The organism is Novosphingobium sp. 550D, assembly GCF_057401885.1.
Map to the genome: position 1 here is coordinate 57,672 of NZ_CM171613.1, position 114,055 is coordinate 171,726.

Consider the following 114,055-nt stretch of genomic DNA (forward strand, 5'->3'; position numbering starts at 1 on the left):
GCCATTCAGCACATGGTCCAACATCAGCGGGAGCAGCGTCTGCACGCCCGGCATGCCGCTGGGGCTGGCCGGATAGGGCTTGCTCTTTTCCTCGATCGTGTGGGGCGCATGGTCGGAGCCGATCACATCGGGCACGCCCTGCTGCAACCAGTGCCACAGGCCGTCGACATGCGCGCCGCTGCGGATCGGCGGGTTCATCTGGGCATAGGTGCCAAGGCGCGGATAGGCTTCCTCGCCACGCAAAGTCAGATGCTGGGGCGTCACCTCACACGAGGCGATGTCGCGGTGCTGGCTGATCAGTTCGAGTTCTGCGGGCGTGGTCACATGCAGGATGTGGATCGGGCGACGCGCCTCGCGCGCCAGCTTCAGGATGCGCCTGGTCGCCAGCATCGCGCTTTCATCATCGCGCCATACGGGGTGCGATGATGCATCGCCTTCAACGCGCAGATCCTTGCGCGCATTCATGCGGTCCTCGTCCTCGGCGTGGATGGCCACGCGCCGCGTGCCATGGGCCAGAACGCGGGCCAGTTCCTCATCATGCGCGACCAGCAGGCTGCCGGTACTGGCACCCATGAAAATCTTGACACCCGCCGTGCCGGGAATGCGTTCCAGCTCGGCCAGATCGGGCGCATTGGCCGCTGTCGCGCCGACATAGAATGCGTGGTCACACCACATGCGATGGTGCGCGCGCTCCAGCTTGTCATGCACGCGCATCACCGAATCGGTGTTGGGATTGGTGTTGGGCATTTCAAACACGGCGGTAATCCCGCCCATCACGGCACAGCGGCTGCCGCTTTCCAGATCTTCCTTATATTCCAGCCCCGGTTCGCGGAAATGGACCTGCGAATCGATCACGCCGGGCAATACATCCAATCCGGTGCAATCAATCCGGCGCGCCGCATCGGGAAAACTGCCGATGCCGATGATTTTGCCATCACGGACGGCAACATCAACCTGCGCGGGGCCAGAGGGAGTGTGGACAGTGCCACCGGTGAGGACAAGGTCTGGTGCTTGAGTCATGTTTTGCGCTTTGCCACAGGTTAGAGGGAAGATGAAGGTTTAGATGCGAGGGACTCGCCCCTCGCGCTCCCGTGACTGTCGCCGTTGCGCGATAGGTTCAGCCGCAGGTATCGAACGCAGCCTCTGAATTTTACCTTGAACGCGACCTTGCCGCGCCGCAGGCTTTCCAAACATGCCAATAAATGCTGCGTAGCCAGTCATGCGCCACCCCAAAACGGGATTGCAAAGGGCCCCCGCCCTTTACCCGCCGGAGGCACCCCAAAACTCCCGCCGGAGGCATAAAACCCCCTTCCCTTTTCCCCTGTTCATCCCCACCTAGACACCATGACTCACCTCGCCACCCGCGCCGTAATCCGCCTCTCGCCAACCGACCCGCAGGAAGATGTCCGCAAATTCCTGCAAGGGCTGGTGACGCAGGATGTCGTGCTGGGCGCGCTGCCAACCTATGCCGCGCTGCTGACGCCGCAGGGCAAGGTGATCGCGGATTTCATCGTTTGGGCCGACGGGGCCGACCTGTTGCTGGATGTCGCGCACGATCAGGCCGATGGCGTGGTCAAACGCCTGTCGATGTATCGCCTGCGCCGCGCCATCGCCATCGCGCGCGATGAAACTTTGGCCGTGCATTGGAGCCTGTCGCCGCAGGAGGGCGGAACCGCTGATCCGCGCCTTGCGGAACTGGGCTATCGCTGGCTGGCGCCCGTTGATGAAGTGGCGGTGGATGAGGCCTATCTGGCGCACCGCCTTGCTCTGGGCGTGGCCGAAGGCGCGGAAATCGTCGATCTGCTCTGGCTGGAATGCAATGCCGTCGAATTGAACGGCGTGTCCTTTACCAAGGGGTGCTATGTCGGACAGGAAAACACCGCCCGCATGAATTGGCGGCAAAAGGTCAACCGCCGCGTGGTGGTCGTGCCCACCGCGCAATCACGCGAGGATCGCCGGATCGTGGATTATCCCGCGCTTGGCCTGTCGGTCGAGCATTGGCGGGTGGGCGACATTACCACACCCCCGGCATGGTTCGGCGCGGAAAGCCTTAACCCAGAGGCGTAAGCGCACGCTCAACAGGAACAAGGCCCAGCCGCACCGCTTCGGTTTCGATCAGGCGGGCGGCCATCTCGCGGCTCGAATCGCGGGCAATTTCCAGCGAATCGGCCAAAGGTCCACCAATCAGCGAATCGCCCAGCGCCAACAGCACGAGCGTCTGCGTCACATGGCGCATGCACACTTCGCCCGCGTCATGCACCTCGTCCACAATGGCGTGGATCGAACGCACAATCGTGTCCAACGCGTCGACATTGCCGATCAGACGCATCCAGCTTACCAACTGACCGCCGCCCTGCTTTTCAAACGCGTCAAAGGCTAGATCGACCACTTCACGCGCCGTCCCGCTGCCGTCACGCTGCGCCAGAACGGCGCGCGCAACAGACGCACAGATCGACACAGCCATATGTTCGGCCAACGCTTTTTGCAGTTCCGCCGCCGATCCGAAATGGTGCAGAAGATTGGCATGGGTACGCCCGATGCGGGCCGCCACCGCCTTGAGCGTGACGCCCTGCGGCCCCTGTTCCACCAACAGATCGCGGGCCGCTTCCAACGCAGCATTGCGACTTGCTTCGGGCGAGAGGCGCTTCCTTGTGGCCATGTCCATTGTCCAAACAGCGCAAGCCAACGGGCTCACAATCACACCCAAGTCCCATATAGGCTCAGGCACGATCGAGCAAGAAGCGAAAGCTTCGCCCCGCTAAAGCTGTAATTTTTATTCGCACATCAGATGATTTGCGTAATGTCAGACATTTTCACAAGAATGGCGCAACTTCTGATTACGCCGCACGCCTTCCTTCCATACCTCCATTGGGGGAATCATCCTGATTCCCCTGCTCGGATTCCAATTCAATTTCCAGACGAACCGAAGGGCACGCACGGCCGCGCCCCGCGCTGAAGATCAGCCCGCGCTCATCCGTTGGGCGGAAACCCAACCGACGCAAAACCAGACCCGACGCCGGATTGTCCAGAAAATGCCGCCCAACCAGACGCTTGTGCCCCAGCCCGCGGGCCAGCGCCAGCATCGCCCGCCCAGCCTCGGTGGCATAGCCCTGCCCCCAATGTGCACGCGCGATCCAATAACCGATGTTGGCTTCGCCCTCGATCTCGCTCAACCCGATCGAACCGACCAGCGCGCTGCCTTCGGCGCCGGGGCGCGTGATCAGGAAATGCGGCAGGCGTTCATCCTGCGGCTGGCTGGCGAACCAGCGAGCGTCATTTTCGGTATAGGGCCAAGGCGCGCGCGCCAGATTGCGCACGATACCCTCGTCATCGATCGCCGCGTGAATCGCGTTCCAGTCTTCTGGCCACGCAGGCCGCAGAAACAGCCGTTCGCTGCGGAAAAACATGTCTATCGCTCCAAATCCTCATCCCCGCGCGGTCTCTTAACCGCTGCAGGTGACATTGTGGTGACGATCCGGTCACAATCCAGCGCATGCTGAACCGCATCGGACGCAATGCCGCATTGATCGAGCGCAAGCGGACGCTTGACGCCGGACCAAATTGTCGCGCCACACCGGTCGGTGGATGAGGAAGAGAAACGAAAAGAGGGAGATGGGACGGGCCCCTCTCCCTCGTTCAGCCAAGGCGATAAAACCTTGGCGGGGCCATCCCATCAGGATGGCCCAAATAGACCATCCGCTTACTCGGCGGCTTCGGCCAGAGCGTCAACCGACACGTATTTGCGGCCGAGCTTGCCTTCGTGGAAACGCACGCGGCCTTCGATCAGCGAGAACAGCGTGTGATCCTTGCCCATGCCAACGTTGGCGCCGGGGTAAACCTTGGTGCCGCGCTGACGAATGATGATGTTGCCACCAATCACCAGCTGGCTGCCGAACTTCTTCACGCCAAGGCGCTTGGACTGCGAGTCGCGACCGTTACGCGACGAACCGCCTGCTTTCTTATGTGCCATTGTCGAAAACTCCTGAGCTTAGGCGGCCGCGACCGACACGATGCGCAGCAGCGTAAGCAGCTGGCGGTGGCCGTTCTTGCGACGATAGTTGTGACGGCGACGCTTCTTGAAAACGATCACCTTTTCCGACTTCGCCTGAGCGATGATTTCAGCCGAAACGACAACCTTCGAAGCGTCGGCGACAACGCCTTCTTCGCCGGCCAGCAGAACATCACCCAACGTGATCGTTTCACCGGCTTCACCAGCCAGCTTCTCGACCGCAATCTTGTCTCCGGCGGCGACCCGATACTGCTTACCGCCCGTGCGCACGATAGCGAACATGATACAAATCCATTCAAAAAATTACGTGGCCGCCCCGGCCGCGTTTCCCGAAACCTGCCGCCGGGCTTTGGCCCGGCATGGCGGTCATTCGAGGAGCCGCGAGCGACGCGCCGAGCCCCACCACACACAGCAGGGTTCGGAAAGAAGCTGCGCCGTTAGTGCAACCGCCCACTCGTGTCAATGCACCCGATGCGATAAAGGCCCATTTCGACCGGCAAACCTGGGGCAAACACGGGCCGATTTCTGCCCTCTGGCGCATGCCAACAGGCGTGCTATGGCGCAACCATGCTTGGCCCTATCGCAAAAACCGCTTCATCCACAAGCCCGCAATCGCGGCGATTCGCAAAGGCGCACAATGGGACGCCCCGATTCGCCGGTTTGGCCTTGTTGGTTCCCGCCCTGGTGCTGACCGGATGCAGCACGGCCTCTTATCCTTCGCTGGCGCGCCGGGCCGAAGAATATCCCGCCGCCGCAACCAAACCATCGGTTGATGTCAGCAACCCGGATCAAACGCCGGCCGACATCAACACCCGAATCGATTCGCTGCGCCGCGCCGCCCATGACGCGGACAAGGCCTTTGACGCCGCCCGCCCCGCAACCGAACGCGCCCTCAAGGCCGCGAGCGGCGCCAGACCAGGTGACGAGGCATGGCAGCAAGCCAACCTTGCCCTGAGCGATCTGGAACGCCTGCGCGGCGCGCTCGGCCTTGTCGAAGCGGATATCGACGAATTGTATACGCAGGACCGCATGGCCCATGCCCCGGAAAATCCCGGCAAACCCCGCGCGGCGGCCAAGCTGATCGAAGCGGCGCGCGACAAAATCCTCGCCATGGGGGCCAATCAGGACAAGGTTCTCACCGCCGCGCGGGCGAAATTGCCCCGCTGACCCCGTTTAGCGCCAGCGTGCCAGATCCGCGTAATCCTGTTCGCGCGGTTCAACCCAAGCCCATTGCCCGCCCCGCTTTTCGCGCTTCCAGAACCAGCTCTCGCTCTTGAGATGGTCCATCGCGAAATCGGCGGCGGCAAAGGCGTCACGCCGATGACGAGAAGCGGCCGCCACCAGCACGATCGGATCACCCGGCGCCATTTCGCCCACCCGGTGCCAGATCATCAGGCCATCAAGCGCCCAGCGCCCCATCACATCATCGGCCAGCGCCTGCATCCCCGGCAGGGTCAGCGGCGCGTAATGCTGAAGCTCCAGCGCCTCGACATCATCGCCTTGTTCAGAATTATCGGCCCTGACCTGCCCCAGAAAGCTGACCACGCCGCCCGATTGCGGATGCGCGGCGGCAAAGTCGCGTACCGCGGCACCGGCGTCAAAGGCCTGTTCGATCAGTTGGACGTCGATCATCCGCCGCTCACCGGCGGCAAAAAGGCCAGTTCATCACCGGCGCTCAATTCCAGCCCTTCGGCCTGAACCAGCGCGCCATTCAGCGCCAGACGGACACGCGGGCCGGTCAAAGCCTGCACCAATTCCGGCGCCAGTCCGGCCAGAACCTGCGCCAAAGCACCGGGCGCCACATCGCGCTCCGCCCCGCCGGCCAGATCGGCCAGCCTGCCCAGAAACACCAGCTTGGCCACGATCACCCCCCCGTCATAGACATATGGCGCGGCAAGGCAGGCTCTGCGCCGGGGCGGTTAATTTCGAAATGGTGGCGCTGCGGCTTGATCCGCATCGCCTCATCCAGCGCGGCTTCGAGCGCGCTTTCCGGCTCCTCGCTGCGCAGGGCGGCGCGCAGATCGACCTGTTCGCGCCCGCCAAGACAGGCGAACAATTGCCCCGTCGCGGTCACGCGCACGCGGTTGCACCCATCGCAGAAATTGCTGGTCAGCGGCGTGATCAGCCCCAGACGCCCGCCCGTTTCCGCCACGCGCCAGTAACGCGCCGGACCGCCGCTGCGATGGCCGTCCGCCTCCAGCGTAAAACGCTGCTCCAGATCCCGCCGCACCTGCGTGAGCGGCAGATAGTGATCGTAGCGATCCCCCTCAACCTCGCCCAGCGGCATGACCTCGATCAGCGTGATCTCATGCCCCTGACCGTGTGCCCAGGCAACCAGATCGCCGATCTCGGCCTCATTCTCACCTTTCAGCGCGACGGTGTTCAGCTTGACCGCCAGGCCCGCATCGCGAGCCGCCGCGATGCCTTCAAGCACCTGCGGCAATTGATCGCGCCGGGCGATCCTGGCAAATTTTTCCCGGTCCAGCGTGTCGAGGCTGACATTGACGCGGCGGATGCCCGCCTCGCGCAGGTCATCGGCAAATTCGGCCAAACGCGTACCATTGGTGGTGATGGTCAGTTCTTCCAGCCCATCACCGATCTTGCGCCCGATCGCGCGGACCAACTCGATCATGTCGCGCCGCACCAGAGGCTCCCCCCCGGTCAGGCGGATCTTGGTCACCCCGCGCCCAATGAAACCCAGCGCCAGCTTGTGCAATTCCTCAAGGCTCAGCACCTCGGATTTGGGCAGAAAAGTCTGCCGCTCGGGCATGCAATAGGTGCATCGCAAATCGCATCGGTCGATCACCGACAGGCGCAGATAGGAAATCCGGCGTTGAAACTGATCAACTAAGGGCTGGCTCATGCGGCTCAGTCTATCACCGCTCCGGGGCCTTGGCTATCCAGTCTCAGGATTTGGCCGGTAATTCCGGGGGCCTTGGCCAAAAAGGCGCTGGCCGCCGCGATTCCTTCGGGCGAATCACTTTCCACCAGATTGACCCGCGCGGGGGCATAGGAACGCGCCAACCCCTGCACCGCCGCCAGACGCCACCCACGATGTTCGTGCCCCGCCAAAGGCATGACCATCACCAGATCGCCCTGCGCCAACAAAGCCTCGGCCTGTGCCAGCCAATCGGCATGAAACGCCACCGCCGCGGCCAGAGGTGCCGCCGGCAATCCCTCAATGGCCAGAAGCGCCATGTTACCGCCGCTCACGCGTCAGCGTCATGCCGATCTTTTCACCCGCCTCGCTGATGGCCAGCTTAACGATCTTGACCGTCACGGCCTCGACCCGCTCATCCTGAAGGAACAACGTTTCAACGATGTGATCGGCCACCGCCTCGATCAGCGTGAAATGCACACCCTCGGGCAAGGCATCGCTGGCGGCGAATTTCAGGTCCATGTAATTCTTGCTGGCCCCCAACGGCGTGTCGGGCAAATAGCGGTCATAGGGCTTCAAACGCACGCTCACGCTGATGCGCAAAGGCTGCTTCTGGCCCGTCTCTTCCGAATAGACGCCGGTCAGCACGTCCACTTCGAAATCGGCCACTTCAAGGATCAGGCTGTCGGCCACGTTCTATGCTCTCACGAAGGATGGGGGGTGTTGGCGCGGGCCGATGGCAGGTTGTTTTCGGGGAGTCTAGAAGAAAAGGTGAAATGCGAGGGACTCATCCCTCGCGCTCCCGTTACTGTCGGCGTGGCTTCATGGATTAAGCGCCGCGTCTCGGACGCAAGGTATCGGATGAAGGCCTGCGGCGCCAATATCCAAAACCCATCCGCGCCGCAGGCCTTCATCCGATAGGTCCAACGCCACTTTGCAAACCTGCCGCCACCCCAAAACGGGCTTGCAAAGGGCCCCCGCCCTTTGCCCGCCGGAGGCAAACTTCCTTAATCCCGACGCCACCGCGCAAAGATCGCCGTCGGCAACATGCGCCCCGCATCATCCTCACGCACCGACAGATCGCCATGCTCGACATAGCCGGGCAGATCGGCAAAGATCTCGTCCAGCAATCCGGCGATGGCAAGCGAGGACATGCGCACCGCATAGACCGTCAGGAAGAGATAGCGGCTGTCGCTGTCCAGCAATTGCCGCGCATCGCGGATCAGGCCGGGCAGGTGTTCTTCGAGCCGCCAGACTTCACCATCCGGGCCGCGTCCGAATTTGGGCGGGTCCATGATGATGCCGTCATAGCGCTTGCCGCGGCGCACTTCGCGCGCGGTGAATTTGGCCGCATCATCGACGATCCAGCGCACCGGGCGGCTTTCCATGCCCGAGAGCGCGGCATTGGCGCGGGCTTGGGCCACCGATTTCTTGCTGGCGTCTACGTGGGTGACGGGGCCATACTGGCTGAGCGCCAGCGTGCCGACGCCGGTATAGCCGAACAGGTTGAGCGTGGAAGCATCGCTGCGCCCCGCCAATTGCTGTCCCATCCACCCCCAGACCGGCGCCATGTCGGGGAAAAATCCCAGATGGCGAAACGGCGTGCATTGCGCGGTAAAACTTACATCCCCCCAGCCCAGCGACCAGCCATCGCGCGGCACCGGCTTGGTGTAATTCCAGCGCCCGCCACCATCTTCATCCGCGCCGGGCACGAATTCGCCGTGGGCGTCCCAATCGCTCTGACGCGGCTGCCACAGCGCCTGCGGTTCTGGGCGGATAAAGCGATAGTCGCCATAGCGCTCAAGCTTGCGCCCCGCGCCCGAATCGACCAGCCCGTAATCGGCCCAACCCTCGCCGGTCAGCAATACGGGCTGGTGGATCAGCTCTGCCATTACGCCTTCGCAGTCGCCCGCTCGGCGACATAGGCGCAGACCGCGTCATAATCGCCGGGCAGTTCGGCATAGCGCTCTTCACGCTCGAACAGATCGCCCACGCGTTCGGGCAGGCCGGGGCGGTGGCCGGTGCTGCGCTCGACCGCTTCGGGGAACTTGGCCGGATGCGCGGTGGCCAGCGTGACCACCGGGGTGCCCTTGGCGATCCCGGCATTACGCGCGGCGTGGATGCCGATGGCGGTGTGCGGATCGAGCAATTCGCCCGCCGCTTCCCAGCCCCAGCGGATGGCCTGCGCCATTTCGTCGGCATCGGCGCGGGCCGACACGAACAAAGCGGCTGCGCCTTCACGCTGCGCATTGGTCAAGGTCATCGCCTTGGTGGCCTCAAACCCGGCCATCTGCTGGGCCAAAGCCGCGCCGTCGCGGCCGCCGACATCGAACAAAAGGCGTTCGAAATTCGAGGACACCTGAATGTCCATGCTGGGCGCGGCGGTGGGCGTCACGGTCCCGGCAGAATAATCGCCAGTCGAGAGCGCACGGTGGAGAATGTCATTCACATTGGTGGCGACGATAAGCTTGGCGATCGGCAGGCCCATTTGCGCGGCGACATAACCGGCAAACACATCCCCGAAATTGCCGGTCGGGACCGAGAAGGCCACTTCGCGCTCCGGCGCGCCCAATTGCAGCGCGGCGGCGAAATAATAGACCACCTGCGCCATCAGACGCGCCCAGTTGATCGAGTTCACCGCGCCGATGTTGAAGCGGTCGGTGACGGCCTTGTCGTTGAAAATGCGCTTCACCATCGCCTGCGCATCGTCAAAACTGCCCTCGATGGCGATGTTATAGACGTTGGGGGCCAGAACGGTGGTCATCTGGCGGCGCTGAACATCGGACACGCGGCCCTTGGGGTGCAGCATGAAAATGTCGACCTTGGCGCGGCCCGCCACGGCGTCGATCGCCGCGCTGCCGGTGTCGCCGCTGGTGGCACCCACGATGGTCAGGTTCTGCGGGCTGCGGCCAAGGAATTCCTCGAACAACAGACCCAGCAATTGCAGCGCCACGTCCTTGAACGCCAGCGTCGGGCCGTGGAACAGTTCAAGCAGCCACTGCTGCTCGTCCAACTGCTTGAGCGGCGTGACGGCGGCATGCGAAAAACGACCATAGGCCGCCGTGGTCAACTCCAGCAAACGCTCATAGCTCAGGCTCTCGCCCACGAAAGGCGACATCACCTTGGCCGCCAGCTCCGCATAGGGCAGCCCCGCCAGCGCGGCGATCTCGTTTTTGCTGAAACGCGGCCACTCGCGAGGCACATAAAGCCCGCCGTCGCTGGCCAGACCAGCCAGAGTCGCGCCTTCAAAATCAAGAACCGGTGCGTTGCCGCGCGTGGAGATATATTCCATGGGATTCCCTGTCCGTTTGGGCTGCGCGTTAGCGACAGTGGGGCGCAGGGGCAAGGGTTTTGGATCGGGCCGCGTTTATGACGCCTCCGGCGGGCAAAGGGTCTCGACCCTTTGCAATCCCTTTATTGGGAGTGCGCTGTCCCGGCCACCGGGTCTTATAGGTTGGGTCTGTTATAGCCTGCGGCGCGGCGAACTCGCGCTGATTGCGCCGCAGGCTTTATAAACTCAAACATCGCGTCCGACACAAAACGCCGAACCCCACCCACAACGCAGACAGTAAAGGGAGCGCGAGGGTCTAGACCCTCGCATCACTCCCCTTCTTCCTCCCGCCCCTCCAACACCCTCTTCCTCACCGCCACCCCATAAATCACCAGAGCGGTCAGCGCGAAAAGGAACCACTGCACCGCATAGGACAGATGGTTGTTGGGCAGATCACGCGGATCGGGTCGCGCATTCGCCGCCAATCCCGCCAGCGCCGGATCGGCCACAACATGATGGGCAAACTCGCCCCCCGGCACGATCATGCCGCGCACCTGTCCACCGGCCCATGTCACCGGGTCAGGCCTTTTGCTCCATCCCAAAACGACATCGGCCAAAACACCCTTGGGCGCCTCGGTCGGACGAAAGCCCTGCGTGTCCACCGGAGCCGTCAGGCAACGGGCGATATGCGCCCATCCCGCCTGCCCTGCGGCATTACGCCCTGATTGGGCTGAAATCTGCAACACCTGCTGGCACCAGAATTGGGTGCGGTGGAAATCGCGTGCGTCCGAGGCTCTGTACCGCCACACTTCGCCGATCGAGACCATATCGGCATCGCCCTGTGCCGCGGAAAAGCGCGCGATCTTGGCCTCCTTCTGGGCCAGTCGATCCAACTGCCAAAAACCAAGGTGGACCATATAGCCCGCCGCCGCCAGCACCAGCAGCGTGGGGATCACGGGCAATTTGCGCCAATTCATTGCGGATCGATATCCTTTGCCCCGGCTTCCATCGCCCGGCGTTGATATTCTGCGGCCAACAACGCCGCCTTGGACACCCGCAACCCATAGAGCGTGGGCAAAACCACCAACGGCACCAGCACCGCGACATACACCCACACCGGCGGATCAACATCCAGCGCCAGCCAAGCCGCCACAACCGCCGCCAGCGCGCCAACACCAAAGGTCAAAAATGCCGCAGGCCCATCGCCCACATTGAACGCGCCATAATCCAGCCCGCATCGCCCGCAACGCGGCGCGAAATGGGCAATGCCGGCAAACAACCCCTTGGCCCCGCAACGCGGACACAAACCAAACAGGGCAGCCGAGAATATCCCCGGCTGCCCTTCGAATGCGGATGGCGATTGCGGATCAGTCAACCGCAAAGCCCCAGTTGCCCCAGATGTAGATGCAAACAAACAGGAACAGCCACACCACGTCGACAAAATGCCAATACCATGCGGCGGCTTCAAAGCCGAAATGCTGACGCGGGGTGAAATCACCGCGATAGGCGCGCGCCAAACACACCGCGAGGAAGATCGTGCCGACGATCACGTGGAACCCGTGGAACCCGGTGGCCATGTAAAAAGCCGAACCATAGGTGTTCTTGCCAAAGGCAAAAGGCGCATGAGCATATTCAAACGCCTGAAGGCTGCTGAACAAAATGCCCAGAATGATGGTCAGCCACAGGCCCTTTTTCAGGCCCGACCGGTCGCCATGGATCAGACTGTGATGCGCCCATGTCACGGTCGTACCCGACAGCAGCAGGATCATCGTGTTGAGCAGCGGCAGGTCGAAGGCGTCAAGGACGGCTTCCATTTCCTTGGGCGGCCATTGTCCGCCAATCGCCTTGGAAAGGGTCGAGGGAAACAGCGAGAAATCAAAGAAGGCCCAGAACCAGCCGACAAAGAACATCACTTCGGACGCGATGAACAGGATCATGCCGTAACGCTGATGCAATTGCACCACAGGCGTGTGATCGCCCGCATGGGCTTCGTTCACGATCTTGTTGAACCACGTGAACATCGCCGCCAGCAACAGCGCCAGCCCCGCCCAAGGCACCACCGCACCGCCGGACATATCGTGCATTTTCAGCACCATGCCCGTCGTAAAGGTGAAAGCACCAATCGTGGTAGCCAAAGGCACCAGATCGGGCGGCAGGATATGATAATCATGTGTCTTGCCAGCGGCCATCGCATTCATCCCCTTTTCGCCGGAACGCGGGCCTGTTGCGGCCTCTCTGCCCGGCATTTGTTGTTTGCAAACCTATCTTTCCTGCGCCCTTCGGTCCAGCCTGATTTGCAACCGAAAAGCGTCGATTTCAGCCCCCCGCAGAACGGTGGAACGTGTAACTCAACGTGATCTGCTCAAGACCTTTCAGATCCTTGTCCTCAAGGATCTTGGGGTCCACGTAATAGCTGACCGGCATCGACACGCTTTGCCCCGGTTGCAGCGTCTGTTGGGTGAAACAGAAACAGGCGACCTTGGTGAAATAGCGCGCCGCCTCATCGGGGGCGACGTTGAAACTGGCCGCCCCGGTGATCACCTGATCCGATTTGTTATGCGCTTCAAAAATGGCCAGAGTGCGCGCGCCGATCGCCACAGTCTGCGTCGTCTGGCGCGGGCGGAATTGCCATGGCATGTTCGGATCGACATTGGCGTCAAACCGCACCGACATCGTGCGCCCCGAAGCGACCTTGACACCCGCCGCCGCCGCCTCGCTGGCCCTTTGCGGGGTGCCGCCATAGCCGGTCGCCTGACAAAACAGGCGATAGAGCGGGACCGAGGCATAACCCAATCCGACCATCCCCAGCGCCAGCGCCCCGGCAAATATCGCCACGCGACGGTTGCGGGCCTGCGGATCGCTCTGCGTCAGGCCGGACATCGGATCAGTGCCCCATTTTCACGATGGTGATCGCGAAAAACAGCACCACCATCCCGACCAGCACCAGCCCCAAAGCCTTGTTCCGCCCGGCGATGATCCGCTTGCGCTCCTGCATATCGATGGGTTCGCTCACAAATATCCTCCGATAATCGGCACCCAGCGATCCGCCACCAGCGCGGCGAACAGGGCAAAGAGATAAAGCACCGAATAAGCGAACAATTGCTTTTCCGGCTTCATGCGGTCGTCATCATCGCTGCGTTCCCGGAAACCGACGCGAATGGCCAGCAACAGGAACAGCGTGGAAAGCACCCCTGCCGACACGCCATAGATCCACCCCGGCCCGCCATCCGCCTTGGGCAGGAACACCGGCAAAAGCGTCAACGGCAACAACAGCACCGAATAGGCAAAGATCTGGCGCCGCGTGGATTTTTCACCCGCCACCACCGGCATCATGGGAATGCCGACCTTGGCGTAATCGGTCTTCACAAACAGCGCCAGCGCCCAGAAATGCGGCGGCGTCCACATGAAGATGATCATGAACAACAGAACCGGCATCCATGTGATATGCCCGGTCACCGCCACCCACCCTATCATCGGCGGGAAAGCCCCCGCTCCGCCACCGATCACGATGTTCTGGGGCGTGCGCGGTTTCAGCCACACCGTATAGACCAGCGAATAATAGACAATCGACACCGCCAGAATGAGCGCGCAAAGCCATCCTGCCGCCAAACCCATGGTCAGCACCGACAGGCCCGAAAGCGCCATGCCAAAATCGCGCGCCGATTCGCGCTCCATCCGGCCCGATGGCAGGGGGCGTTTGGCGGTGCGCTTCATCCCTGCGTCAATGTCGGCCTCCCACCACTGGTTCAGCGCCGCCGCCCCGCCCGCGCCCACCGCGATGCAAAGAATCGTCGCAAAACCAAGCACCGGATTGATATGCCCCGGCGCGGCCAGCAGTCCGCAAAGCCCGGTAAAAATCACCAAAGTCATCACGCGCGGCTTGGTCAGCGCAAAGAAATCGCGCCAATCAGCGGGGCGTCGGGCGGCGTTGTGTGTGGCGGGGGTGCTCATGGGCATTCCCCCTTGCCCCATTGCGCCGCGATGTAAAGGGAGCACGAGCGACATGGCTGTCCCCTGAAGTGACGGATGCGGCCGGAAAACAGGCGCCCGGACGGCCCGGGCGCCCTGATCGACTTTAGTGGTGACCTTCGTCCTTGATCACCGGCAAGGTTTCAAACTGGTGGAACGGCGGCGGGCTGGACAAGGTCCATTCCAGCGTCGCGATCGAATTGTCGATCTCCCAGTAATTGCCTTCCGCCTTTTTACCCATGGTAAAAGCATAGATGATGTTGATCAGCCAGATGCCGATAGAGGCCGCCATCACCATATAGCCGATCGTGGCAATATGGTTCCAATAGGCATAGGCAGGCGTAAAGTCCGGATAGCGGCGCGGCATGCCCTGCATCCCCAGGAAGTGCATGGGGAAGAAGATCATGTTCACGCCGACAAAGAACACGGCAAAGTGGAGGTAGGACAAAGCTTCCGAATGCCAGCGCCCGCTCATCTTGGGGAACCAGTAATAGAAGCCCGCGAACAGCGAGGTGACGGCACCCAGCGAGAGCACATAGTGGAAGTGACCCACCACGTAATAGGTGTCCTGAAGATTGTCGTCCAAGCCGCCATTGGCCAGCTCAACGCCCGTAACGCCGCCCACCGTGAACAGGAAGATGAAGCCGATGGCCCAGACCATGGGCGATGTGAAACGGATCGAACCGCCCCACATCGTCGCGATCCACGAGAAAATCTTGATGCCGGTGGGCACCGCGATCACCATCGTGGCGGTGGTGAAATACATCTTCACATCTTCGGACAGGCCGGTGGTGTACATATGGTGCGCCCACACGACAAAGCCGACCACGCCAATCGCCACCATCGCATAGGCCATGCCCAGATAGCCGAAAACCGGCTTGCGGCTGAAGGTCGAGATGATCTGGCTGATCATGCCGAAACCGGGCAGGATCATAATGTACACTTCGGGATGGCCGAAGAACCAGAACAGATGCTGGAACAGCACGGGATCGCCGCCGCCCGCCGCATCAAAGAAAGTGGTGTGGAAATTGCGGTCGGTCAGCAGCATCGTGATGGCGGCCGCCAGCACCGGCAGAGCCAACAGCAACAGGAAGGCCGTGACCAACACCGACCACACGAACAGCGGCATTTTATGCAGGGTCATGCCCGGCGCGCGCATGTTGAAAATGGTGGTGATGAAATTGATCGCCCCCATGATCGACCCCGCCCCCGACAGGTGCAGCGAGAAGATCGCGAAATCGACCGCCGGCCCCTGCGACCCCGAGGTCGAAAGCGGCGCATAGGCGGTCCAGCCGATCCCTGCGCCCTGCCCCGTGCCGCCCGGCACAAAGGCCGAGCACAGCAGCGAGCAAAAACCCGCCACCGTCAGCCAGAACGAGATGTTGTTCATGCGCGGAAAGGCCATGTCCGGCGCGCCGATCATGATCGGCACAAACCAGTTGCCAAAGCCGCCGATGATCGCGGGCATGACCATGAAGAACACCATGATCAGGCCATGCGCGGTGATCAGCACGTTCCACAGGTGGAGTTGCTGGTCAAAGCTGGGATTTTTCGTGCCCAGCAGTTCTGCGAAAAAGCCCAGATACTGAATGCCCGGATGCGCCAGTTCGGCGCGCATGATGCCCGAAATCGCGCCCCCGATGATCCCCGCCGTGATGGCAAAGATCAAATAGAGCGTGCCAATATCCTTGTGGTTGGTCGACATGAACCAGCGGGCGAAAAAGCCCGGCTTGTGATCATGGTCGTGGTCATGCACATGCCCATCGGAATGCGCGTGAAATTCGTCTGCGATGGTAGCCATGTCTATCAAGCCCTCGCGTAAAAGTTATTCGCCGGACGAGGCGGCAGCGGCCACCTCGGTCCCCGAAGCGGCATCAGCCGCAGGCGCAGCAGCAGCGGCGGCAGCCGGTGCTTCCGGTGCGCCGTCGATCTTGGCGCCGGCGTGGGTCATGACCCAGGCATTATATTGCGGACGGGGCAATGCCTCGACCACAATCGGCATATAGCCATGGCGCGCACCGCAAAGCTCGCTGCACTGACCATAATAGACGCCCGGTTCTTTGACGAAGAGCACCTTTTCATTGATCCGCCCCGGCACCGCGTCCAGCTTGAACCACAGCGAGGGCACCGCAAAGGAGTGGATCACATCCGCACCCGTGGTCTGCAGGCGAATCGGTTCGCCCGCCGGCACCACCATGCGATAGTCGGCGGCCAATTGTTCGGGCTCACCCCGCTTGTCGGCCTCTTCCTTGCTCAGCATGTTGCTGGTGACTTCAAACTCGCCATTGTCGGGATAGGCATAGGTCCAGTACCACTGGTTGCCGATCGCCTTGATGGTCAGCGCTTCCTTAGGCGCGGTCTTGAACTGATGGGCCAGCAGCTTCATCGAGGGCACGAAGACCACCAGCAGGATCAGCACCGGAATCCCGGTCCACACCACTTCGAGCAGCGTGTTGTGGCTCGTCTTGCTGGGCACCGGATTGGCGCGGGCGTTGTAACGCACCACCACCCAGATCAACAGCGCCAGCACGAAAAGCGTGGTCGCGATCAGCACCGTCATCACGATATTATCGTGCATCCACAAGGCTTCGAGGCCCGTGGGTGAATATTGGGTCTGGAAAGTCAGCCCGCCATCGACCGGCATACCTTTGCCGGGTGTGGGCTTCATCGGGGTGTAACCGCCCGGCGCCACGGCAAAGCGGTCTGCCGCCTCGCCAGCGCGGGCAGCAATCGGCGCCAGCACCGGCAGCGCCATCAGGGCAATACGCAACAATCGGCGCCCGAAGGCCCCGGATACTTCTCCCAAAATCATGGCCTACGTTCTTTCTTCTTCGCCGCTCGGAAGAAAAGCCCCCTCCTCGTCCGGCGTCCCACAGGCTCCGGGACTTTTGTCCCTTAGGAACAGGGTGTACCAGTGCTTGCCCCAGCCCACAAGCGCCTCTAGGGGTAATTTTGAAGCAGGGCGCGCGACGCACCTGCGGGAAACCACGCAGTTTTTTGAACGAAGGCAAGACAAAGCATGACCGAAGAAGAGGTGCTGGCCGAATTCCGCGCCAGCCATGCCCTGCTCGAAGGGCATTTCCTGCTCTCCTCTGGGCGCCACAGCGCGCATTATCTGCAATGCGCCCGCGTGTTGATGAACCCGGAACGCGCCAGCCGACTGGCCATTGCCATCGCGCAGAAATTGCCGCGCGACCTGCGCAAAGAAATCCAGAAGGTCATCAGCCCCGCGATGGGCGGATTGATCATCGGCCATGAAGTGGGCCGCGCGCTGGGCGTGGACGCGATGTTTGTCGAACGCCCCACCGGCACGTTCGAATTGCGCCGCGGCTTTTCCATCGAACCGGGCGACAAGGTGCTGATGGTCGAGGACGTGGTGACCACCGGCCTGTCGAGCCGCGAAGCCATCAAGGCGATCGAGGAAGCCGGCGGCAAGGTGATCGCGGCTGCTTCGCTGATCGATCGCAGCGCGGGCACGGTGGATCTGGGCGTGCCCTTCTATCCGCTGATCGCGCTTAATTTCCCGACCTATGCGCCGGACGAACTTCCCGCCGCCCTTGCCGCAACGCCCGCGGTCAAGCCGGGCAGCCGGGCCAAGCCGTAATGAACGCGCTGTCCCCTGCGCGGCTGCGCCTTGGTGTGAACATCGACCATGTGGCCACGATCCGCAACGCGCGGGGCGGCGCGCATCCTGATCCGGTGCGCGCGGCGCAAATCGTCGCGGCCGTGGGGGGCGATGGCATCACCGCCCATCTGCGCGAGGATCGCCGCCATATCCGTGACGAGGATCTGATGCGGATTCAGGCGGCGACCACGCTGCCGCTGAACCTGGAAATGGCCGCCACGGACGAGATGCTTGACATCGCGCTGCGCCACAAGCCGCATGCCGCCTGCATCGTGCCCGAGCGGCGCGAGGAACGCACGACCGAGGGCGGGCTGGACGCGGCGGGACAGCACAACCGGCTTGCCCCCATCGTTCAGCGTTTGACCGATGCGGGCATCCGCGTTTCGCTCTTCATCGCGCCGGAAATTCGCCAGCTTGACGCCGCGATCCGCCTTGGCGCGCCGGTGGTGGAATTCCACACCGGCGAATATGCCCATGCCGAAGGGGACGCGCGTGAGGTGGAACTAAAGCGCCTTGCCGACATGGCCGCCCTTGCCGCGCGCAACGGGATCGAGCCGCATGCGGGCCACGGTCTGACCTATGACAATGTGCAACCCGTTGCCGCCATCCCCCAGATCGCCGAGCTGAACATCGGCCATTATCTGATTGGCGAGGCGGTGTTCGTGGGCCTTGAAAACGCGGTGCGCCGGATGCGTGATCTGATGGACGCTGCGCGGGGCTAAGGCATGATCGTCGGGCTGGGGCATGATCTGGTGAATATCGAGCGCATCGAAGCGGCGCTCGAACGCCACGAGGCACGCTTTCTGGCGCGCAGCTTTACGCCCGACGAAATCGCTCTGGCCGATTCGCGTCCCGCCATGCGCGCGGCCACGCTGGCCAAACGCTGGGCCGCCAAGGAGGCCTGTGCCAAGGCACTGGGCACAGGCATCGGGCGCGGGTTTTCCATGACCGATATAGAGGTGGTGCGCGATGATCTGGGCGCGCCATCGCTGTTGCTGCATGGCGGCGCGGTGGATCGTCTGGCGCAGATCACGCCGTCGGGGCACCGCTCCAGCCTCCACCTTTCGTTGTCCGACGATCTGCCCTGGGCCAGCGCCACGGTGATTATCGAAGCCTTGCCGGTTTAGTGGCCCTTTTATAACCGAATTTGTGAAAGACGATTTTGTGATGTCCGCCCCCAGCGATACCAAACCCAGTGACGTCACCAAACAACCCATCGACTGGTGGGCCGAGGTGCGCGGGCTTGGCGGGATGTTGCTGGCGGTGCTGGCGTTTCATTCTTTCATCGCCAAGCCTTTCTATATCCCCTCGGCCTCAATGCTGCCGGGCCTGTGGGTGGGCGATCATCTGGTGGTGTCGAAATACCCCTATGGCTGGAACTGGGCCTCGCCCAGCTTTCACATCCTGCCGCGCGGAGATTGGCGTATTTGGCGCGGCACGCCCGATTATGGCGATATCGTGATCGTGGTGCCGCGCGGCCATCCGGGCGATGATTACATCAAACGCGTGGTGGCCCGCCCCGGCGACCGCATCGCGCTGCGTCATGGCCAGATCATCCTGAACGGTCACCCCGTGCCGCAGGCGGTCGAGCCTCCCGCCGAAATCCCGCTGGACGCGATCCGGGGCGATGAAGACCCCTACCCCTGCGAAGGACCGGGTTTTATTGGCCTGAAAGAACGCAAACCTTCGGGTCAGGAAGTCTGTTCGATCCCGGCATGGCGTGAGACCTTGCCCAATGGCGCAACCTATACGATCCTTGATCATATGGAGCAGCCCTTTGACGACATGACAGAGATTCGCGTGCCCGAAGGCCATGTCTTTGTCATGGGCGACAATCGCGACCATTCCGCCGACAGCCGCGTGCCTTTGGACGAACGCGGCCTTGGCGGGCCGGTCCCTCTGACGGACGTGGGCGGGCGCGCGGAATTCATCACCCATTCGTTCAACGGATCGGCCGGATGGAACCCGTTGACGTGGTTTTCCGGCCTGCGGTCTGGCCGCGCGGGCACATCGCTGCGCCCGCCATTGGTGGGTAAGCCCAAATAGATATGCCCGAAGCCCAGCACAAAGCGCCTCCGCCGGACGCCCCGGCACACCACCACCTTTCGGTGCGTCAACGCCGCGCCGGCCCGACCGACATTCGCGACCCGATGGTGCGCAATGAGGCGAAGAAGGCGCTGATCTGGCTGGGCATTGCCGGGTTGATGGTCTTGCTGGTGGTGCTGGCCGAACCGTTGATGGTGGTGTTCGGCGGCATGGTGTTTGGCGCGCTGCTGGATGGCGGGGCGCGGTTGCTGAGGCGGGTCTTGCCGATCCCGCGCATCTGGCGCGTGGCGATTGTACTGGCGGCGGCAACGGGTTTCGCCATCTGGTTTGCCACCTATGCCGGCTCGCAAATCGCGCTTCAGGCCGCCGCTTTGCCCGAAATTCTGATGGCACAGGCGGGTAAAGCCCTGCATTGGGCCGAACGCCACCGGTTGATCACGCTCAACCGCAGCACGATCCAGACCTTTACCGAACAGGCCATCGCGGGCGTGGCCCAATTGCCCAGCGTGATCAGCGGCGTGTTCGGCGGCATGGCGACGCTGTTTCTGGTCCTTGTGCTGGGCATCTATTTCGCGGTTGATCCCCAGCCCTATCAGCGCGGCCTTGCATGGATGCTGCCGCGCGAAAGTCGCCCCTTTTTCGAACAGATGTTCACCCAGATGGGCCATACGATGCGGCGCCTGTTGTTCGGGCGTCTGGTCGGCATGGTGATCGAAGGGGTGACGATCGGCCTTGCGCTCTCGGCCTATGGCGTGCCGATGGCCACTTTGTTGGGGCTGATTACCGGGGCCTTGGCGTTTCTGCCCAATATTGGCGCGCCCATTTCGGGCCTGTTGATGGTTCTGGTCGGGTTTTCGGGCGGCACCAGCATGGGACTATACTGCATCGGCGTTTATATCGTGGTTCAGGGGATCGACGGTAATATCGTCGTGCCTCTGGTGGCCAAAAAGACCGCCGATCTGGCCCCGGCGCTTGTGCTGGCGATGCAGTTGATGATGGGGGCGCTGTTTGGAATTCTGGGGCTTGCCTTGGCGGACCCGATGTTGGCCATGCTCAAGGTCTTGCTGGAAAGGCTGGCGGCGCGCGACGCTATCGCGCATGATGGGGACGAATTGACAGAGCAGGTGTAGGTCCCCCTTGGCGCGAAAGTTTCTCTATGGCGTTGCAATTCTGGTGGTGCTTGTGATCGGTGCGCTGGGTGCTTTGCGCTATTGGGCCAAGGAATTGACGCAATTCACCTTTGTGCCGGTGGTGCCGTTTTCGGCGCCGGCACAATTGCCCGAAAATGCCTATAACGATCCGGGCCTGTGGTATTCGCGCGGGGCCGGTGGTCCGGGCGATCCGTCGCGATGGCGGCCCAATGGCGCGCCGGTGGATGAGGCGACCCTGCCGGTTGCGGTGTTCTTTATCCACCCGACCAGCCATTTTGATCGGCTGCACTGGAACTCCTCCATTGATGAAACGCTGATTGCGGGGCGGACGGAAACGCTGCTGCGCGGTCTGGCCACGCCGTTCAGCGCCGCCGCCGAACTATGGGCACCGCGTTATCGTCAGGCGACACTGGGCGCTTTTCTGACCGATCGGCCTTCGGGGCGAAAGGCGCTGGATGTTGCCTATGGCGATGTTCTGGCCGCGTTTGACACTTTCGTGGCCAGCGTCGATCCGCGCCTGCCCATCGTCATTGCCGGGCACAGTCAGGGCGCGTTTCACCTGATGCATTTGATGAAGGACCGCGTTGCGGGCAAGCCCTTGGCCGCCCGCGTGGCGGCGGCCTATGCGGTGGGCTGGCCGGTCAGCCTTGACCATGATTTGCCCGAAATGGGCCTGCCCGCCTGCGATGGCCCCGATCAGGCCGGATGCGTCATCTCGTGGCAGAGCTTTGCCGAACCGGCCGAAACCGACATGGTGCGCGAAGCCTATGCCCGTTTTCCCGGCCTTGACGGACGGGCGCGGGGCAACAGCCCGTTCCTTTGCGTCAATCCCGTTTCCGGACGACCGGGGGATGAAACGCCCGCCATCGCCAACCCCGGCACGCTGGTTCCCGATACGGCTTTGACCGGGGCCAGCCTGATCCCCGGCCTTGTCCCGGCGCGATGCGCGCCCGACGGGTTTCTGATGATAGGGCCTGCGCCGCAACTTGGCCCCTTTGTTGCGCCGGGCAACAATTATCACGTCTATGACATCCCGCTGTTTTGGAGCGCCTTGCGCGCAGACGTAGCGCGGCGCGTCAAAGCATGGCATGGGGCGCCTCCCGCAAAGGGCGCACCGCAAGCGCCCGCCCCCGAAACCCACAAGACCGCAGGCTGGTGGCGCCAATGGCTGAGTTGATTACCCTTTCCGCGCTGGATATGCGCGACGCGCTGCCCGATGGGGGCGGCCTGCTTGGCCTTGACCTTGGCACGCAGACGATTGGCACGGCCTTTGCCGACCCGGAATGGCGCATCGCGTCTCCGGGCAAAACCATCGCGCGCGGCAAATTCAGCGTGGACAAGGTGGCCATCGAGGCATTGATCAAGGAACGCGGCATCAAGGGCATCATCATCGGCCTGCCGCTGAACATGGACGGCACATCGGGGCCGCGCGCCCAATCCTCGCGCGCCTATGCGAAAAACCTGTCCGTACTGGGCCTGCCCATCCTGATGTGGGACGAACGCTGGTCCACCGCCAGCGCCGAACGCGGCCTGATCGATCAGGACATGAGCCGCGCCAAGCGCAAGACCCGCATCGACAGCGCCGCGGCGGCGGTCATCCTTCAGGCCGCCTGTGACGCCATGGCCGGCGGGATGCGGTGGTAGATTTCATCGGCGACATCATCAGTGATTTTGTCGCCGACCTTATGGGATGGATTTTCAAAAAGCTGCCGAAACCAGTCAGGCTTGGCTGTCTATTCATCCTTGGCCTGATGATTGCCGGGTTGATGTTTTGGATTTTGGTTTTGAGGTGAAATGAGAATGCGAGGGTCCAGACCCTCGCGCTCCCTTTACTGTCCGCGTTGTGTTTGGGGTTCGGCGTTTTGTGTCGGACACCATGTTTCAGGATCAAAGCCTGCGGCGCCAATCCACGAAACGGTCCCGCGCCGCAGGCTTTTTTCCATTCCCCCACCCACATCATCACCAACCAAACACCACCCCATAACGGGATTGCAAAGGGCCCCCGCCCTTTGCCCGCCGGAGGCAAAACACCCCATCTCCTTCACTCCCCGCTCAATCCCCTCCGCCGCGCCAAAGCCTCCATCGCCACCATTCGATTGCCGCCGGTTTCAGCCCGCGCCCAAAGGGCATCGCGCGCGGTATCATCCCCCGCCACGCTGGCCAAGGCGTCAAGCGCGTGAAGGCGCATCCGCCCGCTGGGGTGATGCATGGCAAAGCGTTCCGCCAGATCGAGCGCCTCCTCACCGCCCAGTCCGACGGCGATGTGGATGAAGGCCTCGCTGGCGCCATGGGCCAATTGGCCTGCAATCTCACCCTTGCTCACATCAAAACGATATTGGTCGAGCCAGCCCTGCGCCCCGCCGGTACGCAGGATGTTGAGCGAGACCGAGAGGGCAGCGGCAGGCATTTGCGCGTGGACATCGACATGGGCGCGATAGAAATGGATGTCGCCTTCACCCAACGTGAAACGGCCCGTTGGGGTCAGACCAATTGGTTCGCACAGATAGCCGTCGATGTCGCCATAATCTGCTTCATAGCAGTCGCTTTGATACCCCGGACCGAAATAGCCAAGCGTCAGAAAGTCAAAATTATGGTCATGCGGCAAGCCATAGACAAAGGCCGACGCGCCGCTGTTGCGCATCACGGGTTCGTTATGCGATGGCCAGATGCTGGCGCGCAACAGGCAACTCTCACCCGCCCGACCCAGCATGATCGCCTGGGGACCATAGGCATTGTCATCGGCATCCTCACAATGGCGCCGGGACAGTTCATCCAATATCAAATCGCCCAGAAATTCGCGATTATTGCCAAGTTGGCGCAGCACAAGCGCCGTTGCTTGCACACTTTCCCGATCACACGGCGAAAAAATGGCGCCGGCCAGCCGCTCTCGCGCCTCGTCCAGACAGATCGCGCCTTCATTTCCGACGTCAACAACCAGCGGCATCAGACCATATCCGCCAACATGGGATACTGCCGGACCAAATGATCGCGTAGAGTACGGGCCGAATGGCTCAAACTGTCCCCTCGCCGGTCCGCAATCGCGCAAAGGGTTTGAAATCCCTGCGCCGTGTCCAGCCCCAGACCCTCACGGACCGCTTGCCAGCGCAGGTCGTCGCCCGCCTGTTCACACGCCATTTCGGTCAGAACCGGCAACGCGTCGCGCCGTCCCATCCGGCCCAGCAGGTTGATCATCAAGGCATGGCGGCTTTCCCGCATCACACCCGCCGCCCGGTGCAGCAGGCGGCCGCTGGACAGGCAATAGGCGTGGCTGACGCCGCCCCGGCGCGGGCGTCGCTGTAATCGCAGCGACACCAATGTTCCATCAATACGGCAAAGCCGCAAGGCCTGCTTTGCCCCATCCCGTATCATGACCGAACCGGGCGAAAGGGACAGATTTTCGCACTTCAGTTCAACCTGCGGCAGGCCGGCCTGATCGCAACCTACCAGTTCAGCCTGCGCATAACCGGCCAAAATATGTTCATGCGTTTCCAAAGGGGCAAAGTTGACCGCCGGGCTCGGGCTTTGTGCGGCCAATCCGGTGCCATCAACGCTGACAAGCGCCAAGGTCGTTTCGCCGGACCGGCCGAGCAGAAGGCTTGACGTGATGCCGTTGGTGAAATGCCGCAATGGCACCTGACCAAGCGGGTGATGGGACAAAGTCTGCGCCATTGCCCTGATCAAATCATGAACCCAGATAGCGCCGCGGTTGCCGCCCGATGTAAACAAGCCGGCCAGTTCAGGACATTGTGCCAAATCAGCGCCTTGGGCAAAACGCGCCAAATCGACAAAGATGGCGGTGCTCTCGCTGTTTTGCGCCCATTCCTCGTGGGCCTGAAACAACCGGTTTTGCGCTTCGCGCTGCGGCGTATCGTCAATCCGCAGCGCATCAATTTCGGGATGCACCCGCATCAAACCATCCAATTCGGTTAGGCGTAAATGTCGTAGAGAAATACCATCAGCACAATCAAAGTATCATCAGAACCGACGCCATGGCTTTGATGCTGGCTGCCGAACACGCCAACCGCTTCGGGAAGATCGGGCAAATCGAGCGCATCGATCTTGGGTAGTTCCATGACTTGGCCTCCTCTGATTAGTGCGTCGCCTAATATAAACAGAGGGTGCTTTGCAAATTGCGAAAGCGTAAATTAAAATGCCGTAATTGTTGTATCTTATCACTTCACCATTTGGACGTGTACCCACACGCCTTCTCTTGGACAAAAGTGCCCGCCTTGCTCAATAGACACCTTCACGGCGTCGGCACGGGCGCGTGACAGGATGGCATCGGGAACGCCGATTTCATAGGCAACCCCATCGGCCGCCCCCAGCCAGCGGGCCTGACGAAGCGTCAGATCATCGGGATCGGGCGATGTCAGGACGATCTGGCAAGTGCGAAAATTCTCAATATTGGTTCCCTCAAGGAATGCCTCCACGCGCCCGGCGCTGCCGTCATCAAGCGGGTCGAGCATTCCGCCCTGAACCAAAGCGGTGTCCAGCGCGCGACGCCGATCACCCGCATCGGGCCATCGCGAACGCAAGGCACCGCGCGCCGCCCCCAATGCCCGCGCCAAGGCGCCCAGCCCTTCGGGCAACAATCCTTCAAGCCGCAACCGCAATTGCTTGGCCAGACCCGCCGATACGCCGCCCGTCCCCACGGCAATCAAAACAGGCGATCGATCCAAAATCGAAGGCGTCGTGAAATCGCAAAGATCGGGCTGGTCCACGACATTGACCAACAAGCCCGCCCTGCGCAGAGCGTCGGCCTGCTCCTGCGCGGCGGCGCGGTCTTCATAGGCCACAAAAGCAAGCCTCGCGCCCTGTCCCAATCCTTCCTCAACAGTGGTGATCACCCGGCCCCCTGCGCGAAGGACAAGACGGCTTTTGGCATCCGCCGCATCACCATCGCCCAGAACGATGACAGGTTGATCCTTGATACGGTGAAACAGGGGGAGAGCGTCGATCATGGCGCAATTATAGAAGGATAGGGAATTTATGCGAGGGTCTAGACCCTCGCGCTCCCGTTACTGTCGGCGTTGCGCCACGGGTTCGGCGCTTAAGTGTCGGACGCGGCGTTAGAAACATGAAAGCCTGCGGCGCCTTTTACCAGCGCCGCAGGCTTTATATAATCAGATCAACACCCCGGCCAACCAAACGCCACCCCAAAATGGGTTTGCAAAGGGCCCCCGCCCTTTGCCCGCCGGAGGCAAAACCTTTTACTTCAGCCAGTCCGGCACCTGCTCCGCCGCCAGAATAGCGGCCGGATCGATGCGATTCGCCACGATCGCCCACTGATCGCCATTGACCATCACTTCGGGCACCAGCGCGCGGCTGTTATAGGTGTTGGCCATGGTCGCGCCATACGCGCCGGCCGTACGGAACACGCAAAGGTCGCCCGCCTTCACCACGTCGATTTCGCGGCCCATGGCAAAAGTGTCGGAAGATTCGCAGATCGGGCCAACGATATTGGCCGTGAACTTTTCACCATTGGGTTCGACGGCCAGAAAATCATGCCACGAACCATAAAGCGCCGGGCGGGCAAGGTCATTCATCGCCGCATCGACGATGACGAAGGGCGTGTTGACGCCTTCCTTCACGCGCACCACTTCGGTGACCAGCACGCCCGAATTGCCCGCAATCACGCGGCCCGGCTCGAACATCAGCGTCACGCCCCAATCGGCGGTGACTCGCGCCACCATGGCGGCATATTCGGCCGGAGCGGGAAACACTTCATCGGCCTTGTAGGGCACGCCAATGCCGCCACCCAGATCCATATGGGTGATGCTCAGCCCCTGTGCGCGGATGGAGCGCATCAATTCGCCCATCTTGGTAAAGGCGTCTTCGAGCGGTTGAAGCTTCGACAACTGGCTGCCGATATGGACGGCAAGGCCGCGCATCTGAATGCCCGGCAGCGCCGAAAGGCGCGCATAGATCCCGGCGGCGCGGTCATAAGCCACGCCGAACTTGTTTTCCGCCATGCCGGTGGAAATCTTGGCATGGGTGCCCGCGTCGACATCGGGATTGACGCGCAAAGCCGCCTGCGCCGTCAGGCCGAGCGAAGAGGCGATGGCTGCCAGTTCGACGCCTTCCTCTTCGCTCTCGATGTTGAACTGGCCAATCCCGGCCTTGACCCCGCGGGTCAGTTCATCGGCCGTCTTGCCAACGCCGGAAAACACGACGCCCTCCGCCGGAATGCCGGCGGCCAGAGCGCGATCCATCTCGCCCGCCGACACCACATCCGCGCCGTAACCTTCGCGCGCCAGCAGCTTCAAAACCGCCAGATTGGGGTTTGACTTGACCGCAAAGGCAATATGGGTGGACGGCAGGATCGACAGAGCCTCACGAAACACGCGGGCGTGGCGGGTCAGCGTGGCGGCCGAATAGATGTAAACCGGCGTGCCCACAGCGCGGGCAATAGCGGGAATGGCGGTGTCTTCGGCATGAAGAACGCCGTCAACGTAATGAAAATGATCCATGTTTTCTCAAATCCTGAAGGGGCCTTTTGCCCCCTGGCTCAATCTTGTGGCGGCAGGTCGAAGGCATCGTCCGTGCGCGGTTCAGAGCGCGTGTGCAGCTCCACATTGCGGCTGGGACGGGCCTGCGTGGACTGGCCGAGCAGCTCATTGGCGCCGGGCCGGTCCTTGCGACCGATGGGAGGCTGGGGCAATTGATGCCCCGGCGCCGGTTTAAGTTCGCCCTGCGTGCCGCAGCCCGCCAGCGCCAAAAGCGCAACCATCGGGAAAAGTGCAACACGCATAAGGGCGTTACTCCATACCAAGCGCGTTGCGCGCCTGCGCCACACGCTGTTCTACCTGAGAAGGCGCCGTACCGCCATGGCTGGCGCGGCTTGCCACGGATGCTTCGACCGAAAGTGCGGGATAGACGGCATCGGTGATGCGCGGGTCGATCGCCTGCAATTCATCAAGGCTAAGCTGATCCAGCGCAATCCCCTTGCTTTCGGCCAGCTTGACCGCAGCGCCGGTGATGTGGTGCGCCTCGCGGAAGGGGATATTCGCCTGACGCACCAGCCAGTCGGCCAGATCGGTCGCTGTGGCATAGCCCAGTTCGGCGGCCTGACGCATGCGGTCGGTGCGGAAGGTGGTGCTTTCCACCATGCCCGTCATCGCGGCAAGGCACAGCGTCAGCAGGCCCGCAGCCTCAAACACCGGCGGCTTGTCGTCCTGCATATCCTTCGAATAGGCCAGAGGCAGGCCCTTCATCGTAATCATCAGGCTGGTCAGAGAACCGATGATGCGCCCGGCATGACCGCGCACCAGTTCGGCGGCGTCGGGGTTCTTCTTTTGCGGCATGATGCTGCTGCCGGTCGAAAGGCTGTCGGGCAGGCGGACAAAGCCGAAGGGCTGCGAAGCCCAGATGATGAATTCCTCGGCCAGACGCGAGAGGTGCAGCGAGCATTGCGCCGCCGCCATCAGGTAATCGAGCGCGAAATCGCGGTCCGACACCGAATCGAGGCTGTTATCGGTCGGGCGGTCAAAATCCAGCGCCTTGGCCGTGGCAAAACGGTCGATGGGAAAACCGGTGCCCGCCAGCGCGGCGCTGCCCAAAGGCGACTGGTTCATGCGTGCGCGGGCGTCGGCAAAGCGCGACACATCGCGCGCGGCCATTTCGTAATAGGCCATCAGGTGATGGCCCAGCGTCACCGGCTGCGCGGTCTGAAGGTGCGTAAAGCCGGGCATGATCGAATTCACATGCTCGCCCGCACGCGCAACCAGCGCCTTTTGCAAGGCGTTCAGGCCCACCAAAGCCTCGTCCACCGCATCGCGGACCCAGAGGCGGAAATCGGTGGCCACCTGATCGTTGCGGCTGCGCGCGGTGTGCAGGCGCCCCGCCGCCGGGCCGACCAGTTCGGCAAGGCGGCTTTCGGTCGTCATATGGATGTCTTCAAGGTCCCAGTTTTCCGGAACGCCATTGACTTCATATTCGCCCGCCACGGTGTCGAGGCCCGCGCTGATGGTCGCGGCATCCTCGGCGCTCACGATCCCCTGCGCGCCCAGCATGGCGACATGGGCCTTGGAGGCGCGGATGTCCTGACGCCAAAGGGCCTTGTCGAAGGGGATCGAGGCGTTAATCTCGCGCATGATGGCGCTGGGCCCTTCGGCAAAGCGCCCCCCCCACATCTGATTGGAGCCTGCCTTGTTGTCACCTTCGCTCACGCGCAAAATCCTCAAAGTCGCTGGTTGTGGCCTGATCGTGGCCGGAATCGCGGCTTGCGATAGGCAAAGCGGCGGCGATAAGCAACCGCCAGAAGCAAGCGCATCGGCCAGTTCGACCGCCCCGGACGCCGAAGGCGCCGCGCTGGATCGCAGCCACAAGGGATCGCAATTGCCCAGCCTGACGTTCAAGGACGCGGCGGGCAAGGAGATCAGCACGCAGAGCCTGAAAGGCAAGCCGGTGCTGATCAACCTGTGGGCGACATGGTGCGGGCCGTGCATTGCCGAATTGCCCGCGCTCAACAAACTGGCCTCGGGCGGAAAGATCCGCGTTCTGACCGTGTCGCAGGACAGCGAGGCGGCCAAGGACAAGGTCGCCGCCTTCCTGAAAGCAAAGGGCGGGGATGCGCTCGAACCATGGCTCGACCCCGAAGGCACCGCCGCGACCCAGTGGCAGGTAACCACCCTGCCCGCATCGATCTATTACGATGCACAGGGGCGCGAAGTATGGCGCATCAATGGCGGCAAGGATTGGGCCGGCGCGGAAGCCGCCAAACTTCTGGCCGAATAATCGGCCGATTGAACAGGGGCAAATGGCATCAGGTGAATCCCCTGTAGGCCACTTGCCCCTGATTTAACCACCCAAGCGTATCAGAGGAGACCAAATCATAATTCCACTCCGACAGAGGGGATCGGATCCATGCAGGGTAACTCTACACCGACGCGCGCGCGCCGGGAGACAGTCGCGACAATTGATTCGTCAAATTTGAGCGTGTTCCCCGCCATCCGCGCGATGGTTGCCCGATATGCCCCGCGTGCGCTAGACCGGCTCTATGCCGCGATTGCCAGCCATCCGGTGGCCTCGAAAATCCTCTCATCCACCGAACAACGCGAACGCGCCGCCAGCGCCCAGCTTCAGCACTGGCTCTCGCTTTTCGGTTCATCCTTTGACGAAGCGGCCGTCGCCCGCGCGACAAAGATCGGCAATATCCACGCCCGCGTCGGACTGGAGCCGGATCTTTACATCAGCGGTTATGCGCTGGTTCTGGAAACCATCATCGAGGATTCGCTCAAGGGTTTCAGCTTTCCCTGGCAAAAACGCAGCCGGGCCAAGGCGGTGGCCACTCTGGTCAAAACCGCGCTGTTCGATATGGAAGCGGCGCTCAGCGCCTATTTCGACGCCGAAGCGGCCCAGCGCAATGACATCATCGCCGCCATGAGCAAGGCGATGGGCGAAGTGGCCGGAGGCAATCTGCGCGCCCAATTGGGAGAGGTGCCGCCCGCCTACAAACAACTGGCTGCCGATTTCCACAATATGCGCCATCAGATCAGCAATCTGGTCATCCAGATGACCGATGCGGCCCATGGCGTGAAATCGGGCGCGCATGAAATCAGCTGCGCGGCCAATGACCTTGCCAACCGCACCGAACAGCAGGCCGCATCGGTCGCGCATATTTCCGAAGTCATGCGCGAGGTGACCGTCAACATCACCACCACCGCGGGCAATGCGCGCGATGTTGATGGATCGGTGGCCGAAGTATCGGGCCATGCCAGCAAGGGCGGACGGATCATGGATTCGACCGTCATCGCCATGGAAAAGATCAAGAATTCGGCCACCGAAATCGCCCAGATCGTCGATGTGATCGATTCGATAGCGTTTCAGACCAACCTCCTTGCCCTTAACGCCGGGGTCGAGGCCGCCCGCGCGGGCGAGGCCGGCAAAGGCTTTGCGGTCGTGGCCAGCGAAGTGCGCGCCCTTGCCCATCGCACCACCGAATCGGCCAAGAACATCAAGACCCTTATCGTCACCTCGAATGAAGATGTGCAGCACGGCGCCGAACTGGTCGAACAGATGCGCGATGCGTTGAACCAGATCATCGGGCGGCTGGACGATACCAGCAGCAAGGCGGGCGACATCGCCAGCTTCTCTGAACAACAATCCGAAAGCATGAAGGCGCTGAACGCCCAATTGCAACAGATCGACCTCAACACCCAGCAGAACGCCGCCATGGTCGAGGAATCGAACGCCGCCGCGCGCGGATTGTCGGATCAGGCCGCCAGCATGGCCTCTATTGTGGGCCAGTTCACCTTTGAACGCCGCAACCGTATCCGAGACGGCAACAGCGAGGTCTGGGTCGATACGCGCAGCGGGCGTATGCCAGCCGCCGAAAGGGCGGCGTGAGCCTTTATACGCGGCCTGCACAAGGCATTCAGGCTATGATAGAGTAACCACTTCAACGGGCCTACCAACCCTGGCCAAAGCCACAGGATACATCCGGCACGTCACCCATGCCTCACCCCTTGCCCCATCCGACGGGCGGCACCGACCGCCAGCTTTTGATCGTAAGGATCGAGGATAATCTGCGGCGCGCGGTGACGGGGGCGGTTGGCGGCACGCTCAATGCCATTGCGGCCTGCCTGACCATGTTGTCCTCGCCTTATCCGGGCTTGGTGCTGGGCTGGCTGGGCTGCATTCTGGTGGTGGCGGGGTTCAGGCTGTCCCTTGTTTTCAAACGCCGCCGCGAAGGGTGGCAGGACGCCGACCCGGACCGAGACCTTTGGCAAATCCACGCCATTGCGCTGATCAATGGTATATTGTGGGGCACGGGCATCGCCGCGGCGGCCAGTGTCGCCGATATTCAGCAATTTTCCGTTCTGGCCATTCTGTCGGGCGGGATGGTGGGCGCATCGGTTCTGACCTATTCGACGATGGCGATTGCCGCGATGATGTTCATGGCGCCGATCTGTCTGGGCACGGTCGTCGCATGGGCGCTGTTTCCGGGCGCGCAATTGTGGATCGGGGCTTTGTTCTGCACCTCCTATCTGCTGATCCTTTCGCGCGGCGCGTTTCAAAGCCAGCGCGAATTTGCCAAGGCCTATTACGCGCGCGAGGAATTGCGCGAGGCGGGCGCCACGGTGCAATTGCTGCTCAATGATTTCGAGGCGCAATCGGCCGACTGGTTGTGGAAGGTCGACGCCGATGGACGCATCATCGACCCCAGCCCGCGTTTTGGCGATGCGGCCCGGCGCGCATGGCAATTGCTGGAGAATGAACCGCTGACCGGCCTGTTCGAACCTTGCCGGGAAACCGAAAGACTATCGATCCATCTGGCCCAGCGGACGCCGTTTCGGGATTTGACATTGCCATTGACCCTGGACGGATCGCCGCATTGGTGGACACTTTCGGCCCAACCGTGGCAGGAGGGGATGCGCGGCGTCGCGCGCGATGTCACCGCCCAAAAACGCGCCGAAGCGCGTGTCAGCCACATGGCCCATTATGACGGGCTGACCAATTTGGCCAATCGCTTCCTGTTCAATGAAACGCTGGCCGGGGCGCTGCTGCGCCGCCGGTCGCATGATCACGGGGTGGCGGTGCTCTATCTCGATCTGGACCGGTTCAAGGCGATCAATGACACGCTGGGCCATCCGGTAGGCGACAAATTGCTGTGCGAAATCGCGCGCCGTATCGAATCCTGTGTGCGCAAGGATGATCTGGTGGCGCGATTGGGCGGTGATGAATTTGCCGTGCTGATGCACGGGCGCCACGTGGAAAGGATCGCGGAAAAGGCGGCCCAGCGCATCATCGAAACGGTGCGCCACCCTTGCCTGATCGACGACGGACAGGTTCTGACCTCCACCAGCATCGGCATTGCGATCAGCACGGCGGAGGAAACCGATGCCGCCACCTTGATGAAACAGGCCGATCTGGCGCTCTATGTCGCCAAGGGGCGCGGGCGTGGTGTGTTTTCCCATTTCGAACCGGGCATGGATGAAGCCGCCACCCTGCGCCGGGAATTGGAGATGGATCTCCGCACTGCCTTGACCGAAGGGCAGTTTGAACTTCATTACCAACCCCTGATCGATGTCCGCACGCGTCAGACCGTGGCCTATGAGGCGTTGGTGCGATGGCATCACCCGACGCGCGGCATGGTCATGCCCGACCTGTTCATTTCGCTTGCCGAAGAGACGGGTCTTGTCGTCCCGCTGGGCGATTGGGTCATCCGACGCGCGTGTCAGCAGATGGCGCATTGGCCCGATCATCTGCGGATCGCGGTCAACCTGTCGCCCGCCCAATTGCGCAGCGCGGGCCTGATTTCCACCGTCATGCAGGCGATTGCCGAAAATGGCATCAAGCCCAACCGGCTGGAACTGGAAATCACCGAAAACGTCCTGCTCAAGGATAATGCGGTTCATGCCGCCCTGTTGCACCGGCTGCGTTCATTGGGGGTGCGGGTGGCGCTGGATGATTTCGGCACGGGCTATTCCTCGCTCAATTACCTGCGCGCGTTTCCCTTCGACAAGATCAAGATCGACCGCTGCTTCCTTAAAGGACTGGGCGAAAGCAACGAGACGCTGCCGATTGTCCGCGCCGTTATCGCGCTGGCCCATGCGATGGGCATGACCACCACCGCCGAAGGAGTGGAAAACGAGCATCAAATGCATGTCCTGCTCGAAGAAGGCTGTGATCAGGCGCAGGGCTTCCTTTTTTCCCGCGCCATGCCCGCCGACCATTTCCCCGAATTGCAATGTCCGCCGCGCGCGATGGGGCAACGCGCAAAGCATTGATGTGAAGCATCATCGGTCGCGCAAAAAAATGCCGCGCGCCCCTGTTGACGCCCCGATAAAAACCGCCTAGTTGCCCGCTTCCCGTGATTGGGGCGATTAGCTCAGTTGGTAGAGCATCTCGTTTACACCGAGAGGGTCGGCGGTTCGAGCCCGTCATCGCCCACCATTCCCATGGATGAACCGGCCCAATGATGGCCCCGTCCTGAAAATTCGCAGCACTTTGAACAGGCAGTGCGCTGTTTTCGCACCGCCCGTCATCGGCGTGGTTCAGACCAAATCTTCCTCGTCCGCCACGACCCAGTCCTGCAAATCCGGCGCATTGCCGATCAGGGCAAGACCATGCGCGATGCTGGTCAGTTCATTCCCGCTGGCCAGACGCTGTTCGCCAAAGCGGCCTTCGAACAGGCGGCGCACCGCGGGGATCAGCGAGGAGCCACCCGTCAGGAACACATGGTCAATCTGTTCCGGCCCCAGCCCTGCGCGATCCAGCACCGTATCGACCGTTTCGGCCATGCGATGCAGGTCCGGCTCGATCCATGCTTCAAACTCGCTGCGGCTGACCTCGGCCTCGATGGTCAGATCGGCGTCGGCGAAACTGAAATGAGCATGGGCCTCGCTCGAAAGCGTGCGCTTGAGTTGGCCCACGGCATCATAGAGCGCATAGCCCAATTCCTGCTCGACAATGGTGATCATGCGCCCGATGGCGGCCGGATCGGTCGCGCTGCGTTGCAGGCGGGCCAGTTCCTCCAGCTTGCGCCGGTTGCGCATCAGCGCCAATCGCGACCAGTCGCCGAAATCGGCAAAATGGCCGGCGGGAATCTCCAATTCCTTGTCAAAGGAACGATAAGTGCCGCCCTTGCCCAGCAACGGCAGGACAAGATGATCCATGATGCGATAGTCAAACCGGTCCCCGGCAATACCTATCCCTGCCGAGGCCAGCGGGATGCAGCGCCGCGCCGCACCGGGCGCCTCGACCCGCACAATGGAAAAGTCGCTGGTGCCGCCGCCGAAATCCGCCACCAGCAACGTGGCCGGATCACTCAACCGCGAGGCAAAGCTGTAGGCCGCGCCCAAAGGTTCATAGACATAATGAACCGGACGCCCCAGCATCGAAAACATCGCATCATAACGCCGGCGCGCCAGCGCCACATCGGGGCGCGACCCCACATAGCGCACCGGACGCCCCACCACGACGCAATCGGGCGCATCCTTCATCGGATTGCCGCCATGGTTCATCAGATGGGTCAGGAAAATCTGGCCCAATTCCTCAAACCGCAAACGCTTTTCAAACAGGTTGGCATGTTCGAACGTCGCGCTGGCCGCCACGGATTTGAAGGATTGCAGGAAACGGCTACCCTGCGGAAAATCGAGATATTCGGCAATCGCCCAAGGCCCCGCCTCATGCGCCAATCCGCCGCGAAACGCCTCGTCCTGCCAAAAACACAGGGCCGAGCGGAACACCGAGGTCGCGCCATTGGGGGCGGCATAGTCGATCATCCGTGCATCATGCGTATCCGATGCAAGGGCCATGACCGAATTGGTCGTGCCGAAATCGATGCCGATGGCGCGCGTGGCGGTCATATCAACGCTGCTTTTTGGCGATGGTCGCGGTGAAATCGGGGTCTTTGTTGGCCACCCAATCGACGAATTTGCGCACCGCCGGATTGGCCAGAAGCCCTTCGACATCCATGCCGTAGCGCTGCAATTCGGAATTGGTGAAATTGACGATCAGAGTCTGTTGGCAAATGCCATGCATGGGCACGACGTCGCGCCCGCCCCGGCTTTTGGGGATGGGGTGATGCCACACGATCGTCGAACCCGTGGGCCGCCCGCACAGCCAGCAGGGCACGGCTTCGACGGGCGCCTCTTCTTCATTGTGAAGATCGCCATAGGGATCACGCTTGGAATGTTTGCGGGCCATGTTGTCGCCTGAAATGCCTGTGTCTGTTATGCCCCCTATAGCGGGCGCATCGGCTATTGCCACCGGGACATGTCGATCACGCGATAGAGAGGGCGGCGCTCTTTACCTCGCGGCAAAAGAAGTCGAGGTCGATGGGGGTTGGCGTCGTGCGCAGCGCAGAAGGAAAGAAGATTTCCGAGAAAAACAGACTGCGCAGCAAAAGGCCGATCTGGCGCGCCGATGCCGCCGGATCGCGTGAACCCAGCCGGGCAAAGATCGGCTCCCACCGTGTCTGGCGCGCCAACATGACGTTTTCGACCAATTGCATCAGTTCGGGATCACGTCGCGCCATCAGAAAACATTCATAACGCGCCAATACCAGCGTACCGCGCGCCTGCGCCGAAACGAATTGCCACATGTCGAAACAGCATTGCGCCACGACCTCGACGCTGGGCCGATCGCCGCAAAGGCTTTCGATGCGGTCGACAATTCCATCCATCTGCTGCGCATCGCGGGCAAAGACGGTGCGGATGGCCATGGCGACCAGATCCTCTCGCCGCCGGAAATAGGCCGATGTCGTGCCTTCGGGCAGACCCAGATGCCGGTCCAGCGCGCGATGGGTAAAGCCCCTGCTGCCATGTTCGCCCAGCACTTCGAGCGCGCCCTGCGCCAGTTCCTCGCGCCGGTTGCTTTTGTCCCGGCGGTTGGGCTGGGGCTTGTTACCGGGCTGAACGCTCATCTTCACTCTCTCATCCATGTCCGACCCTGCCCCGCCGCGCCTTGGTTGACAAGGACAGATGTATTCTACAAATGTAGAAGTCATAAGAGGAATCGGCGGCACACCATGCCCGCCCACATCATTGGAGAGTGAAGACATGAGGATCGGATGGGGTTTGGCGGCGCTGGCCCTGTTTCAGGCGACCGCAGGTCTGGCGGGTGATCGCCTTGTTCTGCTGGGCACCGGGGGCGGCCCCGGCGGGCGGGTGGACCGTTCGGGTATCGCCACGTTGCTGGAGGTCGACGGCCATCGCTATCTGATCGACGCGGGCGGCGGCGTTTCGCGCCAACTGGCGATGGCAGGGGTGGCGGAAAAGGATGTGCCGCTCGTCTTCCTCACCCATTTGCATGATGATCACTATGCGGGCCTGCTCAGCCTGGCCAGCTTTGCCTGGTCAACGCGGGGGACGGGATTGCAGATACTTGGCCCCAAGGGGACGCAGGATCTGGCCAAGGCGCTGGGCGGGGTGATGGAGATCAACGCGCATATCCGAAACGCGGAATCGGGTCGCGCCCGCCCGATCTCAGGTTTTCTGACCGCGCGCGATCTGCCGCCGGGCCGGGCCTTTGACGACAAGACCGTGACGGTCCACGCGATGGTCAACAGCCACTATTCGCTGATCGACCGGGCGCAAAATCCCGATGCGCAATCCTTGTCCTATCGGTTTAACATGGGCGGCAAATCGGTGGTGTTTACCGGCGACACCGGCATGGCGGCGGGTCTGGCCGAATTTGCGCGAGGGGCCGACATTCTGGTGGCCGAAATGGCGACCGCCGCCGACCGCGCCATGGTCCCTCCCCCGGTTCAGCGGCACATGGATGTCGAACACCTTTCGCCCGCACAGGTGGGCGATCTGGCAACCAAGGCGGGGGTGCGCAAACTGGTCCTCAGCCATGTCGGCAAGGTGAGCGAGGAGGATCTGGCGCAGGTCCGCGCGCATTATTCCGGCCCCGTCGTGCTGGGCCAAGACCTGCAAAACATCGAGTTTTAACAAAAGCGGCGCATCCATATCCGCGCCCATGGGGAGAATGCCATGCCCAAAAAACCGCTTCTGGCCGCGCTGATGGTCAGCCTGCTGCTGTCCACACCCGCCGCCGCGCAAGAGGCGCAAAACGCCTATAGCTGGATCACGCTGGGCACGATGGGCGGGCCGATGCCGCGCCCCGGACGCCATGAACCGGCCAACCTGCTCTGGCGCAAGGGCGAGGCGCATTTGATCGACACCGGCGATGGCGCCATGACCGGGCTTGCCGATGCGGGGGCGGATTACCCCGAATTGCGCAGCATCTGGATCAGCCATATCCATTTCGACCATCTGGGCGGGCTGTTCGCGGTGCTGGGCCTGCGGCTTCAGACAAGGACGGTGACGCCGCTGACCATTTACGGCCCGCCGGGAATGAAGGACATCGTATCCGGCCTAATCGCCGCCATGCGCCCCAGCGCCCGCTCGGGCTTTGGCATTCCGGGCGAAGTGCCGATTGACCCGGCCACCAATATTCAGGTCGTGGAACTGGACGATGGCGCCGTGGTGAAACTGGACCATTTCAACGTCCGCGTGGCCAGCAACACCCATTACAGCTTTACCCCCGGCAGCGCGGAGGAAAAGACCTTCCGCTCGCTTTCCTATCGGTTCGACCTGCCGGGCCGCTCGATCATCTATACCGGCGACACCGGCCCCAGCGAGAAAGTGACCGCTCTGGCCAAAGGGGCGGATGTGCTGGTGACGGAAATGATCGATCTGGATGATACGCTGGCCCAGATGAACAACCGGGTGCGCCATATTTCCGATACGGAAAGGGCCAATATGGCCGCCCATCTGGCGCGCCACCACCTGTCCACCGCCGCGATTGGCGACATGGCCACCAAGGCGGGCGTGGGCAAGGTGGTCGTCACCCATATCGCCGGGGGCGGATCGCGTCAGGGCGAAGCCGATGCCCATTACCGCGATGAAATCGGCAAACAATTCCGTGGCCCGGTGGTGATCGCCCACGACATGGACCGCTTCTGAAACCCGGACAAAGAAAAGGGCCCCTCTGCTGCGGAAAGGCGCCCTTTTCAAAGATGACCCGCGCCCCACCCCAGTGTGACGGCGCGGGCCAGAGGGATCATTCGATGAAGGGTTCCACCGCACGCATATGCCCGCGCAGGAAAGCATCCGCGACATGGCGCAAGGGCGCGATATCGACGTCGCTTACCCCACCCTTTACCAAACCGGCGAAACGGGCATAGAGTTCGGGATATTCGCGGTCCTCCGCCTCCCGCACGCCTTCGGGCAGCGTCAGGACCGAGCCGCCCTTTTCCAGCTTCAATTCGCCCGCATCGGTCTGGACGATGATGTCCCAGCTTTGCGGGCCGGTCTGGCGGAAATCCAGATCCATGTGGATCGGCGTGCCAAGGCTGTCGGTAAAGGTCAGATCCGCCGCAATCGGCGCCTGACAATTAGACGGCACCTCCAGCGTGGCCTCGGTCAGAAAGAAGGGACGCGGCAGGATATGCGTGACGATGGACAGAGCATTGATGCCCGGATCGAACACGCCCAAACCGCCCGCCTGCCAGATCCACGCCTGCCCCGGATGCCATACGCGCACGTCCTCGCGCCAGATGATCGTTACGTCATCAATCCGCCGCGCGTCCAGCCATGCCCGGGCCGGTTCAACCCCCGCCGCATAGCGCGAATGCCATGAGGCGAATAACGTCACCCCGGCCTCGTTCGCAATGGCGCGCAGGGACTCAACTTCGGCCAAAGTCGCGCCCGGCGGCTTTTCGAGGAAGACGTGCAGCTTGTGCTGCAACGCCTTGACCGCCAATTCGTATCGCACCTGTGGCGGGGTGCAGAGCGCCACCGCATCGACCGCGATACCCGATGCCAGCAAGGCGTCCAGATCGGCAAACCACGGCACATCCATCTGCGGGTCATGACGGCTGACCGTGGCCACCAGTTCGTAATCGGCATTGCCCGCGATAGAGGGAATATGCTGATCGCGGGCGATCTTGCCCACGCCGACAAGAGCGATGCGAATGGCCATGGCTTAGAGCACCTTGACCGAAACGGCCTGCGCATCGGCGATGGCAAGGCGGTTGCGCAAAGGCAGGGCAAAGGGCGCGGCGCTGATTTCGAACTCGTCGCCGGGGGCCGTGCGCACATCGTCCGAGAAGGACAAAGTGGCCGTGCCGAAGAAATGCACATGCACATCGCCCGCGCGGCGGAACAGGCCATATTTGAAATGGTGATGTTCCAAATTACTCAGGCTGTGCGACATGTTGGCCTCGCCCGACAGGAAAGGCTTTTCCCAGAGCAGCGCGCCGTCGCGATAGATCCGGCTGGCGCCGCGAATGTCATCGGGCACGTCACCGATCAGCAATTCGGCGCCCAGCGCCGCCACCCGCAGCTTGGAATGAGCCAGCCACAGGTAATTGTGCCGCTCGGTCACATGGTCGGAAAATTCATTGGCGAGAGCCAGGCCGAGGCGGAACGGCGTGCCATCGGGGCCGATGATATAGATGCCCGCCAGTTCAGGCTCCTCGCCGCCATCCTGCGCAAAAGCGGGGCTGAGCAGAGCATCGCCGGGGCCGACCAATTGCGAACCATCGCCCTTGTAGAACCATTCGGGCTGCTGGCCGACCTGTCCGGCTGCGGGCTTGCCGCCTTCGACGCCTTCAAGGAACATGCGCATGGAATCGGTCAGCTTTTCGCCCGAAGCGGCGGCTGCATGCATCTTGTTGCGGCCTTCCGCCGAACCCAGATGCGTCAGGCCCGTGCCCGTCATCCACAGATGCGCGGGGTCTTCGTGATCGATCGGGGCCAACAAACGCCCGGCGGAGAGTTCAGCGGCAATATCAACGCCCGCGCCCATGCCCGCCACGGCCGCTTCATCGACCAGCGAGCGACCGGCAGCAATCGCGCGATGCGCCAACTCGCGGGTGGAGGACACGCCGTTCAGGAACCAAGCCTGATCCCCATCGGCAAAGATAACCGAACGTGCGCCATCATCGGCGCGGTGCTGCAAAAGGCGCTGGGCCATGGTCAAAACTCCTTGCCCCGCCGGACGCACCGGCGGGATAAACAACAAAAATCAGAGCGTCAGAACGCCATCGATCAAACGCGGCGCGCCATCGCCGCGTGCATCATCACGCAATTCGGCGGGCAGAAGCGCCGGCGCGATATTCTGATAGCTGACCGGACGCAGGAAACGGTCGATGGCAAGGCTGCCCACCGAAGTCGTGCGCGGATCGCTGGTCGCGGGGAACGGGCCACCATGCACCATCGCGTGGCAGACCTCGACGCCCGTGGGCCATCCATTGGCGAGGATACGCCCCACCTTGCGTTCCAGCACCGGCAGGACGCGGCCCGCCAGATCGGCATCGCCATCGTCCATATGCAGGGTCGCGGTCAATTGCCCTTCCAACCCCTTGAGCACGGAGGTCAATTCCGCCTCATCGGCGCAGCGTACGAGGATAGAAGACGCGCCAAATACTTCATGCGCCAGTGCCGGATTGGCAAGGAATGCCGCCGCCGTGGTCTGGAACAGGATCGCGCCGCAAGCGGTGCCCTCGCCCGGTTCGCCCGCGGCCAGTTGTTCGACACCATCGGCGCCCGCCAGAGCGGCCGTGCCATCGCGAAAGGCCGCGCCAATGCCCTTGGTCAGCATGACCTGCGCCGGTGCCTGCGCCACGGCGCCCGTGGCGGTGGCGATGAATGCGTCGAGACCTTCGCCCTCAATGGCCAGCAGCAGGCCGGGATTGGTGCAAAATTGCCCCGCGCCCATGGTCAGCGAGCCGACGAAAGCCGTGCCCAGCGCCGCGCCGCGCGCTTTCAACGCTTCGGGCATCAACAGGACGGGGTTGATGCTGCTCATTTCGGCATAGACCGGGATCGGCACGGCGCGCAATGCCGCCAGATTGGCCAGCGCCAGACCGCCAGCGCGCGACCCGGTAAAGCCCACCGCCGCAATGCGCGGATCCTTGACCAGCGCCGCGCCCAGTTCATTCGAAGGACCGACCAAGTGGCCGAACACACCGCTGGGCAGACCGCAGGCCGCCACCGCCCTCGCAATGGCCGAAGCCACCAGCGCGCCGGTTTCCGGATGCGCAGGATGGCCTTTGACCACCACCGGGCAACCCGCCGCCAGCGCCGAGGCCGTGTCGCCGCCAGCGGTGGAGAAAGCGAGCGGAAAATTGGACGCGCCAAACACCGCCACCGGCCCCACCGGGATCATGCGCAAACGCAGATCGGGACGCGGCAAAGGCGCGCGTTCGGGCAGAGCCGGATCGATGCGCAATTGCTGCCATGCCCCGGCGCGCACCACGCCTGCAAACAGGCGAAGCTGGCCCATGGTGCGGCCACGTTCGCCCTCAAGGCGGGCGCGGGGCAGCCCGCTTTCGCGGCAAGCCGCCACAATCAAATCGTCGCCAAGGGCAAGGATTTCATCGGCGATGGTTTCAAGGAATTTGGCGCGGGTTTCGCGGTCCGTGGCGCGATAGGCGTCAAAAGCCGCATCGGCGGCGGCGCATGCCGCATCCACCTGTGCCAGACCATCAACCGCAAAGGCAGGGCCTACCGGTTGGCCGGTCGCAGCATCCATCGAACGAAATTCAGTCATTGAAAACTCCATGGAACACGGCCATCGAAACGGGCGCGCGTTTAGTCAGAGTAAAGTCACTCTACCTCAAGATCCGGAAGAGCATGGGTCGGGCGCGATCCCCAAACCGCGTAGAACAGCGTGTAAAGCTCGCAGACGGCGGTCAGGATGAAGGAGGTCTGCAAGCCGTAATGGTCGGCCAGCCAGCCCTGCACCGCCACCAGCGCGCCGCCCGCAATCGCCATTATCAGCAGACCCGAACCCTCCTCGGTCAGCGGGCCAAGGCCGCGAATGCCCAGCGTAAAGATCGTGGGGAACATGATCGAATGGAACAGGCCGACCAGGATCAGCGACCACATGGCCACCGGGCCGGAGGAGACGACCGTAACCGCCATCACAATAAACGCGCCAATCGAAAACACCGCCAGCACGATCCCGGCATCGACCTTTTGCATGATAGCCGAACCGATGAACCGCCCGACCATCATCCCGCCCCACAGCAGCGTCAGATAACGCCCGGCCTGTTCGGTGGTCATGCCGCCGATGTCGGGGCGGCTGATGAAATTGATAAACAGATTGCCGACGCCGATTTCCGCGATCAGGTAGATGAAAATCGCCGGAACCCCCAGCACCAGATTGCGATGTTGCCACAGGGGATGGTTCCAGAACCGGCTCCAAGCGCTACCCTCGACCACGGCGGCTTTGACCCGGCGCGATGCCGCACCAATCGCGGGCAGAGGAAAGCGCGCGATCACAATGGCCAGAACCGTCAGCACCACCGCAACAATGCCATAGGGCAGGATCACCGAATGCGCGTCCGCCAGACGTTCCGCGGGCGTCAGCACCGTGCCCGCCGCCGCCGTGCCGCCCTTGGACCGGCCAAGGATCAGCCATGCGCCAAACATCGGCGCCAGCATCGTTCCGGCCGAATTCATCGCCTGCACCAGATTGAGGCGCGAGGATGCGGTTTCAGCCGGGCCAATGACCGCCACATAGGGATTGGCGGCAACCTGCAGCAGGGTGATCCCGCTGGCGATCACGAAAAGCATGGCCAGCGTGATGCCATAGGAAGGGATCGAGGCCGCCACCATCATGCCGACCGCCCCGCCCGCCATGATCAGCAGGCCGGTGACCAGCGATTTCTGATAGCCGATCCGCTCGATCAATTTAGCCGCGGGAATTGAGGCAAAGAAATAGGCGATGAACCACACCGATTCGATCAACGCGGCCTGAAAATAGCTCAGTTCAAAGACCGACCGCAGGTGCGGCAACAATGTGCCGTTGATGACCGTGATAAAGCCCCACATGAAAAACAGCGTGGCCAGCAGCGACAGGGCCGGACCATACCGAACCGCCCCATGCCCGACATCCGCGACAGGAGCATTCACACTTGAACCAACAGGGGGAGCCATCACGATCCTCTCAAAAGCCATGCGCTTGCCATTGATATGGCATAGCGACTTGCGCTCATCATATTTGTCGGACTATAGAGAGCGCAAGGCCTCGTCAATGGCCCAAGATTGCCGGGAGAGCGAAGGCATGAAATTTTACGCCCTGACATCCGCCATCGCCCTATGTGCGGCAATGATGGCGGGTGACGCGATGGCCGTGACCGTCAACCGCGAAAATGCCGGAAAACTGGCCGATGGCGCGGTGGTGGAGGCGGTAACATTACAGGCCGCCAACGGGGTTTCGGCGCGCATTTTGGCCTATGGCGCGACATTGCAATCCTTGATCGCGCCCGATGCCAAAGGGCGCAAAGCCGATGTTGCATTGGGCTATGACGACCTCGATTCCTATGTAAATCACCCCAACTATTTCGGGGCCACCATTGGCCGCTTTGCCAATCGCATTGCCGATGGGCGGTTTGCGCTGGACGGCAAGACCTATCAATTGCCGCAAAACGACCATGGCCAGACGCTGCACGGCGGCGGGCGCGGGTTTGATAAGGTGCTGTGGAAGGTCGAGTCCGTCACCTCCGGCCCGGTGGCGAAACTGGTTCTGACCCACACCAGCCCCGATGGCGATTCCGGTTATCCCGGCACATTGAAGGCCCGTGTCACCTACAGCCTTGATGAAAAGGGCAACCTTGGCATCCTGTTCGAGGCGGAAAGTGACAAGCCCACCATCGTCAATATGACCAACCACGCGCTGTTCAACATGGCGGGCGAAGGCAACCCCGCCGGCGCAATGGACAACCGCCTGACCATTCCGGCCAGCGCCTATACGCCTGTGTCGGCCACCCTCATCCCCACCGGCGAATTGCGCAAGGTCGCAGGTGGGGCGTTTGATTTCCGCAAACCTCGCCGGTTGAACGATGGGCTCCGCAATGGCCATGACGACCAGATTGTCGCCGGGCGCGGTTACGATCACAATTTCGCGCTGGACAAAGGCGCGACCGCCACGCCGCAATTATGCGCGCGCCTTGTCGATCCGGCATCGGGCCGCACGCTGGAGGTGCTGTCCACCGAACCGGGCCTGCAATTCTATTCGGGCAATTTCCTCGACGGCACGCTGATCGGCAAACATGGGCACCTGTACCGCATGGGCGACGGCATCGCGCTGGAACCGCAGAAATTTCCCGATGCGCCCAACCACAGCAATTTCATTTCCGCCCGCGTCGATCCCGGCAAGCCCTATCGCCATGCCATGATCTATCGCCTCACCATTTCGCATTGATTGAAGGCTTTATGACCGAAACACGCAAATTGCGCAGCCGCGCCTGGTTCGACAATCCCGACAATATCGACATGACTTCGCTCTATCTTGAGCGCTATCTCAACTTCGGGATCAGCCTTGAGGAATTACGCTCTGGCCGCCCGATCATCGGCATTGCCCAGACCGGCAGCGACCTTTCGCCCTGCAACCGCCACCACCTCGTGCTGGCCGAACGCATCCGCGAAGGCATCCGCGAAATGGGCGGGATCGCGCTGGAATTTCCGGTCCACCCGATTCAGGAAACCGGCAAACGCCCGACTGCTGGCCTTGATCGCAATCTGGCGTATCTGGGTCTGGTCGAGGCGATTTATGGCTATCCTCTGGACGGCGTGGTGCTGACCACGGGTTGCGACAAGACCACGCCGGCGCTGTTGATGGCGGCGGCCACGGTCAACATCCCCGCGATTGCGCTCTCGGTCGGGCCGATGCTCAATGGCTGGCACAAGGGCGAGCGCACGGGCAGCGGCACCATCGTGTGGAAGGGCCGCCAGATGCTGGCCGCCGGTGAAATCGACGATGAAGGGTTCATCAAGCTGGTGGCCTCCAGCGCCCCCAGCACCGGCTATTGCAACACGATGGGCACGGCCACGACGATGAACAGCCTTGCCGAGGCTCTGGGCATGATGCTGCCCGGCAGCGCGGCAATCCCCGCCCCCTATCGCGACCGTCAGGAATGCGCCTATCACACCGGCAAGCGCATCGTGCAGATGGTGCATGAGGATCTCAAGCCCTCCGACATTCTGACGCTGGACGCGTTCCACAATGCCATTGCGGTCAATTCGGCCATCGGCGGATCGACCAATGCGCCGATCCATCTGGCCGCGATTGCGCGTCATGTCGGCGTCGAATTGCCCCTGTCGGACTGGCAGGAGATCGGCCACAAGATCCCGCTGCTGGTCAACCTGCAACCGGCGGGCGAATATCTGGGCGAGGATTACTATCGCGCGGGGGGCGTGCCTGCCGTGGTCGCGCAATTGATGGGTCAGGGGCTGATCCGCGAAGGCGCGATGACGGTCAATGGCAAGACCATGGGCGAAAACTGCCGAAATGCCACGATCGAGGATGAAAAGGTCATCCGCCCGTTCAACGAACCGATCAAGGAAGAGGCGGGCTTCCTCGTCCTGACCGGCAATCTGTTTGATGCGGCGATCATGAAGACCAGCGTGATTTCGGAAGAATTCCGCGCCCGCTATCTGTCCAACCCCGATGATCCCGAAGCCTTTGAAGGCCCCGCGGTCGTGTTTGACGGCCCCGAAGATTACCACCACCGCATCGACGACCCCGCCGTGGGCATCACGCCCGAAACGCTGTTGTTCATGCGCGGGGCCGGCCCCATCGGCTATCCGGGCGCGGCCGAAGTCGTCAACATGCGTCCGCCCGCCTATCTCATCACCGAAGGCGTATCGGCCCTGCCCTGCATCGGCGATGGGCGTCAGTCGGGCACCAGCGGCAGCCCTTCCATCCTCAACGCCTCGCCCGAAGCGGCGGCCAATGGCGGGCTTGCGCTGCTGCAAACCGGCGACCGGGTGCGAATCGATCTGCGCAAGGGCAGCGTCAATGTGCTGATTTCCGATGAGGAACTCGACACCCGCCGCAAGGCTCTGATCGAGGCGGGCGGCTATGCCTATCCGGCCAGCCAGACCCCGTGGCAGGAAATCCAGCGCGCCTTGGTGGGCCAAATGAACACCGGCGCCATTCTGGAAGGCGCGGAAAAATATCAGCGCATCGCCCAGACCATGGGCCTTCCGCGCGACAATCACTAAGGAAAGAATGCATGGGCAAGGTAACACGCATTGACCGGCCGATCCGCGACACTCTGGGCGAAGGCGCCCTGTGGTGCGCGCGTGACGGGGCGTTCTATTGGGTGGACATCCTTGCCCCTGCGCTTAACCGCCTTGTGCTGGACACGGGCGAGATCCGCCGCTGGGACATGCCGGAACCGCTGGGTTGGGTGGTCGAACACGTCGACGGCGGATTTGTCGGTGGTTTCCGCAGCGGGGTGGCGCGCATCACGCTGGATCCTCTCACCGTCGGCCTTCGCCATGGGCCAGAGCCCCATTTGCCCGGAAACCGGATGAATGACGGCAAGGCCGACGCCAGCGGCGCCATCTGGTGCGGCACCATGGACATGGCCGAAGAAATGGCCAGCGGGTCGCTCTATCGCCTGTCGCCCGGCGGAGAATGGGCACAGATCGACACCGGATACAATGTGCCCAATGGGCCGGGCCTCTCACCCTGCGGGCGCTGGCTCAATCATGCGGACAGCGGGTTGCGGACCATCTATCGTTTTGAACGGACCGATGACGGCGTCGCCCAACGCGAGGTCTTTGTCCGTTTTTCCGAAGAGGACGGCTATCCCGACGGCATGAATTGCGATGCCGATTGCTATTTGTGGGTCGCCCATTGGGATGGCGGACGGATCAGCCGCTTTGCCCCCGACGGTTCGCTGGATCGCACCATTGCCCTGCCCGCGCGGCGCATCACCAATATGGCCTTTTGCGGCGAGGGGCTGGACCGGATGTTCGTGACATCGGCGGCCATCGGCCTTGCGCCTTCGGATGATGATGGCGCGATCTTTGAAGTGGAGACCGGGCTGCGCGGCAACCCGGCCTATGCTTATGCGGGATCGATTTCGGGCTGAAGCGAGGAAAGCCCCATTTCCTTGGCCGTATCCTTCATCGCCAGATCCACCAGCACGCCCATCGCGGCGGCGGCGGCATCACCATCGCCTGCGGCAATCGCTTCATAAACCTTGGCGTGATCGGGAATCGGATTGCGCGGCAGGGCGCGAGAGCGCTGCTTGTACTGTGTCGTCCAATGCACCGCCGCACCAATACTGGCCGAAAGAACCACCAGCGCGGGGTTGCGCGTCGCGCGCAGGATAGCATCGTGGAAATCACGATCCGCCGCCTTGCCCGCGTCCGTGGCCAGCGTGTGGCGGCGCATGGTCGCCAGCGCATCCTTCATCGCGCGCAGATCCTCACGGTCGCGCCTTTGCGCGGCGAAACGCGCCGCCGCCGGTTCGACCACTGCGCGCAATTCAAAGATGCCGCGCACCAGAACCGGGTCCGGTTCGCCCGAAAAGGCCCAGGCCAGAACATCGGGATCAAGCAGATTCCAGCGCGTGCGCGGCAAGACCTTGGTGCCCGCCTTGGGACGGCTTTCCACCAATCCCTTGGCGGCCAGCACCTGCATCGCCTCGCGCAGGGCGCCGCGTGATACGTCCAGCGCTTCGGCAAATTCGACCTCGCTCGACAGCACCGTGCCGGGCGGATAGACGCCCGATACGATATCCGTACCCAAACGATGCGCAATGGCCCCCTGCAACCGGCGCCCAGTACCGCGCTTGGCCTTCTTTTCGCTGCCTTCTTCCGGCTCGGTCAATGCGTCACCCCCGACATGACTGGTTTTGCATTCAACATAATCGCCCCCCCGGCGCGCATACGAGAGTACGCGCGCCCATCCGTCAAGTTCAACGCGCATCCTCCTCCAGAATGCCCACGCCCCATGCGCCCAGATCAAGCTTCTGACCCGCAGCCAGTTTCCGCTGGGACAGCAATTCGCCCGATGCGACAGGGACGGTATAGGACACGCTGTTGGGTGAATAATTCAACACATAGCGAACCTTGTGCCCGTTGTTCAGCACGCCCTGACGCAGGACCAGCGGATATTCAAGCCCTTCGGGATTTTGCGCGCCGACCTGCGCCACTTCCTGCTTGAGCAGCGCCGAAAGCGTCTCGTCGCTGGGCATGAAGCCGACATAGGTCACCTGCCCCTTGCCCCAATTGTTGCGCGTGATCGCGGCATAGCTGGGCCATGAGGGATGTTTGTAGCGCGCCACGACCTGCGCGGTTGTGGGTTCGACGAATTCCATCCACCAGCGCACCTTGTTGGCCGCCTCGCCCACATGGAACGGGTCGCCGTCCAGCGTAACGCCAACCGGCGCGGCAAATTGCTGATAACGGATACCGGCGGCCTGCGCGATGCGGCCGGGTTGGTCGGCATAGCGCACGGTCACGTTCTCGTCGGAAAAGCCGCTCTTGAACGTATAGAGCAGATGGCCGCCCGCCTTGGCGTAATCATTCAGCTTGTCGATCTCGGCATCGCTGGCCGAATAAAGCGCGGGGACGACGACGAATTTGTAATTGGACAAAGGCGTGGTGGAATCGGGCGTGATGAAATCCACCTCGACATTCATGCGATAGAGCGCATCGTAATAGCCGCGCACCACATCATTATAGCCGACAGCGCCGTTTTCACCCTTGGGCTTGAACGATTCAAACCCCGTCAACGCCCGGTTGCTGACATAGATCGCCACCTTGTTCGCCTTGGTCATATTGACCAGTTTGGGGCCAAGCCGCGCCAGATCCGCGCCAATCGTGGCGGCCTCGCGATAGGTGGGGTTAGGCTTGAAATCCTGAGACAGAAGTCCGCGCCAATAGGTTTCGATTGCGTTGGCCGTCGTGCCCCAATGCCAATATTCCAGCATATTGGCGCCCGATGCCAGATGGCTGAAGGCCTGAAGCCGCAATTGCCCCGGATAGGGCGTCCATTCGGGGAACCCCTGCGCGGTGGTTTCCAGCACGAGGTAATTCTGACCATTCTTGATCGATCGCGCCAGATCGCCACCCAGCGCGATTTCCGTGCCGGTCAGCTTGTCCTGTCCGGGGTGATAAATGTCGACACCCGCCACATCGAGGGCCCGCGCCGCCTGCCAGTGGTTCACGTCCGGCTGGATGCCATAGGAATAGCCGCGCCATTCATAGTCGAAATTCTGGGTCAGGAACTGATCGGGCCGAGCATGGGCGCGGACCAATCCAGCCTGCCAGCCAAGATATTCATTGACCAGCGAGCGCTGGAATTCGGCAAAGGCGGCGTTCAGGCTGGCGTTGATCGAGCCGTTGACCGAGGGAAAATCCTCCCAGCGGTTGATGCGGTTCGACCAGTAGTTGAGACCGTAAGCCTTGTTCAGCGCATCGAGATTGCCACCAAACTTCTGCTTCATATGCTCGACAAAGGCGGCCTGCACATTGGGGCCGCTGGTGCCATAGGCTTTGGTTTCATTGTCGAGCTGATAACCGATGACGGCGGGATTATCCTTTACATGGTCGATCAGCGCGACAATCGCGCGCTCTGCCGCCTTGCGGAATTCGGGGTTGGTGATGTCCATGTTCTGACGGCGGCCATAGGTGTAAGGCCCCTGCGCCGTAATGGCCAGGACATCGGGATGCTGACGCGCCAGCCATGTCGGTACGGCATAGGTGGGCGTGCCGATGATCACCTTGATCCCGGCCTTGTGCATCGCGGCCAAAGTGCGGTCGATATGGTGAAAGTCGAACACGCCGGGCGCGGTTTCCATCGTGCCCCATGTCGATTCGGCAATTCGCACCACGCTGATATTGGCCGCCTTCATCAAGGCGACATCTTCGGCGAGTCGATCAGTCGGAGCATATTCATCATAATAGGCCGCACCAAACAGGATACGATCGGGCAAAACCGCATGATCCTTGCTCTTTGGCGCGGTTTGCGCCACGGCGTTTCCTTGCAATATCAGCGCAATCGCTCCGACACACAGCGATGCCAGAGTGGACTTTCCAAAGCGCGCCATTTCGGCTCCCCCGATATTTTGATCAACTAATACAAACCTAGCGCGTGAACGCCTGCTTGGCCAGAGACTCGTATCGATCTTTGAGTCGGATCAATGAACGGCCAAAATCCGCCATTTCTGAACGGAATGACAGGATAGCCTGTGCCATTTACGCAACATCCCTGCGCAAATACGCAAAAAACGCGTGTCATTTGGTAGGACTTTATGACCCACTTGTTGACAGCGCTGACATAGCGCGCCAACCGACACCCAGCCAAAGACGACGGCAACCCAACGAGCGTTGCCCCGCAAATCTTTTGCCGGATTAAAAGAGAGGAATTTCATGAAGTCGTATCTGATGGGCGGCGCTGCCGTTGCCCTTGCCCTGTCCGCAACGACCGCCTTCGCACAGACCGCCGATGCCCCCGCCGCCAATTCGGGCGACATCGTCGTGACTGCAACCCGCCAGAGCACGCTGCTCTCCAAGACCCCCGTCGCGATGACCGCCGTGACCGGCGACAGCCTGCGTTCGGCCGGTGTCACCGACCCGCGTTCGCTGGCCCAGGTCGCCCCCAACCTTGCCATTACCGAAAGCGGTGACGGCGTGCGCATCGCCATCCGCGGCGTGACCAGCACCGACGGCACCGAAAAGGGTGACCCCTCGGCTGCGTTCCTGCTGGACGGCATCTATATCGCCCGTCCGCAGGATCAAAAGGGCGCCTTCTTTGACGTGGCGCAGGTCGAAGTGCTGCGCGGTCCGCAGGGCACGCTTTATGGCCGCAACACGACCGCGGGCGTTGTCAACGTTCAGTCGGCCCGCCCCAAGGCCAAGTGGGAAGGTTCGTTCGACGCCAAGGTCGGCAATCTGAACAGCCAGAACTATACCGGCATGATCAACGCGCCGATCGGCGACTCGCTGGGCATCCGTCTGGCCGCCAACTATGACCGTCAGGACAGCAACGTTCTGGAAACGGCCAACAACACGAATTATCCGATCAACCCCTATCGCAAGATCTTCTCGACGCGCCTGTCGTTTGGTGGCGATATCGGCCGCCTGAAGTTCGTCGTGCGCGGTGACTGGTCGAGCCAGCGCGGTTCGATGACCAACGTTGTGCCGCTCAGCAATTTCTACACCAACACCGGCACCGTGGGCGTGAACCCCCTGTTCATCGCCGGCAAGAGCGCCAATGCTTATCGCGCTCTGGGCTATGCTCAGCAGTATTCGAGCTATAAGTGGAACACGACCAAGGGCGTGATGGGTGACTTCACCTATGCTCTGACCGACACGATCGATGTGACCTATCTGGGTTCGTACCGCGAATCCAAGCAGGACTTCACGCAGGATCTGCTGTTCCTTGGCGTTCTGGAAAACCCGGCCACTTTCTGGGGCCGCTATCACCAGAATTCGCAGGAACTGCGCATTGCCTTTGGCAAGGGCAACAAGCTGCACGGTCAGGCTGGCGGCTATTACTTTGAAGAAAAGTCTTATCTGAACTACACGCTGGGCAACCCGCTTTCCTCGATGGTTTACCCCGGCGCTTCGGGCTATGCCTTCCCGCAAGGCCCCACGGTGTCGCGTTCGAAGGCCGGCTTTGCCCAGTTGACCTATGATATCCAGTCGAACCTGCACCTGACCGGCGGCGTGCGTTACACGAATGACTTCAAGTCGCGTAACGGTTCGACGGTGCTGTACTTCCCCAATCAGGCTTCGGTGCCTTCTTCGTTCGGTTCGCAGTGCGTGGGCACCACCTGCACGCTCAACCAGAACATCGCCTCGGCCACCTTTGAAAAGGTGACGTGGAAGGTTGGTCTGGACTATGACGTTCCGGGTCTGGGTCTGGCCTATTTCAACGTTTCGACCGGTTACAAGGCCGGTGGTTTCAACGATGGCTGCGTCACCGGGTCGGGTCTGGGTTGCGCCCTGTCGGCCAGCACGCTGTACTATCGTCCTGAACAGCTCACCGCCTATGAAGGCGGCGTGAAGTTCAAGTTCGCCGACGGCAAGGTCCGCTTCAACGCTTCGGCCTTCCACTATGATTACAGCAACCTGCAGCTGTCGCAGGCGGCCACGCTGACCGATCCGACGACGGGCGCCCGCGTGCTCCAGACGTTGATCCAGAACGCAGGCACCGCCAAGATCGACGGTATCGAAACCGAAACCACGTTGAAGCCGACGCCGGACGATACGTTCACGATCGCGGGCAACTATACCAACGCGCGTTATTCCAGCTTCTCGCCCACGAACTCGTCGGGCCAGAGCGTGAATTTCGCCGGCAAGCAGTTGGACCACGCCCCCAAGTGGACGGCGACGGTGGGTTATACCCGCAACTTTGATCTGGCCAATGACGCCCATGTCGAAGCCGGTGTCCGTACCCAGCTGTCCTCGGAATATTACATCTCCGACCTGAACATGCTGTATCAGTTCCGCATGCCCAGCTACACCAAGACCGACATCACGCTAACCTACAAGGCGCCGCATGATCGCTGGTACATTCAGGGCTATGCCAAGAATCTGGAAAACGTGATCACTGTGGCCAATGCCGTCGCCGGCAACACGCCCAGCGTGACCATGGAAGAACCCCGCACCTATGGCGTTCGCGCTGGTGTGAAGTTCTAAGTGAGACTTCAAAAGTCATGAGGGAGGGCGGGTGTGGTCTTAGGCCACACCCGCCTTTGTCATGTCTGCCCCCAAAAAATTTGCCTACCGACGAAACGAGGATGACAGTGATCAGCACCCCCAAGCTCTGGACTTCGCTCAGCGTGATGGCTTTGGCCATTTCGGCCCAGCCCGCTTTTGCCCAAGCGCCCACGGCGCAGGATGTGACCAAGGCTGATGCGCGCGCCGCCGCCACCGTCCAGGCGATGAAGACGGAAGAAAAGACCATCCTGACCCATGGCATCATGCCGATGGATCTGGGCATTGGCACGACGAAGATTCCGGCCGATGCGGTGCCGGGTGCCGGTTATGTGGCGGGCATTGAGCGCCTTGGTGTGCCTGCGCTCAAGGAAACCGACGCGTCGCTGGGCGTGTCCTATGTGATGGGCCTGCGCAAGGATGGCGCGACCGCGCTTCCCTCGGGCGTGCTTCAGGCCGCGACGTGGAACCCGGACATCCTGTACAAGGGCGGCGCGATGATCGGCGGCGAGGCCCGTGCCAAGGGTTTCAACGTCCTGCTGGCAGGCGGCGTCAACCTGATGCGCGATCCGCGCAACGGGCGCACGTTTGAATATCTGTCCGAAGATCCGCTGCTTTCGGGCGTGCTGGTGGGCGCGGCGATCCGCGGCATCCAGTCGAACCACATCATTTCGACGATCAAGCATTTTGCTCTGAACGGTCAGGAAACCGGCCGCAAATATGTCGACATCAAGATCAGCGAAGCCGCTGCCAAGGAATCCGACCTGCTGGCCTTCAAGATCGGCATCGAACAGGGCCAGCCCCTCTCGGTGATGTGCGCCTATAACCGCGTGGGCGGGCACAATGCCTGCTCGAACGATTTCCTGCTGAACAAGGTGCTGAAGAAGGACTGGGGCTGGAAGGGCTTTGTCATGTCCGACTGGGGCGCGGTGCCGGGCGTCGAAGCGGCGATCAACGGCCTTGACCAGCAATCGGGCGAACAGCTCGACAAGGGCGTGTTCTTCACCGACCAACTGGCCGCCAAGGCCAAGGCCGACCCCAAGTGGGCCGCGCGCGTCGATGACATGAACCGGCGCGTTCTGACCGCAATCTATGCGGCGGGCGTGGACAAATTCCCCGCCAACCCCGGCGGCAAGATCGATTTCGCCACCAATGCCAAGGTGGCCGAAGACGCCGCCAAGCAGGGCATCGTGCTGCTCAAGAACGAAGGCGGTTTGCTGCCTTTGATGAAGACGGCCAAGTCGATTGCGGTCATCGGCGGCTATGCCGACGGCGGCGTGCTGTCGGGCGGCGGTTCGTCGCAGGTACAAGGCGAAGGCGGGGCGGCCGTGACCATCCCCCTGATGGGCGACGGCGTCTGGGCCGGCCTGATTGGTCAGAACTATCACCGCTCCAGCCCGTTGAAGGCGATCAAGGCGCAGGCCCCGCAAGCGAATGTGACGTTCCGCGATGGCCGTTACATCACCGATGCGGTGGAAAAAGCCAAGCAATCGCAAGTCGCGGTGATCTTTGTCACGCAATACACGACCGAAGGTCTGGACGTGCCCGACCTGCACCTGCCCAACGGTCAGGATGAGCTGATCGCCGCGGTGGCGGCGGCCAACCCCAACACCATTGTCGTGCTGGAAACCGGCGGGCCGGTGGTCATGCCCTGGCTGTCCAAGGTCAAGGCCGTGGTCGAGGCATGGTATCCCGGCGCGCGCGGCGGCGAAGCCATCGCCAGCGTGCTGTTCGGCGAAACCAACCCCGGCGGCCGCCTGCCTCTCACCTTCCCGGCCAGCACCGAGCAGCTGCCCCGTCCCAAGCTGGACGGCAGCGATTGGGTTGAGCCCAACTTTGCCGGTGACCCCACCTCGGGCAGCGACCAGCTTCATGCCGATTATGACATCGAAGGCTCAGACGTGGGCTATCGCTGGTTCGCGCGCAAGGGGCAAAAGGCCCTGTTCCCCTTCGGCTATGGCCTGTCCTACACCACGTTCCAGACCACCGGCCTGTCGCTCAAGGGCCTGACCGCGACCTTTACCGTCAAGAACACCGGCACGCGTGATGGCGACGAAGTGGCCCAGCTTTACCTGACCACGCGCAATGGTGAAGTGAAGCAGCGCCTTGTCGGCTTTGCCCGCGTCTCGTTGAAAGCCGGGGAATCCAAGCCCGTCACGCTGACCATCGACCCGCGCCTGCTGGCCGATTGGAAGGACGGGATGTGGACCACGCCAAAGGGCGCCTATAGCTTTGCGCTGGGCCGCAATGCGGAAAATCTGGGCGAGAAGGTGAGCATCAGCCTGCCCGCCAAGAGCTGGAAGGAGTAAGGGGAATGCGCCGGATCGCTTCGCTGATGGCCACCGCGGCGGTGGCCCTTGCAACGCCTGCCACCGCGCAGGACACGATCAATGGGGCGATCCGGGCCGACCAGCCCGGCCCCATCATCTCGCGCCACATTCAGGGGCAATTTGCCGAACATCTGGGCCGCGATATTTATGACGGTATCTGGGTCGGGCCGGACAGCGCGATCCCAAACACGCGCGGCATCCGCCGCGATGTGGTCGATGCCTTGAAAGCCATCAAGGCGCCGGTGGTGCGCTGGCCGGGCGGATGCTTTGCCGACATCTACAACTGGCGCGACGGCATTGGTCCGGCGGCGCGGCGTCCGGTGCGCAAGAATGACTGGTGGGGCGGATTGGAAACCAACGCCTTTGGCACGCACGAGTTTTTCGACTTTGCCGAGCAGTTGGGCACCGACACCTATGTCGCGATCAACATGGCCACGGCCACGCCCGCCGTCATGCGCGACTGGATGGATTATCTGACGTCCAAGGGCGAGGACACGCTGGCGCAGGAACGCCGCGCCAATGGCCATGCCGCCCCTTTCAAGGTGGATTTCGTCGGCATCGGCAACGAGGCTTGGGGCTGTGGCGGTGCGCAGACTCCGGAATATTTCGCAAATGACTATCGGAAATTTGCAACCTTCTTTCACAAGAACGGCTCAACTTTCCATATGCATAATGACAATTCGGCTCTCCGGGTCGCATCGGGTCCGAACAATGACGACACCAAATGGATGGAAGTCGTCCTGAACAATGCAGGTCAGCAGATGGATGCCATCTCGCTGCATTACTACACCGTGTGGCATGGCGACTGGGCGCAACGCGACACCGCCATGGCCACCGGTTTTCCCGTCAGCCACTGGAACGAGATCCTCTATCAGGCCTCGCGCATGGACGAAGTGTTGCGCGGGCATGAGGCGGTGATGGACAAGGTGGACCCGAAAAAGCGGATCGGCCTGTTCGTTGACGAATGGGGCACGTGGTATCGCCCCGAACCGGGCACGGAACCGGGGCACCTGTATCAACAGAACACATTGCGCGACGCGCTGGTGGCGGGGATCACGCTCAACATCTTCCACGTCCATGCCGACCGGGTGCGGATGGCCAACATTGCCCAGGCGGTGAATGTGCTTCAGGCCATGCTGCTGACCGATGGCGATAAATTGGCCAAGACGCCGACCTATTACACCTTTGCCATGTATATGCCCTTTCAGGACGCGACCTTTATCCCGGTCAACGCCCCCGCCCCCATGTTAAAGGCTGAAAGCGGATCCTTCCCCGCCTTTACCGTCAGCGCGGCGCGGGCAAAGGACGGCAAAACCTATGTCGCTGTCGCCAATGCCGACAAGGACAAGGGCTATAAACTCTCGCTCGACCTTGGCACCTTGAAGGGGACGAAGGTTTCGGGACAAGTGCTGACGGCGGCCAAGCTGGACGCGCATAATACGCCGGGACAGAAGGAAGAGATTGCCCCGGCACCCTTTAATGGCGGGCGGATCAGCGGCGGCAAATTGTGGCTGGATATTCCGGCAAAATCGGTTGTCGTGGTCAAAATTGACGGCTAATCCCTGCAATTGATAACGCTATCAATGGGCCATAGAGCCTAGGCCCCGCTGTGGAACGATCCAAAGCGGGGTCCATAACAAAGGACAGAGTGATGCCCGTTAAGCCTCTGCTTTGCGCAGCCCTGTTGCTGGGTGCCGCCCCGCTGGTTCAGGCTGCGCCGGATACGCCCCATCAGCGCCTTTTCGTCCTGTCCGACATTGGCAACGAGCCGGACGATCAGATGTCGCTGGTCCGCCTGCTGCTCTATGCCAACGAGATCGATATCGAGGGGCTTGGTGCCACCACATCGGTGTGGCAGCGCGAGAAGGTCAGCCCCGAAATCATGCACAAGGTCATCGACGCCTATGCCAAGGTGGCGGGCAATCTGCGCCTGCACGACCCGGCCTATCCCACGGACGAGGCGATGGCCGCAAAGGTTTATGCGGGCCGCGCCGGATATGGCATGGCGGCGGTTGATGTGGACCACCCCTCGCCCGCCGCCTTGGCCTTGATCGCGGCGGCGCAGCGGCCCGACCCGCGCCCGCTCTGGGTGGGTCTGTGGGGCGGCGGCAACACTCTGGCCGAAGCGCTGGGCCATGCGAAAAAGACCATGGCGGCGGCGGAATTTGACGCGTTGATCGCCCGCCTGCGCGTCTATGCGATCAGCGATCAGGACGATGCGGGCGCGCCGCTGCGCCGCACCTATCCCGGCCTGTTCTGGATCGGCACGCCTTCGTCACAGGATGGCGCGGAATATGCCGGTGCCACATGGACCGGCATTTCGGGCGACCAATATTATCGCAATGGCGCGGGCGCGAATTTCACGCCCGTTTCCAACGCATGGCTGGATAAAAACATCCGGTCGAAAGGCCCGCTGGGCGCGGCCTATCCGCACCACATGTTCATCATGGAAGGCGACACGCCCTCTTTCCTCGGCCTTATTCCCAATGGCCTGGATGCTCAGGACAAGCCCGACTGGGGCGGCTGGGGCGGGCGCTATCTGCTGCGCCAGTCGGTGGGCGAGAGCCGCAAGATCTGGACGCAGGGCGGCGACGCCTTCATGCGCACCACCAGCGCCGACACGGTCGATGGCCATACCAGCGATCAGGCGACCATCTGGCGCTGGCGTGAGGCATTCCAGAATGATTTTGCCGCCCGTATGGACTGGACCATCCAGCCCTATGCCAAGGCCAATCATGCCCCCCAACCCATCGTCAATGGACAGGCCGGACTGGCCCCCATCGCCATCAAGGCGAAGACCGGCCAAAGCCTGACGCTGGACGCCTCGGCCGGCCGTGATCCCGATGGCAACAAGCTGACCTATCGCTGGTTTGCCTATGACGAGGCCGGATTTGACGGCAAAGGCCCCAACCCCGCCCTTGAAATCACCCACGGCGACGCCGCGCGCGCCACGGTCAAAATTGCCGCACGCTGCGCCAAAAGCTGGCTGGACCTGCCGCAATTGAAATGTCCGTCGGCGCGCACTGCCCACGTAATTCTGGCCGTCACCGACAATGGCACGCCCGCGCTGACCCGCTATCGCCGCATTCTGATCGAGGTGTCCGATAATGACTGATCTTTCCGTTTCCCGCCGCGCCGCGCTGGGCCTGATCGGGGCCGGGGCTGTCGCGCCTGTCGCCGCCCGCGCGGCCGAAACGCCCGCCCTGCCCGGCGCCCTGTGGTTTGCGACACAGGCCGACGCCCCATGGCAAAAGCAGACCGTCCCGCCCCTGAGCGAGGTCAGCAGGGCCAGCCTGTTCGGCACCGACGCCACGGTCAATCTGGCCAATCCGCGCCAGACGGTGGCGGGCTTTGGCGCCTGTTTCAACGAACTGGGCTGGGTCGCGCTGTCGCATCTGTCGCCCGCCGATCGCCAATCGGCCATGGCCGCAATGTTTGCCCCCGATCAGGCCGCCTTTACCCTGTGCCGCACGCCGGTGGGGGCCAATGATTTTGCTCGGCGGTGGTATTCCTATGACGAAACGCCGGGTGATTTCGATCTCAAGAGCTTTTCGACCGCCAATGACCGACAAACGCTGATCCCCTATATCAAGGCAGCGCAAGGCTTTAACCCCGACCTCAAACTCTGGGCCAGCCCGTGGAGCCCGCCCAGTTGGATGAAAAAGAATGGTTTTTACGCCATGGCCAAACCTTGGCCCGGCACGCCCGAAACCGGCATCCGCGACGATCAGACGGGCAAGGAGGGCGAGGACGCCTTCATTCAGGAAGACCGCTATTTCGACGCCTATGCGCGCTATTTCCGCCGCTATGTCGAAGATTACGCCAAGGCGGGCATCACCATCGGTACGGTCATGCCCCAAAACGAATTCAACTCGGCCCAGCCCTATTCCTCCTGCACATGGACGCCTGCTGGTCTGGCACGCTTCCTGCCCTTCCTTGGCCGCGAGATGGACAAGGTGGGCGCGCGCGTATTCTTCGGCACGCTGGAGCGCGGCAAGGTCGAGATGCTGGACGCCGTAATGTCCGACCCGAAAGCCGCCGCCGTCATCAAGGGCGTGGGCGTGCAATGGGACGGCAAACGCGCCCTGCCGCAGATTGCGCGGCAATATCCGAATATGGAAATCTGGGGCACCGAATGGGAATGCGGCACCTCGACCAATGACTGGCACTATGCCCGCTATGGCTGGGCGAACCTGCGACGCTATATCGAATTTGGCGCGGGCGCGTGGGATTACTGGAACGCGGTCCTGCCGACCGGGGGCCTCTCGCCCTGGGGTTGGCCGCAGAACAGCCTGATCGTGGTTGATCCGGCCACCAAATCATGGCGTCTTACGCCCGATTACTGGCTGATGCGTCACCTATCGTCTTATGTGAAACCGGGGGCCAAGGTCCTGCCGGTCGACAGCTTCCTTGGCTTTGACGACAATATCGCCTTCCGTAATCCCGATGGCAGCGTGGTGCTGATCGCCAACAATGCGATGGGGCAAAAGCAGAAGGTGCGTTATGCGCTGGGCGCAAAGGCGCTGACGCTGGAACTGGCGGCGGATTCGCTCAACACGATTGTTCTGCCCGCCAGCGCTTTGGCCTGAGAACCGGATTGATATTGGCCATGCCCGCGCCGGGTGATCCAACCGCGCAGGCATGGCCAGACATTATACGGACAGGCAAGAGCCAAGCCGCCCCTTGATGATCCCCTCGGCCTCGGTGACGATACGCTGGATCAATTGCTGGCATGTCGGGATGTCGTGGATCAGCCCCATGACCTGCCCAGCGGTGACAACGCCATGGTTCATGTCGCCGGTGTTCAACCCTTCGCGGCCACGCGCGCCTTTGACCAGCGGGGCGATGGTTTCAAAGGGTTCGCCGCGGGCTTCTGCCTCAACGACGGCCTGCGAGATGGCGTTTTTCGCCACGCGGGCGGTGTTGCGAAAACTGCGAAAGATAAGCTGGGTCGCCCGCTCATCTCCCTCGACCAGCATGCGCTTGATGTCCGGGTGGATCGGCGCCTCGACCGTGGCGCAGAAACGCGTGCCCATGTTGATGCCCTCAGCCCCCAGCGCAAGGGCCGCCACCAGCCCGCGCCCATCGCCAAATCCGCCGCTGGCCAGCAAGGGCACACGCACCTTGTCCGCCGCCGCCGGGATCAGGATCAGGCCGGGGATGTCATCCTCGCCCGGATGCCCCGCGCATTCAAAGCCGTCGATGCTGATGATGTCGGCCCCCATCCGTTCGGCGGACAGCGCGTGGCGCACGGCGGTGCATTTGTGCAGAACGGTGATGCCGTGGCTCTTGAAGTCCTCGACATGCTCACGCGGGTTGTGGCCGGCGGTTTCAACGATCTTGATCCCGCTCTCGATAATCGCGCGGCGATAATCGGCATAGGGCGGCGGGTTGAGCGAGGGCAGCAGCGTCAGGTTCACCCCGAACGGCCTGTCGGTCAGGCGGCGGCACCGCTCGATCTCGGCCCGCAACGCATCGGGCGTGGGACAGGTCAGCGCGGTGATGATCCCCAGCCCGCCCGCGTTCGACACAGCGCTGGCCATATCGGCCGTGCCCACCCACATCATGCCGCCCTGAACGATGGGGTGCTCGATGCCTAGCATTTGCGTGATGCGGGTTTGCATGGGTGGTCCTCTCGTTGTTGTGGTTTTTTGGGTTTTGCCTCCGGCGGGCAAAGGGCGGGGGCCCTTTGCAATCCCGTTTTGGGGTGGTGGGAGGTTGGCCGGCGTTATGGTTATGGTTTAAAGGCCTGCGGCGCGGATAGGTATAAGTTCGCCGCGCCGCAGGCTTTTTAATGGTCAAGACTGCGTACCGTGAACCTTGGCCGAGGTAATGCACAACGCAGACAGTAACGGGAGCGCGAGGGTCCAGACCCTCGCACCTATCCTTCTTCACATGTTCGGATAATTGGGCCCGCCACCGCCTTCGGGCGCGATCCATGTGATGTTCTGGGTGGGATCCTTGATGTCGCAGGTTTTGCAGTGGACGCAGTTCTGGGCGTTGATCTGAAGGCGGGTGTCCGCGCCATCCCCCACGAACTCATACACGCCTGCGGGGCAATAGCGCGCTTCCGGTCCTGCGAACTGGCGCAGGTTGACCGCCACCGGCACGGTCGGGTCGGTGAGGCGCAAATGGCACGGCTGGTCCTCCTCATGGTTGGTGAAGGAGAAGGAGACGTTGGTGAGGCGGTCAAACGAGATGACCCCGTCCGCCTTGGGATAGGCGATGGGCTGGTACAGATCCGCCCGGCCCGTCGCCTCGGCGTCGCTGTGGTGAGCCATGGCACCGAACGGGTACACCCGCAGGTATCGCGCCCACATATCCGCGCCCGCCAGCACCGTGCCCAGCGCTCCGCCGAACTTGGCCACCAAGGGCTGGGCGTTCTGCACCAGTTTCAACTCATCGGCGATCCAGCTTTCGCGCAAGGCAGCTTCATAGCTGTCAAGCTGCGTGCCTTCCTCGCCTCCGGCGATGGCGGTGACAATCGCCTCGGCGGCCAGCATGCCGCTCTTCATGGCGGTATGGCTGCCCTTGATGCGCGGCACGTTGACAAAGCCCGCGCTGCACCCGGCCAGCACCCCGCCGGGGAAGGCCAGATGCGGCACCGATTGCCACCCGCCCTCGTTGATCACCCGCGCGCCATAGCTGACCCGCTTACCCCCTTCGAGGATCGCGCGAATGTCCGGGTGCTGTTTCCAGCGCTGGAATTCCTCATAGGGAGACACATGCGGGTTTTTGTAATCCAGCGCCGTGACAAACCCCAGCGCGACCTGTCCGCCCGCCTGATGATAGAGGAAGCCGCCGCCCCAGCTATCGCTCTCGCTCAGCGGCCAGCCCTGCGTATGCAGCACGCGGCCCGGAACGTGCTTGGCGGGGTCAATGTCCCACAATTCCTTGATGCCAAGGCCGTAAACCTGCGGCTGACAATCGCGTTCAAGGTCGAACTTGGCCTTCACCCGCTTGGTCAGATGCCCGCGCGCACCCTCGGCCAGAATGGTATATTTCGCCGTCAGGTTCATGCCCGGCTGGTAATCACCCTTGGGCTGGCCCTCGTGGTCGACGCCCATGTCGCCGGTCTGCACGCCGATGAGCCGGTCGCCGTCATAGAGCAGTTCCGCCGCCGGGAAGCCGGGGAAGATCTCCACCCCCAGTTCCTCGGCCTTGCCCCCCAGCCAGCGGCACAGATTGCCAAGGCTGACGGTGTAATTGCCGTCGTTGCTCATGAACGGCGGCATCAACGCGTGGGGCACTGAGTACTTGCCACCTTTGGTCAGCACCCAATGCCAATTGTCCGTCACCGGCACTTCCGCCAGCGGGCAACCATCGGTCCGCCAATCGGGCAGCAATTCATCCATCGCGCGCGGATCAACCACCGCGCCCGACAGAATATGCGCCCCGATCTCGGACCCTTTCTCCAGCACGCAGACGCTCAGATCCGCATTCAACTGCTTGATCCGGATGGCCGCGCCAAGGCCCGCAGGCCCTCCGCCCACCACCACCACATCATAGGGCATCGTATCGCGCTGGATGTCGCTCATGGCTTACAGCTTCCCCGTCAATTCAGGCACGGCGTTGAACAGGTCCGCGACCAGCCCGATGTCGGCCACCTGAAAGATCGGCGCGTCTTCGTCCTTGTTGATGGCGATGATGGTCTTGCTGTCCTTCATGCCGGCCAAGTGCTGGATCGCGCCGCTGATGCCGACCGCGACATAGACTTCGGGGGCGACGATCTTGCCGGTCTGGCCCACCTGATAATCGTTGGGCACATATCCGGCATCAACCGCCGCGCGCGATGCGCCCACCGCCGCGCCCAGCTTGTCGGCCAGCGGGAAGATGGTGGCGGCAAAGGTCTCGGCATCCTTGAGCGCCCGCCCGCCCGAGACAATCACCTTGGCGCTGGTCAGTTCGGGGCGTTCGCTCTTGGCCAATTCGGCACCGACAAAGCTGGACAGGCCAGCATCGCCGGTGGTGGCGACGGTTTCGATTACCGCGCTGCCGCCGCTCGCATCGGCCTTGGCAAAGGCGGTACCGCGCGCGGTGATCACCAGCTTGGCGTCCAAGGATTCCACCGTGGCAATCGCATTGCCCGCATAGATCGGGCGGGTGAAGGTCTTGGGGCCTTCGACGCTCAGGATGTCCGAGATCTGCGCCACATCGAGCAGAGCCGCCACGCGCGGGGCGATGTTCTTGCCCGTGGTCGTGGCGGGCGCGACAAAGGCGTCATAGCCGCCCATCAGCCCCACCACCAGCGGCGCAACATTTTCGGCCAAACCATGTTCATAGGCCGCATCGTCGCCCACCAGAACCTTGGCCACGCCCGCGACCTTGGCTGCCGCTTCGGCCACGCCGCCAACGCCCGAACCGGCGACCAGCACATGCACTTCGCCCAGCTTCGCAGCGGCGCTCACCGCCGAGAGGGTTGCATCCTTCAAGGCCGCATTGTCATGTTCAGCCCAAACCAGAACGCCCATCTTATGCTACTCCCAGTTCTTTAAGCTTGCCCACCAGCGCATCGACATCGGCCACCTTCACGCCCGCGCTGCGCACCGCCGGTTCGGAGACCTTGAGCACGTTCAGACGCGGCGCCGTATCCACGCCGTAATCGGCGGGCGACTTGGTTTCGAGCTTCTTCGACTTCGCCTTCATGATGTTGGGCAGGCTGGCATAGCGCGGCTCGTTCAAACGCAGGTCGGTCGTCACAATCGCGGGCAGCGCCAGCTTCACCGTCTCCAGCCCGCCATCAACCTCGCGCGTCACCAGCACCGCGTCGCCCTCGACCTCAACCTTCGACGCAAACGTCCCCTGCGGGCGCCCCGTCAGCGCGGCCAGCATCTGGCCCACCTGGTTGCTGTCATCGTCAATCGCCTGCTTGCCCAGAACCACCAGGCCGGGGTTTTCCTCCGCCACGATCTTGGCCAGAATCTTGGCCACCGCCAGAGGTTCGACATTGTCCTCCGTGCTGACCAAAATCGCCCGGTCACCGCCCATCGCCAGCGCCGAACGCAGCGTTTCCTGCGCCTTGGCCGGACCGATCGAGACCACCACGACCTCGCTCGCCACGCCCCGCTCCTTCAGGCGAACCGCTTCTTCGACCGCGATTTCGTCAAACGGGTTCATGCTCATCTTGACGTTGCTCAAATCAACGCCCGAACCATCCGCCTTCACACGAGGCTTCACGTTGTAGTCAAGCACGCGCTTGATCGGCACCAAAAGCTTCATCGCTACTCACCCTTACCTTTTGAGCGTCGATTCTCGTGACGCTTGCATGGCCTTTGATCAAGGCCTATACCAAACATCTGTTACAGTCAAACAAGGACTCACAATTTGCTCCTGCTTAACCGAAAGGTCCGCGTATGACCAAGGGCACGTCAGGCAAACGTCCGACCACCGAACAAGGTGGCCATCGGCGCGGGCAAATTCTTGAAATTGCGGCACGTCTTTTTGCGGCCAAAGGTTATGCCGGTACATCGATGCGCGACATTGGCGTCGAGGCGGGCGTGTTGGGCGGATCGCTCTATCATCACGTCAAATCCAAGGACGCTCTCTTTGCCGAGCTGCACAATCATGCGCTTGATCAGGCACTTGCCAGGATAGAAGAGGTGATCGAGCCCATCGATGATCCATGGGACAAGCTGGAGGCGGCCTGCGTGACGATGCTGGAAATCCAGCTGGATCCGCAATCTCTGACCACGCCGCTGATGAATGATTTCCGCAATGCGCCCGAGGCGCTGCGGCGCATGTTGGTGGAAAAGCGCGATGCGTTTGAAACGGCCTTTGCCGGGATCATTGCCCAGCTTGACCTGCCGCCCCACATCGACCGCTCGATCTATCGCAACGCGCTGCTCACCATGTTGAACAACACGATGGAATGGTATCGCCCCGGCCGACTTTCACCGGCCGAGATCGGGCGTCAGATTGCCGCCATCATGCGGGCGAGCAAGTAAGGCTTAAACCTGCTCCATCGCCGCGCCAGACGTCGATGTGATCGCCGCGCCAACCGAGGCCAGAATGATCAGCCCGATGGCCAGCCATTGCGATGGCGTCAGTACCTCGCCCAGCAGGAACAGGGCCATCAAGGCGCCCACAGCAGGTTCCGCGCTCATCAAAATGCCGAACGTGTTGGACGGCAGGCGCGGCAGGGCGACCATCTCCAGCGAATAGGGAATAGCGCTGGACACCAGCCCAACGCCCAGCCCCAGCATCAGCGCATGCGGACTGAGCAAGGCAGGACCGGCGTGATAAAGGCCAAAGGGCACAACCAGAGCCGAGGCCACCAACATCCCGCCCGCCGAGGCCGCCGGCCCATGGATCCGCCCGGCATGGCGCCCGATCAGGATATACGCCCCCCAGCAAACCCCCGCGACCAGCGCCAGCGCAATGCCCCGCCAATCGAGCCGCGAAGCATTGTCCCAGATCGGCAGCAAGCTGGCCAATCCCAGCACCGCCAGCGCGATCCAGAAATAATCGAGTTTGCGCCGCGACGTGCTGATCGCCACCACCAAGGGGCCGGTGAACTCAATCGCAATGGCCAGACCCAAGGGAATATAGGCCAACGCATTGTAAAACGACAGGTTCATCACCCCCAGCACCACGCCATAGGCCAATAGCGGCCGCCAGCCTGCCTTGAGATCCAGCCGCCAAGGGCGAAACACCGCCGACAGAATGATGGCCGCCACCAACAGGCGCAGCGTCGTGGCCCCCTCCGGCCCGACCAGAGGGAACAGCCGCTTGGCCAGCGTGGCGCCAAACGTGACCGAAAACAGCGAGAGCGAAAGCGCCCCCATGGCGACAAGATCAATACGCGCGGAAACCGGCCGCGGCGCAGCGGAAACAGACATGCAACACTCTATATTTTGGCGGAGAAGAACAGGGCGATTGGTCCGGACCGCCGGAAAATTAGCGTGAGCATTGCGATAATGGCGCTCTAAATTTTCACTTTTGCGATAAAAATTATCATATAATGTGCCGATATGATGAAAAATGATCCGCTCGATTCCTTCGACCGCAAATTGCTCGAATTGCTTCAGGTCGATTTTCAGCAGCCTGTTTCCGCTTTGGCCGAAGCGGTGGGATTGTCCGCGCCCGCCTGTTACCGTCGCATCCGCCGGTTGCGATCCAGCGGGATTATCGAACGTGAGATCGCCGTCATCCGCCCCAAGACCGTCGGATACCCGCTTTCGATGATCGTCCTCATCTCGCTGGCGCACGAGAACGCACATACGGTCAACGAGATGATGGAAATCTTTCGCGATGAACCCGAAGTGCTGGAGGCATGGAACGTGACCGGCGAATATGACTTTGCCTTGCGGGTCGTCGCGCGGGATATGGAGGACTATGACATCCTTGCCCAACGGCTGTTTGCCGCGCACGAAAAGATCCGCAATTTCAAAACGCTGGTCGTCATCCGCGAAATCAAACCGCGCAGCCCGGTGCCCATACCCGACGCATGACGCATCCCTCCTCCCTTTCGGGAAGAGGTCCATAGTCATCGCTGATTTGGAAAAGTCTGGAGGCCCGAGCCGGAATCGAACCGGCGTATACGGATTTGCAGTCCGCTGCGTCACCACTCCGCCATCGGGCCATCCATGCGGTGAGGCGCTGCCACTAGACGAGGTCGGCGCGCTTGGCAACCACGATTTGTGCAAATCTGTGAACACTGTTTTGGCGCGACCGGCGACGGCCCGATGGAGGCTTTGCCGCCTTGCCAAGGGCGCAACGCAGGATCACAATCATCTTTCAATCAAAACGGCATCATTGCGCCGTTGACGCGACCCCAATCGCGTTTGTATGCAAGGCAAACAAAATGGTCGAGACTCATCGGCCAGGTTACGAGAGATTGCCCATGAAAACCCGCGCCACTGCTGGCTTTGCGCCCAAAATCCGGCAAAATCTCGCCGCGCTTGGCCGCATGCATGCCGTATCGCTCGCCCGGTTTGTCGCTGCGCCTCTCGCCGCCCATGAAAACTATAATATCGCCCGCGCCGTGCAATTCTGATTCGTCGCGCAAACAGGAGATTTAGGCATGTTCACCCATTGCTACCTTGGCACCAATGACCTTGAAAAGTCGCGCGACTTTTACACCGCCACGCTGGGCGCGCTGGGTCATGCGGCGGTGCCTCTGCCCCATGCCACGCTGTTTCCGACCGATGGCGGTGCGCTGATCGTCGGGCGCCCCAGCAATGGCGAGGCCCATACCGTTTCGAACGGCCACACGTTGGGCTTCAAGGCAAAGTCCTATGCGGAGGTGGACGCCTTCCATGCTGCGGGTCTGGCCCATGGCGGATCGTGCGAGGGCGCGCCGGGCGTCCGCCCCAATTCGCCGGGCAAGCAATATGGCGCCTATCTGCGTGATCCCGACGGCAACAAGATCTGCGCCTTTGCGCCCAACGCAGGGTAAGTTCGATGGACGTTGAGCGCCTTTCCCACATCATCGCCTTGCACAGCGGTTCAGAAGGCCCGCTGTTGCCGATCCTGCACGATGTTCAGCGCGCCTTTGGTTGCGTGTCGGCCTCTGCGCAGGAAGAGATCGCCAAGGCGCTCAACCTGTCCCGTGCCGAGGTGCATGGGGTGGTCAGTTTCTATCACGATTTCACATCCGAGGCCGACCCGCGCCCCTGCGTGCAGATCTGCCGCGCCGAAGCATGTCAGGCACGCGGTGTCGAGGCCCTGATGGACGCAGCCGAAGCGGCAGCAGGCCATCGCGTGCGCCTCGCCCCCATCTATTGCCTCGGCCTGTGCAGCGTCGGCCCTGCCGCCAAAGTGGGCGACACGCTGCACGCAAGGCTGGACGCGGCCAAGATTGTCAAATTGGTGGAGGCGGCATGACCACGATCCGTATCAGCGATGATTCGCTCGCCCTCGCTCTGGGCGCAGATGCTGTGGCCGATGCCTTTGCTGCGGCGGGATGCACAGTCGAGCGCACCAGCAGTTGGGGCATGCACTGGCTCGAACCCTTGGTGGACGTGGACGGGATCGGCTATGGCCCCGCCACGGTTGAGGATGTGGCCGCGATCCTTGATGGCACCAGCGCGCTTTCCATCGGTCCGATTGCCGAACACCCCTTTATCAAGCCCCAGCAACGCCTGACCTTTGCCCGCGCCGGCAAGACCCGTCCCCTCAGCCTTGCCGATTACGAGGCCACCGGTGGTTGGGCAGGCCTGCGCCGCGCCAAAGCGATGAGCGGCGCGGATGTCATTGCCGAAGTCACGCAGTCAGGCCTGCGCGGTCGCGGCGGGGCGGGTTTTCCTGCGGGCATCAAATGGAACACGGTGGCCAAGGCGCAGGCCCCGCGCAAATATGTCGTCTGCAACGCCGACGAAGGCGATTCCGGCACCTTTGCCGACCGCATGTTGATGGAGGGCGACCCCTTTCAATTGATCGAGGGTCTGGCGATTGCCGCCCATGCCGTCGGCGCACAAACCGCTTATATCTATACCCGCAGCGAATATACCCACGCGATTGCCAAGATGCGCGCGGCGATTGAACTGGCCTCAGACATCATCGCCCCGCTGCATATGGAAGTGCGTGAGGGCGCGGGCGCCTATGTCTGCGGCGAGGAAACCTCTTTGCTCAATTCCATCGAGGGCAAGCGCGGTGTGGTGCGCGCCAAACCGCCCCTGCCCGCGCTGGAGGGCCTGTTTGGTTGCCCCACGGTGGTCAACAATGTGCTGACCATTGCGGCCATCCCGCATATCCTGTCCGAGGGCGGGGCAGCGGAATATGCGGCGTTGGGCGTGGATCGCAGCCTTGGCACCAAGCCGATCCAGTTGGCGGGCAATATCAAGCATGGCGGATTGTATGAAACCGCCTTTGGCATTTCGCTGCATGATCTGGTGTACACCATCGGCGGCGGCACAGCATCCGGGCGCCCGGTAAAAGCCGTGCAGGTGGGCGGGCCTTTGGGCGCCTATATTCCCCCTGCGCAATTCGATCTGCCGTTTGATTATGAAGCCTATGCCCGCGCCGATGCACTGATCGGCCACGGCGGGGTGGTGGTGGTGGACGACAGCGCCGACATGGGCCGCCTCGCCCGTTTCGCCATGGAGTTCTGCGCGGTGGAAAGCTGCGGCAAATGCACGCCGTGCCGGATCGGATCGACCCGCGGGGTTGAATTGATCGACCGCATCCGCGCGGGGGCCAAAGTGCTCGATCCGGTCGGCGCGCTGCCGCAAATGCATAATGCCCCCAAGGTGGCGCGCAGCGCGCAGGAGGATATCGTCCTGCTTGAAGAGCTTTGCGAGACGATGAAATTCGGCTCGCTTTGCGCGCTGGGTGGGTTCACGCCCTATCCGGTGTTGTCGGCCTTGCGCCACTGGCCGGAGGATTTCACATGATCCTGGGCGCGGTTCTTGCCGGTGGTCTTTCCACCCGCTTTGGCAGCGACAAGGCGTTGGCGGTGCTCGACGGGCAAACGCTGATCGAACGCTCGGTCGCCCTGCTGCGCCGCCAATGCAGCGCGGTGGTGGTGGTCGGGCGTGAAGAGGCCCCCGCCCCCTGCATCCCCGACTGGCCCGCGCCGGGCATGGGGCCGCTGGGCGGATTGGCCGCCGCGCTGCGCCATGCACGCGAGAATGGGTTTACCGATGTGCTGTGCGTTTCGGTCGATGCGGTGGGGCTGGATGATCGGCTGCTGGGGCGATTATTCCCCTCGCCCGCCTATGTCGAGAGCCAGCCGGTGATCGGCCTGTGGCCCGCCCATGCCGCCGATGCGGTCGAGGCAATCCTGCGGGGAACAGGCAAACATTCCCTGCGCGCGCTGGTCGAGGCGACGGGGGCAAGGGGCATCACCCTCCCCCGACCGCCCGCCAATATCAATTCCCCCGAAGATCTCGCCCAATGCGAGGAGGCAATCCATGGCCTATGAAGTGCAGCCTGATTTCGGCACCCCGGCGCGCAAAGGCGCCCCGGTAACACTCACCATCGACGGGCGCGCTGTCACCGTTCCGGCCGGCACCAGCGTGATGCGCGCCGCCGCCGAGATCGGGGGCGCGATCCCCAAACTCTGCGCCACCGACAATGTCGAGGCGTTTGGTTCATGCCGGATGTGTCTGGTCGAGATTGAGGGTGCGCGCGGATTGCCTGCGTCCTGCACCACGCCGGTTTCGGCGGGCATGGTGGTAAAGACCCAGACGCCAAGGCTGGAAAAAATTCGGCGCGGGGTGATGGAGCTTTACATCTCCGACCACCCGCTCGATTGCCTGACGTGCAGCGCGAACAATGATTGCGAATTGCAGGACACCGCCGCCCAAGTCGGCCTGCGCGATGTGCGCTATGGCTATGCGGGCGAAAACCATCTGGGTCAGGCGCCCGATCTGTCCAACCCCTATTTCGCCTTTGACGCCAGCAAGTGCATCGTCTGCTCGCGATGCGTCCGCGCCTGTGAAGAGGTGCAAGGCACCTTTGCGTTGACCATCGAGGGGCGCGGCTTTGATTCGGGCGTGTCGGCAGGCGCGGCCAAGGACGATTTTCTTTCCAGCGAATGCGTCTCGTGCGGGGCCTGTGTTCAGGCATGCCCGACGGCGGCGCTGAATGAAAAATCCGTGGCGGAAATCGGCAAGCCCGAACGCGCCGTGGTGACGACCTGCGCCTATTGCGGGGTTGGCTGCACATTCCGCGCCGAAATGCGCGGCGATCAACTGGTGCGCATGGTGCCGTGGAAGGATGGCAAGGCCAACCGCGGGCATTCATGCGTTAAGGGCCGTTTCGCATGGGGCTATGCCAACCACGCCGACCGCATCACGCGTCCGATGATCCGCGAGGCGATCACCCAGCCATGGCGCGAAGTGTCGTGGGACGAGGCGATCAGCTTTACCGCCAACCGCCTGAAGACGATCAAGGCGCAATATGGCGCACGGGCGCTGGGCGGGATCACGTCGAGCCGTTGCACCAATGAGGAAGCCTTCCTTGTCCAGAAGCTGGTGCGCGGCGGGTTTGGTTCGAACAATGTCGATACTTGCGCGCGGGTCTGCCATTCGCCCACGGGCTATGGGCTGAAGACCACCTTCGGCACCAGCGCGGGGACGCAGGATTTCGACAGTGTGGAGGATTCAGACGTCATCCTCATCATCGGCGCGAACCCGACCGACGGGCATCCGGTGTTTGCCAGCCGCATGAAGAAGCGGCTGCGTCAGGGCGCGAAACTGATCGTGATCGACCCGCGCCGGATCGACATGGTGCGCAGCCCGCATATCGAGGCCGCGCATCATCTGGCGCTGCAACCGGGCACCAATGTCGCTGTGCTGTCGGCGATGGCGCATGTCATCGTGACCGAGGGTCTGGCCGATGAGGCCTTTATCCGTGAGCGTTGCGATTGGGATGAGTATCAGGATTGGGCGCGGTTTGTGTCGGACGCGCGCCACAGCCCCGAAGCGCTGGAGCCGGTGACGCGGGTTCCGGCGGAGGAATTGCGGGCGGCAGCGCGGTTGTTTGCGACGGGCGGCCCCGGTTGGTCGTCAGACCAGAGGAAACGACCAAACGGCGCGATCTATTACGGCCTCGGCGTGACCGAGCACAGCCAAGGCTCCAGCACCGTGATGGCCATTGCCAATCTGGCCATGGCGACGGGCAATATCGGGCGGCGCGGCGTGGGGGTGAACCCCCTGCGCGGGCAAAACAATGTGCAGGGCGCCTGCGATATGGGCTCGTTCCCGCATGAATTGTCGGGCTATCGCCACATCGCGGATGACAACACACGCGCCTTGTTCGAGGCCGATTGGGGGGTGACGCTGGATTCCGAACCGGGCCTGCGCATTCCCAATATGCTGGACGCGGCGGTCGATGGTTCGTTCCGCGCGATCTATATTCAGGGCGAGGATATTCTCCAGTCCGACCCCAACACGCATCATGTGGCCGCCGGTTTGGCGGCGATGGATTGCGTGATCGTGCATGACCTGTTCCTCAACGAAACCGCCAATTACGCCCATGTCTTCCTGCCGGGCAGCACTTTCCTTGAGAAAACCGGCACCTTCACCAATGCCGAGCGGCGCATCCAGATGGTGCGGCGCGTGATGGACCCCGCCAACGGTTTCGAGGATTGGCAGGTCACGCAATTGCTGGCCCGCGCGATGGGGCTGGATTGGGATTACAGTGATGCGGGCCAGATCATGGACGAGATCGCCCGCCTGACGCCTTCCTTCACGGGCGTGTCTCATGCGCGGCTGGATGCCGAAGGGTCGCTGCAATGGCCGGTCAACGAGGCCCATCCCGATGGCAGCCCGATCATGCATGTCGATGGCTTTGTCCGGGGCAAGGGCAAGTTTGTCGTCACAGAATATATCCCCACCGATGAACGCACCGGACCGCGTTATCCGCTCTTGCTGACCACGGGGCGAATTCTGTCGCAATACAACGTCGGCGCACAGACGCGGCGTACCGCCAACAGCGTGTGGCATGCCGAGGATGTGCTGGAAATCCACCCGACCGACGCGGAAAATCGCGGCTTGTCCACCGGCGATTGGGTGAAGCTGGCCAGCCGCGCTGGGGAGACGACGCTGCGCGCTTTGGTGACGGATCGTGTGGCGCCGGGCGTGCTCTATACTACCTTCCACCACCCCGACACGCAAGCCAATGTGGTGACCACCGAGAACAGCGATTGGGCCACCAATTGCCCCGAGTACAAGGTGACGGCGGTTCAGGTCACGCCGTCGAACGGGCCGACCGCGTGGCAGCGTGAATATGAAGCGCAAACCCTTCAGGCGCGCAGGATTGAGGCAGCCGAATGAGTACCACAGACCACCTGATCAAAATGGCCAACCAGATCGCCGCCAACCTTGCCGCCCAGGGGCAGGAGGTGGCGATCCGCGAGACAGCCCAGCATATCGTGGATTTCTGGGATCCTCGGATGAAGGCGGGTATCGCCACCGTCGATCCGGCCCGATTGTCCGACATCGCCCGCGCCGCCATCAAGATCGTTACGACAAAGGCCTGATATGAATCAGAATGAAGCTCTTGCCCTGCTGGCGCGCTATTATGACGCGTTCAATGCGGGGGATAATGAGGCTATGCTGGCCTGTCTGACCGATGACGTTGCGCATGACATCAATCAGGGTTCGCGCCAGATCGGCAGGCAAGCCTTTCGCGCGTTTCTGGCCCATATGGACCGCTGTTATCGTGAGCGGCTGGAGGAAATCACCCTGATGGCCCATTCGGATGGCACGCGCGGGGCCGCCGAATTTGTGGTGCATGGCGCCTATCTGGCTACGGATGATGGATTGCCCGATGCAAATGGGCAAACCTATGTCCTGCCGGCAGGCGCCTTTTTCACCTTTCGCGATGGGTTGATCGCGCGGGTTTCGGTCTATTACAATCTGGCGGATTGGACGGCACAGGTTGGCGGTTGACGCCGATAACGGTCAGAGAACCTGAATTGCGGAAAAAGCGCCTCACACCCCCAAAGGTGTGGGGCGTTTTCTTTGACGCATCGCCAAATAGGTTACAACCCCACGTTTCGAGGGCAAAAAAAGACCCAGCCGAAGCTGGGTCGTGGAAGTTTGGGAGAGGATGCCTGAAAGGCAAGGCCGGATTAGGCCGGATCCTGCGAATCGACAAGCGCCGAATGATGTTAAATTCCAAATAGGATAAAATAACTAACGCATCATCCATTTTTGGATAATTTCAACAATTAAACACCTATTTGGATATTTTTAAAATCTTCCGCATCCGGATTTATCCAGTTCAACAGCTGATATCCACCGCCAGGAACCGTCTGAATCCACCCCGGCAGCCCTGCCGCAGCCAGTTTTGACCGCAAACGACTCGCATGGACCGCAACGCTGTTCGTTTCAGGCACGAAAGTCAGATTCCAGACGTCGCGCAGCAACTCACGCTTGTCGACGGTTTCGCCCGGCGTATCCATCAAGCGCCAAAGAACCGCGAATTCCCTGGGGTGTAATCCCACCGCCTTTTTGCCGACAAAGGCGTCACGCTCGATCAGATCAAGCCGCAAAGGCCCGTGGTGCCGCCAACGCACCAACATCTCTGCCTGCTCCTTAATCCGCAAACCTCTTGCATGAAGTTCGGCCAGACCGATCAACGGATCACAAACGTCGCCAAAGCCACGCCGCAACAGGCGCGCCCGTTCCTGCCCTTCACCAATGCCGATAGGAATGCACCAACGACGCAGCGATACGGCACGGGCGCTGTTGATCCATTTCCAGACCAAAGGATCGACCGTCTCAACATCAACCAACACAGGGCCGTCCGGCTTTAACGCCTCGACCGCCTCCACATCATTAACGAACGCTGTCTGTAATCGCCATCCACATAATCGGAGATCCGCCGCCCCGAAAATTGCGCGTCCAGCAAGCCAATAAAAACAGCGCACTGCACACTCCCCAAAACATAACAGCGATATGACGGGGGGGGACACTGGGCACAATAGCTGAGCCAAAGGTAATTTCAATTGGTTAAGGCTCTTTTAGGGTTCACCTCCCGAAAATCGGTCTAATAAGGTAAATTTTGGATGAAGCAAAATCGCCCGGCACATTTCTGTACCGGGCGAGGTGAATTTTCCAAAATTTTGAAAAATCAGGCCGTTTTACCCGAAGGCACATTGACGCCCATGCTGGTCAGGTAACGCTTGATATTGCGCGCCGCCTGACGCAGGCGCTGTTCATTTTCGACCATGGCGATGCGGACAAAGCCTTCGCCATCTTCACCATAACCCACGCCCGGCGCCACGGCGACTTCGGCATGGGTCAACAATTGCTTGGAAAATTCAAGGCTACCCAGATGCGCCAGCGCGGGCGGCAGAGGCGCCCATGCGAACATCGACGCCTTGGGGCTGGGAATATCCCAACCGGCGCGACCAAAAGCCTCGACCATCACGTCACGGCGCTTTTGATAGAGCAGGCGATTCTGTTCAACGATATCCTGCGGGCCGTTAAGCGCCGCACAGGCCGCCGCCTGAATCGGGGTGAAGGCGCCGTAATCAAGGTAAGACTTCACCCGCGTCAACGCCGCGATCAATTGTTTGTTGCCCACCGCAAAGCCCACGCGCCAACCGGCCATGCTGAAGGTCTTGGACATGCTGGTGAATTCCACCGCCACATCCTTGGCGCCGGGCACTTCAAGGATCGAGCGCGTCGGATTACCGTCGAAATACAATTCGGAATAGGCAAGGTCGGACAGGATCCACACCTTGTTTTCCTTGGCCCACGCCACCAGCCGTTCATAAAACGCCAGATCGACCGTTTCGGCCGTGGGGTTGCTGGGATAATTGACGATCAGCACCGAGGGACGCGGCACCGAATATTTCATCGCGCGGTCCAGCGAATCCCAATAACGCTCATCCGGCGTCGTGGGCACACTGCGGATCGTCGCGCCCGCGATGATGAAACCGAACGTGTGGATCGGATAGGACGGGTTGGGCGCCAGCACCACATCACCGGGCGCGGTGATCGCGGTCGCCAGGCTGGCCAGACCTTCCTTCGAACCCATCGTCATCACGACTTCGGTTTCGGGGTCCAGTTCGACGTTAAAGCGGCGGCCATAATAATTGGCCTGCGCCTTACGAATGCCGGGGATGCCCTTGGACGCGGAATAGCCATGCGCGCTGGGCTTCATCGCCACTTCGCACAGTTTTTCGATCACATGGGCGGGCGGGGGCAAATCAGGATTGCCCATGCCAAGGTCGATGATGTCCTGCCCGCTAGCTCGTGCTGCGGCCCGCATCGCATTGACTTCGGCGATGACATAGGGCGGCAGTCGCTTCATGCGGTAGAATTCTTCGGACATTGGACCTTTCCTGTATTAGCCCCCCACGAACACGCATCGGCACATACGCCACCATGACGTAGTGCAGGCGCCCAAGCGGCGCCACCACGGCGGGGGAGGCCGCTCCCATGCGCCTTTTTGCCCCGAAACGCGAGAGCGGGATGCAAAAAATTTGCGCGGCAACCAAAACTGCGATGGGCGTCATGAATTTTACGCCATGCTGGCGCATCAAACGCTTGCCGTAGGGGCACAGTCGTATCATGTTGCGGACCGATTGAGGCAACCGGGAGAAAAAGCGGATGAGCAGCGCAACCGACGGGATCGAAGGCACCGGCACCAAGGCCCCTTCCCTCGATCCGCTGTCGAGCTTGATGATGCTCCCTTTCGAGGTGGCCAGCCAGACGATGGATCAATGGCTTAACCCGAAAACCGCGATCCCCGATGCGTTGGAACAGGCTGGTGCATTGCTGGCCGATGCGCCAGCCATTCTGGGCGATAGCGAGGATGCCGCCCATTGGGCCGATGCCGCATCACGCATGCAGGCCAAATGGATGGAATTTCAGGCCGAACAAACCGGAAAGGCCATGTCGGGCCTGTTGTCGGGCGATTTGTTCAAGGCGGAACTCAACGGTTTGGCGTCTTTGTCGCCCGCGATGAATGAAATGGTGTCAATGTGGAGCCGCCAGATCCCGCTGGTGCGCCCCGATACACAGCAGAAATTGTTGTCCGACGGGATCAAGCTGTGGGAAGGCGTGTTGGCGCAATGGGGGCTGAAGTCCAAGGGCGACGAATCGCATGCCATTCCCCTGCCCCGCAGCGATCGCCGCTTTGCCGATGCGGCCTGGCGCGAGATGCCCTATTTTGCATTGGTGCATCAGACCTATCTGTTGATGGCCGAACAGATCACCGCCATGGCCGATTCGGTCGAAGGGCTGGATGAACCGCGCAAGGATCAACTGCGTTTCTATACGCGCACCTTGATTGAGGCGCTCAGCCCGGATCACTTTGCGCTGACCAATCCTCTGGTCATGGAAAAGGCCATCGAGACGCGCGGCGAAAGTCTGGTGAAGGGGCTTGAACACCTTCTGGACGACATGAAACGTGGCCAGTTGAGCCATACCGACCGCAACGCCTTTAAAGTGGGCGAAAATATTGCCGCCACGCCCGGCAAGGTGGTGCATCGCACCCCCTTCTTTGAATTGATCCAGTATTCGCCCACCACCGAGAAGGTGATGGAAACCCCGCTGGTGATCTTTCCGCCGTGGATCAACCGCTTTTACATTCTCGACCTCAACGCCAAAAAAAGCTTCGTCAAATGGGCGGTGGATCAGGGGATCACTGTGTTTCTGGTCAGCTGGCGCTCGGCCAACCCGGAGGACACCGATGTCGATTGGGGCGCGGTGACATGGGACGATTATATCGGCGCCCAGATCGAAGCGATTGATGTTGTGCGCACCCGCCTGAAAGTGCCCAGTGTGCATACGATCGGCTATTGCGTGGCCGGAACGACGCTGGCGGCGACGCTGGCAATTTTGGCACGGCGGGGCGAGGCGGATAAGGTGGCCACCGCAACCTTCTTTACCGCGCAGGTCGATTTCGAAAAGGCAGGCGAACTCAAAACCTTTATCGATGATCAGCAATTGGCAACGATTGGCGCTCTGGCCAAGAATGGGGTGATCGACGGACGCTATTTGGCGGCCACTTTCAACCTGTTGCGCAGCCAGGATCTGATCTGGAACTATGTGACGCGTAACTATTTGCTGGGCGAAGACTATTCGGCCTTTGACCTGTTGTTCTGGAACGGGGACAGCACGAATCTGCCCGCAGGATGGCACCAATCCTATTTGCGCGATCTGTATCGTGACAATCTGTTGGTCAAACCCGACGCCTTGTCGGGATGCGGCACGCCCATTGATCTGTCACGCATCACCACCCCCGCCTATATTCAGGCCGGGCGCGAGGATCACATCGCGCCTGCCGAAAGCGTATGGCGCTTGGCGGCGCAGTTGAAGAACAGTCCGAATGTATTTCTTCTGGCCGGGTCGGGCCATATTGCGGGTGTGGTCAATCCGCCTGCGGCCAAGAAATATCAATACTGGACCAATGAGGCAAAGACTGACACTCTGGCTGAATTCGTGGCGCAAGCGACGGAGACACCGGGCAGCTGGTGGAATCACTGGCTGGGCTGGTTGAAAGAACAAGCGCCGGGCGAAGTGGCCGCAAAGGCCAAGCGCGTACCGGGCGGAAGAGGTGACAAGGTTCTGGCCGATGCGCCGGGCAATTACGTAAAGATGTCATAAGGGAGAGTTTAGTTGCCCCTTATGCTGCAAGTGCGAAATGCCACATGTGCACCCGCGAGCTCCCCCAGCTTTTCGCGTTGGGTTTCTGTTACGAAATGCCCGGATACATTTGATTTAGATCAAGCATTGCGCATATCGAAACCGAAATGGCGGAATCGCATGCTGCAGCGCACAAAAACCTCTTGACTCGATCACCCCGGCGCGTCATTGTGCACCGCAACAAAGGCGAGGATTTCGGCAGGTCCGATCAAATCGGAAACGCTGGCATCATTCACCTTATCAACAGCCGGTTGAGCGGGAAGCAGGTCCAATGAGCAAGAAGCCCAATATCAAGGCTAACTTTCGCAGAACCCCCGCGCGCGCCGTCGCCGCAAAACCCGCCGCACCGGCGCCCGTGATTGCGGCCGATGCGGAGTTGCCGCCTGTGGCCGAAGAATTAGCTCCGGTTGAAACGCCTGCTGTTGAAGAAACAGTAATAGAACCCGCGCCCGCACCGGTTGAGGAAGTCCCGGTCGTCGAAGCTGCGCCGGCCGAAGAAGCTCCGATTGCCGTTGTAGAGGCACCGATCGAAACGCCGCCCGTTGAAAACCCGGTGGTGGAGCCTGAAGCTCCCGCCGCGGTCGAGGCGCCGGCTCCCGCTCCGGTGGCCCAAAAGCCCGTTCGCAAGCCTGCCGTCAAAAAGCCGACGGTCAAGCCTGCCGCCCCAGCCCCCGTTTCCAAGGTTGAAGCACCCGCCGTGGAGGTGAGCGCCGAAACCCCAATGCCGACCGAAACTGCCGCCCAGCCGCCGCGCTGGCCCACCATCTTCGCCAAGGAGTTTGCCATGTCCACCTTCCCGAGCTTCGATTTTGCCGCCCCCTTCCAGACCGCTTTTGCCGACATGCAGGAAAAGGCCAAGGCCGCCTATGAAAAGAGCACCTCGGTGTTTGGTGATTACAGCGAATTCGCCAAGGGCAACGTTGAAGCCTTGGTCGAATCGAGCAAGATCCTGGCCGCTGGCCTTCAGGAAATGACCTCGGCGTATGTGTCGGAAGGCCGCAGCGGTTTTGAAACCCTGACCGCCGAAGTCAAGGAACTGGCCGCAGCCAAAAGCCCGACCGATTTCCTCAAGCTGCAGAACGACCTGGCCAAGAAGCACTTCGACGAAGCCGTCGCTGCTGCCTCGAAGCATTCGGAAGCCCTGATCAAGCTGGCCAATGAAGCTGCTCAGCCGATCTCGACCCGCGTTTCGATGGCGGTCGAAAAGATCAAGACTGCTGCCTAAGCGATAGATGGTGGGCGGCACATCGCCGCTCATGGCTGCCAAAACCCGGTTGTCCGCCCTCTCACTTGGACAGCCGGGTTTTTCGGCGCCTAGGCCACATCCGCTTTTCTATTGTGTCGAATGGTCTCGCGCGCTAGCCTGTTTCGGCCCGGCTTACCGTTAAGCCGGAGATCATCAAAGGCATGCGACAGAAGCGCTTGTCCTGCCCCCCTGATTCGCGGTATTTGGGCCGGATGATTCTCTCCTGTATCCCTAACTCGGCCACACTTGGCTCGTCGGCCCTGTGTATGGACGCGGCGTCTGTCGATGCCGCTTTCGATGGCCTGACCATCCTGGCCAACAGCGATGATGATGATCGCGGCGGTCAGGGGCAGATCGGCCTGGCCACGCGCACCCGTGCAAAGCCGAAGAAACCGAGCCAGTTCAAGGTCTTGATGTTGAACGATGACTATACTCCGATGGAGTTTGTGGTCATGGTCCTCAAGCGCTTTTTCAATATGGATCTGGAACAGGCCACCCGCGTCATGTTGCATGTCCATCAGCGCGGCGTCGGCGTTTGCGGCATTTTCCCCTATGAAATCGCCGAGACGAAAGTGAATCAGGTGATGGATTGCGCAAGGCAAAACCAGCACCCGCTGCAATGCACGCTGGAAAAGGCATAAGCGTCAAAGCCACAGTTTGACGCGGATTTGGCTCCCATATGCCTCGCCCCTCTTGCGCCTGGGCGCGGGCCCGCTTAACTGAACCGGAAAGTCTGGGTTGATGCCGTCGCTTGCGTCGACCCTCTTTGCCCGTTCTGCCAAGAGAGCCGCCATCCCGTGAAAACCAGCCAGTCCCCTCGCCAGACCCCATGCCAACGGGGCGCCGACGCACAGGGTCACGCATGAAATTCTTCACGGCGGCGGACCGCTATATCTTTCGGCTGGTGCTGATGCCGATGCTGGCGGTGTTTGTCATCGCCGCGTCGCTGCTGGTTCTGGACAAGATGCTGCGCCTGTTCGAATTCGTGTCGACCGAAGGCGGCCCGGTCAGCGTCGTGTTCAAGATGCTGGCCAACCTCCTGCCCGAATATGCCAGTCTGGCGATCCCTCTGGGGCTGATGTTGGGCGTGCTGCTGGCTTTTCGCAAGCTGGCCATGTCGAGCGAACTGGACGTGATGCGCGCGGTGGGGCTGAGTTATACGCGGTTGCTGCGCGTGCCTTTCCTGATCGCGATCCTGTTGGCCGGGGTTAACCTGCTGATTGTCGGCTATGTGCAGCCTTTGGCGCGTTACTATTACGAACAGCTTGATTTCGAATTGCGCACCGGCGCGCTGGGCGCCTCGATCAAGGTGGGTGAGTTCAACACGCTCAAGGACCGCATGAGCCTGCGCATCGAGCAGAGCCGTGACGACGGTCGCGAACTGGTCGGCATTTTCGCCCGCGTGACCGAGGAAAATGGCGAAGTCCTTTCCATCAGCGCGCATCACGGCCGCTTCCTCGCGCTTCAGGAAAATCTCGACACCGTGATCCTGCGCCTGACCGATGGCCAAATTGTGCAGAGCCCCAAGGGCCTGAGCCCTCGCGTGCTCAGTTTCAGCACCCATGATCTGCCCATTGACCTTCCCGCGCTGGAAAAATTCCGCAAGCGCGGTGGGCGTGAACGCGAATATGTCCTGCCCGAACTGCTCAAGATCGGTTGGGGCCAAGGCGCCAGCGACCATGAAAAAACCGTGGTCATGGCCAGCCTCAATTATCGTCTGGTCGAAGTGGTGATGATCCTGATGCTGCCCTTGCTGGCGGTGGCCTTGGCCGTGCCTCCCAAGCGTTCGACATCATCGCTGGGCGTGTTCGTGTCGATTGTGATGGTCGTGGCCTATCACAAGGTCAATGAATACGGGCAATCGGTGGCCGAATTGGGCCGCATCGATCCGGCCATCGCGCTCTGGGTGCCTTTTGCCATTTTCGCCGCGATCATTGGCTGGATGTATTACACATTGGCCTATGTGCCCGGTGGTCAGCCGATCGGCGCGCTGGAACGTGTTTCGGGCAAATTGGGCAAGGCGATCACGCGCATGCTGGACCGCACCGCCGCCAACAAGGCCCGCGCCGGGGGTGACGCATGATGGACCTGTTCCCCTCGCGCACCCTGACGCTCTATTTGTCGCGCCTGTTTATCACGCGTATTCTGGGCGTGCTGGTGATGCTGGTGCTGGTCCTGCAAATGCTCGACCTCTTGTCGGAGAGCGGCAATATTCTGGCCCATCCCGGCAATGGTCAGGCGCAGATCTGGCACTATGTCACGCTGCGCAGCCCGCAATTGGTGGCGCGTTTTCTGCCCTATTCGGTGCTGCTGGCCACGCTCTTCACCTTCTTCCCGCTGAACCAGAACAGCGAAGTCATCGCGATGCGCGCCGCCGGGCTTTCCGCGCATCAGATCCTTGCCCCGATGCTGGCGACGGCCATGGTCGTGTCGGGCATCAGCTTTGTGTTCAACGAAATGGTCGTCACGCGCGCCACCGCCGATCTCAAGGCGTGGCAGAATGTGCAATATGGCGAAATCCCGAACGAACCGGCCGAGCGGACGAATATCTATCTGGCCGATGGGCATAATATCCTTGGCGCCGATATGATGAACGGCAGCGGCAAGACCATCCGTCTGCGCGGGGTGACATGGTATGAACGCGACCCGCAAGGGCTGATCACCAAGCGGGTTATTGCCCCCTTGGCCACCTATGCCGCGCCGGGCTGGCGGCTGGACAAGCCGGAAAGCTTTGATGTGGCCAGCGCCAAGTTGACCACATCGGCCTCGATGATCGTGGCACAGGGCATCACCCCGTCGCAAATCGATATTACCCAGGCCGATGCCGACCGCATGAACATCTTTCAACTCTATCACACGATCCAGTCGCTGCGCGCCGGTGGGCGGCGCACATCGGAATTGGAAAGCAAGTGGTGGCACAAGATGTCGGGCCCGCTTTCGGCGCTGTTGATGCCGCTGCTGGGTTCGGTCGCGGCCTTTGGCCTGGCGCGTTCGGGGCAATTGTTCGTGCGCGCCATCATCGGCATGGCACTGGGTTTTACCTATTTCGTGGTCGACAATCTCAGCCTGGCGGTAGGCAATTTCGGTGGATACCCACCGCTGGTGGCGGCGTGGGCACCCTTTATCCTGTTCCTGCTGGTGGGCGAAACCGTGCTGGTGCGGACCGAGGAATAGGTCGTCGACTGGTCAACTCAAAAGGCACAAATCGTCTCACCCCTGACGCCGATCTGTCTTTTGCCCCGTTTATGCCCCATTTGCATGGTCTAGGGCCACAATCAGCCGGGCACCTGTTGCCTTGATGGGCACAGGTGCTTGCCCAGCATGGCCCCGACACTTAAATATGCGCCAAGACTTTCAAGGAAACGACCAAGTGGCCACCAACAACGCCGCCATCGATGAAGCCAAGCTGCCTTTCTGGAAGCGATCGCATTATCTGGACCGCATGACCCTGCGCGATCTGGTGTTTGCCTATTTCCAGCATTACACGATCGTGGCCTATCTGGCGCTGGCGACGGCGGGCTTTGTCGTTTTCGCGTGGAACCCGACGGGCCTGTGGCGCGCGGTGGCCATCGTGGCGGCGGCGGCGGCGGTCTATCCGCTGGTGTGGCACCTGCTGCACCAATATATCTTGCATGGTCAGTGGCCGTATAAATTCAAGCTGTTGGCCAGCACGTGGAAGCGCATCCACTATGACCACCATCAGGACCCCAACCATCTGGAGGTTCTGTTCGGCGCGCTGCACACGACTGTGCCGACGATCTTTATCGCGACGGCCCCGGTTGGCGCGCTGATTGCCGAAGATGGCCACCGCATCGGCGGGGCCGCGCTGGCCTTTTCGATCGGCATCCTGACCACCTGCTATTATGAATTCATGCATTGCATCCAGCATCTGGCCTTCAAGCCAAAGTGGAAGTGGGTGCAGCACATGAAGCAGCGCCACAACGAACATCACTATGTCGATGAAGACGGCAATTTCGGCATCACCAATTACATGTGGGACCACATTCTGGGCACCTATTATGAAAAGAAGGACCGCCCGGGCCGCAGCCCCACGGTGTTCAACCTGGGATATACCGAGGAAGTGGCCAAGAAATATCCCTGGGTAAAGGAATTGTCGGGCGGCATCGCCAGCGACCATCCGCGCCGCCGCGCTCTGGCCAATGCCAAGAAGCTGGCCGCCGACGCCAAGGCGCCGACCGGGGAACAGATTCTGGCCCATGCCGCCGAAGCGGTGGGGATGGACACCGAAGCCTGAACCCGGCACATCAGGCACGAAAACACGATGCGAGGGGCGCCCACCCCTCGCATTTTTCTTTTCTTCCTGAACGCCCTCGCTACACAATCGCCCAAGAGTACCAGGGAGAACCTTTCGATGACCGCGATCACCATCACGCCCGCCAAAACCAAGGCCGAGCGCGCGCAATGGGTCGATTACGTCTATGTGGCCAATGCCGCAGACCCCAATTTCGTGCCTCAATTGCGGATGGAAGAGATCGAAAAGGTCACGCCCGGCGGCAACCCTTTTCACGAACATGCCGATTGCCAATTGCTGCTGGCCAAGCGCGGGGGGCAGATTGTGGGCCGTATCGCCGCCATCATCGACCATCAGGCCACCAGCCAGCCCGTCGAACAGGGCATGGGTCCGGGCACCGGCAATTGGGGCGCGCTGGAGGCCGAAACACAGGAAATCGCCAATATCCTGATCGCCAGCGCCGAGGATTGGTTGCGGGTCAAGGGCATGACGCGCGTGGTCGCCCCGATGAACCTGTCCGTCTGGGAAGAGCCGGGCCTGCTGGTCAAGGGCCACGACCATCCGCCGACGGTCATGATGGGCCACCAAAACGCCAAGTTCCAGCCCTGGATCGAGGCCGCCGGTTACACGCCTGCCAAGATGCTCAACACTTATGAGCTGGACATCACACAGGAATTCCCGCCGCTCATCCAGCGCATCGTCAAATCGGGCGAGAAGAACCCGCGCATCAACATTCGCGGCGTCAACCTCAAGGAATTTGACAAAGAAGCCGCGATCATCCTCGACATCCTGAATGATGCGTGGAGCGACAATTGGGGTTTCGTTCCCATCACTGACAGCGAAGTGGCCTATACGGGCAAGAAGCTGAAGCCTTTGGTGAAATCCGATCTGGTGCAAATTGCCGAATATGATGGCGAACCGGTCGCCTTCATGATGACCCTGCCCGATATGAACGAGATCCTGAAGAAGATCGGCCCCAAGCCCTCGCCGCTGGGTTGGATCCGGCTGCTGCTGTGGATCTGGCGGCCCAAGGTCCGCACGATGCGCGTGCCTTTGATGGGTGTGCGCAAACGCCTGCAATCCAGCCGCATGGCCAGCCAGCTGGCCTTTATGATGATCGAATATATCCGCCGCAATTCTGTCGCCAACTATGGCGCCAGCCGGGGCGAGATCGGTTGGATCCTTGACGACAATCAGGGCATGAATTCCATCGCACGTGAAATCCATTCCACCGTGAACAAGGAATATCAGATCTATCAAAAGGACCTGTGATCCGTAAAATTAGAAGGCCCTTGCTCTGGGGGGAGCAAGGGCCTTCACGGGATCGCGTCACCGCCGCGCTTAGGACGGGAGGGGGGTCTGCAGCAGTGACATAGAGGAAACCACGGTCATCGACGTTGGTTCCCGAAAATTGAAATTTTTTTTCGCGACAACGCAAACGGTGGCACAAAAGATGGGAACGGCTAGGATAGCCCGTCGACAAACCGCCGATTGCGTCAGAAAATCGCGGGAATACAGCCGCTTTTGAGGGTCGATATGCCTTTGGGAACTGAAATCGCATCGCATCTGCCGTTCCTGCGGCGCTATGCGCGCGCGCTGACCGGGGATCAGCAGGCAGGTGACGGCCTTGTACGCAGCCTGCTGGAAACCGCCCTGTCGCAGCCGGAATTGCGCGCCAGCCTGAGCGGGGGGCGCCTGCCGCTTTATCGTGCCTTTGCCGACCTGTTCGCCGGGCGCCCTGCCCCGGCCCATGTTGACAGCACCGATCCCGCCGATGTCCGGCTGGGCCGGATTGCACCGCTCGCTCGTCAGGCCTTGTTGCTGACCACGATTGAGGATTTCACGCCCGATCAGGCCGCCACCATCCTTGACCTCACCACCGAGGAAACGACAGCTCTGGCCAAGGGCGCGGTGGCCGAGATCGCCCGCGACAGCGCGACCAGCGTATTGATCATCGAGGATGAGCCGCTGATCGCGATGCAGCTTGAAGCGCTGGTTTCAACGACGGGTCATGAAATTTTCGGCACCGCCGCAACGCGCACTCAGGCGCAAAAGCTGATGGCCGATGGCGTGCCGGGACTGGTGCTAGCCGATATACAACTGGCCGATGGATCATCGGGGCTGGATGCGGTGGCCGACCTGCTGGCGATTGCCGATGTGCCGGTGATCTTCATCACCGCCTTTCCCGAAAGGCTGTTGACCGGCGACGGGCCGGAACCGACATGGCTGATCACCAAGCCGTTTCGTGAGGACGCGGTGCAGGCCGCCATGGCGCAGGCGCTGTTCTTCCATCAGCCACCTCAGGCCTGATCGGCGGCCTGCGTCTGTTTGGCGCGCATCTGAAACATCGCGGGTGATCGCAGCGGCAGGATCATCGTACAGCGCACGCCATCGGGCGCAAAATCCAGATCGACCTCCTCGCCCAATTCATGGACAAGGATGCGCTCGATCAATTCGGTGCCGAAACCGCGCTGACGCTCGGCGGGAACGGGCGGGCCGTTGCATTCTTTCCAGATGACCTGAACCCGGTCCGCACCGAAAAGCGCCCAATCGATGCACACGCATCCGCCATGGACCGACAAGGCACCATACTTGCTGGCATTGGTCGCCAATTCATGCATCGCCAGCCCCAGCGAAAGCGCATCATTGGGCGCCAGAACGACATCCGGCCCCCTCATCACCACTTTGCCGTCATCCCCCCGCGCATAGGGGGCCAATTCCGCCTCGATCACCCCGCGCAAGGGCGTTGTCCCCCAATTGCTGGCGATCAACAGGTCATGCGTGGCCGACAGCGCTCGAATGCGTCCCTCCAGCGCATCGGCAAATTCATTGAGCGCGGGTGAGGATGGATCGCTGCCCCGCCGCCGGGTCAGCGCGATGATCGACAACACATTGGCCAGAGTATTCTTGACCCGGTGGTTCAATTCCCGGCTGAGCATCCCCCGGATCGAGGCCTGTTCACGCAGCCATGCCAAAGAGGCGCGATCCTCGGCCGCCTGTCGCGCCAACAGCCAGACCATGCCCGCCAGCAACCCCGCCACCAACGACCCCAGCGCCAATGTCGTAATCGCCACTTTTGATAGACCCGGCCCCGCCGGTGGCCGCACCACCACCACCATCGCGCGGTGGGCCACCATGACCGGCAATTGCACCTGACCTTCCCCCGCCTGAGTCGGCCCGACCTGCGCCAGAAGGCGTTCCGGCCGCACCACCCCGTCATAAAGAGAGACCGAGAAATTCTTCACCGGTTCCAGATCGATGACCGACTGCAAAAAGACCTGCGCGTTGAAGGGCGCGCCCAGCACGCCGCGAAAACGCCCCGCGCCGCGATCGAACAGCGGCATGTAGATCAGAAAACCGGGCCAGCTTGGGCGCCCTTTGTCCATTTCCAGCCGGATCGGGCCGGTTCCGATCGGGCGGCGCTCTCGTCTGGCGCGTTCAATGGCGGTGCGGCGCTGCGCCTCGGCGTACATGTCAAAACCATAGGACAGGCGGCGGCGCGGCGTCGGATCGCCCAGATAGGTGACCGGCGTCAAAAGCCTCGTGCCGGGCGCGGGCGCCGGGTGGACAGTAAAATTCTCAAGACCTTCGGCCCGGCGCGCGGCCTCGAACGCCGGGATCTGTTCAGGCGTGATCGCCTCGGCCCATGAAATACCTTCAGAGCCGCGATATTCCTCATCCTCGGACAATTCCTGCGACAGGGCGATGAATTGCGCCTGCGTCATGTCATACCGCTTTTCCAGCAGCAACGCGGCGGCCCGCAGATAGGCCGTATGTGCATTGACCCGCCGCCCCAAGGCCGCGCCCACCACATTGGCAGCGGCGCGCGATTCCTGCTGTCGCTGGGCGGCTTCGCTGCGTTCGGTGGCATAGACATAAAGCGACGTGGCGAGCATCACGAGCAGGAAACCGGCCATAGGCAAGGCCCGCGGCATCCGTTCATACCAACCTTGCGAACCCACCCGATGCGCCACGATACGATCCAAAACCCACCCCTTACGCCGCGCATTGTGCCACTTTGCAACGTCATCATGCAACAAACGGTTGCGTGTGGGAACCAAGCTGGGCAAGCTTCGTTCCCGTCCCATCGTGATTATGCGCGATATGTGGATTGGGCGGGGGCGCTCAAATTGGGCAGGTTGATGTGAATCGCAAGCAAGAGCCAGAAGAGGCAAATATTTCGGGCGATATCGTCTCGCAAAATCCTGCCATAACACCTGATGCCGTGGATCAGGAAAAGCATGCCCCCAAGCCCGGAAAATCCACATCGGACGAGGCGCCGCCATGGGCAGCCCCGTTGCGCGACATGTATCAACAAGTGGTCGATGAACCGCTGCCCGATTTCCTGTCCGACCTCTTGTCCCGGCTTGACCGCGACACCGAATGAGCAGCCCCGACAATCAGCCCCCCGATTTCAAACGCGAATTAACCCAGGTCGCGGGGCATTTGCGCGCCTTTGCACGCGGGCTTTGCGGGCGGCCCGATCTGGCCGATGATCTGGTTCAGGATACGCTGCTGCGCGCATGGGCGGCGCGGGACCGGTTTGTGCCGGGCACATCGATCCGGGCGTGGACTTTTACGATCCTGCGCAATGCGTGGTTCACCGAAATGCGCCGCAACCGCTTTCGCGCCGATTATGACGAGGCGCAGGTGGACCGCATCATGACAACGCCTGCGGGGCAAGAGGCGCCGCTGCATCTGGCCGATTTGTCGCGCGCGCTCATGGAATTGCCCGCCGAAAGGCGCGAGGCGCTGTTGCTGGTGGGGGCGGGCGGCTTTTCCTATGAGGAAGCCGCCGCGATTTGCGGATGCGCGGTGGGCACGATCAAAAGCCGCGTCGGGCGTGGCCGCGCCCAATTGAACGCGATGATCGAGGAAGGGCAACTGCCCACACGCGGCAATGCCAGCCAGAGCAGTCAGGCGCTTATGGCCGAACTCGCCCGGATCGCGCCCAAGGAATAAGGGCGGGCGCTATTCCCGCCCTGCCCGGTCCACGCTGCTGGTCACGGCCACATCCATAAAGACGTTGCCCAAAGTACGCATCAGATCGGGCAACATTTCCACCGCCACCAACAACGCCAATGGCCCGACCGGCACACCCATGGCAATCGCCACCGGCCCGATGGACAGAACAAAGCTGATCGATCCGGGCAAGGAAGGCGTACCAAGCTCGGTCAGCGCCGCCACGGCAATGCCCGCCAGCATGGCCGACATGCCCAGCGGCGTTCCCGTCAGATGCGCCACATAGATCACCACCGCCAGATTCATCGCCGGCCCCGTCGCGCGGAACAGGGCAACGCAAAGCGGCAGGCTGAATTCCGCGCTGGACGAACGGATGCCAAGGCGCGAACAGGCCGACAGCATCGCGGGCAGGCTGGCCAGCGAGCTTTGCGTGGAGAGCGCCACCACCGACACCGGCAACATAGAGCGCAGATAATGGCCCAGCGCCATGCGCCCCGCCACCACCGCAATCACCGGCGCGGCCAGCAGCACCAGGCCGCCGATCCCGGCCACCAGCGCGACATAATGCGCCAACGCGCCCACCGCCGCCGTCCCCGTCTTGACCGCCAGCCCCAGCGCCAACGCGAAAACACCAATCGGCGCAATCGACAGCACCCAGCCGATCATCACCATCATGATGCCTGCCAGCGCTTCAAAAAAACCTATCATATGCTGGCGCGGCCCATCGGGCAGCCGCCCCATGGCCAGAGCAAAAACGGCAAAGAACACGACCACGGGCAACATCTCGCCCCCGGCCGCGGCCGAGGCGATATTGGACGGCAGCACCGCCAGCAGGAATTCCGACAGGCCCGGCACAGGCCCCGCATTTTGCGTCGCGCTGCCCGCAAGGGCACCAGCGGCCGCACCGGGAATCGGCCACATTTCCAGCCACAGCGGCATGACCACCACGGCCACCGCCCCGCTGACCAGATAGAATCCCAAAATCCAGAAAATCGCCCGCCGCGCCATGGCCCCCGCCCGCGCCGCCGCCGCCGTCTGAACCAACCCCAGCACCAACAGCGCCACCACCAGCGGCAGAATCGTCATCTGCAACCCTTTGAGCCACAAAGTGCCCAAAGGCTCGATCACCTTGGCTACCGGCATGGCGGCGGGAAATTGCGACAAAACAAGGCCGCACACCAAACCCGCAGCCAATGCAATCAACGCCCCCAGCGATGCCACACGGATTTCGGGCAGGTTGAAACCACCCTTTTCCGCCTGCCCGACCTGCGGTCCAACCTGATCCGTCAAGGAACACCCCATGAATTAAGCAAGGTCTCAATTAACCATTGTTTGCGTGACATTAACTTCATGCCGTCACATAGCAAGGCAGGCTGCACATGCCATGCCCAGTTCAGCATGGCCGATAAGCGGCGCTTCGCCATGCGCGAAAAGACGGATTCGGTTTAGGGATAGACGAATGGGACGACAGTTTTTCGGCACCGATGGCATTCGCGGACGTACCAATGCCGGGGTGATGACCGCCGAAATCGCGATGAAGGTGGGACAGGCCGCCGGTACGCATTTCCTGCGCGGCAAACATCGCCACCGCGTCGTGATCGGCAAGGACACACGTCTTTCGGGCTATATGCTGGAAAATGCGATGGTGGCGGGTTTCACCAGCGTGGGCATGGATGTCGTTCTGCTTGGCCCTATGCCGACGCCCGCCGTGGCGCTGTTGACGCGCGAATTGCGCGCGGATGTGGGCGTGATGATTTCCGCCAGCCATAACCCTTACGAGGACAATGGCATCAAGCTGTTCGGGCCGGATGGGTTCAAACTGTCGGACGAGGACGAACTGGCGATCGAGGCCATGCTGGGTCAGGCGCTGCCTCTGGCCGACAGTCCGCAGATCGGGCGGGCGCGCCGCATTGAGGACGCGCGCGGGCGTTATATCCACGCGGTCAAGGGTTCGGTGCCGCATAACATCCGTCTTGATGGCCTGAAAATCGTCGTCGATTGCGCCAATGGCGCGGCCTATCAGGTGGCCCCTTCGGCGGTCTGGGAACTGGGCGCGGAAGTGATCGCGGTCGGCGTGTCGCCCAATGGCAAGAACATCAATGACAAATGCGGCTCGACCCATCTGGATCTCATCAAGGAAACCGTCGTCGCGTCGGGCGCGGATATCGGCATTGCGCTGGACGGCGATGCGGACCGTTTGATTGTCGTCGATGAAATGGGCCAGACGGTCGATGGGGACCAATTGATGGCGCTGATCGGCACGCAATTGCACCAACGCGGCGAATTGCGCGGCGGGGGCGTGGTGGCCACGGTCATGTCGAACCTGGGGCTGGAGCGTTACCTGAACGGGCTGGGCCTGAACCTTGAGCGCACGAAGGTCGGCGACCGCTATGTGCTCGAACGCATGAAGGAAGGCGGGTTCAACGTCGGCGGCGAACAGTCGGGCCACATGATCATGCTGGACCATGGCACGACCGGCGATGGCACCGTAGCCGCGCTTCAGGTGCTTTCCGCGCTGGTGCAATCGGGCAAGAAGGCGAGCGAATTGCTCCACCTGTTCGACCCCGTGCCGCAATTGCTGAAAAACGTGCGTTTTTCTGGCGGCAAGCCGCTGGAGGCCGAGAGCGTGAAAAAGGTCATTGCCGATGCAGAGGCGCAGCTTGCCGGGCGTGGTCGTTTGGTGATCCGGCCTTCGGGCACCGAACCCGTCATCCGCGTGATGGCCGAGGGCGATGATGCGGCCGAGGTCGAGCAGGTGGTGGATGCCATTTGCGATGCGGTGAAGGCGGCGGCGGCGTAAGGTAGTAAGCTTGCCTCCGGCGGGCAAAGGGTCTCGACCCTTTGCAATCCCGTTTTGGGGTGGCGTATGGCCTGCCATATGACATGATCCACGAAGCGGTTTATAAAGCCTGCGGCGCAGCGACGTTGCGCCAAGGTTGAACCTGTGACGCAACAATGACAGTAATGGGGGTGCAGGGGGTCTAGATCCCCTGCTCATACCTTTTTTTGGAAAACCCAAAACAATGCTCGAAATGCGCCCCGATTGCGAAAAATGCGGATGCGACCTCCCGGCCGAGGCCCCCGGCGCGTTTATCTGCTCGTTTGAATGCACCTTTTGTGCCGAATGCACCGAGGAACTGGACGATCTGTGCCCCAATTGCGGCGGTGAATTGATGGACCGCCCTACGCGCGCGAAAAAGCATCATGCCAAGAACCCGCCCTCGACGGTGCGGCATTTCAAGGGATGAAGCCTGCCCGGATTCTGACCATCGCCGGATCGGATTGCAGCGGCGGCGCGGGGCTTCAGGCGGATCTGAAAACGATCACCATGCTGGGCGGCTATGGCATGAGCGCGATCACCGCAATCACGGCCCAGAACACGTGCGGGGTCTTTGCGGTCGAACCGCTCTCACCCGACATGGTGGCCGCGCAGATCGACGCCTGCATTGATGACATCGGCGTCGATGCGGTCAAAATCGGCATGTTAGGCAGCGCGGCGATCACGCATGTCGTGGCCGACCGGCTGGAAAAGATCGATGCGCCCGTGGTGTTCGATCCGGTGATGATCGCCACGAGCGGCGGTATTCTGGCGGATAGCGAAACCATCGCCGCCTTTGGCCGATTGATGGCGCTGGCGGCGCTCACCACGCCGAATTTGCCGGAACTGGAAGTGCTTTCCGGCCACGCGAACATTGGTGATGAATTTAGCATGCGAGAGGCCGGAGAGGCGTTGATGCTTCGATATGGCGCCAAAGCCATTCTGGCCAAAGGAGGGCACCGGCCCGGTGGCTTTCTTTATGGCTCCAACCAGAACGGTAGCCCGGTCCATGCCCGGACTGAGGATCTGATTTTCGACTGCCTCTACGCGCTGGATGCCGAGGCAGGCTGGCAGGAATGGGAGTTCCACCATCCCCGTATCGACACCCGCCACACCCATGGCACCGGCTGCACGCTGGCCAGCGCGATTGCCACCGGGCTGGGGCAAGGGATGAGCATGGTCGAAGCCGTCAAACGCGCGGGCGATTTCGTTCATGCCGCCCTGCTGGCCGCGCCGGGTTTCGGCGCGGGCCATGGGCCGCTTGGGCATCAAGCTTTGCATCAGGCCGTCAGGCCGTCAGGCTCTGATCACTCCGCAAATTTGGGGAAACAGTCGATCCCGTAAAAGCCGGTGATGTGTTCCCACGCGTCCTCGGCGGTTTCGACAGGGGTGAAGAGTTGCAGATCGCGCCGGTTGATCACGCCTTCCTCGACCAAGGCCTCGAAATTGACGACCCGGTTCCAGAATTCCGCGCCGAACAGCAGGATCGGGATCGGCTTCATCTTGCCGGTCTGGATCAGGGTCAGCAGTTCGAAGAATTCATCGAACGTGCCAAACCCGCCGGGGAACACCGCCACGGCGCGAGCGCGCAGCAGGAAATGCATCTTGCGCAGCGCGAAATAGTGGAATTGGAACGCAAGCCGCGGCGTGACAAAGGGATTGGGCGCCTGTTCATGAGGCAACACGATGTTCAGCCCGATATTCTCGGCCCCCACTTCGGATGCGCCGCGATTGGCCGCTTCCATGATCGAGGGGCCGCCGCCCGAACAGATCACGAATTGACGCTTGCCCTGCTCGACGATGGCGCATTGGCTGGCGATGCGGGCCAGTTTGCGCGCTTCGTCATAATAACGCGCATTGGCGGCCAGTCGCTCGGCAATCGCCTTTTCCTCGGGCGTGGTGGCCGCGGCCAGCTTTTCCTCGACCTTTTCCGGGGCGGGAATACGCGCCGAACCATAACAGACCAGCGTCGAACCGATGCCGGCTTCTTCCATCAGCATTTCGGTTTTCAGCAGTTCAAGCTGAAACCGCACCGGACGTAATTCTTCACGAAGGAGGAATTCGGTGTCGCGAAATGCCAGCTTGTAGCTCGCGCTTTGCGTCTGGGCGGTGTGGGTTTCGTGTTTTTCAACAAAGCCGGCTTCCTGCTCGGCCTTATAAAAACGGCGGGAAAGACGTTTTTCTTCTTCTGTCATCTTCTGCTCGTATATCTTCCAATCCAGCTTTGTAGCGAAAAAGGGTGAACGGGCAATGACCGAAACGCCGGTGCGGCTACAGATGCAAAAGGCGCAACACGACCTCAATTTTTATATAAAATTTTTATATCTGTTCATCTTGAATTCAGCGCCCAACGTGCTTGGAACAGGCTGGAAAAGCTGGGCGTGCTGGAGGCTGATTGGGATCGGCGGCGCGATGCAGGCGAGGTATAAAAGTGGCGGATAATCAGTTGGTTGAAACACTTTCGGTCAGGCATCAGCTTGGCCTTCTGGTCAAGGCGGTCGTGGGGGTGGCGGTGCTGGCATTGCTGGTTCTGGCCTATCGTCATTTTACGTATAAAGAGCCGGTAACGCCGCCACCTTTGCCCGAAGGCATTGTCGAGATGACGCCTTCGCAACTGGCCACGCTCAAGGTCGAAGCCGTTGGGGGCGGCGATGGCTGGCAGCAGACAGCCGCCACCGGCATGATCGCGGTGGACGAAACCCATGCCACACCCGTCTTCCTGCCCTATTCGGGTCAGGTGACGCAGGTCATGGTGCAACCCGGCGCCAAGGTTGCGCAAGGCCAGCCGCTTCTGACGCTGCGCACGACCGATGTGGTGGATGCGCGCAATGCGCTGTTCAGCGCCGCCGCCGCTCGCGCCAGCGCGGTTGCCGCGGCCAAGCTTGCCGACGATAACCTCAAGCGTCAGGAACAGATCTATCGCACCGCCGGTGGCGCGCTGCGCGACTATGAGCAGGCGCGCAACGATGCCGTCGCTGCGCAAGCCGCCCTGCGCAGCGCCGAAGCCAACCTTGGCGCCGCGCGCGACAAGCTGGAAATTTTCGGCAAGAGTCAGGGCGAAATCGCCGGGCTGGAGGCCAGCCGCAACGTCAATGGCTATCACCCCGAAACCACGTTCCGCGCGCCCATCGGCGGCGTGATCGCCACCCGCGCGGTCAGCCCCGGTCAGTTCGTTCAGGTGGGCGGCACCACGCCGGTCCTGACCATCGCCAACCCCGGTCAGGTGTGGCTGGTGGCGCAACTGGCCGAAAGCGATGCGCCCCATGTGCATCTGGGCGATACGGTGGATGTCAATGTCTCGGCCTTCCCCGGCCGGGTGTTCCACGCCGTGGTCGACAATATCGCCAGCGCGCTTGACCCCCAATCGCACCGCTTGCCCGTGCGCGCCACGATCGCCAATCCCGATGGCGCGTTAAAGCCACAGATGTTCGCCAATTTCACGATCCGTCATCAGGAAAGCCTGCCCGCCAACGGCCCCGCCGTCCTGTCGGTGCCGTCGCAATCGGTGATCCGCGAAGGCGATTCGGCCCGCGTGTGGATCCAGATCAGCGCCAACCGTTTCCGCTGTGTCGATGTGACACTGGGCGAAAGCCACAATGGCCGCGTTGATGTGACATCGGGTCTGAAGGGCGGCGAAAAGGTCGTCACCACCGGCGCCATCTTTGTGAACGAAGCGGGGTTTGGCGCGTGAACGGTCTTGTTCGCTTTGCGCTTCGCTCGCGCATGCTGATTATGGGGCTGCTGGCAGGGATGCTGGCGGCCGGTGGCATTGCGTTCTACAATCTCAACATCGAGGCCTATCCCGATCCGGTGCCGCCGATGGTGGAAATCATCACCCAATCCCCCGGCAGCAGCGCCGAGGAAATGGAACGCGGCGTCACCATCCCCATCGAGGTACAGTTGGCGGGCCTGCCGCATATGACGGCGATCCGCACGATCAGCCTGTTCGGCCTGTCGGATGTGAAGGTACAATTCACCTACGATTTCACCTTTGAACAGGCCCAGCAGCAGGTGATCAACCGCCTGTCGCAATTGGGCAGCCTGCCTGGCGGCGTGGTTCCCGAACTCTCGCCCACCAGCCCGATCGGCGAAATCTATCGCTATCGCATCAAGGCGCCCAAGGGCTATTCGGTGATGGATTTGAAAACGCTCCAGAACTGGATTCTGGAACGCCGGTTCAAGGCCATTCCGGGCGTGATCGACGTCACCGGATGGGGCGGCAAGGAGCGCGCCTATGAGGTGGTGGTCGACTCCGCCAAACTTGCCGCGCATCAGACCAGCGTCGGCGCGGTCATCGCGGCTCTTGGCAAGGGCGACGGCAATGTCGGCGGCCAAACCATCAATTTCGGCCCGCAGGCCGCCATCGTGCGCGGCGTCGCGCTGATCCAGTCGCCCAGCCAGATCGAGAACACTCTGGTCACCAACAATGCGGGCGTCCCGGTCTTCATTCGCGACGTGGCCAGCGTTCAAATCGGCAACCAGCCCCGTTTTGGCATCGCGGGCCTTGGTCAGGAAGACGATATCGTCGAAGGCATCGTGCTGATGCGTCGCGGTTCGCAATCCATGCCCACGATCAATGCGGTCAAGGATGAGGTGGAAAAGATCAATGCGGGCGGCATCCTGCCCCCCGGCGTAAAGCTGGAGTCGGTCTATGACCGGTCCAATCTGATCGATGTCACCACGCATACCGTGATGGAAAATCTGGTGGTCGGCATTTTGCTGATCTTTGCGCTGCAATGGGGCCTGCTGGGCAATTTGCGCAGCGCGATCATCGTGGCCACTACCATTCCTTTCGCGCTGGCCTTTGCGGTGCTGATCCTGACGCTACAGGGGGAATCAGCCAATCTGCTCTCGGTGGGCGCGCTCGACTTTGGCCTTGTGGTGGACGCCACGGTCATCATGGTGGAAAATATCTTCCGCCACATGGTCGAAAGGTCCGAGCACGTCGAAAAAGGCGAAGGCCATTTCTCCTTCGCCACCCGCCTTGGCGCAATCCTGCATGCCAGCAGCGAAGTGAGCCGCGGCATCTTTTTTGCCGCCGCGATCATTATCGCGTCGTTCCTGCCGCTCTTCACCCTGACGGGTGTCGAAGGCCATATCTTTGGCCCGATGGCCAAGACCTATGCCTATGCCATCGCGGGCGGGTTGATCGCCACCTTTACTGTGGCGCCGGTGATGTCGGCGCTGCTGCTGCCCGATAAATTGTCGGAGGTGGAAACCTTCATCGTCCAGCGTCTGCGCCGGGTCTATGAACCGGCATCCGGGTTTGCTCTGGCCAATCCGGTGGTGACGCTGGGCGGCGCGCTGTTGCTGTTCGGGGCGGCCATGTTCGGCGTCCATTCGCTGGGCGTTGAATTCCTGCCGCATCTGGAGGAAGGCAATCTGTTCATCCGCGCCGAACTGCCGACCTCGATCTCGCTGGAGGCGGGGCAACCCACCACCAATGCGATCCGTCGCCGCATCGCGACCTATCCCGAAATCCAGCGTGTCCTTTCAACGCAAGGCCGCCCCGACGATGGCACCGACCCGACCGGTTTCTTCAACGCCGAATTCTTTGTGCCGCTCAAGCCGCAGAAGGAATGGCCCGCCGGCATGGACAAGGACAAATTCGTCGCCCAGTTGAACAAGGATCTGACCGACCGCTTCCCCGGCGTCGACTTCTCTTTCTCGCAGATCATCGAGGATAACGTGGCCGAAGCGGCCAGCGGGGTGAAGGGTGCCAATTCGGTCAAGCTGTTCGGACCCGATCTCGACACGCTGCAAAAGATCGCCAATCAGATCAAGGACGAGATGTCCAAGGTCCGGGGCATCGCCGACCTTGGCGTGTTCCAATCGCTGGGCCAGCCCACCGTGCGCATCGATGTCGACCGCGAAAAGGCGGGCCGCTATGGCCTGACCCCCGATGACATCAACCAGACGGTTGCCGCGGCGATCGGCGGGTCGTCGCCGGGCGAATTGTACGAACCGCATACCGACCGGCATTTTCCGATCATCGTGCGTTTCCGCCCCGAACAACGCGACAGCATCGACACGATCAGCCACATCACCGTCGCCACGCCCAATGCATCGGGCGGCGTGACACAGGTGCCGCTGTCCGAAGTCGCCAGCATTCGCCTCGTTTCGGGCGCCAGCTTTATCTATCGCGAGCATCAGACCCGCTATGTGCCGATCAAGTTCAGCGTGCGCGACCGCGACCTTGGCTCTGCCGTCGCCGAGGCGCAGGCCCGCATTGCCCAGAAAATCACCCTGCCGCCGGGCTATAGTCTGGAATGGGCCGGTGAAATGTCGAACCTGAAAAACGCCGTCGCCCGTCTGGAAGTCGTGGTGCCGATCAGCCTGCTGATCATCTTTGCGCTGCTCTATGCCAATTTCGGCAATATCCGTGACGCCTGCCTTGCGCTTTCCTCGATCCCCATGGCGGTCATCGGGGGCGTTCTGACGCTGGTGGTGACGGGGACGTCCTTCTCGATTTCGGCCGCCATCGGTTTTGTCGCGCTGTTCGGCATTGCGGTGATGGACGGGATTTTGGTGGTGAACAATTTCAACACCGCGCTCAACGAAGGGCAAAGCCGCGAGGAAGCCTTGAAGACCACCACGCGCAATTCGCTGCGCCCGGTGATCATGACCTGTCTTGTGGCGGCCATCGGCCTGCTGCCCGCCGCCGTCGCCACGGGCATCGGGTCACAGGTGCAAAAGCCGCTGGCGCTGGTCGTCGTGGGCGGCATGACGCTGGCCCCGGTGATGATCCTGCTGGTTCTGCCGCTGTTGATCGGGCGTTATTCCAAACATGTGCCCAACAAATATGCCGTGGCCCATGGCAAGGATGAACGTGACCTTCCCGGCCACGAACATGAGGGAGAACCGGCATGAACATGACCGCCCTTCTGCTGGCCGCGACGGTTCCGGCCCTTCCCTTGCCGCCGACGCCTGCGGGCAACGCGCCCGAAACGGTGTTGACCCAGCCCATCGCGCCCGAAGGCAATCCGGCGCAGGCCATTGCCGTGGGGACGCCCGTCCCCGCGCAATGGTGGCGCGAATTTGGCAATGATGCGCTTAACGCTCTGGTCGAACGCAGCCTTTCCGCCAACCCGGACATTGCGGCCGCCGATGCCACCTTGCGCCAGATGCAGGAACTGGCGCGCGCGCAGGTGGGCAATCTCTTGCCACAGGTGGACGCGGGCTATCAGGCGACGCGCGCAAGGACGAGCAACACGATTGCGCCGGTTTTGGCCGACCAGAACGTGATGCTTTACACCCTGCACACCGCGCAGGTGAACCTGTCATGGTCGCCCGATATTTTCGGCGGCGGGCGGGCAAAAGTCCGCTCGGCGCGGGCGGCGGCCACAGCGCAGGCCGCAAGGCGTGATCTGGCCCGTTCGACAATCGTGGCCAATCTGGTGCAATCGGCGATCCAATATGCCGCCCTTGGCGAAGAAATCGAGGCCACCCGCGATGCCGTCAACGCCTATCGCGACGTTCTGGCGCTGATCAAGGTTCGGCAAAAGCTGGGCGCGGTGGGCGCATCCGATGTCGCGGCGCAGGAAACCGCGCTGGCCGCGATTGAGGGGCAATTGCCCGGTCTTGAACGCGCCCGAAAGGCGCAGGAGGCCCAGATCGCCGTGCTGATCGGCGTGGCGCCAGGAACGCCTCTGCCCGCCTTGCCGCGCATGGATGAACTGACCCTGCCCGCGCAATTGCCGCTCAGCCTGCCCGCTCAGGTCGTGGCCCAGCGTCCCGATGTGCGCGCCGCCGCCGCGATCATGGAAGGCGCATCGGCCGACGCCAAGGCTGCGGTTGCCGCCCGCCTGCCCTCCTTCACGATCAGCGCCAATTATGGCGGCACAGCCAACAGCTTTGCCGACATGTTTGCGACGGGCAATCCGTTCTGGGCCGTGCTGGGCGGCGTCTCGGCCCCGCTGTTCCACGCGGGCAGCCTGCTGCACCAGAGCCATGCCGCCAAGGCCGCCTTGGAAGCGGCGCAGGCGCAATATCGCTCCAGCGCGCTACAGGCCTTTGCCGATGTGTCCAATGCGCTGACGGCGGTAAAAACCGATGGCGACGCTCTGGCCGCGGCCGACCGGGGCAATCGCGCTTCGGCCACCAGTCTGGATTTCACGCGGCGACAGTATGAATTGGGGGCGGTGGGCACCTTCACCCTGCTGCCGGTTCTGGCCGCGCGGGCCGAGGCGCGCAGCACATGGGTTCAGGCGCGGGCCGCAAGGCTGGTCGATACGGTTGCCCTTTATCAGGCGCTGGGCGGCGGATCGGGCCAGTAAGAACAATCGGGGGCGCTCTATCAGGGCGCCCCTTTTGTTTGGGGTCCGGACGAAATCGCTTTCTCCTGAAACAAAGCCCGCCTATGCCGCCGGGCATGAGCAAGGGGGAAAATACCGGATTCTGGCGCGATGAAGCGCTCTCGACGCTGCGTCTGGCGGTGCCTTTGGCGGCGGCCAATCTGTTGCAGATGGCGGTTTACGCAATCGACGTGATCTTTGTCGCGCGGCTGGGGCAAACCCCGCTGGCGGCCTCCTCCCTCTCGGTCAGCCTGTTCGGCCTGCTGGCATGGAGCCTGTCGGGATTGACCGGGGCGGTATCGGCGCTGGTCGCGGCGGAATTGGGCGCGCGCAATCATGCGGTGCGTTCGGTGCGGCGTTCGACGCGCATGGGCCTGTGGCTGGCCGTGGGCACCGGCATTCTGGCGATGATCCTGTGCAGCTTTGGCCGCGAAATCATGCTGATGACCGGACAGGCGCCCGAAATTGCGCAATTGTCGGGTCAATTCCTGCATGTGCTGAAATGGGCAATGGTGCCCATGCTGATCGGCAATGTGCTGCGCTCGGTTGTCTCGGCGCTGGGGCGTCCGATCTTTGCCACTTTCATCACGGCGCTGGCCATCGCGGTCAATGCGGCGGGCAATTATGCGCTGGTGTTTGGCCATTGGGGCATGCCTGCGCTGGGGCTTCAGGGTTCGGCTCTGTCGAGTGTCATTACCGGATGCGTGACGGCGCTGGCCTATGCCGGGGCGATTTTTTCCAATCGGCGGCTGCGGCGGCATTATCTGTTCGGCCATCTCTGGCGGCCCGATTGGCAGCGGCTGCGCGAAATTGCGGCGATTGGTGCGCCGATCTTCTTTCAGGTTCTGGCCGAGGCGGGCCTGTTTGGCGCCGCCGCTTTCCTGATGGGCCGTATTGGCGAGGCGGAACTGGCCGCGCATACGGTGGCGCTTCAGATCGCGGCCTTTACGTTCCAGATCCCCATGGGCATCGGACAGGCCGCGACGATCCGTGTCGGCTATCATTACGGCGCGGGAGACCGGGCGGCTATGGGCCGGGCGGGTTGGGCCTCGCTTCAGATCGGCCTGTGCATCGCGCTGTTCAGCTCATCGCTGATGGTGCTGGCGCCGCGTTTGCTGCTATCGGCCTATATCGACGTTGACGCGCCGGAACGGGCGGTGATGGTCGCGCTGGCCCTGCGCTATCTGGTGGTGGCCGCCGCATTCCAGCTGGTCGATTCGACGCAGGTCATTCTGGCGGGCGCGCTGCGCGGGCTTCAGGATACCAAGGTGCCGATGGCGATTGCCCTGCTGGGCTATTGGATACCCGGCTTTGGCGTGTCGGTGGCGCTGGGTCTGGGCACGGGGTTGCGCGGGTTTGGCGTGTGGGTCGGGCTGGCGACGGGGCTGGCCGTGGTGGCGGCGATGTTGCTGTGGCGATGGAACCGGCGCGAGGCTTTGGGATTGGTATTGCCCCGCCCGTAAATTTTTTCTCAGGTGATGCCTTGACGCCCCTTGGGCCTGCACCCATATCCGGGGCGCTGGCACTCTCAAGGTGGGAGTGCCAAGAAGCATTTTCAACTTGAGAGAGGTAACACTCCCATGTCGTTCCGTCCTCTGCACGATCGCGTGCTGGTCCGCCGCGTCGAAGCCGAAGAAAAGACCGCCGGTGGCATCATCATCCCCGACAGCGCCAAGGAAAAGCCCGCTGAAGGTATCGTCGTTTCGGTGGGCTCGGGCGCGCGCAACGAAGCCGGTGTTGTGACCCCGCTGGAAGTCAAGGCTGGCGATCGCGTGCTGTTTGGCAAGTGGTCGGGCACCGAAGTCAAGGTCGGCGGTGAAGACCTGCTGATCATGAAGGAAAGCGACATTCTGGGGATTATCGGCTGAACGCCGATGGGCTCGGCATCATCGGCTGAGCCACCCAAATTGTCTGAACCATTCTGATTTTTCAAAGGAATAGATCATGGCCGCCAAGGACGTGAAATTTGGTCGCGACGTACGCGAACGCATTCTCAAGGGCGTGGACACGCTTGCCGACGCCGTCAAGGTGACGCTGGGCCCCAAGGGCCGCAACGTCGTCATCGAAAAGAGCTTCGGCGCCCCGCGCATCACCAAGGACGGTGTTTCGGTCGCCAAGGAAATCGAACTGAAGGACAAGTTCGAAAACCTGGGCGCACAGATGCTGCGCGAAGTGGCCAGCAAGGCCAATGACAAGGCCGGTGACGGCACCACCACCGCCACGGTTCTGGCTCAGGCCATCGTGCGCGAAGGCCTCAAGGCTGTTGCCGCCGGCATCAACCCGATGGATCTGAAGCGCGGCATCGACACCGCCGCTGCTGCTGTGGTCGCCGATCTGGCCGGCCGCTCGAAGCCGGTGGCCGATTCGGCCCAGATCGCTCAGGTCGGCATCATTTCGGCCAATGGCGACACCGAAGTTGGCCAGAAAATCGCCGAAGCGATGGAAAAGGTCGGCAAGGAAGGCGTGATCACCGTCGAAGAAGCCAAGGGCCTCGAGTTCGAACTCGATGTCGTCGAAGGCATGCAGTTCGACCGTGGTTACCTGTCGCCCTACTTCGTGACCAACCCCGAAAAGATGACCGTGGAACTGGATAATCCCTATATCCTGATCCACGAGAAGAAGCTCTCGAGCCTGCAGTCGCTGCTGCCGATCCTCGAAGCCGTGGTGCAGTCGGGCCGTCCGCTGCTCATCATCGCCGAAGACATCGAAGGCGAGGCTCTGGCCACGCTCGTCGTCAACAAGCTGCGCGGTGGCCTCAAGATCGCTGCCGTCAAGGCTCCCGGCTTCGGCGACCGCCGCAAGGCCATGCTGGGCGATATCGCCACGCTGACCGCCGGTGAAATGATCTCGGAAGATCTGGGCATCAAGCTCGAAACCGTCACCCTCGGCATGCTGGGTCAGGCCAAGAAGGTCACGATCGACAAGGACAACACCACGATCGTCGACGGTCTGGGTTCGGCCGAAGACATCAAGGGTCGCGTTGAGCAGATCAAGGCGCAGATCGAAGTCACCACCAGCGACTACGACCGCGAAAAGCTGCAGGAACGTCTGGCCAAGCTGGCTGGCGGCGTGGCCGTCATCAAGGTCGGCGGCTCGACCGAAGTGGAAGTCAAGGAACGCAAGGACCGCGTTGACGACGCTCTGCACGCCACGCGCGCAGCCGTCGAAGAAGGCATCGTCCCCGGCGGCGGCACGGCTCTGCTCTATGCCACCAAGGCTCTTGAAGGCCTGAAGGGCGCGAACGAAGACCAGACCCGCGGCATCGACATCGTCCGCAAGGCGATCACCGCTCCGATCAAGCAGATCGCTGAAAACGCTGGCGTCGATGGCGTCCTCGTGGCCGGCAAGCTGCTGGATCAGTCGGACGAAACGCTGGGCTTCAACGCCGCGACCGAAACCTACGAAAACCTGCTGGCCGCAGGCGTGATCGACCCGACCAAGGTTGTGCGCACCGCCCTGCAGAACGCTTCGTCGGTGGCCGGCCTGCTGATCACGACCGAAGCCGGTATCGTGGAACGCGCCGACGACAAGCCCGCCATGCCCGCCATGCCCGGCGGCGGTATGGGCGGCATGGACTTCTAATAGTCCACGCCATCCAAGGCAAAATCAGGAACCCGGGGGGAGCGATCCCCTCGGGTTTTTGCTTAGGTTTAAGGAGGTTCCCTGCCCCCATCGCAGCCACAGGGCGCTTCATCGACAGGTGGGATGACATTTGGCCAAGTATGCCGTTTACTCGAAATTAGCTTAGACGGGCCAACATCCAGAACATGCTTAAAGCTCAGAACGCGATTCTCGGCGCTTTGGCGCTCACCGTGGCAATTGCCGCTACCCCTGTGCTGGCCAAAGGCGAAGTCGATGGTCTTGAACAGGCCTTTGACCGCGTGTTCAACGGCGGCATCACCCATTCCCCGCAACCGGCCATCGCCCCGCCCCGCCAGAACCAGAGCCAGAGTTCGGCCAGCATCAACGCGTTCGAGGCGCGCCTTGCGCAATTGGCCGCGGCGTCTCAGGGCCGCATCGGCGTGGCGGCGGTTGACCTTTCCTCCGGTCGCGGCGTCTCGGTCATGGGCGATCAGCCCTTTCCGCTGGCCAGCACCGGCAAAATCGCCATTGTCGCCACCTTCCTAGAAGGGGTGGATCAGGGGCGGTACAAACTGACCGATCGCTATCCGCTGATGATGCCGGTGCCCTCGGCCCGCTTTTCCAGCGCGGTGGCCCCGGTACGTCCCGGCGCCATGCTGTCGGCGGAACAATTGATCGAACTGGCTATCACGCGCAGCGACAATCACGCCACGGACGCGCTGCTGGCCGCGATTGGCGGGCCGCAGGTGGTGACACGCTGGCTGCGCCGCAATGGCATTGGCGGCATCCGCCTTGACCGCGACATTGCCACGATGGTTCGTGACGATGGCGAAATCGACCCTGCCCGCCGGATAGATCTGCGCGATTCGACCACGCCGCAGGCGATGGCCGTCCTGCTGGCCGGATTGTATCAGGGGCAGTGGCTTTCGCCCTCCAGCCGAGAAGTGTTGCTGGGTGCCATGTCGCGTTGCCGCACAGGCGTTCACCGCATGCGCGCAGCATTGCCCAGTGAAGCGATGGTCGGGCACAAGACCGGCACCCTGTCAAACACGTCCAGCGACGTCGGCATCATCCGCAGCAACGATGGCCGCACGATTGCCGTGGCGATTTATGTCACGGGCCAGGGCGGCAGGCCGGGCCGCGATCAGCGCATCGCCACCATCACCCGCGCGATCTATGACGGATATCAGGCCGAAGCCAAAAGCGATTTGGCCATGATGGGCGGATCGCGCTAACCGCGATTTCGCAGCCCATTAAAAAAGGCGCCGACGGCATATCCGTCCGGCGCCTTTTTTAATGTCCGTATTCCGTGATGCCGGCAAAGCCACATCACGCCGAAAGCAGGCAAAGGAAAAGGCGCGCAGGATAGTCCCACGCGCCCTGACCTCTAAACTTCGCGCTTTCGCGCAGAAGATTAGTTCGACGAAGCAGCCGAAGCAGCTTCCGAAGCAGCCGAGTCAGCAACCGAAGCGGCCGAGTCAGCAACCGAAGCAGCGTCCGAAGCAACCGATTCAGCCGAGGTAGCGGCTTCTTCAGTCTTCGAGCAAGCGGCGAGCGACAGAGCAGCGCCAGCAACGGCAGCGGCGAGAATGATCTTGCGCATGTGAGTATCCTTGAACAGCGAGTGGACCACGCGCGACACTTTCCACCGAGGTGGCGCGCCGTGCGGAAAGCCTACCGCAGGAGTAGACTTCACGCGCCAAATAAACGGCTTGTTGCCGCGATGCAAGCGCTAGTCGCATTTAGATGTGCATCCTATCGCATTTGCGTAAAGATAAATGGGGCGTTCATACCGTGTTTCCCCCGGAAACTGGGGGTCTCGCGCCTTTTCGCAGCGGCCGCTTGGCCCTATGAAAGTTTCATGGAAAACACGACAAATCGCCGCCCCCACCTCTATTTGGTCGATGGTTCGGCCTATATTTTCCGGGCCTATCACCGGCTTCCCCCCCTGACGAATCCGGCAGGAACCCCGGTGGGCGCGGTTTTTGGTTATACCACGATGCTGTGGAAACTGGCCGATGACCTGCACAAGGCCGACGGTCCGACTCATCTGGCGGTAATTCTGGATAAGGCGGGGAAAAGTTTCCGAAACGACATCTTTCCCGCCTATAAAGCGAACCGCCCGCCCGCGCCCGAGGATCTGGTTCCGCAATTTCCCCTGATTCGCGATGCGACGCGCGCCTTTTCGCTCCCCTGTATCGAGGAAGAAGGGCTGGAAGCCGACGATCTCATCGCCTCCTATGCCCGCGCGGCGCAGGCACAGGGGTGGGATGTCACCATCGTTTCCTCCGACAAGGATCTGATGCAGTTGGTCGGAGATGGCCCGAATGGTTCGCGGGTGGATATGCTCGACACCATGAAGTCCCTGCGCATCTTCATTCCAGAGGTGGCGGAAAAGTTCGGCGTGACGCCTGATCTGGTTGGCGATGTATTGGCGTTGATGGGCGATGCGGTGGACAATGTGCCCGGCATTCGCGGCATTGGCCCCAAAACGGCGACCAAATTGATCCAGGAACATGGCAATCTGGAAAGCGCTCTGGCCGCCGCCGCGACGATGAAGGCCAGCAAGCTGCGCGACAATCTGATCGAACATGCCGATATGGCGCGTCTGAGTCGGGTTCTGGTGGCGCTCAAGGAGGATTGCACCCTTCCCCTGCCTTTGGAGGCCTTTGAGCTTGGCGCAATCCCTCCTGAGCCTCTGGCGGCGTTTCTGGCCGAACATGGGTTTACCAGCCTGCTGAAGCGCCTTGATGCCGGACGGGGCAGCCCCGAACGCGCAACCCAATTGCATCCGGTCAAGACCGTCACGGCCAGCGCCGCCCCCGCCACGGGGGCCGCGCGGCAGGAGGTCGTGCCTATGCCGCCCATCGACCTGTCCACCTATGAATGCGTTCAGGATCTCGACGCGCTGGACCGCTGGATTGCCGCAGGGTTTGACGCCCGCCTGATCGCCTTTGACACCGAAACCAGCGCGCTGGACGCGATTGGAGCCGATCTGGTGGGTATCAGCTTGGCGGTCGGACCGAATCAGGCCTGCTATATCCCGCTGGGCCATCGCGGCAGCGACATGTTCGCCGAAAAGCCGCAACAGATCGACCGTGAGGAGGCTTTGCGCCGGTTGAAGCCGCTGCTCGAATCGGACGCGGTGCTGAAGGTGGGGCAAAACATCAAATATGATCTGAATGTCATGGCTCGATTCGGCATCGCCGTATCGCCCATCGACGACACGATGGTCATCAGCTTTGACATGGATGCCGGGCGGTCCGAGGAAGGGATCGGTGGCGGCCACGGCATGGACGAATTGGCGCAGCGCCACCTTGGCCACACCTGCATCAGCTTTAAGGAGGTTTGCGGCACCGGCAAGAAGCAGATAAGCTTTGCCGAAGTCGCGCTGGAACGCGCCACGCAATATGCCGCCGAAGACGCCGATGTCACATGGCGCCTCCACCGCCTGCTCAAATCCCGTCTGGCCGCAGAGGGCGCCAGCAGGATCTATGAGCGCGTTGACCGTCCCTTGGTGCCCGTCGTGGCCCAAATGGAGCGTTATGGCATCAAGGTGGACCGCGAACGCCTTGCGGGCCTGTCACAGCAGTTTGCCGAGGCCATCGCCGCGCTGGAGGCGGAAATCCACGCGCTGGCAGGCAATCCCTTCGCCATCGGCAGCCCCAAGCAATTGGGCGAGATCCTGTTCGACCAGATGGGCCTGAAAGGTGGCAAAAAGGGCAAGTCGGGCCAATATTCGACCGACCAATCAGTGCTGGAAAAGCTGGAAGCCGAGGGCGTGCCGATTGCGCGCAAGGTGCTCGAATGGCGCCAACTGGCCAAATTGCGCTCGACCTATACCGAGGCGCTGCAGGCCGCGATCAGCCCCGTCACGGGCCGCGTTCACACCAGCTACAGCCTTGTTGGGGCACAGACCGGCCGTCTTTCCTCGACGGAGCCGAATTTGCAGAACATCCCGATTCGCACCGAAATCGGCCGCCAGATCCGCGATTGCTTTGTGGCCGAACCGGGCCATGTCCTGCTGGCCGCCGACTACAGCCAGATCGAATTGCGCCTTGCCGCGCATATGGCCGATGTGCCCGCATTGAAGGACGCCTTTGCCAGCGGCGCCGACATTCACGCCGCCACCGCGCAGGAATTGTTCGGCGAGGTCAACCGAGAGACACGCGGGCGGGCCAAGACGATCAACTTCGCCATCCTCTATGGCATTTCGCGCTGGGGTCTGGCGCCACGTCTGGGCGTGACGCCCGAAGAAGCGCAGGCGATGATCGACACCTATTTCGCCCGTTTTCCCGGCATTCAGCGCTATATCCACGAAACGCTCTCGACCGTGCGGGACAAGGGTTATTCCGAAACGTTGTTCGGGCGTAAATGCTGGTTCCCACGCATCAATTCGAAAAACCAGGCCGAGCGGCAAGGCAGCGAGCGCGCCGCCATCAACGCGCCGATCCAGGGCACCTGCGCCGATATCATCAAGCGCGCCATGGCCCGGATGCAACCGGCGCTGGCCGAAGCGGGCCTGCCCAATGTGCGGATGCTGCTTCAGGTGCATGACGAATTGGTCTTTGAATTGCCCGAAGGCGATGTGGACGCCGCCAAGACCGTGATCCGCCGCGTCATGGAAGAAGCCGCCGGGCCGTCCGTCACGATCTCGGTCCCGCTGGGCGTCGAAATCGGCACGGGCATCAGCTGGGGCGCCGCGCATTGAAAGTGACCATCGCCAACCTCACCAAAGGCAAATTGCCGATCGATCTGCCCCATGAGGCGATCGATCCCGACCAATGGCCCTCGGTCAACGAGATCATGCATTGGTCGGGGCGGATGAGCCATGCGGCTCTGGCGCTGGCGATCGGTTTGGGCTTGGCGCTGTTGCTGCATCTGGCCTGCTTCGCCTTTTTGCGGCGCATGGCCCGGCGCACCGAAAATCCGGCCGAAGCCGTAGCCGCCGCGCAATTGTACCATGCCTTTCGCTGGGCCTTTCTGGCGGGGGGCATGGCGTCGGCGGCGGGCGGCAATCGGTTGGTCGACAAATTGTGGAGCGGGATCGAAGGCTTTGTAGTCCCGGCCCTGACCGGCTGGGTGCTGTTTGCACTGGTGCGTACGGCGGCCGAATTGATGAGCCGCCGCGCCACCGCATCGGGCGATGAAATGACCGGGCGCAGCAGAGCGACGCGAATCGCCCTCATTTCGCGCTCTATGGCCTTCCTGATCATTTTTGTGACCGTGGCGCTGATCCTGCTGGGCGTGCCGGCGGTGCGGCATATTGGCGCGACACTGATCGCGTCGGCCGGTTTGATGGGTCTGGCGGTCGGTGCGGCGGCCCAGCCTGCGCTCAAATCGCTGATCGCGGGGTTACAGATCGCCCTGACCGAACCGATCCGCATTGGCGATTTCGTGGTGGTTGAGGGCGAACAGGGCCGCGTAGAGGATATCCGCCTGTCCTATGTCGTGATCCGCACCGGGGACGAGCGGCGGTTGATCGTGCCCACGGTCAAATTCCTCGACGCGACTTTTCAAAACTGGACCCGCGTGGGCGGCATCACCGGGTCGGTCATCCTGCCCATCCGGCCCGGTTTTGCGATTGACCCTATCCGACAGGCCTTTCGCGCCGCTCTGGCCGACATGCCCGCGTGGGATCAACGTACCGGTGATCTGGTTGTATCAGAATCGCGTGTTGGCTCGGTCGAATTGAAACTGGTGGTCAGCGCGACCAATCCCGCCGACCTTGGCGCTTTACGCAACGAACTGCGCGAATGCATGCTGGAATGGTTGCGGGTGAATGCGCCCGATGCGCTCTGCACCGAAACCTGATCACGCGGATTGCGGGCAAAAGAAAACCCGGCCGAAGCCGGGCTTGAAAAGTTTGGGAGAGGATGCCTGAAAGGCAGGGTCTTTATGACCCCAGTCAGGTTTTTGTGCAAGTGCGAAACGCAGTGTACCGATTGCAAAGAATGCAACGACTGAGAATGTAATCGCAACTGGCGCAATTCCGGCGTCTGCGTGGCGCCGTATCATCACCCTTGTTACAAAAAATGAATCCGCCCTGCCGTTGCGCTGCAACGCACAAGAAATCGCACCCTGCGGATTGCGGACAAAAAAAGGCCCAACCGTTGCCGGTCGGGCCGTGGAAGTTTTGGGAGAGGATGCCTGAAAGGCCTGTTCCGTATGCCCAACAGCGGGCCTTGCGGCAAATGCGGATTCATCATGGACGATTGCGAGAAATGCAACAAATGGATCGAACCGCAAATTTAACGCCAAATCATGCCCTTACCAAACCACCCCAAAACATGCCTTGTTGCGCAATACGTATGCAATACAAATCTAAACCGGGGCGTGCCCACGCACACCCCGGTTTAACCACCATAACCCATCAGAATCAGTGGGCGAAAAGCAGACTCGGCCCGTCTTTCAGATCGAGGAAATAGCGCGTCACCCCGCCCAGCAGGAATTCCCGCAACCGGCTGTGACCAAAGGCGCCCATCACCAACAGATCCGCCCCCAGACGCGCCACCGCGCTGGCCAGCGTTTCCTCAATCGAACCAACCCGCGCCAGCGAATCAATTTCCGCCTTCACCCCATGGCGCGACAAATATTGCACCGCATCCAGCGGCGGAAACACGCCCGCCTTGTCGCCCACGGTCAGAACGTGGACCTGTCCCGCCATCTTGAGCAGCGGCAGACCGCCCCGCAGCGCCACGGCCGCCTCATGCGAACCGTCCCACGCCACCGCGACGCAATTGACCGGCACCGACATAGGTTTGTCATCGCCCACGATCAGGATCGGTGCCTTGCCATCCACGGCCAGTTGCCCAGCAAATTCGCAACCGCGCGACAGCACAATAACATCCGACAGCAGCGACGCCTCGGTCATCGCATCGACCGGCTCTTCCTCGCCACGCAAAACGTCGAAAGGCACATCCTCGTTGCGCAAATGCGCGGCCAGCTTTTCGGCATATTCATCGTCGCGTCGCACCGCCTCGCGCACCGCATCGGCCGCCAGATAGCCCCCGCCCAGCGCATCCATCGCCATGAAACGCGCCACCGGCGTATCGATCAACACGCTGAGATGGCCGCCAGTGGCCCGCGCCAGCGAAAGGGCCGTTTCCAGCCTTGCAGAGGTTTCCTCGGTTTGGTCGGCATAAACCAGAATAGAGCGCATCGTCGGTCTCCCTTATCGCTTTTGACCGTGTCCCTTCCGTCGGGGGCAAATTTACTCCTCTAACCGTAACCTACCATGACTCAGGTCAAGCAACGCCATGGATTCGCGTTTTTGCCGCCCCCCATGCGCATGAAAAAAGGCGGCGGCGCATCATGCGCCACCGCCCTTCAATTCCTGCCAACCGGCCAGCTGTCAGACCAGAGAAGCCTTGAGCGCTTCGGCCAGATCGGTCCGTTCCCAGGGGAAGAAATCGCCATCGGGCTTGCGGCCAAAATGGCCATAGGCCGCGCTGGGGCCATAGATCGGCTTGTTCAGCCCCAGACCCAGACGGATGCCGCGCGGGGTCAGACCGCCCAGCTTTTCTTCCGCCACCTTGGCAATCGCGGCTTCGAGCAGCGCGTCAGCCACCGAACCCGTGCCCGCCGTATCGACATAGAGCGAGAGCGGACGCGCCACGCCAATGGCATAGGACAGCTGGATCGTCACCCGCGTGGCAAGGCCGGCGGCCACCACATTCTTGGCCAGATAGCGCGCGACATAGGCGGCGCTGCGGTCAACCTTGGTCGGGTCCTTGCCGCTGAACGCGCCGCCGCCATGCGGGGCCGCGCCACCATAAGTGTCCACGATAATCTTGCGCCCGGTCAGGCCCGCGTCACCATCGGGGCCACCGATTTCAAAGCTGCCCGTGGGGTTGATGTGCCACACCGTATCGCCCGAAATGAAACCGGCGGGCAGGATCGCGCCCACGGCCTGCTTCACATAGGCTTCCAGCTCGGCCTTCTTGGCGCCTTCGTCATAACCCGCCTTGTGCTGGGTCGAAACGACGATGGCGGTGGCGGCCACCGGCTTGCCATGCTTGTAACGCAGCGTCACCTGACTCTTGGCGTCGGGTTCAAGGAAAGGCGCCGCGCCCGAATGACGATCCTTGGCCAACTGTTCCAGGATCTTGTGGCTGTAATACAGCGTCGCGGGCATCAGGTCGGGGGTTTCATCACAGGCAAAGCCGAACATGATGCCCTGGTCGCCCGCACCCTCGTCCTTGTTGTCGCCCGCGTCCACGCCCTGCGCGATATGCGCCGACTGACCATGCAGGCGGTTGATGAATTCGAACTGTTCCCAATGGAAACCGTCCTGTTCATAGCCGATGCGCTTGACCGTATCGCGCACGGCCTTTTCGATTTCTTCCTGTGCGCCCGGCGCCCATGCGCCATTTTCATAGACGCCCTTGCAACGGATTTCGCCCGCCAGCACCACAAGCTGGGTCGTAGTCAGCGTTTCGCAGGCGATGCGCGCTTCGGGATCCTTGGACAGGAACAGATCGACGATGGCGTCGGAAATCTGGTCCGCGACCTTGTCGGGATGACCTTCCGAAACGCTTTCGGAGGTGAAGAGGTAATCACTGCGCGCGGTATCGGACATTGGGAGACCTGCCATATAAAGGTTTCTTTATGCGGCACCGTCACTAGCCGCGACGGCGCCGCAACACAAGGGCGCCAACCACAAGAAGAACAATTGCGACCCCAATTGAGACGAAGTTGCCCCATTTTGCGAAGAATGTCGGGGCCAGAGCGGGCGGCACAAAACCATCCAGCCGCGCCGCAACGCCGCGCCCTGCATGTTGACGCACCACGCCATGGGCGTCGATCACGGCGCTGATGCCATTGGTGGTCGAACGCAGGACCGGCAAACCTTCCTCAATCGCTCTTAACCGCGCCTGTGCCAGATGTTGCGGCGGGCCCCAACTGCCGAACCAGCCATCGTTGGACGGGTTGAAGATGTAGTCGGGCCGGTGCGCCCGATCGACCACCGCGCCGGGAAAGATGATCTCGTAACAGATCTGCATCCCCGCCTTGCCCAATGCGCCCAGATCGAGCGTTTGCGGCCCCGGACCGGGGCGAAAATCGAAATCGCCCGGCACCAGTCGCTCAAGCCCGATCATCTTGAGCCACTGACGCTGGGGTAGGTATTCGCCAAAAGGCACCAGATGAGCCTTGGCGTAATGGGCGGCAATATCGCCATGTTCATCGATGCCGGTAATGACATTCTGCCCCCCGGTCGCATTGCGCCCGACAAGGTCCAGATCAACCGTGCCGGTCAGCAACAGCCCACCTTCACCAATCGTGCGTGCCAGACGCCACCGGGCCAGCCACGGGTCGCCGCCAAAAGTGTATTGATAATACCATGCCGGATAACCATCGCGGACATAATCCGGCACGCCCGATTCAGGCCACAGGACCAAACGCTTCTGCCCCGCCTTCAATGGCGCCGACAATTTGGCCGAAGCCACATATTGGGCCTCGAAATGCGCGGGATCGTCCAGATCCTCCTGCGCAACATTGGGCTGGATCAGTGTATAGGCGACACGGCCTTGCGGCGTTGCAGGCCCCGGCACTGCCATCACGGCAAGGCCCAGCGCGAAAGGCCCGGCGATCATCCCGCCACCATCACGGCGCCGGCCCGTCAACCACAGCAAACGCCCTTCGGCCAGAATGCCCCCCAGAATGACCACCAGCCCCGACAGACCATAGGTGCCCAGCCACGGCGCCAATAACGCCAGCCCCGGCTTCGCATCACCGCCGAGCAGCGCCACGCCGAGAGGATTCCACGGAAAGCCGGTGAACAGCCACCCGCGCAGTGCCTCTGTCAAAATCCAGAAACCGGCAAAACCTAAAACGCGCGACACCGCCCGCCCGCGCAAAAACCAGCCCCCCGCCATGGCCATGGCTGGAAACAGCGCCAGATAGAGCGAGAGCAGAAACACCGCCAATCCGCCCAGCCATGACGGCATTTTGGCCTGATACGTAAAGGCTGTGGCGATCCAGTTCAGCCCCAGCGTGAAATGCCCGACACCCCAGAGCCAGCCCGCCACCGCCGCCCAGCCCGCATGGGGCAATCGCGCCGCGATCCACAACAGAACCGCCACGCTGAAAAAGGTCAAAGGCCAAAGCCCAAGCGGTTGAAAGCCCAGCGCGCCAACCGCGCCAATCGCCATCAACGCCGCTCCGCGCCAACCCCAATGCCAGCACGCGTGGGCAAACAGCTTTGCCTTGCGCTTATATTTGCCGAAATATCTGTCGTGCCAAGGCTTAGCCGCATCATCCATGGCGGCATGCTTTAGCGGGGGCGGCCCATGCCGTCACCCCGCCTTGGCATCATGTGCCCACAAAGGGGACTTTTTATTCCGCGCTGTCGCTGGGCGCGGGCGCAGCCACCTTGCGGCGGGGCGCACGGCGCTTGGGCGCAGGCGCTGCTTCGGCCGAAACTTCGGCAACCACGGCGGGCGCTTCAGCGACGGGCTTGACTTCGACCGGCGCAGCTTCAGCAACCGGCTTGGCTTCCACGGATTTGCGCGGGCTGGCCGAAATGGCGGGGGGCAGAGCGGCGCCAAGACCCGAACCATCCACGACCACTTCTGCGGCTACACGCGGGGTGCGAGGGGCACGTTCTTCGCGAGGTGCGCGTTCTTCGCGAGGGGCGCGTT

At 61.8% G+C, this 114,055-nt stretch carries 108 protein-coding genes and 2 tRNA genes (2 of these 110 only partly in view); 56 read left to right on the forward strand and 54 right to left on the reverse strand.

Annotation, left to right across the window (positions count from 1 at the left end):
- On the reverse strand, positions 1-1,020 hold the 5' portion of the coding sequence (locus tag AC2S2E_RS00260) for a dihydroorotase (protein WP_476105349.1). 303 nt of this gene lie to the left of the window's left edge; 1,020 of the gene's 1,323 nt are visible here — the first part of the coding sequence; it begins with the start codon at positions 1,018-1,020; its stop codon lies off the left edge, out of view.
- Between the two features lie 324 nt (positions 1,021-1,344).
- Between AC2S2E_RS00260 and ygfZ the strand changes: the two genes are divergently transcribed.
- A complete protein-coding gene (gene ygfZ, locus AC2S2E_RS00265) occupies positions 1,345-2,067 on the forward strand; it encodes a CAF17-like 4Fe-4S cluster assembly/insertion protein YgfZ (protein WP_486523316.1) in 723 nt (240 codons plus the stop codon).
- Here ygfZ and AC2S2E_RS00270 read toward each other — a convergent pair.
- From AC2S2E_RS00270 to rplU, 4 genes are all read right to left on the reverse strand, one after another.
- The gene (locus AC2S2E_RS00270) at positions 2,051-2,659 is read right to left on the reverse strand and encodes a TetR/AcrR family transcriptional regulator (protein ID WP_476105353.1); all 609 of its coding nucleotides are present in this window, start codon (positions 2,657-2,659) and stop codon (positions 2,051-2,053) included. The genes ygfZ and AC2S2E_RS00270 overlap by 17 nt on opposite strands.
- A 178-nt stretch (positions 2,660-2,837) precedes the next feature.
- Positions 2,838-3,407: a GNAT family N-acetyltransferase gene (locus tag AC2S2E_RS00275; RefSeq protein ID WP_486523317.1), complete on the reverse strand. Its 570-nt coding sequence runs from the start codon at positions 3,405-3,407 to the stop codon at positions 2,838-2,840.
- 293 nt (positions 3,408-3,700) lie between these two features.
- Positions 3,701-3,970, reverse strand: coding sequence for a 50S ribosomal protein L27 (gene rpmA / locus AC2S2E_RS00280; RefSeq protein ID WP_476105355.1), 270 nt, complete (start codon positions 3,968-3,970; stop codon positions 3,701-3,703).
- A gap of 18 nt (positions 3,971-3,988) precedes the next feature.
- Positions 3,989-4,291, reverse strand: a complete 303-nt coding sequence (gene rplU / locus AC2S2E_RS00285) for a 50S ribosomal protein L21 (protein ID WP_168604976.1) — start codon at positions 4,289-4,291, stop codon at positions 3,989-3,991.
- Positions 4,292-4,675: 384 nt separating this feature from the next.
- On the opposite strand from rplU, the gene AC2S2E_RS00290 reads away from it, so the two are divergent.
- Entirely contained in the window at positions 4,676-5,176 is a 501-nt protein-coding gene (locus AC2S2E_RS00290; protein ID WP_486523318.1) for a hypothetical protein, read from the forward strand.
- 6 nt (positions 5,177-5,182) lie between these two features.
- Here the strand turns inward: AC2S2E_RS00290 and AC2S2E_RS00295 are convergent, their stop codons facing one another.
- The 15 genes from AC2S2E_RS00295 to coxB all read right to left on the reverse strand — a co-directional run bounded on the left by AC2S2E_RS00295 (position 5,183) and on the right by coxB (position 16,939).
- Positions 5,183-5,641 (reverse strand): molybdenum cofactor biosynthesis protein MoaE, encoded by a 459-nt coding sequence (locus AC2S2E_RS00295; protein ID WP_486523319.1) that lies wholly within the window; start codon positions 5,639-5,641, stop codon positions 5,183-5,185.
- A complete protein-coding gene (locus AC2S2E_RS00300; RefSeq protein ID WP_486523320.1) occupies positions 5,638-5,871 on the reverse strand; it encodes a MoaD/ThiS family protein in 234 nt (77 codons plus the stop codon). The genes AC2S2E_RS00295 and AC2S2E_RS00300 overlap by 4 nt, the downstream gene beginning before the upstream one ends.
- A gap of 2 nt (positions 5,872-5,873) precedes the next feature.
- The gene (moaA, locus tag AC2S2E_RS00305) at positions 5,874-6,872 is read right to left on the reverse strand and encodes a GTP 3',8-cyclase MoaA (protein ID WP_486523321.1); all 999 of its coding nucleotides are present in this window, start codon (positions 6,870-6,872) and stop codon (positions 5,874-5,876) included.
- Between the two features lie 5 nt (positions 6,873-6,877).
- The gene (locus tag AC2S2E_RS00310) at positions 6,878-7,222 is read right to left on the reverse strand and encodes a Rossmann fold domain-containing protein (RefSeq protein ID WP_486523322.1); all 345 of its coding nucleotides are present in this window, start codon (positions 7,220-7,222) and stop codon (positions 6,878-6,880) included.
- Complete coding sequence (locus AC2S2E_RS00315; RefSeq protein ID WP_172341858.1) at positions 7,209-7,580, reverse strand: dihydroneopterin aldolase; 372 nt, start codon at positions 7,578-7,580, stop codon at positions 7,209-7,211. The genes AC2S2E_RS00310 and AC2S2E_RS00315 overlap by 14 nt, the downstream gene beginning before the upstream one ends.
- A gap of 314 nt (positions 7,581-7,894) precedes the next feature.
- Positions 7,895-8,779 (reverse strand): class I SAM-dependent rRNA methyltransferase, encoded by an 885-nt coding sequence (locus tag AC2S2E_RS00320; protein WP_486523323.1) that lies wholly within the window; start codon positions 8,777-8,779, stop codon positions 7,895-7,897.
- Positions 8,779-10,179, reverse strand: coding sequence for a threonine synthase (gene thrC, locus AC2S2E_RS00325; RefSeq protein WP_486523324.1), 1,401 nt, complete (start codon positions 10,177-10,179; stop codon positions 8,779-8,781). The genes AC2S2E_RS00320 and thrC overlap by 1 nt, the downstream gene beginning before the upstream one ends.
- Before the next feature lie 308 nt (positions 10,180-10,487).
- Complete coding sequence (locus AC2S2E_RS00330) at positions 10,488-11,135, reverse strand: SURF1 family cytochrome oxidase biogenesis protein (RefSeq protein ID WP_476105366.1); 648 nt, start codon at positions 11,133-11,135, stop codon at positions 10,488-10,490.
- The gene (locus AC2S2E_RS00335; RefSeq protein ID WP_476105368.1) at positions 11,132-11,533 is read right to left on the reverse strand and encodes a DUF983 domain-containing protein; all 402 of its coding nucleotides are present in this window, start codon (positions 11,531-11,533) and stop codon (positions 11,132-11,134) included. The genes AC2S2E_RS00330 and AC2S2E_RS00335 overlap by 4 nt, the downstream gene beginning before the upstream one ends.
- Positions 11,526-12,347, reverse strand: coding sequence for a cytochrome c oxidase subunit 3 (locus AC2S2E_RS00340; RefSeq protein ID WP_476105369.1), 822 nt, complete (start codon positions 12,345-12,347; stop codon positions 11,526-11,528). The genes AC2S2E_RS00335 and AC2S2E_RS00340 overlap by 8 nt, the downstream gene beginning before the upstream one ends.
- 127 nt (positions 12,348-12,474) lie before the next feature.
- Positions 12,475-13,038, reverse strand: a complete 564-nt coding sequence (locus tag AC2S2E_RS00345) for a cytochrome c oxidase assembly protein (RefSeq protein ID WP_486523325.1) — start codon at positions 13,036-13,038, stop codon at positions 12,475-12,477.
- A gap of 4 nt (positions 13,039-13,042) precedes the next feature.
- A complete protein-coding gene (locus tag AC2S2E_RS00350; RefSeq protein ID WP_476105371.1) occupies positions 13,043-13,171 on the reverse strand; it encodes a hypothetical protein in 129 nt (42 codons plus the stop codon).
- Positions 13,168-14,109: a heme o synthase gene (locus AC2S2E_RS00355; RefSeq protein WP_476105372.1), complete on the reverse strand. Its 942-nt coding sequence runs from the start codon at positions 14,107-14,109 to the stop codon at positions 13,168-13,170. The genes AC2S2E_RS00350 and AC2S2E_RS00355 overlap by 4 nt, the downstream gene beginning before the upstream one ends.
- A gap of 124 nt (positions 14,110-14,233) precedes the next feature.
- Positions 14,234-15,928: a cytochrome c oxidase subunit I gene (gene ctaD / locus AC2S2E_RS00360; protein WP_476105374.1), complete on the reverse strand. Its 1,695-nt coding sequence runs from the start codon at positions 15,926-15,928 to the stop codon at positions 14,234-14,236.
- Positions 15,929-15,952: 24 nt separating this feature from the next.
- A complete protein-coding gene (gene coxB, locus AC2S2E_RS00365) occupies positions 15,953-16,939 on the reverse strand; it encodes a cytochrome c oxidase subunit II (protein WP_476105375.1) in 987 nt (328 codons plus the stop codon).
- A gap of 207 nt (positions 16,940-17,146) precedes the next feature.
- Between coxB and pyrE the strand changes: the two genes are divergently transcribed.
- From pyrE to AC2S2E_RS00405, 8 genes are read left to right on the forward strand one after another with little or no spacing between them, the layout of a single operon-like run.
- Positions 17,147-17,731, forward strand: coding sequence for an orotate phosphoribosyltransferase (gene pyrE / locus AC2S2E_RS00370; RefSeq protein WP_476105376.1), 585 nt, complete (start codon positions 17,147-17,149; stop codon positions 17,729-17,731).
- Positions 17,731-18,474 (forward strand): pyridoxine 5'-phosphate synthase, encoded by a 744-nt coding sequence (locus AC2S2E_RS00375; protein ID WP_476105378.1) that lies wholly within the window; start codon positions 17,731-17,733, stop codon positions 18,472-18,474. Before pyrE ends, AC2S2E_RS00375 begins: the two co-directional genes overlap by 1 nt.
- A 3-nt stretch (positions 18,475-18,477) precedes the next feature.
- Positions 18,478-18,879 carry a holo-ACP synthase gene (gene acpS / locus AC2S2E_RS00380; RefSeq protein ID WP_486523326.1) on the forward strand — a complete coding sequence of 134 codons (402 nt, stop codon included), beginning with the start codon at positions 18,478-18,480 and terminating at the stop codon, positions 18,877-18,879.
- Positions 18,880-18,919: 40 nt separating this feature from the next.
- The gene (gene lepB / locus AC2S2E_RS00385; protein ID WP_486524647.1) at positions 18,920-19,798 is read left to right on the forward strand and encodes a signal peptidase I; all 879 of its coding nucleotides are present in this window, start codon (positions 18,920-18,922) and stop codon (positions 19,796-19,798) included.
- A gap of 2 nt (positions 19,799-19,800) precedes the next feature.
- A complete protein-coding gene (locus tag AC2S2E_RS00390; RefSeq protein WP_486523327.1) occupies positions 19,801-20,928 on the forward strand; it encodes an AI-2E family transporter in 1,128 nt (375 codons plus the stop codon).
- 7 nt (positions 20,929-20,935) lie between these two features.
- A complete protein-coding gene (locus AC2S2E_RS00395) occupies positions 20,936-22,126 on the forward strand; it encodes a DUF3089 domain-containing protein (RefSeq protein ID WP_486523328.1) in 1,191 nt (396 codons plus the stop codon).
- Positions 22,114-22,593, forward strand: a complete 480-nt coding sequence (gene ruvX, locus AC2S2E_RS00400; protein WP_486523329.1) for a Holliday junction resolvase RuvX — start codon at positions 22,114-22,116, stop codon at positions 22,591-22,593. The genes AC2S2E_RS00395 and ruvX overlap by 13 nt, the downstream gene beginning before the upstream one ends.
- Positions 22,587-22,742, forward strand: a complete 156-nt coding sequence (locus AC2S2E_RS00405) for a hypothetical protein (protein WP_486523330.1) — start codon at positions 22,587-22,589, stop codon at positions 22,740-22,742. The genes ruvX and AC2S2E_RS00405 overlap by 7 nt, the downstream gene beginning before the upstream one ends.
- 248 nt (positions 22,743-22,990) lie before the next feature.
- Here AC2S2E_RS00405 and AC2S2E_RS00410 read toward each other — a convergent pair whose 3' ends face one another.
- The 7 genes from AC2S2E_RS00410 to argH form a co-directional block, all read right to left on the reverse strand.
- Positions 22,991-23,893: a transposase gene (locus tag AC2S2E_RS00410; RefSeq protein WP_486523331.1), complete on the reverse strand. Its 903-nt coding sequence runs from the start codon at positions 23,891-23,893 to the stop codon at positions 22,991-22,993.
- A complete protein-coding gene (locus AC2S2E_RS00415) occupies positions 23,893-24,858 on the reverse strand; it encodes a hypothetical protein (protein ID WP_486523332.1) in 966 nt (321 codons plus the stop codon). The genes AC2S2E_RS00410 and AC2S2E_RS00415 overlap by 1 nt, the downstream gene beginning before the upstream one ends.
- 17 nt (positions 24,859-24,875) lie before the next feature.
- Positions 24,876-25,022, reverse strand: a complete 147-nt coding sequence (locus AC2S2E_RS00420; RefSeq protein WP_476105388.1) for a hypothetical protein — start codon at positions 25,020-25,022, stop codon at positions 24,876-24,878.
- A gap of 99 nt (positions 25,023-25,121) precedes the next feature.
- The gene (locus AC2S2E_RS00425) at positions 25,122-25,910 is read right to left on the reverse strand and encodes a precorrin-2 dehydrogenase/sirohydrochlorin ferrochelatase family protein (RefSeq protein WP_476105389.1); all 789 of its coding nucleotides are present in this window, start codon (positions 25,908-25,910) and stop codon (positions 25,122-25,124) included.
- Between the two features lie 249 nt (positions 25,911-26,159).
- Complete coding sequence (gene lysA / locus AC2S2E_RS00430; protein WP_486523333.1) at positions 26,160-27,419, reverse strand: diaminopimelate decarboxylase; 1,260 nt, start codon at positions 27,417-27,419, stop codon at positions 26,160-26,162.
- 38 nt (positions 27,420-27,457) lie between these two features.
- Positions 27,458-27,700 carry a hypothetical protein gene (locus AC2S2E_RS00435; RefSeq protein WP_476105393.1) on the reverse strand — a complete coding sequence of 81 codons (243 nt, stop codon included), beginning with the start codon at positions 27,698-27,700 and terminating at the stop codon, positions 27,458-27,460.
- A gap of 7 nt (positions 27,701-27,707) precedes the next feature.
- Positions 27,708-29,081: an argininosuccinate lyase gene (argH, locus tag AC2S2E_RS00440; RefSeq protein ID WP_486524648.1), complete on the reverse strand. Its 1,374-nt coding sequence runs from the start codon at positions 29,079-29,081 to the stop codon at positions 27,708-27,710.
- Between the two features lie 19 nt (positions 29,082-29,100).
- On the opposite strand from argH, the gene AC2S2E_RS00445 reads away from it, so the two are divergent.
- The 4 genes from AC2S2E_RS00445 to AC2S2E_RS00460 all read left to right on the forward strand — a co-directional run bounded on the left by AC2S2E_RS00445 (position 29,101) and on the right by AC2S2E_RS00460 (position 33,846).
- On the forward strand, positions 29,101-29,685 hold the full coding sequence (locus tag AC2S2E_RS00445) for a TlpA family protein disulfide reductase (RefSeq protein ID WP_476105394.1): 585 nt from the start codon (positions 29,101-29,103) through the stop codon (positions 29,683-29,685).
- 201 nt (positions 29,686-29,886) lie between these two features.
- Complete coding sequence (locus AC2S2E_RS00450; RefSeq protein ID WP_486523334.1) at positions 29,887-31,296, forward strand: methyl-accepting chemotaxis protein; 1,410 nt, start codon at positions 29,887-29,889, stop codon at positions 31,294-31,296.
- A 107-nt stretch (positions 31,297-31,403) separates the two neighbouring features.
- Positions 31,404-33,680 carry a putative bifunctional diguanylate cyclase/phosphodiesterase gene (locus AC2S2E_RS00455; protein ID WP_486523335.1) on the forward strand — a complete coding sequence of 759 codons (2,277 nt, stop codon included), beginning with the start codon at positions 31,404-31,406 and terminating at the stop codon, positions 33,678-33,680.
- Positions 33,681-33,770: 90 nt separating this feature from the next.
- Positions 33,771-33,846 (forward strand) — tRNA-Val (locus AC2S2E_RS00460).
- Positions 33,847-33,947: 101 nt separating this feature from the next.
- Here AC2S2E_RS00460 and AC2S2E_RS00465 read toward each other — a convergent pair.
- The 3 genes from AC2S2E_RS00465 to AC2S2E_RS00475 form a co-directional block, all read right to left on the reverse strand.
- Positions 33,948-35,261, reverse strand: coding sequence for an Hsp70 family protein (locus AC2S2E_RS00465; RefSeq protein ID WP_476105399.1), 1,314 nt, complete (start codon positions 35,259-35,261; stop codon positions 33,948-33,950).
- Between the two features lies 1 nt (position 35,262).
- A complete protein-coding gene (locus AC2S2E_RS00470) occupies positions 35,263-35,601 on the reverse strand; it encodes a hypothetical protein (protein WP_476105401.1) in 339 nt (112 codons plus the stop codon).
- Between the two features lie 76 nt (positions 35,602-35,677).
- The gene (locus AC2S2E_RS00475; protein ID WP_486523336.1) at positions 35,678-36,319 is read right to left on the reverse strand and encodes a TetR/AcrR family transcriptional regulator; all 642 of its coding nucleotides are present in this window, start codon (positions 36,317-36,319) and stop codon (positions 35,678-35,680) included.
- Positions 36,320-36,455: 136 nt separating this feature from the next.
- Between AC2S2E_RS00475 and AC2S2E_RS00480 the strand changes: the two genes are divergently transcribed.
- Both AC2S2E_RS00480 and AC2S2E_RS00485 read left to right on the forward strand, forming a co-directional pair.
- Positions 36,456-37,349 carry an MBL fold metallo-hydrolase gene (locus AC2S2E_RS00480; RefSeq protein WP_486523337.1) on the forward strand — a complete coding sequence of 298 codons (894 nt, stop codon included), beginning with the start codon at positions 36,456-36,458 and terminating at the stop codon, positions 37,347-37,349.
- 42 nt (positions 37,350-37,391) lie between these two features.
- Entirely contained in the window at positions 37,392-38,366 is a 975-nt protein-coding gene (locus AC2S2E_RS00485; protein ID WP_486523338.1) for an MBL fold metallo-hydrolase, read from the forward strand.
- Between the two features lie 97 nt (positions 38,367-38,463).
- Here the strand turns inward: AC2S2E_RS00485 and AC2S2E_RS00490 are convergent, their stop codons facing one another.
- The 4 genes from AC2S2E_RS00490 to AC2S2E_RS00505 are packed head-to-tail and all read right to left on the reverse strand — an operon-like array spanning position 38,464 to position 43,349.
- Positions 38,464-39,384: a Gfo/Idh/MocA family protein gene (locus AC2S2E_RS00490; protein ID WP_486523339.1), complete on the reverse strand. Its 921-nt coding sequence runs from the start codon at positions 39,382-39,384 to the stop codon at positions 38,464-38,466.
- A 3-nt stretch (positions 39,385-39,387) separates the two neighbouring features.
- A complete protein-coding gene (gene araD1 / locus AC2S2E_RS00495) occupies positions 39,388-40,380 on the reverse strand; it encodes an AraD1 family protein (protein ID WP_486523340.1) in 993 nt (330 codons plus the stop codon).
- A gap of 51 nt (positions 40,381-40,431) precedes the next feature.
- A complete protein-coding gene (locus AC2S2E_RS00500) occupies positions 40,432-41,958 on the reverse strand; it encodes an aldehyde dehydrogenase (NADP(+)) (RefSeq protein ID WP_486523341.1) in 1,527 nt (508 codons plus the stop codon).
- Between the two features lie 56 nt (positions 41,959-42,014).
- Positions 42,015-43,349 (reverse strand): sugar MFS transporter, encoded by a 1,335-nt coding sequence (locus tag AC2S2E_RS00505; RefSeq protein WP_486523342.1) that lies wholly within the window; start codon positions 43,347-43,349, stop codon positions 42,015-42,017.
- A gap of 127 nt (positions 43,350-43,476) precedes the next feature.
- Here AC2S2E_RS00505 and AC2S2E_RS00510 point away from each other — a divergent pair, with 127 nt between their 5' ends.
- Genes AC2S2E_RS00510 through AC2S2E_RS00520 form a run of 3 tightly spaced genes read left to right on the forward strand, consistent with a single transcriptional unit; the run spans position 43,477 to position 47,296 of the window.
- Positions 43,477-44,616: an aldose epimerase family protein gene (locus AC2S2E_RS00510; RefSeq protein WP_486523343.1), complete on the forward strand. Its 1,140-nt coding sequence runs from the start codon at positions 43,477-43,479 to the stop codon at positions 44,614-44,616.
- Between the two features lie 11 nt (positions 44,617-44,627).
- Positions 44,628-46,418: an IlvD/Edd family dehydratase gene (locus AC2S2E_RS00515; protein WP_486523344.1), complete on the forward strand. Its 1,791-nt coding sequence runs from the start codon at positions 44,628-44,630 to the stop codon at positions 46,416-46,418.
- An 11-nt stretch (positions 46,419-46,429) separates the two neighbouring features.
- Entirely contained in the window at positions 46,430-47,296 is an 867-nt protein-coding gene (locus AC2S2E_RS00520; RefSeq protein ID WP_486523345.1) for an SMP-30/gluconolactonase/LRE family protein, read from the forward strand.
- Here the strand turns inward: AC2S2E_RS00520 and AC2S2E_RS00525 are convergent.
- Positions 47,272-47,982 (reverse strand): FadR/GntR family transcriptional regulator, encoded by a 711-nt coding sequence (locus AC2S2E_RS00525; protein WP_486524650.1) that lies wholly within the window; start codon positions 47,980-47,982, stop codon positions 47,272-47,274. The genes AC2S2E_RS00520 and AC2S2E_RS00525 overlap by 25 nt on opposite strands.
- A 145-nt stretch (positions 47,983-48,127) precedes the next feature.
- Positions 48,128-50,263, reverse strand: a complete 2,136-nt coding sequence (locus AC2S2E_RS00530; protein ID WP_486523346.1) for a beta-galactosidase — start codon at positions 50,261-50,263, stop codon at positions 48,128-48,130.
- Positions 50,264-50,585: 322 nt separating this feature from the next.
- On the opposite strand from AC2S2E_RS00530, the gene AC2S2E_RS00535 reads away from it, so the two are divergent.
- The 5 genes from AC2S2E_RS00535 (at position 50,586) to AC2S2E_RS00555 (ending at position 59,796) form a co-directional block, all read left to right on the forward strand.
- Entirely contained in the window at positions 50,586-52,859 is a 2,274-nt protein-coding gene (locus AC2S2E_RS00535; RefSeq protein WP_476105421.1) for a TonB-dependent receptor, read from the forward strand.
- 101 nt (positions 52,860-52,960) lie between these two features.
- Positions 52,961-55,186, forward strand: a complete 2,226-nt coding sequence (locus AC2S2E_RS00540) for a beta-glucosidase family protein (RefSeq protein ID WP_486523347.1) — start codon at positions 52,961-52,963, stop codon at positions 55,184-55,186.
- Between the two features lie 5 nt (positions 55,187-55,191).
- The gene (locus AC2S2E_RS00545) at positions 55,192-56,766 is read left to right on the forward strand and encodes an alpha-N-arabinofuranosidase (RefSeq protein WP_486523348.1); all 1,575 of its coding nucleotides are present in this window, start codon (positions 55,192-55,194) and stop codon (positions 56,764-56,766) included.
- A 92-nt stretch (positions 56,767-56,858) separates the two neighbouring features.
- Positions 56,859-58,322 (forward strand): DUF1593 domain-containing protein, encoded by a 1,464-nt coding sequence (locus tag AC2S2E_RS00550; protein ID WP_486523350.1) that lies wholly within the window; start codon positions 56,859-56,861, stop codon positions 58,320-58,322.
- Positions 58,315-59,796 (forward strand): glycoside hydrolase family 30 protein, encoded by a 1,482-nt coding sequence (locus AC2S2E_RS00555; protein WP_486523351.1) that lies wholly within the window; start codon positions 58,315-58,317, stop codon positions 59,794-59,796. Before AC2S2E_RS00550 ends, AC2S2E_RS00555 begins: the two co-directional genes overlap by 8 nt.
- Before the next feature lie 63 nt (positions 59,797-59,859).
- Here AC2S2E_RS00555 and AC2S2E_RS00560 read toward each other — a convergent pair whose 3' ends face one another.
- From AC2S2E_RS00560 to AC2S2E_RS00575, 4 genes are all read right to left on the reverse strand, one after another.
- The gene (locus tag AC2S2E_RS00560) at positions 59,860-60,831 is read right to left on the reverse strand and encodes an NAD(P)H-dependent flavin oxidoreductase (protein WP_486523352.1); all 972 of its coding nucleotides are present in this window, start codon (positions 60,829-60,831) and stop codon (positions 59,860-59,862) included.
- A gap of 267 nt (positions 60,832-61,098) precedes the next feature.
- Positions 61,099-62,745: an electron transfer flavoprotein-ubiquinone oxidoreductase gene (locus AC2S2E_RS00565; protein WP_486523353.1), complete on the reverse strand. Its 1,647-nt coding sequence runs from the start codon at positions 62,743-62,745 to the stop codon at positions 61,099-61,101.
- A gap of 3 nt (positions 62,746-62,748) precedes the next feature.
- Positions 62,749-63,678 carry an electron transfer flavoprotein subunit alpha/FixB family protein gene (locus AC2S2E_RS00570; protein WP_486523354.1) on the reverse strand — a complete coding sequence of 310 codons (930 nt, stop codon included), beginning with the start codon at positions 63,676-63,678 and terminating at the stop codon, positions 62,749-62,751.
- A 1-nt stretch (position 63,679) separates the two neighbouring features.
- A complete protein-coding gene (locus AC2S2E_RS00575; protein WP_486523355.1) occupies positions 63,680-64,426 on the reverse strand; it encodes an electron transfer flavoprotein subunit beta/FixA family protein in 747 nt (248 codons plus the stop codon).
- A 134-nt stretch (positions 64,427-64,560) separates the two neighbouring features.
- On the opposite strand from AC2S2E_RS00575, the gene AC2S2E_RS00580 reads away from it, so the two are divergent.
- On the forward strand, positions 64,561-65,151 hold the full coding sequence (locus AC2S2E_RS00580) for a TetR/AcrR family transcriptional regulator (protein WP_486523356.1): 591 nt from the start codon (positions 64,561-64,563) through the stop codon (positions 65,149-65,151).
- A 3-nt stretch (positions 65,152-65,154) separates the two neighbouring features.
- Here AC2S2E_RS00580 and AC2S2E_RS00585 read toward each other — a convergent pair whose 3' ends face one another.
- The gene (locus AC2S2E_RS00585) at positions 65,155-66,045 is read right to left on the reverse strand and encodes an EamA family transporter (RefSeq protein WP_486523357.1); all 891 of its coding nucleotides are present in this window, start codon (positions 66,043-66,045) and stop codon (positions 65,155-65,157) included.
- Positions 66,046-66,177: 132 nt separating this feature from the next.
- Here AC2S2E_RS00585 and AC2S2E_RS00590 point away from each other — a divergent pair, with 132 nt between their 5' ends.
- A complete protein-coding gene (locus AC2S2E_RS00590; protein WP_486523358.1) occupies positions 66,178-66,657 on the forward strand; it encodes an Lrp/AsnC family transcriptional regulator in 480 nt (159 codons plus the stop codon).
- Positions 66,658-66,714: 57 nt separating this feature from the next.
- Here AC2S2E_RS00590 and AC2S2E_RS00595 read toward each other — a convergent pair.
- Both AC2S2E_RS00595 and AC2S2E_RS00600 read right to left on the reverse strand, forming a co-directional pair.
- A tRNA-Cys gene (locus tag AC2S2E_RS00595) sits at positions 66,715-66,788 on the reverse strand.
- 159 nt (positions 66,789-66,947) lie between these two features.
- The gene (locus tag AC2S2E_RS00600) at positions 66,948-67,214 is read right to left on the reverse strand and encodes a hypothetical protein (protein WP_476104213.1); all 267 of its coding nucleotides are present in this window, start codon (positions 67,212-67,214) and stop codon (positions 66,948-66,950) included.
- Between the two features lie 15 nt (positions 67,215-67,229).
- Between AC2S2E_RS00600 and AC2S2E_RS00605 the strand changes: the two genes are divergently transcribed.
- The 7 genes from AC2S2E_RS00605 to AC2S2E_RS00635 are packed head-to-tail and all read left to right on the forward strand — an operon-like array spanning position 67,230 to position 73,545.
- Entirely contained in the window at positions 67,230-67,604 is a 375-nt protein-coding gene (locus tag AC2S2E_RS00605) for a VOC family protein (protein WP_476104214.1), read from the forward strand.
- Between the two features lie 5 nt (positions 67,605-67,609).
- On the forward strand, positions 67,610-68,032 hold the full coding sequence (locus tag AC2S2E_RS00610) for an NAD(P)H-dependent oxidoreductase subunit E (RefSeq protein WP_476104215.1): 423 nt from the start codon (positions 67,610-67,612) through the stop codon (positions 68,030-68,032).
- Entirely contained in the window at positions 68,029-69,540 is a 1,512-nt protein-coding gene (locus AC2S2E_RS00615; RefSeq protein WP_486523359.1) for an NADH-ubiquinone oxidoreductase-F iron-sulfur binding region domain-containing protein, read from the forward strand. Before AC2S2E_RS00610 ends, AC2S2E_RS00615 begins: the two co-directional genes overlap by 4 nt.
- Positions 69,537-70,070, forward strand: coding sequence for a molybdenum cofactor guanylyltransferase (gene mobA, locus AC2S2E_RS00620; protein ID WP_476104217.1), 534 nt, complete (start codon positions 69,537-69,539; stop codon positions 70,068-70,070). Before AC2S2E_RS00615 ends, mobA begins: the two co-directional genes overlap by 4 nt.
- Complete coding sequence (gene fdhF / locus AC2S2E_RS00625) at positions 70,060-72,927, forward strand: formate dehydrogenase subunit alpha (protein WP_486523361.1); 2,868 nt, start codon at positions 70,060-70,062, stop codon at positions 72,925-72,927. Before mobA ends, fdhF begins: the two co-directional genes overlap by 11 nt.
- Complete coding sequence (locus tag AC2S2E_RS00630; protein ID WP_486523362.1) at positions 72,924-73,133, forward strand: formate dehydrogenase subunit delta; 210 nt, start codon at positions 72,924-72,926, stop codon at positions 73,131-73,133. The genes fdhF and AC2S2E_RS00630 overlap by 4 nt, the downstream gene beginning before the upstream one ends.
- 1 nt (position 73,134) lies before the next feature.
- Positions 73,135-73,545, forward strand: a complete 411-nt coding sequence (locus AC2S2E_RS00635; RefSeq protein ID WP_476104220.1) for a ketosteroid isomerase-related protein — start codon at positions 73,135-73,137, stop codon at positions 73,543-73,545.
- 281 nt (positions 73,546-73,826) lie between these two features.
- Here AC2S2E_RS00635 and AC2S2E_RS00640 read toward each other — a convergent pair whose 3' ends face one another.
- Positions 73,827-74,432, reverse strand: coding sequence for a winged helix-turn-helix domain-containing protein (locus tag AC2S2E_RS00640; RefSeq protein ID WP_486523363.1), 606 nt, complete (start codon positions 74,430-74,432; stop codon positions 73,827-73,829).
- 299 nt (positions 74,433-74,731) lie between these two features.
- Positions 74,732-75,940: an LL-diaminopimelate aminotransferase gene (locus tag AC2S2E_RS00645; RefSeq protein WP_476104222.1), complete on the reverse strand. Its 1,209-nt coding sequence runs from the start codon at positions 75,938-75,940 to the stop codon at positions 74,732-74,734.
- A gap of 278 nt (positions 75,941-76,218) precedes the next feature.
- Between AC2S2E_RS00645 and AC2S2E_RS00650 the strand changes: the two genes are divergently transcribed.
- From AC2S2E_RS00650 to AC2S2E_RS00685, 8 genes are all read left to right on the forward strand, one after another.
- Positions 76,219-78,219, forward strand: a complete 2,001-nt coding sequence (locus tag AC2S2E_RS00650; RefSeq protein ID WP_486523365.1) for a PHA/PHB synthase family protein — start codon at positions 76,219-76,221, stop codon at positions 78,217-78,219.
- Between the two features lie 310 nt (positions 78,220-78,529).
- A complete protein-coding gene (locus AC2S2E_RS00655; RefSeq protein WP_486523366.1) occupies positions 78,530-79,483 on the forward strand; it encodes a phasin family protein in 954 nt (317 codons plus the stop codon).
- Positions 79,484-79,770: 287 nt separating this feature from the next.
- Positions 79,771-80,145: an ATP-dependent Clp protease adapter ClpS gene (gene clpS / locus AC2S2E_RS00660; RefSeq protein ID WP_476104227.1), complete on the forward strand. Its 375-nt coding sequence runs from the start codon at positions 79,771-79,773 to the stop codon at positions 80,143-80,145.
- Between the two features lie 221 nt (positions 80,146-80,366).
- The gene (lptF, locus tag AC2S2E_RS00665) at positions 80,367-81,587 is read left to right on the forward strand and encodes an LPS export ABC transporter permease LptF (protein WP_476104228.1); all 1,221 of its coding nucleotides are present in this window, start codon (positions 80,367-80,369) and stop codon (positions 81,585-81,587) included.
- Positions 81,584-82,678, forward strand: coding sequence for an LPS export ABC transporter permease LptG (gene lptG / locus AC2S2E_RS00670; RefSeq protein ID WP_486523368.1), 1,095 nt, complete (start codon positions 81,584-81,586; stop codon positions 82,676-82,678). Before lptF ends, lptG begins: the two co-directional genes overlap by 4 nt.
- 196 nt (positions 82,679-82,874) lie before the next feature.
- Positions 82,875-83,759: a sterol desaturase family protein gene (locus AC2S2E_RS00675; RefSeq protein WP_476104230.1), complete on the forward strand. Its 885-nt coding sequence runs from the start codon at positions 82,875-82,877 to the stop codon at positions 83,757-83,759.
- A 117-nt stretch (positions 83,760-83,876) separates the two neighbouring features.
- The gene (locus AC2S2E_RS00680; RefSeq protein ID WP_486523369.1) at positions 83,877-85,028 is read left to right on the forward strand and encodes an N-acetyltransferase; all 1,152 of its coding nucleotides are present in this window, start codon (positions 83,877-83,879) and stop codon (positions 85,026-85,028) included.
- 264 nt (positions 85,029-85,292) lie between these two features.
- Positions 85,293-86,066, forward strand: a complete 774-nt coding sequence (locus tag AC2S2E_RS00685) for a response regulator (protein WP_486523370.1) — start codon at positions 85,293-85,295, stop codon at positions 86,064-86,066.
- Here AC2S2E_RS00685 and AC2S2E_RS00690 read toward each other — a convergent pair.
- Positions 86,057-87,742 carry a CHASE domain-containing protein gene (locus AC2S2E_RS00690; protein ID WP_486523371.1) on the reverse strand — a complete coding sequence of 562 codons (1,686 nt, stop codon included), beginning with the start codon at positions 87,740-87,742 and terminating at the stop codon, positions 86,057-86,059. The two genes, AC2S2E_RS00685 and AC2S2E_RS00690, sit on opposite strands and share 10 nt — an antisense overlap.
- A 158-nt stretch (positions 87,743-87,900) precedes the next feature.
- Between AC2S2E_RS00690 and AC2S2E_RS00695 the strand changes: the two genes are divergently transcribed.
- Both AC2S2E_RS00695 and AC2S2E_RS00700 read left to right on the forward strand, forming a co-directional pair.
- Positions 87,901-88,143, forward strand: coding sequence for a NepR family anti-sigma factor (locus AC2S2E_RS00695; RefSeq protein ID WP_486523372.1), 243 nt, complete (start codon positions 87,901-87,903; stop codon positions 88,141-88,143).
- Positions 88,140-88,718, forward strand: a complete 579-nt coding sequence (locus AC2S2E_RS00700; RefSeq protein WP_476104235.1) for a sigma-70 family RNA polymerase sigma factor — start codon at positions 88,140-88,142, stop codon at positions 88,716-88,718. The genes AC2S2E_RS00695 and AC2S2E_RS00700 overlap by 4 nt, the downstream gene beginning before the upstream one ends.
- Positions 88,719-88,727: 9 nt before the next feature.
- Here the strand turns inward: AC2S2E_RS00700 and AC2S2E_RS00705 are convergent, their stop codons facing one another.
- The gene (locus tag AC2S2E_RS00705) at positions 88,728-90,008 is read right to left on the reverse strand and encodes a dicarboxylate/amino acid:cation symporter (protein ID WP_486523373.1); all 1,281 of its coding nucleotides are present in this window, start codon (positions 90,006-90,008) and stop codon (positions 88,728-88,730) included.
- A 169-nt stretch (positions 90,009-90,177) separates the two neighbouring features.
- Here AC2S2E_RS00705 and glmM point away from each other — a divergent pair, with 169 nt between their 5' ends.
- From glmM to thiD, 3 genes are all read left to right on the forward strand, one after another.
- Positions 90,178-91,518, forward strand: a complete 1,341-nt coding sequence (glmM, locus tag AC2S2E_RS00710; RefSeq protein WP_476104237.1) for a phosphoglucosamine mutase — start codon at positions 90,178-90,180, stop codon at positions 91,516-91,518.
- 223 nt (positions 91,519-91,741) lie between these two features.
- A complete protein-coding gene (locus tag AC2S2E_RS00715; RefSeq protein WP_476104238.1) occupies positions 91,742-91,966 on the forward strand; it encodes a DUF1272 domain-containing protein in 225 nt (74 codons plus the stop codon).
- Positions 91,963-92,880, forward strand: a complete 918-nt coding sequence (thiD, locus tag AC2S2E_RS00720; RefSeq protein ID WP_486523374.1) for a bifunctional hydroxymethylpyrimidine kinase/phosphomethylpyrimidine kinase — start codon at positions 91,963-91,965, stop codon at positions 92,878-92,880. The genes AC2S2E_RS00715 and thiD overlap by 4 nt, the downstream gene beginning before the upstream one ends.
- Here thiD and AC2S2E_RS00725 read toward each other — a convergent pair.
- Positions 92,844-93,731, reverse strand: a complete 888-nt coding sequence (locus AC2S2E_RS00725; protein WP_476104240.1) for an LOG family protein — start codon at positions 93,729-93,731, stop codon at positions 92,844-92,846. The genes thiD and AC2S2E_RS00725 overlap by 37 nt on opposite strands.
- 55 nt (positions 93,732-93,786) lie before the next feature.
- Here AC2S2E_RS00725 and AC2S2E_RS00730 point away from each other — a divergent pair, with 55 nt between their 5' ends.
- From AC2S2E_RS00730 to AC2S2E_RS00765, 8 genes are all read left to right on the forward strand, one after another.
- The gene (locus AC2S2E_RS00730) at positions 93,787-93,978 is read left to right on the forward strand and encodes a hypothetical protein (protein ID WP_486523375.1); all 192 of its coding nucleotides are present in this window, start codon (positions 93,787-93,789) and stop codon (positions 93,976-93,978) included.
- Positions 93,968-95,227 carry an efflux RND transporter periplasmic adaptor subunit gene (locus tag AC2S2E_RS00735; protein WP_476104242.1) on the forward strand — a complete coding sequence of 420 codons (1,260 nt, stop codon included), beginning with the start codon at positions 93,968-93,970 and terminating at the stop codon, positions 95,225-95,227. Before AC2S2E_RS00730 ends, AC2S2E_RS00735 begins: the two co-directional genes overlap by 11 nt.
- Positions 95,224-98,406: an efflux RND transporter permease subunit gene (locus AC2S2E_RS00740; RefSeq protein ID WP_486523377.1), complete on the forward strand. Its 3,183-nt coding sequence runs from the start codon at positions 95,224-95,226 to the stop codon at positions 98,404-98,406. Before AC2S2E_RS00735 ends, AC2S2E_RS00740 begins: the two co-directional genes overlap by 4 nt.
- Complete coding sequence (locus AC2S2E_RS00745; RefSeq protein ID WP_486523378.1) at positions 98,403-99,812, forward strand: efflux transporter outer membrane subunit; 1,410 nt, start codon at positions 98,403-98,405, stop codon at positions 99,810-99,812. Before AC2S2E_RS00740 ends, AC2S2E_RS00745 begins: the two co-directional genes overlap by 4 nt.
- 95 nt (positions 99,813-99,907) lie before the next feature.
- Positions 99,908-101,293, forward strand: coding sequence for an MATE family efflux transporter (locus AC2S2E_RS00750; RefSeq protein ID WP_476104245.1), 1,386 nt, complete (start codon positions 99,908-99,910; stop codon positions 101,291-101,293).
- A 117-nt stretch (positions 101,294-101,410) separates the two neighbouring features.
- Positions 101,411-101,698, forward strand: a complete 288-nt coding sequence (locus tag AC2S2E_RS00755; protein ID WP_486523380.1) for a co-chaperone GroES — start codon at positions 101,411-101,413, stop codon at positions 101,696-101,698.
- A 76-nt stretch (positions 101,699-101,774) separates the two neighbouring features.
- On the forward strand, positions 101,775-103,412 hold the full coding sequence (groL, locus tag AC2S2E_RS00760; RefSeq protein ID WP_476104247.1) for a chaperonin GroEL: 1,638 nt from the start codon (positions 101,775-101,777) through the stop codon (positions 103,410-103,412).
- Positions 103,413-103,597: 185 nt separating this feature from the next.
- Positions 103,598-104,647, forward strand: coding sequence for a serine hydrolase (locus tag AC2S2E_RS00765; RefSeq protein ID WP_486523381.1), 1,050 nt, complete (start codon positions 103,598-103,600; stop codon positions 104,645-104,647).
- Between the two features lie 179 nt (positions 104,648-104,826).
- Here the strand turns inward: AC2S2E_RS00765 and AC2S2E_RS00770 are convergent, their stop codons facing one another.
- Positions 104,827-105,015: a hypothetical protein gene (locus AC2S2E_RS00770; protein WP_168602934.1), complete on the reverse strand. Its 189-nt coding sequence runs from the start codon at positions 105,013-105,015 to the stop codon at positions 104,827-104,829.
- Positions 105,016-105,273: 258 nt separating this feature from the next.
- Between AC2S2E_RS00770 and polA the strand changes: the two genes are divergently transcribed.
- Together polA and AC2S2E_RS00780 are read left to right on the forward strand one after the other, a co-directional pair.
- Positions 105,274-108,123 (forward strand): DNA polymerase I, encoded by a 2,850-nt coding sequence (gene polA / locus AC2S2E_RS00775; protein ID WP_486523382.1) that lies wholly within the window; start codon positions 105,274-105,276, stop codon positions 108,121-108,123.
- A gap of 2 nt (positions 108,124-108,125) precedes the next feature.
- On the forward strand, positions 108,126-109,226 hold the full coding sequence (locus AC2S2E_RS00780; RefSeq protein ID WP_486524652.1) for a mechanosensitive ion channel family protein: 1,101 nt from the start codon (positions 108,126-108,128) through the stop codon (positions 109,224-109,226).
- Here the strand turns inward: AC2S2E_RS00780 and AC2S2E_RS00785 are convergent, their stop codons facing one another.
- From AC2S2E_RS00785 to AC2S2E_RS00805, 5 genes are all read right to left on the reverse strand, one after another.
- Positions 109,227-109,673: a hypothetical protein gene (locus AC2S2E_RS00785; protein WP_486523383.1), complete on the reverse strand. Its 447-nt coding sequence runs from the start codon at positions 109,671-109,673 to the stop codon at positions 109,227-109,229.
- Between the two features lie 118 nt (positions 109,674-109,791).
- The gene (locus AC2S2E_RS00790; protein WP_476104251.1) at positions 109,792-110,574 is read right to left on the reverse strand and encodes a universal stress protein; all 783 of its coding nucleotides are present in this window, start codon (positions 110,572-110,574) and stop codon (positions 109,792-109,794) included.
- Positions 110,575-110,766: 192 nt separating this feature from the next.
- A complete protein-coding gene (metK, locus tag AC2S2E_RS00795) occupies positions 110,767-111,993 on the reverse strand; it encodes a methionine adenosyltransferase (RefSeq protein WP_476104252.1) in 1,227 nt (408 codons plus the stop codon).
- 43 nt (positions 111,994-112,036) lie between these two features.
- The gene (gene lnt, locus AC2S2E_RS00800; RefSeq protein ID WP_486523385.1) at positions 112,037-113,677 is read right to left on the reverse strand and encodes an apolipoprotein N-acyltransferase; all 1,641 of its coding nucleotides are present in this window, start codon (positions 113,675-113,677) and stop codon (positions 112,037-112,039) included.
- Between the two features lie 73 nt (positions 113,678-113,750).
- Positions 113,751-114,055 carry the end of a DUF4167 domain-containing protein gene (locus AC2S2E_RS00805; protein WP_486523387.1) on the reverse strand. Its footprint extends 610 nt past the window's final position, so only the last 305 of its 915 coding nucleotides appear in the window; its start codon lies beyond the right edge, outside the window; the stop codon is at positions 113,751-113,753.

Excerpts from the sequence above, each read along its gene's own strand:
- ygfZ (WP_486523316.1), top strand. The coding sequence starts at position 1,345 with ATGACTCACCTCGCCACCCGCGCCGTAATCCGCCTCTCGCCAACCGAC.
- AC2S2E_RS00270 (WP_476105353.1), bottom strand. The coding sequence starts at position 2,659 with ATGGCCACAAGGAAGCGCCTCTCGCCCGAAGCAAGTCGCAATGCTGCG.
- AC2S2E_RS00275 (WP_486523317.1), bottom strand. The coding sequence starts at position 3,407 with ATGTTTTTCCGCAGCGAACGGCTGTTTCTGCGGCCTGCGTGGCCAGAA.
- rpmA (WP_476105355.1), bottom strand. The coding sequence starts at position 3,970 with ATGGCACATAAGAAAGCAGGCGGTTCGTCGCGTAACGGTCGCGACTCG.
- rplU (WP_168604976.1), bottom strand. The coding sequence starts at position 4,291 with ATGTTCGCTATCGTGCGCACGGGCGGTAAGCAGTATCGGGTCGCCGCC.
- AC2S2E_RS00295 (WP_486523319.1), bottom strand. The coding sequence starts at position 5,641 with ATGATCGACGTCCAACTGATCGAACAGGCCTTTGACGCCGGTGCCGCG.
- moaA (WP_486523321.1), bottom strand. The coding sequence starts at position 6,872 with ATGAGCCAGCCCTTAGTTGATCAGTTTCAACGCCGGATTTCCTATCTG.
- AC2S2E_RS00320 (WP_486523323.1), bottom strand. The coding sequence starts at position 8,779 with ATGGCAGAGCTGATCCACCAGCCCGTATTGCTGACCGGCGAGGGTTGG.
- thrC (WP_486523324.1), bottom strand. The coding sequence starts at position 10,179 with ATGGAATATATCTCCACGCGCGGCAACGCACCGGTTCTTGATTTTGAA.
- AC2S2E_RS00330 (WP_476105366.1), bottom strand. The coding sequence starts at position 11,135 with ATGAATTGGCGCAAATTGCCCGTGATCCCCACGCTGCTGGTGCTGGCG.
- AC2S2E_RS00340 (WP_476105369.1), bottom strand. The coding sequence starts at position 12,347 with ATGGCCGCTGGCAAGACACATGATTATCATATCCTGCCGCCCGATCTG.
- AC2S2E_RS00345 (WP_486523325.1), bottom strand. The coding sequence starts at position 13,038 with ATGTCCGGCCTGACGCAGAGCGATCCGCAGGCCCGCAACCGTCGCGTG.
- AC2S2E_RS00355 (WP_476105372.1), bottom strand. The coding sequence starts at position 14,109 with ATGAGCACCCCCGCCACACACAACGCCGCCCGACGCCCCGCTGATTGG.
- ctaD (WP_476105374.1), bottom strand. The coding sequence starts at position 15,928 with ATGGCTACCATCGCAGACGAATTTCACGCGCATTCCGATGGGCATGTG.
- coxB (WP_476105375.1), bottom strand. The coding sequence starts at position 16,939 with ATGATTTTGGGAGAAGTATCCGGGGCCTTCGGGCGCCGATTGTTGCGT.
- pyrE (WP_476105376.1), top strand. The coding sequence starts at position 17,147 with ATGACCGAAGAAGAGGTGCTGGCCGAATTCCGCGCCAGCCATGCCCTG.
- AC2S2E_RS00375 (WP_476105378.1), top strand. The coding sequence starts at position 17,731 with ATGAACGCGCTGTCCCCTGCGCGGCTGCGCCTTGGTGTGAACATCGAC.
- acpS (WP_486523326.1), top strand. The coding sequence starts at position 18,478 with ATGATCGTCGGGCTGGGGCATGATCTGGTGAATATCGAGCGCATCGAA.
- lepB (WP_486524647.1), top strand. The coding sequence starts at position 18,920 with ATGTCCGCCCCCAGCGATACCAAACCCAGTGACGTCACCAAACAACCC.
- AC2S2E_RS00390 (WP_486523327.1), top strand. The coding sequence starts at position 19,801 with ATGCCCGAAGCCCAGCACAAAGCGCCTCCGCCGGACGCCCCGGCACAC.
- ruvX (WP_486523329.1), top strand. The coding sequence starts at position 22,114 with ATGGCTGAGTTGATTACCCTTTCCGCGCTGGATATGCGCGACGCGCTG.
- AC2S2E_RS00410 (WP_486523331.1), bottom strand. The coding sequence starts at position 23,893 with ATGCCGCTGGTTGTTGACGTCGGAAATGAAGGCGCGATCTGTCTGGAC.
- AC2S2E_RS00415 (WP_486523332.1), bottom strand. The coding sequence starts at position 24,858 with ATGCGGGTGCATCCCGAAATTGATGCGCTGCGGATTGACGATACGCCG.
- AC2S2E_RS00420 (WP_476105388.1), bottom strand. The coding sequence starts at position 25,022 with ATGGAACTACCCAAGATCGATGCGCTCGATTTGCCCGATCTTCCCGAA.
- AC2S2E_RS00425 (WP_476105389.1), bottom strand. The coding sequence starts at position 25,910 with ATGATCGACGCTCTCCCCCTGTTTCACCGTATCAAGGATCAACCTGTC.
- lysA (WP_486523333.1), bottom strand. The coding sequence starts at position 27,419 with ATGGATCATTTTCATTACGTTGACGGCGTTCTTCATGCCGAAGACACC.
- AC2S2E_RS00435 (WP_476105393.1), bottom strand. The coding sequence starts at position 27,700 with ATGCGTGTTGCACTTTTCCCGATGGTTGCGCTTTTGGCGCTGGCGGGC.
- argH (WP_486524648.1), bottom strand. The coding sequence starts at position 29,081 with ATGTGGGGGGGGCGCTTTGCCGAAGGGCCCAGCGCCATCATGCGCGAG.
- AC2S2E_RS00455 (WP_486523335.1), top strand. The coding sequence starts at position 31,404 with ATGCCTCACCCCTTGCCCCATCCGACGGGCGGCACCGACCGCCAGCTT.
- AC2S2E_RS00465 (WP_476105399.1), bottom strand. The coding sequence starts at position 35,261 with ATGACCGCCACGCGCGCCATCGGCATCGATTTCGGCACGACCAATTCG.
- AC2S2E_RS00470 (WP_476105401.1), bottom strand. The coding sequence starts at position 35,601 with ATGGCCCGCAAACATTCCAAGCGTGATCCCTATGGCGATCTTCACAAT.
- AC2S2E_RS00475 (WP_486523336.1), bottom strand. The coding sequence starts at position 36,319 with ATGAGCGTTCAGCCCGGTAACAAGCCCCAGCCCAACCGCCGGGACAAA.
- AC2S2E_RS00480 (WP_486523337.1), top strand. The coding sequence starts at position 36,456 with ATGAGGATCGGATGGGGTTTGGCGGCGCTGGCCCTGTTTCAGGCGACC.
- AC2S2E_RS00485 (WP_486523338.1), top strand. The coding sequence starts at position 37,392 with ATGCCCAAAAAACCGCTTCTGGCCGCGCTGATGGTCAGCCTGCTGCTG.
- AC2S2E_RS00490 (WP_486523339.1), bottom strand. The coding sequence starts at position 39,384 with ATGGCCATTCGCATCGCTCTTGTCGGCGTGGGCAAGATCGCCCGCGAT.
- araD1 (WP_486523340.1), bottom strand. The coding sequence starts at position 40,380 with ATGGCCCAGCGCCTTTTGCAGCACCGCGCCGATGATGGCGCACGTTCG.
- AC2S2E_RS00500 (WP_486523341.1), bottom strand. The coding sequence starts at position 41,958 with ATGACTGAATTTCGTTCGATGGATGCTGCGACCGGCCAACCGGTAGGC.
- AC2S2E_RS00505 (WP_486523342.1), bottom strand. The coding sequence starts at position 43,349 with ATGGCTCCCCCTGTTGGTTCAAGTGTGAATGCTCCTGTCGCGGATGTC.
- AC2S2E_RS00510 (WP_486523343.1), top strand. The coding sequence starts at position 43,477 with ATGAAATTTTACGCCCTGACATCCGCCATCGCCCTATGTGCGGCAATG.
- AC2S2E_RS00515 (WP_486523344.1), top strand. The coding sequence starts at position 44,628 with ATGACCGAAACACGCAAATTGCGCAGCCGCGCCTGGTTCGACAATCCC.
- AC2S2E_RS00520 (WP_486523345.1), top strand. The coding sequence starts at position 46,430 with ATGGGCAAGGTAACACGCATTGACCGGCCGATCCGCGACACTCTGGGC.
- AC2S2E_RS00530 (WP_486523346.1), bottom strand. The coding sequence starts at position 50,263 with ATGGCGCGCTTTGGAAAGTCCACTCTGGCATCGCTGTGTGTCGGAGCG.
- AC2S2E_RS00535 (WP_476105421.1), top strand. The coding sequence starts at position 50,586 with ATGAAGTCGTATCTGATGGGCGGCGCTGCCGTTGCCCTTGCCCTGTCC.
- AC2S2E_RS00540 (WP_486523347.1), top strand. The coding sequence starts at position 52,961 with ATGACAGTGATCAGCACCCCCAAGCTCTGGACTTCGCTCAGCGTGATG.
- AC2S2E_RS00545 (WP_486523348.1), top strand. The coding sequence starts at position 55,192 with ATGCGCCGGATCGCTTCGCTGATGGCCACCGCGGCGGTGGCCCTTGCA.
- AC2S2E_RS00550 (WP_486523350.1), top strand. The coding sequence starts at position 56,859 with ATGCCCGTTAAGCCTCTGCTTTGCGCAGCCCTGTTGCTGGGTGCCGCC.
- AC2S2E_RS00555 (WP_486523351.1), top strand. The coding sequence starts at position 58,315 with ATGACTGATCTTTCCGTTTCCCGCCGCGCCGCGCTGGGCCTGATCGGG.
- AC2S2E_RS00560 (WP_486523352.1), bottom strand. The coding sequence starts at position 60,831 with ATGCAAACCCGCATCACGCAAATGCTAGGCATCGAGCACCCCATCGTT.
- AC2S2E_RS00565 (WP_486523353.1), bottom strand. The coding sequence starts at position 62,745 with ATGAGCGACATCCAGCGCGATACGATGCCCTATGATGTGGTGGTGGTG.
- AC2S2E_RS00570 (WP_486523354.1), bottom strand. The coding sequence starts at position 63,678 with ATGGGCGTTCTGGTTTGGGCTGAACATGACAATGCGGCCTTGAAGGAT.
- AC2S2E_RS00575 (WP_486523355.1), bottom strand. The coding sequence starts at position 64,426 with ATGAAGCTTTTGGTGCCGATCAAGCGCGTGCTTGACTACAACGTGAAG.
- AC2S2E_RS00580 (WP_486523356.1), top strand. The coding sequence starts at position 64,561 with ATGACCAAGGGCACGTCAGGCAAACGTCCGACCACCGAACAAGGTGGC.
- AC2S2E_RS00585 (WP_486523357.1), bottom strand. The coding sequence starts at position 66,045 with ATGTCTGTTTCCGCTGCGCCGCGGCCGGTTTCCGCGCGTATTGATCTT.
- AC2S2E_RS00590 (WP_486523358.1), top strand. The coding sequence starts at position 66,178 with ATGATGAAAAATGATCCGCTCGATTCCTTCGACCGCAAATTGCTCGAA.
- AC2S2E_RS00605 (WP_476104214.1), top strand. The coding sequence starts at position 67,230 with ATGTTCACCCATTGCTACCTTGGCACCAATGACCTTGAAAAGTCGCGC.
- AC2S2E_RS00610 (WP_476104215.1), top strand. The coding sequence starts at position 67,610 with ATGGACGTTGAGCGCCTTTCCCACATCATCGCCTTGCACAGCGGTTCA.
- AC2S2E_RS00615 (WP_486523359.1), top strand. The coding sequence starts at position 68,029 with ATGACCACGATCCGTATCAGCGATGATTCGCTCGCCCTCGCTCTGGGC.
- mobA (WP_476104217.1), top strand. The coding sequence starts at position 69,537 with ATGATCCTGGGCGCGGTTCTTGCCGGTGGTCTTTCCACCCGCTTTGGC.
- fdhF (WP_486523361.1), top strand. The coding sequence starts at position 70,060 with ATGGCCTATGAAGTGCAGCCTGATTTCGGCACCCCGGCGCGCAAAGGC.
- AC2S2E_RS00630 (WP_486523362.1), top strand. The coding sequence starts at position 72,924 with ATGAGTACCACAGACCACCTGATCAAAATGGCCAACCAGATCGCCGCC.
- AC2S2E_RS00635 (WP_476104220.1), top strand. The coding sequence starts at position 73,135 with ATGAATCAGAATGAAGCTCTTGCCCTGCTGGCGCGCTATTATGACGCG.
- AC2S2E_RS00645 (WP_476104222.1), bottom strand. The coding sequence starts at position 75,940 with ATGTCCGAAGAATTCTACCGCATGAAGCGACTGCCGCCCTATGTCATC.
- AC2S2E_RS00650 (WP_486523365.1), top strand. The coding sequence starts at position 76,219 with ATGAGCAGCGCAACCGACGGGATCGAAGGCACCGGCACCAAGGCCCCT.
- AC2S2E_RS00655 (WP_486523366.1), top strand. The coding sequence starts at position 78,530 with ATGAGCAAGAAGCCCAATATCAAGGCTAACTTTCGCAGAACCCCCGCG.
- clpS (WP_476104227.1), top strand. The coding sequence starts at position 79,771 with ATGGACGCGGCGTCTGTCGATGCCGCTTTCGATGGCCTGACCATCCTG.
- lptF (WP_476104228.1), top strand. The coding sequence starts at position 80,367 with ATGAAATTCTTCACGGCGGCGGACCGCTATATCTTTCGGCTGGTGCTG.
- lptG (WP_486523368.1), top strand. The coding sequence starts at position 81,584 with ATGATGGACCTGTTCCCCTCGCGCACCCTGACGCTCTATTTGTCGCGC.
- AC2S2E_RS00680 (WP_486523369.1), top strand. The coding sequence starts at position 83,877 with ATGACCGCGATCACCATCACGCCCGCCAAAACCAAGGCCGAGCGCGCG.
- AC2S2E_RS00685 (WP_486523370.1), top strand. The coding sequence starts at position 85,293 with ATGCCTTTGGGAACTGAAATCGCATCGCATCTGCCGTTCCTGCGGCGC.
- AC2S2E_RS00700 (WP_476104235.1), top strand. The coding sequence starts at position 88,140 with ATGAGCAGCCCCGACAATCAGCCCCCCGATTTCAAACGCGAATTAACC.
- glmM (WP_476104237.1), top strand. The coding sequence starts at position 90,178 with ATGGGACGACAGTTTTTCGGCACCGATGGCATTCGCGGACGTACCAAT.
- AC2S2E_RS00715 (WP_476104238.1), top strand. The coding sequence starts at position 91,742 with ATGCTCGAAATGCGCCCCGATTGCGAAAAATGCGGATGCGACCTCCCG.
- thiD (WP_486523374.1), top strand. The coding sequence starts at position 91,963 with ATGAAGCCTGCCCGGATTCTGACCATCGCCGGATCGGATTGCAGCGGC.
- AC2S2E_RS00725 (WP_476104240.1), bottom strand. The coding sequence starts at position 93,731 with ATGACAGAAGAAGAAAAACGTCTTTCCCGCCGTTTTTATAAGGCCGAG.
- AC2S2E_RS00730 (WP_486523375.1), top strand. The coding sequence starts at position 93,787 with ATGACCGAAACGCCGGTGCGGCTACAGATGCAAAAGGCGCAACACGAC.
- AC2S2E_RS00745 (WP_486523378.1), top strand. The coding sequence starts at position 98,403 with ATGAACATGACCGCCCTTCTGCTGGCCGCGACGGTTCCGGCCCTTCCC.
- AC2S2E_RS00750 (WP_476104245.1), top strand. The coding sequence starts at position 99,908 with ATGAGCAAGGGGGAAAATACCGGATTCTGGCGCGATGAAGCGCTCTCG.
- AC2S2E_RS00755 (WP_486523380.1), top strand. The coding sequence starts at position 101,411 with ATGTCGTTCCGTCCTCTGCACGATCGCGTGCTGGTCCGCCGCGTCGAA.
- groL (WP_476104247.1), top strand. The coding sequence starts at position 101,775 with ATGGCCGCCAAGGACGTGAAATTTGGTCGCGACGTACGCGAACGCATT.
- AC2S2E_RS00765 (WP_486523381.1), top strand. The coding sequence starts at position 103,598 with ATGCTTAAAGCTCAGAACGCGATTCTCGGCGCTTTGGCGCTCACCGTG.
- AC2S2E_RS00770 (WP_168602934.1), bottom strand. The coding sequence starts at position 105,015 with ATGCGCAAGATCATTCTCGCCGCTGCCGTTGCTGGCGCTGCTCTGTCG.
- polA (WP_486523382.1), top strand. The coding sequence starts at position 105,274 with ATGGAAAACACGACAAATCGCCGCCCCCACCTCTATTTGGTCGATGGT.
- AC2S2E_RS00790 (WP_476104251.1), bottom strand. The coding sequence starts at position 110,574 with ATGCGCTCTATTCTGGTTTATGCCGACCAAACCGAGGAAACCTCTGCA.
- metK (WP_476104252.1), bottom strand. The coding sequence starts at position 111,993 with ATGTCCGATACCGCGCGCAGTGATTACCTCTTCACCTCCGAAAGCGTT.
- lnt (WP_486523385.1), bottom strand. The coding sequence starts at position 113,677 with ATGGATGATGCGGCTAAGCCTTGGCACGACAGATATTTCGGCAAATAT.